This is a genomic window from Corynebacterium segmentosum, from assembly GCF_900637825.1.
In the GTDB taxonomy this organism is placed as follows: Bacteria; Actinomycetota; Actinomycetes; order Mycobacteriales; family Mycobacteriaceae; genus Corynebacterium; species Corynebacterium accolens.
In genome coordinates this window covers 1,151,761-1,267,103 of the sequence record NZ_LR134408.1, presented here as the reverse complement: position 1 = coordinate 1,267,103, position 115,343 = coordinate 1,151,761, and the positions used below count along the sequence as shown (strand labels likewise).

At 58.1% G+C, this 115,343-nt stretch carries 104 protein-coding genes, 2 tRNA genes, 3 rRNA genes, 1 pseudogene and 2 riboswitches (1 of these 112 running past the window's edge); of the genes and pseudogenes, 59 read left to right on the top strand and 51 right to left on the bottom strand.

Going from position 1 to position 115,343, the window contains the following annotated elements; genetic code table 11:
• Window positions 1-1,552: 1,552 nt before the first annotated feature.
• Complete coding sequence (locus EL217_RS06095; RefSeq protein WP_232018211.1) at window positions 1,553-2,908, top strand: NlpC/P60 family protein; 1,356 nt, start codon at window positions 1,553-1,555, stop codon at window positions 2,906-2,908.
• A 32-nt stretch (window positions 2,909-2,940) separates the two neighbouring features.
• Entirely contained in the window at window positions 2,941-4,014 is a 1,074-nt protein-coding gene (locus EL217_RS06090) for a ferrochelatase (protein ID WP_126319059.1), read from the top strand.
• 19 nt (window positions 4,015-4,033) lie between these two features.
• On the opposite strand, the gene EL217_RS06085 is transcribed toward EL217_RS06090, so the two are convergent.
• Window positions 4,034-4,807: a hypothetical protein gene (locus tag EL217_RS06085; RefSeq protein ID WP_126319057.1), complete on the bottom strand. Its 774-nt coding sequence runs from the start codon at window positions 4,805-4,807 to the stop codon at window positions 4,034-4,036.
• 33 nt (window positions 4,808-4,840) lie between these two features.
• Here EL217_RS06085 and EL217_RS06080 point away from each other — a divergent pair, with 33 nt between their 5' ends.
• On the top strand, window positions 4,841-5,680 hold the full coding sequence (locus EL217_RS06080) for a DUF3097 domain-containing protein (RefSeq protein ID WP_126319055.1): 840 nt from the start codon (window positions 4,841-4,843) through the stop codon (window positions 5,678-5,680).
• Between the two features lie 26 nt (window positions 5,681-5,706).
• Here the strand turns inward: EL217_RS06080 and EL217_RS06075 are convergent, their stop codons facing one another.
• The 3 genes from EL217_RS06075 to EL217_RS06065 all read right to left on the bottom strand — a co-directional run bounded on the left by EL217_RS06075 (window position 5,707) and on the right by EL217_RS06065 (window position 7,237).
• A complete protein-coding gene (locus EL217_RS06075; protein ID WP_126319053.1) occupies window positions 5,707-6,279 on the bottom strand; it encodes a MarR family transcriptional regulator in 573 nt (190 codons plus the stop codon).
• 29 nt (window positions 6,280-6,308) lie between these two features.
• A complete protein-coding gene (locus EL217_RS06070) occupies window positions 6,309-7,049 on the bottom strand; it encodes a TVP38/TMEM64 family protein (RefSeq protein ID WP_023028825.1) in 741 nt (246 codons plus the stop codon).
• Between the two features lie 102 nt (window positions 7,050-7,151).
• A tRNA-Leu gene (locus EL217_RS06065) sits at window positions 7,152-7,237 on the bottom strand.
• 238 nt (window positions 7,238-7,475) lie between these two features.
• On the opposite strand from EL217_RS06065, the gene EL217_RS06060 reads away from it, so the two are divergent.
• Both EL217_RS06060 and EL217_RS06055 read left to right on the top strand, forming a co-directional pair.
• The gene (locus tag EL217_RS06060; RefSeq protein WP_005279176.1) at window positions 7,476-8,015 is read left to right on the top strand and encodes a YbhB/YbcL family Raf kinase inhibitor-like protein; all 540 of its coding nucleotides are present in this window, start codon (window positions 7,476-7,478) and stop codon (window positions 8,013-8,015) included.
• Window positions 8,015-8,407 carry a hypothetical protein gene (locus tag EL217_RS06055; protein WP_005279178.1) on the top strand — a complete coding sequence of 131 codons (393 nt, stop codon included), beginning with the start codon at window positions 8,015-8,017 and terminating at the stop codon, window positions 8,405-8,407. Before EL217_RS06060 ends, EL217_RS06055 begins: the two co-directional genes overlap by 1 nt.
• Before the next feature lie 66 nt (window positions 8,408-8,473).
• Here the strand turns inward: EL217_RS06055 and EL217_RS06050 are convergent, their stop codons facing one another.
• Entirely contained in the window at window positions 8,474-9,589 is a 1,116-nt protein-coding gene (locus tag EL217_RS06050; protein WP_126319051.1) for a quinone-dependent dihydroorotate dehydrogenase, read from the bottom strand.
• Between the two features lie 3 nt (window positions 9,590-9,592).
• Window positions 9,593-10,645, bottom strand: a complete 1,053-nt coding sequence (locus EL217_RS06045; protein ID WP_126319049.1) for a hypothetical protein — start codon at window positions 10,643-10,645, stop codon at window positions 9,593-9,595.
• A 66-nt stretch (window positions 10,646-10,711) separates the two neighbouring features.
• Between EL217_RS06045 and EL217_RS06040 the strand changes: the two genes are divergently transcribed.
• From EL217_RS06040 to EL217_RS06000, 9 genes are all read left to right on the top strand, one after another.
• On the top strand, window positions 10,712-11,566 hold the full coding sequence (locus tag EL217_RS06040; protein WP_126319047.1) for an undecaprenyl-diphosphate phosphatase: 855 nt from the start codon (window positions 10,712-10,714) through the stop codon (window positions 11,564-11,566).
• 33 nt (window positions 11,567-11,599) lie between these two features.
• Window positions 11,600-12,838 (top strand): cysteine--1-D-myo-inosityl 2-amino-2-deoxy-alpha-D-glucopyranoside ligase, encoded by a 1,239-nt coding sequence (gene mshC, locus EL217_RS06035; protein WP_023017488.1) that lies wholly within the window; start codon window positions 11,600-11,602, stop codon window positions 12,836-12,838.
• A gap of 24 nt (window positions 12,839-12,862) precedes the next feature.
• Window positions 12,863-13,246 carry a hypothetical protein gene (locus EL217_RS06030; protein WP_005279186.1) on the top strand — a complete coding sequence of 128 codons (384 nt, stop codon included), beginning with the start codon at window positions 12,863-12,865 and terminating at the stop codon, window positions 13,244-13,246.
• A gap of 121 nt (window positions 13,247-13,367) precedes the next feature.
• Entirely contained in the window at window positions 13,368-14,090 is a 723-nt protein-coding gene (locus EL217_RS06025) for an HAD family hydrolase (RefSeq protein WP_023017489.1), read from the top strand.
• 43 nt (window positions 14,091-14,133) lie between these two features.
• Window positions 14,134-14,397, top strand: a complete 264-nt coding sequence (locus tag EL217_RS06020; protein WP_023017490.1) for a phosphoribosyl-ATP diphosphatase — start codon at window positions 14,134-14,136, stop codon at window positions 14,395-14,397.
• Window positions 14,398-14,439: 42 nt separating this feature from the next.
• A complete protein-coding gene (gene hisG / locus EL217_RS06015) occupies window positions 14,440-15,285 on the top strand; it encodes an ATP phosphoribosyltransferase (RefSeq protein ID WP_126319045.1) in 846 nt (281 codons plus the stop codon).
• Window positions 15,286-15,396: 111 nt separating this feature from the next.
• The gene (aspA, locus tag EL217_RS06010; RefSeq protein ID WP_023017492.1) at window positions 15,397-16,956 is read left to right on the top strand and encodes an aspartate ammonia-lyase; all 1,560 of its coding nucleotides are present in this window, start codon (window positions 15,397-15,399) and stop codon (window positions 16,954-16,956) included.
• A 325-nt stretch (window positions 16,957-17,281) separates the two neighbouring features.
• Window positions 17,282-18,589 (top strand): anaerobic C4-dicarboxylate transporter, encoded by a 1,308-nt coding sequence (locus EL217_RS06005; protein ID WP_005279191.1) that lies wholly within the window; start codon window positions 17,282-17,284, stop codon window positions 18,587-18,589.
• A 147-nt stretch (window positions 18,590-18,736) separates the two neighbouring features.
• The gene (locus tag EL217_RS06000) at window positions 18,737-20,404 is read left to right on the top strand and encodes a formate--tetrahydrofolate ligase (protein WP_023028816.1); all 1,668 of its coding nucleotides are present in this window, start codon (window positions 18,737-18,739) and stop codon (window positions 20,402-20,404) included.
• Between the two features lie 6 nt (window positions 20,405-20,410).
• Here the strand turns inward: EL217_RS06000 and EL217_RS05995 are convergent, their stop codons facing one another.
• Complete coding sequence (locus EL217_RS05995; RefSeq protein WP_023017494.1) at window positions 20,411-21,232, bottom strand: RecB family exonuclease; 822 nt, start codon at window positions 21,230-21,232, stop codon at window positions 20,411-20,413.
• Window positions 21,233-21,278: 46 nt separating this feature from the next.
• Here EL217_RS05995 and EL217_RS05990 point away from each other — a divergent pair, with 46 nt between their 5' ends.
• From EL217_RS05990 to EL217_RS05930, 13 genes are all read left to right on the top strand, one after another.
• Window positions 21,279-22,532, top strand: a complete 1,254-nt coding sequence (locus tag EL217_RS05990; RefSeq protein WP_023017495.1) for a M18 family aminopeptidase — start codon at window positions 21,279-21,281, stop codon at window positions 22,530-22,532.
• A 28-nt stretch (window positions 22,533-22,560) separates the two neighbouring features.
• On the top strand, window positions 22,561-23,397 hold the full coding sequence (locus EL217_RS05985) for a tRNA (adenine-N1)-methyltransferase (RefSeq protein ID WP_005279195.1): 837 nt from the start codon (window positions 22,561-22,563) through the stop codon (window positions 23,395-23,397).
• A gap of 82 nt (window positions 23,398-23,479) precedes the next feature.
• Entirely contained in the window at window positions 23,480-25,060 is a 1,581-nt protein-coding gene (arc, locus tag EL217_RS05980) for a proteasome ATPase (protein WP_023017496.1), read from the top strand.
• Window positions 25,045-26,589, top strand: coding sequence for a depupylase/deamidase Dop (dop, locus tag EL217_RS05975; RefSeq protein WP_126319043.1), 1,545 nt, complete (start codon window positions 25,045-25,047; stop codon window positions 26,587-26,589). The genes arc and dop overlap by 16 nt, the downstream gene beginning before the upstream one ends.
• Before the next feature lie 31 nt (window positions 26,590-26,620).
• Window positions 26,621-26,812 (top strand): ubiquitin-like protein Pup, encoded by a 192-nt coding sequence (locus EL217_RS05970; protein ID WP_005279201.1) that lies wholly within the window; start codon window positions 26,621-26,623, stop codon window positions 26,810-26,812.
• A gap of 38 nt (window positions 26,813-26,850) precedes the next feature.
• The gene (gene pafA / locus EL217_RS05965) at window positions 26,851-28,230 is read left to right on the top strand and encodes a Pup--protein ligase (protein WP_126320040.1); all 1,380 of its coding nucleotides are present in this window, start codon (window positions 26,851-26,853) and stop codon (window positions 28,228-28,230) included.
• A 35-nt stretch (window positions 28,231-28,265) separates the two neighbouring features.
• The gene (locus EL217_RS05960) at window positions 28,266-29,252 is read left to right on the top strand and encodes a helix-turn-helix transcriptional regulator (protein ID WP_126319041.1); all 987 of its coding nucleotides are present in this window, start codon (window positions 28,266-28,268) and stop codon (window positions 29,250-29,252) included.
• Between the two features lie 4 nt (window positions 29,253-29,256).
• Window positions 29,257-30,210, top strand: a complete 954-nt coding sequence (locus EL217_RS05955) for a helix-turn-helix transcriptional regulator (protein ID WP_005279208.1) — start codon at window positions 29,257-29,259, stop codon at window positions 30,208-30,210.
• A 114-nt stretch (window positions 30,211-30,324) separates the two neighbouring features.
• Entirely contained in the window at window positions 30,325-30,594 is a 270-nt protein-coding gene (tatA, locus tag EL217_RS05950) for a Sec-independent protein translocase subunit TatA (RefSeq protein ID WP_005279210.1), read from the top strand.
• A gap of 124 nt (window positions 30,595-30,718) precedes the next feature.
• Window positions 30,719-31,828 (top strand): twin-arginine translocase subunit TatC, encoded by a 1,110-nt coding sequence (gene tatC / locus EL217_RS05945; RefSeq protein ID WP_232018209.1) that lies wholly within the window; start codon window positions 30,719-30,721, stop codon window positions 31,826-31,828.
• A gap of 21 nt (window positions 31,829-31,849) precedes the next feature.
• The gene (locus EL217_RS05940) at window positions 31,850-34,666 is read left to right on the top strand and encodes a DEAD/DEAH box helicase (RefSeq protein WP_126319039.1); all 2,817 of its coding nucleotides are present in this window, start codon (window positions 31,850-31,852) and stop codon (window positions 34,664-34,666) included.
• A gap of 35 nt (window positions 34,667-34,701) precedes the next feature.
• A complete protein-coding gene (locus EL217_RS05935; RefSeq protein ID WP_126319037.1) occupies window positions 34,702-35,823 on the top strand; it encodes a M24 family metallopeptidase in 1,122 nt (373 codons plus the stop codon).
• Entirely contained in the window at window positions 35,824-36,570 is a 747-nt protein-coding gene (locus tag EL217_RS05930) for an SDR family oxidoreductase (RefSeq protein ID WP_126319035.1), read from the top strand. It abuts the gene before it with no gap.
• On the opposite strand, the gene EL217_RS05925 is transcribed toward EL217_RS05930, so the two are convergent.
• Window positions 36,567-37,379 carry a precorrin-3B synthase gene (locus EL217_RS05925; RefSeq protein WP_232018201.1) on the bottom strand — a complete coding sequence of 271 codons (813 nt, stop codon included), beginning with the start codon at window positions 37,377-37,379 and terminating at the stop codon, window positions 36,567-36,569. The genes EL217_RS05930 and EL217_RS05925 overlap by 4 nt on opposite strands.
• A gap of 64 nt (window positions 37,380-37,443) precedes the next feature.
• Here EL217_RS05925 and EL217_RS05920 point away from each other — a divergent pair, with 64 nt between their 5' ends.
• Genes EL217_RS05920 through EL217_RS05910 form a run of 3 tightly spaced genes read left to right on the top strand, consistent with a single transcriptional unit; the run spans window position 37,444 to window position 40,478 of the window.
• Window positions 37,444-38,046, top strand: coding sequence for an FxsA family protein (locus EL217_RS05920; protein ID WP_023028810.1), 603 nt, complete (start codon window positions 37,444-37,446; stop codon window positions 38,044-38,046).
• A gap of 36 nt (window positions 38,047-38,082) precedes the next feature.
• Complete coding sequence (gene lnt, locus EL217_RS05915) at window positions 38,083-39,564, top strand: apolipoprotein N-acyltransferase (protein ID WP_302521098.1); 1,482 nt, start codon at window positions 38,083-38,085, stop codon at window positions 39,562-39,564.
• A gap of 14 nt (window positions 39,565-39,578) precedes the next feature.
• Window positions 39,579-40,478 (top strand): polyprenol monophosphomannose synthase, encoded by a 900-nt coding sequence (locus tag EL217_RS05910; protein WP_023017507.1) that lies wholly within the window; start codon window positions 39,579-39,581, stop codon window positions 40,476-40,478.
• Window positions 40,479-40,556: 78 nt separating this feature from the next.
• On the opposite strand, the gene EL217_RS05905 is transcribed toward EL217_RS05910, so the two are convergent.
• On the bottom strand, window positions 40,557-40,934 hold the full coding sequence (locus tag EL217_RS05905) for an RNA polymerase-binding protein RbpA (RefSeq protein WP_005279221.1): 378 nt from the start codon (window positions 40,932-40,934) through the stop codon (window positions 40,557-40,559).
• A 127-nt stretch (window positions 40,935-41,061) separates the two neighbouring features.
• On the opposite strand from EL217_RS05905, the gene EL217_RS05900 reads away from it, so the two are divergent.
• From EL217_RS05900 to EL217_RS05890, 3 genes are all read left to right on the top strand, one after another.
• Window positions 41,062-41,403, top strand: coding sequence for a hypothetical protein (locus EL217_RS05900; protein WP_081443662.1), 342 nt, complete (start codon window positions 41,062-41,064; stop codon window positions 41,401-41,403).
• 3 nt (window positions 41,404-41,406) lie between these two features.
• Window positions 41,407-42,108 (top strand): YceI family protein, encoded by a 702-nt coding sequence (locus EL217_RS05895; RefSeq protein WP_023028807.1) that lies wholly within the window; start codon window positions 41,407-41,409, stop codon window positions 42,106-42,108.
• An 813-nt stretch (window positions 42,109-42,921) separates the two neighbouring features.
• Complete coding sequence (locus tag EL217_RS05890; protein ID WP_126319029.1) at window positions 42,922-43,827, top strand: Dyp-type peroxidase; 906 nt, start codon at window positions 42,922-42,924, stop codon at window positions 43,825-43,827.
• 15 nt (window positions 43,828-43,842) lie between these two features.
• On the opposite strand, the gene EL217_RS05885 is transcribed toward EL217_RS05890, so the two are convergent.
• Complete coding sequence (locus EL217_RS05885) at window positions 43,843-45,156, bottom strand: class I SAM-dependent methyltransferase (protein ID WP_126319027.1); 1,314 nt, start codon at window positions 45,154-45,156, stop codon at window positions 43,843-43,845.
• 204 nt (window positions 45,157-45,360) lie between these two features.
• Between EL217_RS05885 and EL217_RS05880 the strand changes: the two genes are divergently transcribed.
• The 4 genes from EL217_RS05880 to EL217_RS05865 all read left to right on the top strand — a co-directional run bounded on the left by EL217_RS05880 (window position 45,361) and on the right by EL217_RS05865 (window position 49,877).
• Window positions 45,361-46,713 carry an NAD(P)/FAD-dependent oxidoreductase gene (locus EL217_RS05880; RefSeq protein ID WP_023030756.1) on the top strand — a complete coding sequence of 451 codons (1,353 nt, stop codon included), beginning with the start codon at window positions 45,361-45,363 and terminating at the stop codon, window positions 46,711-46,713.
• Window positions 46,714-46,815: 102 nt separating this feature from the next.
• Window positions 46,816-46,911, top strand: a riboswitch (TPP riboswitch).
• Complete coding sequence (gene thiM, locus EL217_RS05875; RefSeq protein ID WP_126319025.1) at window positions 46,899-47,723, top strand: hydroxyethylthiazole kinase; 825 nt, start codon at window positions 46,899-46,901, stop codon at window positions 47,721-47,723. Its footprint overlaps the riboswitch before it by 13 nt.
• Window positions 47,720-48,349: a thiamine phosphate synthase gene (gene thiE / locus EL217_RS05870; RefSeq protein ID WP_126319023.1), complete on the top strand. Its 630-nt coding sequence runs from the start codon at window positions 47,720-47,722 to the stop codon at window positions 48,347-48,349. Before thiM ends, thiE begins: the two co-directional genes overlap by 4 nt.
• A complete protein-coding gene (locus tag EL217_RS05865; RefSeq protein ID WP_126319022.1) occupies window positions 48,342-49,877 on the top strand; it encodes a bifunctional hydroxymethylpyrimidine kinase/phosphomethylpyrimidine kinase in 1,536 nt (511 codons plus the stop codon). Before thiE ends, EL217_RS05865 begins: the two co-directional genes overlap by 8 nt.
• A gap of 4 nt (window positions 49,878-49,881) precedes the next feature.
• Here EL217_RS05865 and EL217_RS05860 read toward each other — a convergent pair whose 3' ends face one another.
• Window positions 49,882-50,484 carry a class I SAM-dependent methyltransferase gene (locus EL217_RS05860; protein WP_126319020.1) on the bottom strand — a complete coding sequence of 201 codons (603 nt, stop codon included), beginning with the start codon at window positions 50,482-50,484 and terminating at the stop codon, window positions 49,882-49,884.
• 116 nt (window positions 50,485-50,600) lie between these two features.
• Between EL217_RS05860 and corA the strand changes: the two genes are divergently transcribed.
• Complete coding sequence (gene corA / locus EL217_RS05855) at window positions 50,601-51,674, top strand: magnesium/cobalt transporter CorA (RefSeq protein WP_005279244.1); 1,074 nt, start codon at window positions 50,601-50,603, stop codon at window positions 51,672-51,674.
• Here the strand turns inward: corA and EL217_RS05850 are convergent.
• Window positions 51,671-52,126 (bottom strand): PaaI family thioesterase, encoded by a 456-nt coding sequence (locus EL217_RS05850; RefSeq protein WP_023017518.1) that lies wholly within the window; start codon window positions 52,124-52,126, stop codon window positions 51,671-51,673. The two genes, corA and EL217_RS05850, sit on opposite strands and share 4 nt — an antisense overlap.
• Window positions 52,127-52,185: 59 nt before the next feature.
• Here EL217_RS05850 and gndA point away from each other — a divergent pair, with 59 nt between their 5' ends.
• Window positions 52,186-53,637, top strand: coding sequence for an NADP-dependent phosphogluconate dehydrogenase (gene gndA / locus EL217_RS05845; protein ID WP_126319018.1), 1,452 nt, complete (start codon window positions 52,186-52,188; stop codon window positions 53,635-53,637).
• Between the two features lie 63 nt (window positions 53,638-53,700).
• Here the strand turns inward: gndA and EL217_RS05840 are convergent, their stop codons facing one another.
• On the bottom strand, window positions 53,701-55,230 hold the full coding sequence (locus tag EL217_RS05840) for an SLC13 family permease (RefSeq protein WP_023017520.1): 1,530 nt from the start codon (window positions 55,228-55,230) through the stop codon (window positions 53,701-53,703).
• A gap of 227 nt (window positions 55,231-55,457) precedes the next feature.
• Here EL217_RS05840 and EL217_RS05835 point away from each other — a divergent pair, with 227 nt between their 5' ends.
• From EL217_RS05835 to EL217_RS05810, 5 genes are all read left to right on the top strand, one after another.
• Window positions 55,458-56,765 carry a DEAD/DEAH box helicase gene (locus tag EL217_RS05835; protein ID WP_126319015.1) on the top strand — a complete coding sequence of 436 codons (1,308 nt, stop codon included), beginning with the start codon at window positions 55,458-55,460 and terminating at the stop codon, window positions 56,763-56,765.
• 67 nt (window positions 56,766-56,832) lie between these two features.
• On the top strand, window positions 56,833-57,645 hold the full coding sequence (locus EL217_RS05830; RefSeq protein WP_420026260.1) for a 3-methyladenine DNA glycosylase: 813 nt from the start codon (window positions 56,833-56,835) through the stop codon (window positions 57,643-57,645).
• Window positions 57,646-57,694: 49 nt separating this feature from the next.
• On the top strand, window positions 57,695-58,534 hold the full coding sequence (locus EL217_RS05825) for a vWA domain-containing protein (RefSeq protein ID WP_126319011.1): 840 nt from the start codon (window positions 57,695-57,697) through the stop codon (window positions 58,532-58,534).
• Window positions 58,535-59,138: 604 nt separating this feature from the next.
• Complete coding sequence (locus EL217_RS05815) at window positions 59,139-59,816, top strand: ABC transporter ATP-binding protein (protein ID WP_084519553.1); 678 nt, start codon at window positions 59,139-59,141, stop codon at window positions 59,814-59,816.
• Window positions 59,809-61,131: a hypothetical protein gene (locus EL217_RS05810; protein ID WP_126319009.1), complete on the top strand. Its 1,323-nt coding sequence runs from the start codon at window positions 59,809-59,811 to the stop codon at window positions 61,129-61,131. The genes EL217_RS05815 and EL217_RS05810 overlap by 8 nt, the downstream gene beginning before the upstream one ends.
• Window positions 61,132-61,697: 566 nt before the next feature.
• Here the strand turns inward: EL217_RS05810 and EL217_RS11340 are convergent.
• The 6 genes from EL217_RS11340 to secA2 all read right to left on the bottom strand — a co-directional run bounded on the left by EL217_RS11340 (window position 61,698) and on the right by secA2 (window position 67,458).
• Window positions 61,698-62,261: a DUF2283 domain-containing protein gene (locus tag EL217_RS11340; RefSeq protein ID WP_023017528.1), complete on the bottom strand. Its 564-nt coding sequence runs from the start codon at window positions 62,259-62,261 to the stop codon at window positions 61,698-61,700.
• Between the two features lie 196 nt (window positions 62,262-62,457).
• Window positions 62,458-63,021, bottom strand: a complete 564-nt coding sequence (locus EL217_RS05795; RefSeq protein WP_005282882.1) for a MerR family transcriptional regulator — start codon at window positions 63,019-63,021, stop codon at window positions 62,458-62,460.
• Window positions 63,022-63,167: 146 nt separating this feature from the next.
• A complete protein-coding gene (locus tag EL217_RS05790) occupies window positions 63,168-63,761 on the bottom strand; it encodes a bifunctional nuclease family protein (RefSeq protein ID WP_126319007.1) in 594 nt (197 codons plus the stop codon).
• 38 nt (window positions 63,762-63,799) lie between these two features.
• Window positions 63,800-64,546: a MerR family transcriptional regulator gene (locus EL217_RS05785; RefSeq protein WP_126319004.1), complete on the bottom strand. Its 747-nt coding sequence runs from the start codon at window positions 64,544-64,546 to the stop codon at window positions 63,800-63,802.
• Between the two features lie 100 nt (window positions 64,547-64,646).
• Window positions 64,647-65,081 carry an oxoglutarate dehydrogenase inhibitor Odhl gene (gene odhI, locus EL217_RS05780; protein WP_023017531.1) on the bottom strand — a complete coding sequence of 145 codons (435 nt, stop codon included), beginning with the start codon at window positions 65,079-65,081 and terminating at the stop codon, window positions 64,647-64,649.
• Between the two features lie 85 nt (window positions 65,082-65,166).
• A complete protein-coding gene (secA2, locus tag EL217_RS05775; protein WP_126319002.1) occupies window positions 65,167-67,458 on the bottom strand; it encodes an accessory Sec system translocase SecA2 in 2,292 nt (763 codons plus the stop codon).
• A gap of 87 nt (window positions 67,459-67,545) precedes the next feature.
• Between secA2 and EL217_RS05770 the strand changes: the two genes are divergently transcribed.
• The 3 genes from EL217_RS05770 to EL217_RS05760 all read left to right on the top strand — a co-directional run bounded on the left by EL217_RS05770 (window position 67,546) and on the right by EL217_RS05760 (window position 69,254).
• Window positions 67,546-68,706: an alpha/beta fold hydrolase gene (locus tag EL217_RS05770; RefSeq protein WP_126319000.1), complete on the top strand. Its 1,161-nt coding sequence runs from the start codon at window positions 67,546-67,548 to the stop codon at window positions 68,704-68,706.
• Window positions 68,706-69,104: a YchJ family protein gene (locus EL217_RS05765; protein ID WP_023017534.1), complete on the top strand. Its 399-nt coding sequence runs from the start codon at window positions 68,706-68,708 to the stop codon at window positions 69,102-69,104. The genes EL217_RS05770 and EL217_RS05765 overlap by 1 nt, the downstream gene beginning before the upstream one ends.
• Before the next feature lie 76 nt (window positions 69,105-69,180).
• Window positions 69,181-69,254, top strand: a tRNA-Pro gene (locus tag EL217_RS05760).
• Between the two features lie 53 nt (window positions 69,255-69,307).
• On the opposite strand, the gene EL217_RS05755 is transcribed toward EL217_RS05760, so the two are convergent.
• Window positions 69,308-69,877 carry a cadmium resistance transporter gene (locus EL217_RS05755; protein ID WP_126318999.1) on the bottom strand — a complete coding sequence of 190 codons (570 nt, stop codon included), beginning with the start codon at window positions 69,875-69,877 and terminating at the stop codon, window positions 69,308-69,310.
• A 96-nt stretch (window positions 69,878-69,973) separates the two neighbouring features.
• Here EL217_RS05755 and EL217_RS05750 point away from each other — a divergent pair, with 96 nt between their 5' ends.
• From EL217_RS05750 to EL217_RS05735, 4 genes are all read left to right on the top strand, one after another.
• Window positions 69,974-70,900: an ABC transporter ATP-binding protein gene (locus EL217_RS05750; RefSeq protein ID WP_023017536.1), complete on the top strand. Its 927-nt coding sequence runs from the start codon at window positions 69,974-69,976 to the stop codon at window positions 70,898-70,900.
• A gap of 82 nt (window positions 70,901-70,982) precedes the next feature.
• Window positions 70,983-71,738 (top strand): ABC transporter permease, encoded by a 756-nt coding sequence (locus EL217_RS05745; RefSeq protein ID WP_084539259.1) that lies wholly within the window; start codon window positions 70,983-70,985, stop codon window positions 71,736-71,738.
• Entirely contained in the window at window positions 71,738-72,874 is a 1,137-nt protein-coding gene (locus EL217_RS05740) for a sensor histidine kinase (protein ID WP_023028788.1), read from the top strand. Before EL217_RS05745 ends, EL217_RS05740 begins: the two co-directional genes overlap by 1 nt.
• Complete coding sequence (locus EL217_RS05735) at window positions 72,867-73,484, top strand: response regulator transcription factor (protein ID WP_005282866.1); 618 nt, start codon at window positions 72,867-72,869, stop codon at window positions 73,482-73,484. The genes EL217_RS05740 and EL217_RS05735 overlap by 8 nt, the downstream gene beginning before the upstream one ends.
• A 128-nt stretch (window positions 73,485-73,612) precedes the next feature.
• Here the strand turns inward: EL217_RS05735 and EL217_RS05730 are convergent, their stop codons facing one another.
• Window positions 73,613-73,810, bottom strand: coding sequence for an antitoxin (locus EL217_RS05730; protein WP_005279274.1), 198 nt, complete (start codon window positions 73,808-73,810; stop codon window positions 73,613-73,615).
• Window positions 73,811-73,971: 161 nt separating this feature from the next.
• Between EL217_RS05730 and EL217_RS05725 the strand changes: the two genes are divergently transcribed.
• Window positions 73,972-75,222 carry a site-specific DNA-methyltransferase gene (locus EL217_RS05725; RefSeq protein WP_126318997.1) on the top strand — a complete coding sequence of 417 codons (1,251 nt, stop codon included), beginning with the start codon at window positions 73,972-73,974 and terminating at the stop codon, window positions 75,220-75,222.
• Here the strand turns inward: EL217_RS05725 and EL217_RS05720 are convergent.
• Genes EL217_RS05720 through EL217_RS05710 form a run of 3 tightly spaced genes read right to left on the bottom strand, consistent with a single transcriptional unit; the run spans window position 75,219 to window position 79,371 of the window.
• The gene (locus EL217_RS05720; RefSeq protein ID WP_232018199.1) at window positions 75,219-76,199 is read right to left on the bottom strand and encodes an alpha/beta hydrolase family esterase; all 981 of its coding nucleotides are present in this window, start codon (window positions 76,197-76,199) and stop codon (window positions 75,219-75,221) included. The two genes, EL217_RS05725 and EL217_RS05720, sit on opposite strands and share 4 nt — an antisense overlap.
• Window positions 76,196-77,938, bottom strand: a complete 1,743-nt coding sequence (locus tag EL217_RS05715; protein WP_126318995.1) for an ABC transporter ATP-binding protein — start codon at window positions 77,936-77,938, stop codon at window positions 76,196-76,198. The genes EL217_RS05720 and EL217_RS05715 overlap by 4 nt, the downstream gene beginning before the upstream one ends.
• A complete protein-coding gene (locus tag EL217_RS05710; protein WP_126318994.1) occupies window positions 77,938-79,371 on the bottom strand; it encodes an ABC transporter transmembrane domain-containing protein in 1,434 nt (477 codons plus the stop codon). Before EL217_RS05710 ends, EL217_RS05715 begins: the two co-directional genes overlap by 1 nt.
• 37 nt (window positions 79,372-79,408) lie before the next feature.
• On the opposite strand from EL217_RS05710, the gene EL217_RS05705 reads away from it, so the two are divergent.
• Entirely contained in the window at window positions 79,409-80,224 is an 816-nt protein-coding gene (locus tag EL217_RS05705) for a class I SAM-dependent methyltransferase (protein WP_126318992.1), read from the top strand.
• On the opposite strand, the gene EL217_RS05700 is transcribed toward EL217_RS05705, so the two are convergent.
• The 25 genes and pseudogenes from EL217_RS05700 to EL217_RS05585 all read right to left on the bottom strand — a co-directional run bounded on the left by EL217_RS05700 (window position 80,225) and on the right by EL217_RS05585 (window position 107,271).
• Entirely contained in the window at window positions 80,225-81,610 is a 1,386-nt protein-coding gene (locus EL217_RS05700) for an anaerobic C4-dicarboxylate transporter (protein WP_005279282.1), read from the bottom strand.
• A 285-nt stretch (window positions 81,611-81,895) separates the two neighbouring features.
• Window positions 81,896-82,564 (bottom strand): GNAT family N-acetyltransferase, encoded by a 669-nt coding sequence (locus EL217_RS05695; RefSeq protein ID WP_232018400.1) that lies wholly within the window; start codon window positions 82,562-82,564, stop codon window positions 81,896-81,898.
• Window positions 82,565-82,638: 74 nt separating this feature from the next.
• On the bottom strand, window positions 82,639-84,222 hold the full coding sequence (der, locus tag EL217_RS05690) for a ribosome biogenesis GTPase Der (protein ID WP_126318988.1): 1,584 nt from the start codon (window positions 84,220-84,222) through the stop codon (window positions 82,639-82,641).
• Entirely contained in the window at window positions 84,219-84,911 is a 693-nt protein-coding gene (gene cmk, locus EL217_RS05685) for a (d)CMP kinase (RefSeq protein WP_023030785.1), read from the bottom strand. The genes der and cmk overlap by 4 nt, the downstream gene beginning before the upstream one ends.
• Window positions 84,911-85,822 (bottom strand): pseudouridine synthase, encoded by a 912-nt coding sequence (locus EL217_RS05680; RefSeq protein WP_126318986.1) that lies wholly within the window; start codon window positions 85,820-85,822, stop codon window positions 84,911-84,913. Before EL217_RS05680 ends, cmk begins: the two co-directional genes overlap by 1 nt.
• A gap of 55 nt (window positions 85,823-85,877) precedes the next feature.
• Window positions 85,878-86,432, bottom strand: coding sequence for an SMC-Scp complex subunit ScpB (scpB, locus tag EL217_RS05675; RefSeq protein WP_005279288.1), 555 nt, complete (start codon window positions 86,430-86,432; stop codon window positions 85,878-85,880).
• 37 nt (window positions 86,433-86,469) lie between these two features.
• Complete coding sequence (locus EL217_RS05670; protein WP_005279289.1) at window positions 86,470-87,267, bottom strand: segregation and condensation protein A; 798 nt, start codon at window positions 87,265-87,267, stop codon at window positions 86,470-86,472.
• A 6-nt stretch (window positions 87,268-87,273) separates the two neighbouring features.
• A complete protein-coding gene (locus EL217_RS05665) occupies window positions 87,274-88,146 on the bottom strand; it encodes a ParA family protein (RefSeq protein WP_126320036.1) in 873 nt (290 codons plus the stop codon).
• A gap of 152 nt (window positions 88,147-88,298) precedes the next feature.
• A complete protein-coding gene (gene xerD, locus EL217_RS05660) occupies window positions 88,299-89,189 on the bottom strand; it encodes a site-specific tyrosine recombinase XerD (protein ID WP_126318984.1) in 891 nt (296 codons plus the stop codon).
• Window positions 89,186-89,824 (bottom strand): NUDIX domain-containing protein, encoded by a 639-nt coding sequence (locus EL217_RS05655; RefSeq protein WP_126318982.1) that lies wholly within the window; start codon window positions 89,822-89,824, stop codon window positions 89,186-89,188. The genes xerD and EL217_RS05655 overlap by 4 nt, the downstream gene beginning before the upstream one ends.
• Window positions 89,824-90,735, bottom strand: coding sequence for a copper transporter (locus tag EL217_RS05650; protein ID WP_126318981.1), 912 nt, complete (start codon window positions 90,733-90,735; stop codon window positions 89,824-89,826). Before EL217_RS05650 ends, EL217_RS05655 begins: the two co-directional genes overlap by 1 nt.
• A gap of 14 nt (window positions 90,736-90,749) precedes the next feature.
• Window positions 90,750-91,910, bottom strand: coding sequence for a putative cytokinetic ring protein SteA (gene steA / locus EL217_RS05645; RefSeq protein WP_172596717.1), 1,161 nt, complete (start codon window positions 91,908-91,910; stop codon window positions 90,750-90,752).
• 10 nt (window positions 91,911-91,920) lie between these two features.
• The gene (recN, locus tag EL217_RS05640) at window positions 91,921-93,591 is read right to left on the bottom strand and encodes a DNA repair protein RecN (RefSeq protein ID WP_126318977.1); all 1,671 of its coding nucleotides are present in this window, start codon (window positions 93,589-93,591) and stop codon (window positions 91,921-91,923) included.
• Window positions 93,591-94,472 carry an NAD kinase gene (locus tag EL217_RS05635; RefSeq protein ID WP_005279304.1) on the bottom strand — a complete coding sequence of 294 codons (882 nt, stop codon included), beginning with the start codon at window positions 94,470-94,472 and terminating at the stop codon, window positions 93,591-93,593. Before EL217_RS05635 ends, recN begins: the two co-directional genes overlap by 1 nt.
• Window positions 94,472-95,278, bottom strand: coding sequence for a TlyA family RNA methyltransferase (locus EL217_RS05630; RefSeq protein ID WP_023017556.1), 807 nt, complete (start codon window positions 95,276-95,278; stop codon window positions 94,472-94,474). Before EL217_RS05630 ends, EL217_RS05635 begins: the two co-directional genes overlap by 1 nt.
• Window positions 95,278-95,439 (bottom strand): hypothetical protein, encoded by a 162-nt coding sequence (locus EL217_RS11230; RefSeq protein ID WP_005282788.1) that lies wholly within the window; start codon window positions 95,437-95,439, stop codon window positions 95,278-95,280. Before EL217_RS11230 ends, EL217_RS05630 begins: the two co-directional genes overlap by 1 nt.
• Complete coding sequence (locus EL217_RS05625) at window positions 95,430-96,413, bottom strand: HAD-IIA family hydrolase (RefSeq protein ID WP_126318975.1); 984 nt, start codon at window positions 96,411-96,413, stop codon at window positions 95,430-95,432. The genes EL217_RS11230 and EL217_RS05625 overlap by 10 nt, the downstream gene beginning before the upstream one ends.
• Window positions 96,413-97,075, bottom strand: a complete 663-nt coding sequence (locus tag EL217_RS05620) for a hypothetical protein (RefSeq protein WP_005279311.1) — start codon at window positions 97,073-97,075, stop codon at window positions 96,413-96,415. The genes EL217_RS05625 and EL217_RS05620 overlap by 1 nt, the downstream gene beginning before the upstream one ends.
• Before the next feature lie 328 nt (window positions 97,076-97,403).
• On the bottom strand, window positions 97,404-98,207 hold the full coding sequence (locus EL217_RS05615) for an HNH endonuclease signature motif containing protein (protein ID WP_232018399.1): 804 nt from the start codon (window positions 98,205-98,207) through the stop codon (window positions 97,404-97,406).
• 53 nt (window positions 98,208-98,260) lie between these two features.
• Window positions 98,261-99,487: pseudogene (locus tag EL217_RS05610) on the bottom strand (IS3 family transposase).
• A 210-nt stretch (window positions 99,488-99,697) separates the two neighbouring features.
• Window positions 99,698-99,815, bottom strand: a 5S ribosomal RNA gene (rrf, locus tag EL217_RS05605).
• A 162-nt stretch (window positions 99,816-99,977) separates the two neighbouring features.
• Window positions 99,978-103,059, bottom strand: a 23S ribosomal RNA gene (locus tag EL217_RS05600).
• Between the two features lie 517 nt (window positions 103,060-103,576).
• Window positions 103,577-105,095, bottom strand: a 16S ribosomal RNA gene (locus EL217_RS05595).
• The 16S, 23S and 5S rRNA genes sit together here, the layout of an rRNA operon.
• Window positions 105,096-105,730: 635 nt before the next feature.
• On the bottom strand, window positions 105,731-107,017 hold the full coding sequence (gene tyrS / locus EL217_RS05590) for a tyrosine--tRNA ligase (protein ID WP_126318973.1): 1,287 nt from the start codon (window positions 107,015-107,017) through the stop codon (window positions 105,731-105,733).
• A gap of 62 nt (window positions 107,018-107,079) precedes the next feature.
• The gene (locus EL217_RS05585; protein ID WP_023031153.1) at window positions 107,080-107,271 is read right to left on the bottom strand and encodes a Trm112 family protein; all 192 of its coding nucleotides are present in this window, start codon (window positions 107,269-107,271) and stop codon (window positions 107,080-107,082) included.
• A gap of 129 nt (window positions 107,272-107,400) precedes the next feature.
• A riboswitch (TPP riboswitch) is annotated at window positions 107,401-107,514 on the top strand.
• A 1-nt stretch (window position 107,515) separates the two neighbouring features.
• Between EL217_RS05585 and thiC the strand changes: the two genes are divergently transcribed.
• Genes thiC through EL217_RS05555 form a run of 6 tightly spaced genes read left to right on the top strand, consistent with a single transcriptional unit; the run spans window position 107,516 to window position 113,402 of the window.
• The gene (gene thiC, locus EL217_RS05580; RefSeq protein WP_126318971.1) at window positions 107,516-109,447 is read left to right on the top strand and encodes a phosphomethylpyrimidine synthase ThiC; all 1,932 of its coding nucleotides are present in this window, start codon (window positions 107,516-107,518) and stop codon (window positions 109,445-109,447) included.
• Entirely contained in the window at window positions 109,437-110,111 is a 675-nt protein-coding gene (locus EL217_RS05575; protein WP_126318969.1) for a thiamine phosphate synthase, read from the top strand. The genes thiC and EL217_RS05575 overlap by 11 nt, the downstream gene beginning before the upstream one ends.
• Window positions 110,104-111,225, top strand: coding sequence for a glycine oxidase ThiO (gene thiO / locus EL217_RS05570; protein ID WP_126318967.1), 1,122 nt, complete (start codon window positions 110,104-110,106; stop codon window positions 111,223-111,225). Before EL217_RS05575 ends, thiO begins: the two co-directional genes overlap by 8 nt.
• Before the next feature lie 24 nt (window positions 111,226-111,249).
• Window positions 111,250-111,453, top strand: coding sequence for a sulfur carrier protein ThiS (gene thiS, locus EL217_RS05565; RefSeq protein WP_126318965.1), 204 nt, complete (start codon window positions 111,250-111,252; stop codon window positions 111,451-111,453).
• A gap of 9 nt (window positions 111,454-111,462) precedes the next feature.
• The gene (locus EL217_RS05560; RefSeq protein WP_126318963.1) at window positions 111,463-112,245 is read left to right on the top strand and encodes a thiazole synthase; all 783 of its coding nucleotides are present in this window, start codon (window positions 111,463-111,465) and stop codon (window positions 112,243-112,245) included.
• Entirely contained in the window at window positions 112,245-113,402 is a 1,158-nt protein-coding gene (locus EL217_RS05555; RefSeq protein WP_126318961.1) for a ThiF family adenylyltransferase, read from the top strand. The genes EL217_RS05560 and EL217_RS05555 overlap by 1 nt, the downstream gene beginning before the upstream one ends.
• A 137-nt stretch (window positions 113,403-113,539) precedes the next feature.
• Here the strand turns inward: EL217_RS05555 and EL217_RS05550 are convergent, their stop codons facing one another.
• On the bottom strand, window positions 113,540-114,577 hold the full coding sequence (locus tag EL217_RS05550) for an ornithine cyclodeaminase (RefSeq protein WP_126318959.1): 1,038 nt from the start codon (window positions 114,575-114,577) through the stop codon (window positions 113,540-113,542).
• Between the two features lie 13 nt (window positions 114,578-114,590).
• Window positions 114,591-115,343: the 3' portion of an amino acid permease gene (locus tag EL217_RS05545; RefSeq protein WP_023017897.1), read on the bottom strand. Its footprint extends 765 nt past the window's final position; the window shows 753 of its 1,518 coding nt (coding positions 766-1,518); its start codon lies off the right edge, out of view — the gene reads right to left on this strand; its stop codon occupies window positions 114,591-114,593.

Here is a 115,343-nt window from a genome sequence, read left to right as displayed (position 1 = left end):
CTTCCGCCGATGCGGGCCCGAAGCTTCAAGGGTGAGTGAGTTCCCGTGGCCCGTCGCACCGAAAGGCGTGGAGAAGCCGCACCGAGATTTATGGAAAATGATCGTCAAGCGGCGGCGTCGTAGTTGGGGCATCTATAGGCCTCCGCCGGGTGGCACCGGGCGCCCGCGAATGAAGAAAACTCCACACGCCTAAAGGGGGCCAGGGGAGCGGGGGAGGGGTCGAAGTAAAGGCTTAGTGGTTGACTTTGGCCGGGGGAGTGGTTCTCGAGCGGTGAATCGGCCCTGATTTTGGCCACACCTATGGCTGGAGGGTCGTGAAATCTAGAACTTGAAGTGATGAACATCACAATAACGGGATGGTAACAAAATCATTGCAGGTTAGGTACGCCTGTTGTGTCATGTGGTTTAACTTGACTCCACGTAATTAAGTGGAATGTGTGCGAAAAGGGCGTGTCGTGACGTATGGTTCGAGTGTCGACTCAAGGGACATGAATATCTTCTTGAGTTCATGGGCTTAGCCTTGACGGTCAATTGAAGATTCACACGGGTATGTGGGGAAGCACGCCTCGCGGGAATCGAGGAATTGGCGGTACTTGGAAGTCAATGAACCACGAGGGACCTCTCGAACGGGAGGGCAGAAAAACTTTTCACTTGAGCGATGACAATGTTCGAAAAAATAAACATCAACCCACCTTCCTTAAAAGTGGTGAGACGAGTTCGCTAGAGCTCCATCGTGTGGGTATGCGGATGTGGTTCTCCCTGAACCCTTCAACGTTGGATTCCCGGAGAAGCGGGACCCAGTCGCAAGGTTCGCGGAGGAGCGCAGTCGGGTACGCGCAGAATGAGAGAAAGAGGGAACCGAAATCACACTAGGGCCAGCATCGTGTGGCCTGTTCATGGTTTGTGGCCGCTTGCCCTCGCAGGGATGAGCTCAGATTTGGAGCTGTACTTTCACTGCGCCGCGGCGAGTTGAGCCAAGGATCATAGGGCAGTTCTCACTATGCCAAGCGCAGCGTGCGAGGGGGCCTGGACTCTGTCAGCTACCCAAACTCACCGCACGCCATAAGCGAAGCTCGATGAAGATGCGCCAATCCCGGATCTCCCGGATTGGCACTGCGATGGGAGCATAGATGCTTCCCGCAAGGCTAGGGCGCTCACGCTCACAATAAACCGCGTAGGAAACGTAGGAGAAGTGCACCATATACATCGCTGGTATGGGGAAATAGTAGCGAGTGATGGGCATTGAGCCGTGAGGCAGCACAGTTAAGCATCAGTGCATCGGGCTTTAGACATGCGCACTCCCTAAGTGAAGTCTCTAGATTTTCGGGCACATGTTCCGTTTACCTCCTGGAGCCGAGTGCTGCCAGGGCGATGACGCCTACCCATAATCCTCCGGGTAGGTAGCAATCGGATGTGGAATATTCCACTAAAGACTCTGGGCTTGCTGCTGTGCGAAATGCGCAAGCTAAGGGTCTCGGGCATTCCTATGTCCATTTACGGCTCATTGTGTCCCAATCTTAAAAAGGAAGGTGGTCCAACAAGGAGAATTCCAGTGGCCACCATTCGTTTACCGCGCATTCGACACGTTCGCGCAATCATTGCTGCAGTCGCAGGTACCGCAGCGCTAGCACCCCTGACCGCCGTCGCTCCCGCGGGAGCAGAAGAATACCCCGATCCCGCCCAGGCCGATGCCGATGCCTCCATCGCCCGCGCTGTATCCAATGTTGATGCTCAGCAGCGGGAAGTAGATCAGCTACGGCAGCTGCTCGACCAGGCAGAGGAACAAGCAGCGGCCGCGACGGATCGCATCGCCGAGCTTTCGGCCGATCCTGAGGTTGCAGACGATGCGACAGAGCTTGACCAGGCGTATGCCGAGAAGCGCGCAGCTGAGTCGGCATTGGTCGAGCACCGCCGCAACTTGGCCCAGCGGGAAGCGCAAATGAATGCCACGCGCAACTTCGCCGAGGCCTCCTTTGCTCACCAGCAGCAGTCACGGGAAGTGACCCACCAGGGCGACCTTCCAAGTGCGCAAAATCAAGATAATAACCTTGATTTTAAGGTAGATGCGGATGCGCTTGCCGATGATCCCGTCAAGACCCAAGACTTGAATAGCGACAAGGGTGAAGGCTTTACCGACGAAATCGTTCCGGATGAATCTCCACTACCTGAGGCGGCCAACGATGGCGCCGCTGTAGAGGGGCAGGCTCACTTGACTACCCCGAAGGCAGAGTTCGGCACCGCGCTTAACCAGGGGGCAACCCCGTCTTATAATACGGTGGACTACGGCACCGGATCCTCGGCATCGGACGTTATGGATATTGCCGGCGAGCTCGCCGCAGCCGTCGATCAGGACGATGTGCGGGCGCTGATGGCGGGTTCTGCGGACCTGTTGGGGATTGGCAGCCCGGATACGGCGCCATCGGCAAGCACTGATCCTTCCGCCTTCGGTCAGGGATCGGGAACCCCATCCAGCGCTGCCCCGGGCAACAGCAGCCAGATTGAGGCGGTCATCGCTCGCGCAGAATCTGTGATCGGAACCCCATACGTGTGGGGCGGTGGCGACAATAATGGCCCCACCGGTGGCCTCCGGGACGGCGGCATTGCCGATAGCTTTGGCGACTACGCCCGAACCGGCTTTGATTGCTCTGGATTGACTAAGTACGCGTTCGCCGCGGCCGGCCTAGACCTTCCACACTATTCTGGTGCGCAGTACCAAATGGGCAATAAGGTCTCCCGCGATAACATGCAACGCGGTGACCTCATCTTCTACGGTGCCGGCGGCAGCCAGCACGTGGCAATCTACTTGGGCAATGACCAAATGATTGAAGCCCCGCAGTCTGGGCAGAACGTACAGGTCTCCCCTGTGCGCTGGGCTGGTGCGACCCCGGATGTCGTGCGCCTTCTCTAATTCTTAGCCTTGTGGTTGCTACTATTTAGGGCATGACTGACGCACAGCATCCTGCCCAAAAATTCGACGCCCTCCTCGTTCTTTCTTTCGGTGGCCCGGAAGGAAACGAGGAGGTCGTTCCGTTTTTAGAGAACGTTACGCGGGGGAGAGGCATTCCGCGCGAGCGCTTAGAAGTAGTGGGCAAGCACTATTACCACTTTGATGGGGTAAGCCCGATCAACGGGTTGAATCGGGAAATTATTCATAACGTCGAAGGCGAGCTGAAAAAACGCGGACATAATCTACCGGTTTATTTCGGCAACCGAAACTGGCACCCCTTTGGTACGGCTACCGCAGAGAAAATGGCGGAAGAGGGGATCCGCAACGTGGCCGTCTTTGCCACCTCGGCTTGGGGCGGTTACTCCGCGTGCCGGCAATACGATGAGGACATTGCGGCGATGCGCCAGCACCTTGCAGATAAGGGGCTGCCAGAAATCGAATTCACCAAGATTCGGCAATTTTATGATCACCCCAAGTTCATCGCGGAGATGGTCGATGCCGTCGCCGAGGCCTGGCAGCGTATCCCCGCCGAGAAGATGGACAGCGCGCGCATGCTGTTTACGGCGCACTCCGTGCCGAATGCACACGATAATGTCGGTGGCGCCGATGGAGACAAGAACCTCTACTCCCGGCAAGTAGCCGAAGCCTCCCGCTTGGTGGCTGAGCGCGCCGGAATCTCGGATTACGATTTGGTCTGGCAATCGCGCTCCGGCAATCCAAAGACGCCGTGGCTAGAACCTGACATCGTTGACCACACCACCGCAATCCATGACCGCGACGGGGTAGACGCCGTCGTGGTGTGCCCCATCGGTTTTATCTCCGATCACATGGAGGTCATCTGGGACTTGGATTCGGAGCTGCAAGCCGCCGCCGATGAAATGGGCGTACAGGTAGAGCGCGCGCGTACCGCTGGCCCGTCCCAGCGGTTTGCGGCCATGATCGTGGATCTGGTGGAAGAACTCGAGCAGAGGCAACCGTGGGAGACCAGCGGGAATGTCACCGTCCAGGGGTGCACCACCAACGGCGCGCCCTGCGCTGCAGGCTGCTGCGATATCCGCGCTCACTAAGGGGCCGGCGAGCCCCGCTCTAGCGGGCGAATTCCGCTGCTGAATAAGCCACTCCCGTCATCCGCGCCTGCCGGATATGGCGCCACAGGCGGAGAAGCTCCGGATCGAGGCTGTGATCGTTGATCCTATCCGTAACGGTTTCGATGATCGCGGCAACGTGATCCGCGCGCGCAAAGAGCTTCGCGGCCCGGGGCGGGGTGGCCGGTGGCAGGCCGGGCGTGTCATAAAAATCGCTCAGGGTCCCCACCGTGAGCCGGGGATTATTAAGAGCGGTGGACTGGTAGCCGCTGGCCGTAATGAGATCGGCGGATTCATCCGTTGCCTTAGTCAACAATGCGTCCGCCTCGCCGGGGCTTAGCCAGGCCGGCGAGGGCAGCGGCTGATCCTCGCGGATCACCTGCCATGCCGTGTGGGCTCGACGGGGATGGGGGATGAGAACGAGCGAGACTTCCGGATCATTGGTGCGCACCACAATGGCGCCTGCTGAACTTTGCGTGGCTGCACGGGCAGACTCTGAGCCCGCGGGAAGCGCCGGCGCTTCACCCGGCCCGGATAAAATGAGCCGGAGGAGGGGCTCCCCGCCCGCGCCTGGCTGAGAGGTGAGCTTTTGTGTTTCGGCGCGCAGCAGGGCGAGCAAGTCGATGAAGGGGGATTCATCGAGGCATTCGGGGCGCCCGCCCAGTTCCGTCAGGGCATCGAGCAGCTCATCTGTTGTCTCATGTCCCCACAACCACGCAGCGAGCCAGATGGCGGAGTTTTGGAGAGGGGACCACACTTCGGCGCGCATATCCATGGCGAGCAAGTGTAGTAGATAGACTATCGGGCCATGAGTTTAGATCCTTATGGCGGAGATATTTTTGCTGGGCACCGGCGCAGCAAGCCCACCCAGTATCCAGAAGTGCCGGCAGAGCCGGGCATGGTGGTAGAAGTGCGCGGTGATGATTTCGTGGGCGCCGTTTTAGGCGTAGATAAGACCGTCTTTGGTGAGGTCGTGCGGCTAGAGGACCGCCACGGTGTCGAGCGAGTATTTAACCTCATTAAAGGCGGATTCTTAGTAGAAGGTCAGCCGGTGACGCTGACGAGGTACGTGCCCAAGCAAGCACCCCGCAAATCAAACTCGGGCTCTAGGCGTGTAGAAAACGTAGAGGCCAAGGTGGCAGCGCCATCGCGCATTTGGGTCGAAGGCGTCCACGATGCCGCCATCGTGGAAAAGGTGTGGGGGCACGATCTGCGCGTCGAAGGCGTGGTCGTGGAATACCTAGAAGGCTTGGACAACCTCGAAGAAAGGCTGGCCGAGTTTCAGCCTCGCCCTGGCCGCCGGGTCGGCGTGCTCGCGGACCACCTGGTCAAGGGGTCGAAAGAAACGCGAATGACCGAGTCTGTGGGGGAGCACGTTCTAGTCACCGGCCATCCCTTTGTCGATATTTGGGCGGCAGTAAAACCGCAACGGATAGGCCTGCAAGCATGGCCGGAGGTACCGCGCGGTGAAGATTGGAAGACCGGAATCTGCCGCCGCGTGGGATGGTCTGATCCCTCCGATGGGTGGCGCCACGTTTATAACGCGGTGCATTCGTTCCGGGATTTGGACTCGAGCCTTATCGGGGCGGTCGAGCGGCTGGTGGATTTTGTGACCACGCCGGAGCTGCACAAATCAGACCTTGTCTAAGCCGCCGCGGGCCGATCTTTCTGGGCCTAGGCTAGATTGGCCCGTTCAATGAGGTTGACCGCCAATTGCCACCCGGCCATCTCGGCGCTCCAGCCCGCAGCCTGCAGCCTTTGGGACATCGCCTGTTTGGAAATGCCCAATTCTTCCGCGGCCTCATTTTGATTGAGCCCCGCCCTTACGAGCGAGGTCGCCTCGCGGCCCTCGATGGTGCGCTTATTCAAAACGTATCCAATGAGCGCGAAGGCGGCGGCGATATCGCTTGCCTCCGCGGAACGGCCGCGCTTATTGAGCTTGGTGTAGACCTGTCCCATGCGGGCGGAATTTTTCAGCGCCGCGGTGGCCACGTGGCGTGCGCTGTACTCGTCTGCCTGGTTGCCGGGGCTGATGCCGATGCCGATGGCCCAGTCGCCATCGGCAAGCAAAGCCATGACGACCTCACACACCGCGGTGGCGGAATCGACAACGGCGCAAATATCCTCCACGCCAAGGACGTGAAACTCGCTGACGCCCTCGAGGGTGGATAGCGCGGCGGCCGAGCGCTGCACGAGCTCAGCGCGGCGCACGGAACGCCCACGGTAGCGGGCATGGACAGCGAGCACGAGGATCCTCCTTTATTGCGAGCAGTTCGTTACAGTCTACCGCTTAACCTTGACTGGACGGGAGTCGGCAGGCGCGAATCGAGTACAAGCCCGCCGATGCCGGCGAGGGCAAAGACGATAAAGGCAGCGATGATCCCAGGGCTGGCCGTACCGGTAAGCGCATCGCCGAAAAAGACGCCGATGACCGTAGTGGGAATCGAGCCCACAAACGTAGCCACCGTAAAGTGCGAAACGCTGATGGGGGTAAGCGCAGCGACGTAGTTGAGGAGGCTAAAGGGCACCCCCGCGACCATGCGCAGGGAAGCGATGGCCAGCCAACCGCGCCGCTCCAAGTGGGTATTGATGGTATAAACCGCGGGGTGGGCAAGGTGCGGCCTGATCCATTCTCCGAGCAGGCTGCGCACAATCAGCAGCGATAATACGGCCGAGATGGTGAGCGCGAATAGCGAAATGGCAAGACCCTGCCAGGGGCCGAAAAGGATGCCTGCTGCAACCGTCCAGATGGTCCGAGGCAGGGGAAATTGCGTAAATATGACATAACCTAGCGTGAAGGTAACCGGAAACCACGCACCCAGGTGGGCAGCGGCCGTCCGCATCTGGGAGAGATCGGGAATGTCGAGCCAGACAAAAAGCGCAACTCCAGCAAGCGCGAGCGCGATGATAAGCGCCCAGCGTCGCGGTGACCACGCGCGGACTGAGCCCCACGCAGAGTGGGCGAGTTGAACGCAGAAGCTACCAAAGCTGCGTATCCAATCCCGGAAAGTGGTCATGCGTTCGTATCGTAGTCGGCGCGGCCGTGCTTTTAGAAAAGAGCAGTACTTATAGAAAAATCTCGAGGCACCGTAGGAACGATGTCTCGAGACTTCACAGTGTGCCCGGAGGGGGACTTGAACCCCCACGTCCGTTAATAGGACACTAGCACCTCAAGCTAGCGCGTCTGCCATTCCGCCACCCGGGCAGGGTGTTTGCAACCTCTCGGTTGGGCACCTCGAAACTCTATCGTGTTCCGTCATCGGAATACAAATCGCCAGGTAAAGGTTAATAAAGCGGGTGATCTTAAGGTAGGGAAAAACACCTTTGTAACTCAAAAGGTTGCAGCCTCTAAGTAAGCGTGCAGGGCGAAAGCGGAGGCACGGTGGTGGGGTGAGCGCGAGAGGCATCGACAAGCGCGTGTGATCTGCGGTACAAATGGGTACATGACTTCTTATGCAGATGACACTCGATTCCCCGGACCTGATCCGTACGCCCCGCTGCGCGATCTCCCCAGCTTTGGGTTGTCTTCTACCGATTTGGTAGAAGGCGATGAGATCCCAGAAAAGCACCGCGCGCCGGAAAGCGTCTCCCCACAGCTGGCATGGTCTGGGCTGCCAGAGGGAACCAAGTCCTTGGCGGTAACCTGCTTTGACCCGGACGCACCGACTGCCTCCGGTTTCTGGCACTGGGCCGCTTTTAATATCCCGACCGATGTCTCGGAGCTGCCCACCAATGCCGGTGCGGCAGAGGACCTTGGCATCGACGGTGTTATTAGCCTGCGCAATGATTCCGGCAACCGCACCCACTTCGGTGCCAACCCGCCGGCCGGCCACGCTCCGCACCGCTACCTCTACGCAGTCCACGCCGTAGACGTCGAAAAACTTGATATCGATCCAGATTCTTCCCCCACCGTCCTCGGCTTCAACTTGCACTTCCATGCACTGGGCCGGGCAATCCTCTGGGGTTGGTACGAGGCCAAATAATGGCGAGTTCCGCTTCTAAAGATCCCGTGACCCCACCCGCAGCGCTGCGGGTGGGCGGCGCTTTTTTGGTCGTCGCTTTTGTGTTGGTCCTGTTCGCCCTCATTTCCGTTTTTAGTGATGGGTGGGGCGCACCCTTTGTCTGGACCTACAGCAACCTCGCGATCATTATTGCAGCGGTGATGGTGGGTGCCTTCAGCACGATGAGCAAGGAGCATGCCGGTAGCCGCGCACAGATCATCGCCTTGGCGGTGGCGGTGCTCTTGATTATTGCTAGTCGCTTTCTTCCGCAACACGATTTGCTGATTCAGCAGCAGTATTGGCTGCTGTTTTATGCCGGTATGTCCGCCATTTGTGCCTTGATCTTGCGGCGCAGCGTAATGGCGACCTCTTAACCGCCCCCGCCAACAAACAATGCCACGTGTAGGACCACGTGGCATTTTTGCTTTTCTACCGAGCTACTACTTTGTTGCCTTCCACGGCAGGTTGGAGCCTACGGCCTCAGAAATATTGCTCAGTCCATGGGCGCGAATTTGCTGGGCGATGCCCCGGTGAATATCCCGAATCCAATCCGGCCCACCGTAGATGAGCCCGGTATAACCTTGGAGGAGACAAGCACCGGCGGAAATCCGCTCCCACGCCTGTTCCGGGGTGGAAATTCCACCAACGGAAATAAGGACAAGCTGCGAGCCAACGCGCGCGTGCAGGCGGCGGAGGACCTCTAAAGAGCGCGCGGCCACGGGCGGGCCGGAAATACCACCGGCGCCAAGGGACTCTACGTCCGCGCGGGGAGTATTAAGGCCCTCACGAGAGATGGTGGTATTGGTAGCAACGATGCCGGCAAGCCCCAATTCCACGGCGAGATCGGCGACGGCATCGACATCGGCGTCTGAAAGATCCGGCGCGATTTTGACCATGACGGGGACATCGGTGGATTCTTGCACGGCGCGCAGGATGGGGCGCAGCGATTCGACCGCCTGCAGGTCCCGCAACCCAGGGGTATTGGGGGAAGAGACATTGACCACCAGGTAGTCAGCCAGCCCGCCTAACACGGAAGCGGAGCGGCGGTAATCATCCACGGCGCGTTCGGCTGGGGTGACCTTGGTTTTGCCGATATTAATCCCGATGACGTCGTTGTACCGGCGCTTGCGCAGATTCTCTGCCACGGCCGCCGCACCCTCATTATTAAAACCCATCCGGTTTAAGATGGCGGCATCTTCTTTGAGGCGGAAGAGGCGGGGAGTCGGGTTGCCCGGCTGCGCCTGCGCCGTGACGGTGCCCAGCTCGGCATAGCCGAAACCAAGCGGCGACCAGGCATCGGCGGCAGCGGCGTTTTTATCAAACCCAGCCGCCAGGCCAAGCGGGCGCGGGAAGGTGATCCCGCATACTTCCTGTGTCAAGACCGGATCGTTGACCGGCAGGATGCGGCCAAGCGCGCGATTGGCAGGCCCTGCCGCGTGCAGACCGTGGAGGCCAGAGTTGATAATGCCGTGGATGCGCTCGGGGCTTAAGCGAAACATCCCGCGCAGCGCCAGCTGATAGGCGCCTTTGCGCAGCGAATCGAAGGTCGAAACCATGGATTAAGACTCCTTTGCCTTTGTCAGGTGTGGATCCGCCACGAACTGCAGCCCCTGGCCGGATGCGGAGGCAACCACGATGGTGCCATTGGAAAGAGCGGAAATATTTTGCGCATCGGCAAGCGTGGCAATCTCGCCGCGGGATTCGGGAACGCCCTTGTCAATGGAATAGGCGTGTGCGATGTTGTTATCGGTGGTGGTAACCCACGCGAGCTCGCGCGAGTCATCCCAGGCCACCGCCCACGGGGTACCGTCGACCATGCCGTATTGGTGCAGGCGGACGACGTCATCGGAGGTATAGACCGCGATCCGGCCGCCCTCGGTATCGGAGGCGAGCACGACGCCGTTATTACCCACCGCGATTTGGCCGACACCCTGGCCAGCGCGCAACCGGCCGCCGGCGCGGTCATTGGGCCAATCGATATTCTGGATGGTGGAATCCGAACGCTGAATGCGCACAATCCCGTCATCGCCGTCCGCATTGGGAACGGCGAGCATCTGGTCCGAGCCGGCCTCGACGGAGATTTCGCCGTCCCGCGTGCCATCCTTGTACCGGCCCACCACAGCGGAGTCGCCGGCGGTGACAAAGACCTCGCCGGTGGAAAGTTGGGTCGCAGCGGTGACCTGGAAGTCTTCCTCCATCTTGATTTCTTCCGGTGACTCCGGCGCAGAAGGATCAATGAGTAGGACCTTATCCGGGCAAGCCAAGACGAATCCAGATTCGGAGGAGCTCAAATCGCCGCAGGTGGAATCGACATCGATGCTCTTGGCCTTCTTGGCGGCAAAGTCATCCTGGCTGCCAATGCGCACCTGGTCCGCGGTGCGAACGGCAATCGTATCTTTGACCGCGGCCAGATCCGTGATGTCTTCATCGAAGTCGATGACCGTACCGGCAGGATCGGTGTCGCTCGGAGAAGCGGCCGGGGTGGCGTTGCCCTTCACTGCGGTTTCGGGATCACCGCCTACGCCCACGGTGGAATCGCAGGCGGCCAGCGCAGCAGTGGAGAGTGCTAGCAAGCTGGATAGTACGAGTGTGGAGCGGGATCGTGATTTCACGGATACTTATCCTAACAGCGCGCGTTGCGATTTCCCGAAGCCGTGCGCGGCGGTAGTGTATGGCGGGTGATTTCTGATACCGCGACCGAAGCAGTTTCTTGGGCACAAGTTATCGTTTTATCCATTGTGCAGGGGCTTACGGAGTTTCTCCCGGTAAGCTCCTCGGGGCACCTGCGCATTGTTTCCGAGCTCTTTTGGGGCAACGATGCCGGTGCTTCCTTTACAGCCGTCATCCAGCTCGGCACCGAGCTTGCCGTGCTGGTCTATTTCGCCCCAATGATTTGGCAAATTCTCTCCGGATGGCTCCGCGGGTGGACCAACCCCGCTTCGCGCGGGCAGGACTGGCGCATGGGCTGGATGGTCATCGCCGGATCCATTCCCATCGGCGTTATCGGGTTGGTTTTTGAAGATGCCATCCGCGGGGCGCTGCGCAACCTGTGGATAACCGCTGCGATGCTAATCCTTTTCTCCTTCGTCTTCATCGCCGCCGAGCGCGTGGGCTCCAAAAAGCGCGGTTTTGACGAGCTCACGATGAAGGATGCCATCATCATGGGCCTGTGCCAGTGCTTGGCGCTGATCCCTGGCGTTTCGCGTTCGGGCGGTACCATTTCCGGTGGTCTTTTCTTGGGCCTCGACCGCGAGGTGGCCACGCGCTTTAGCTTCCTCTTGGCCATTCCGGCGGTGCTGGCGTCCGGGCTTTTTTCGCTTCCCGATGCCTTCGCGCCCGAGGCTGGCCAAGCCGCGTCCGGCATGCAGCTGCTCGTCGGCACCGGAATTGCCTTCGCCTTGGGCTACGCCTCGATTGCGTGGTTGCTGAACTTCGTGGGCAACCACTCCTTTGCCTGGTTTGCGGCCTACCGCATCCCAGTAGGCATCCTCGTGATGATTCTGCTGGCCTTGGGAGTCCTACAGCCCATTTAAAGCACCCCATAAGTTCGCGTTAGGATAGGTGCCATGCATTCTTGGCCAACACCTTCTTATAGTCGCGTCCCAGGCGATGCGGCGCAGCTCTATCTCTACGATTCCGCGAATCAAACCAAGGACCCCGTGCAGGTAAAGGGGGATACCGCCACCATGTACGTGTGCGGCATTACCCCGTATGATTCGACCCACTTGGGCCACGCAGCCACCTATCTCACCTTCGATCTGATTTACCGGCAGTTCCTGGACGCTGGCAAGAAGGTCAATTACGCGCAAAACATCACCGACGTCGATGACCCACTCTTTGAGCGCGCGGAGCGCGACGGCGTTGATTGGCGCGAACTCGGCACCTCCCAGATCGACCTTTTCCGCTCCGATATGGAGCTTTTATCGGTCATCCCGCCACAGCACTTTATCGGCGCCATGGAAGCGGTCGATGAGATCGTGGACATGGTGCAAAAGCTGCTGGATAACGGCGCCGCTTACGTGGTCGATGATCCGGAGTACCCGGATGTATATGCCTCCATCGATGCCACCGAGGAATTTGGCTACGAATCCAATTACTCGATGGAACAGATGCAGGAATTTTTTGCCGAGCGCGGCGGCGACCCCGACCGCCCAGGCAAGAAGCACCCCATGGACGCCCTGATTTGGCGCGCCCACCGCGAAGGCGAACCGGCGTGGGAGTCTCCCTTCGGCCCCGGCCGCCCCGGTTGGCACATCGAGTGCTCTGCCATCGCCACCAACTACTTGGGTAGCACTTTTGATATCCAAGGCGGCGGCAGCGATCTGAAGTTCCCGCACCACGAATTTTCCGCCGCGCATGCAGAGGCCGCATTGGGCGTAGACCGCATGGCGCAGTTCTATGTCCACACGGGAATGATCGGCCTCGATGGCGTGAAAATGTCCAAGTCCCTGGGCAACCTGGTCTTCGTCCACAAGCTCGTGGAGCAGGGCGAGGATCCCTCCGCCATTCGCCTTGGCGTATTCTCCGGCCATTACCGCGCCGAGCGGGACTGGTCCGATGAGGCGCTCGACCAGGCCAAGGCCCGCCTGGCCACCTGGCGGACCGCCCTGGAGGCCCCTGGGGCCCTGTCGGCTGCGGAGGATGCGGTAGCGGGGCTTCGCCAAGCGCTTGCCGATGACCTCGATACCCCCGCCGCGCTGCGCGCCATCGACAATTGGGCAGGCAGTGACCGTGGCGAGGACGAGGAAGGGGCTGCGCAGTTGGTGCGTACCGCACTTGATTCGCTGCTCGGCGTGCGGGCCTAGCCAACTTAGGGCAATATCGACAGCATGAGCATTCGCGCAGATTTCCAACCCACCGTTGATGAGTTCATTGCTGATCTGAAGTCTTTTGCCACCGGTGATTACCTCAAGGATGAGGAAAAAGAGTTCTGGGAGGCGCCGTTTAACGCGGCGGTGCTACCAGAACTTAAAGGCCACCTCGAGCAGATGCTGGACGGGCTAGACGGGCTGCCGGATGATCCTGATGGCGGCCAGCTCGCCGCGGTGCTGAATAAGACCGTTAAAAAACTCGCCACCTTTAATCGCAAGCAACACGATGCCGTGGTGGAGCCGGAGGAAAAGGAAGAAATCGCCGAGCTTATGTACAACGCCTCCGCGGCAACCGGTGCCGATGATGAGGCGCTATCACAGATTCCCGAGTTGGACTTCTAAGCCTCTTTACGGCGCCAGCCCGCTGTGGGTAGATTCCTAAGGTGAAGTTGATCGATCACCGCGCAGCGCGAATATCCTCGCTGAGCCTTAATTCTATGCCGGAAAAGCCGGTGGAGTGTGTATGACCACAGTGAGTAATTCCCAGCTTTTGTCCCGTCCAGCGGCGATTTTCTGGGACATGGACGGCACCTTAACGAACTCGGAGCCCCTGTGGGGCGAGGCGACCTACTACCTTTCAGAAGTGCTGGGAAAACGCCTTACCTCAAGCCAACGGATGGATACGGTGGGGGCTACTTTTACGACGACGCTGCGCATTTGCGCCGACAACGCTGGGGTTGTCTTGGGTGAAGGCGATGTCGAGGCCTACCGGCACAAGATGTTTGAGTATATGAAGACTCTTTTTGCTGGCCGCCTCGAAATCTTCCCCGGCATCCCTGAGCTTTTAACTTCGCTGCACCACGACGGCATGCCGATGATGGTTACGACGAATACGGACCGCGACGTTGCAGACGCCGCCATTGCTGTCATCGGCAGCGAGTATTTCGTAGACACTATTTGCGGCGATGAAGTTCCCACCGGCAAGCCTGCCCCAGACATGTACTTGGAAGCGGCCCGGCGCCTGCAGCTTAATCCAGCTCAGTGCCTCGTATTTGAGGATTCCCCGGCAGGTATGCGCGCTGCCGTGGCCGCGGGATGCACCGTTATCGGTTTGCCAGAGGATGAAGGAGTGGAAGTACCGGACGGGGTAGTGGAGATCTCCCGGCTGCGCGATTCTCGCCACCTCGCCGGCGCGCTCCACACGGATGTCTACGAGTGGTTCCGGGCTATCCAGGAAATGAACTAAAACCCTTCGCATTGTCTGCTTACCTGTGGAACAATAGTTAGCCGTGAAGGATTTTGAGACACTTTTTGCTGAGCTACTAAACAAAGTAGACCAGAAGCCTGAGGGCTCTGGGACCGTTCAGGCGCTGGAAGAAGGCGCCCATCATATTGGTAAAAAGATCATCGAAGAGGCAGGCGAGGTATGGATCGCCGCCGAATACCAGTCCGATGAGGAACTGGCGGAAGAAATGTCGCAGCTTATCTATTGGACGCAGGTCATGATGATCAGGCGCGGCCTGCGCCCTGAAGATATTTATAAATACCTATAACTTGTTGCCACCTGCGGTGGAGCAAAATTCCTGGAGAAAAGCATGATCAAAATTGCAGTACCAAATAAAGGGTCCTTATCGGAGGCGGCTTTAGAAATCCTTGGTGAGGCCGGATACAAGGGGCGCGGCCACTCCAAAACCCTGAACGTGGTGGATCTGGATAACGGGGTGGAGTTCTTCTTCCTCCGCCCGAAGGACATCGCGATCTATGTTGCCCGCGGCGTGCTCGATCTAGGGATTACGGGGCGCGATTTGGCGCTCGATTCCAATGCCCAATTTAAAGAAGTCCTCTCGCTCGGCTTCGGCGACTCGACATTCCGCTACGCCGCACCCCAAGGAGAGGGGTGGGATATCTCTCACCTAGAGGGCAAGCGTGTGGCGACGTCGTACCCGAATTTGGTCCGCCAGGACCTGGCGGAGAAGGGAATTTCCGCCGATGTGATCCGCCTAGACGGGGCGGTGGAAATCTCCATCCACTTGGGCGTGGCCGATGTGATTGCTGATGTCGTGTCAACTGGTACTACGCTGCGGCAGCAGGGTTTGGCGCCCTTTGGCGAGCCCATCGTGACCTCAGAAGCCGTGGTTATTAAGCGCCACGATGCAGAGGTGATGCCGGAAGAGCAGGTGGTCTTAGGCCGCATCCAAGGAATTTTGCACGCCCGCACCTACCTCATGATCGACTACAACATCGCGGAAGAAAACCTGGACAAAGCAGCTGGTGTTACTCCGGGTCTGACTGGACCCACGGTCTCACCGTTGGCGCGGCAAGACTGGGTGGCGGTGCGTGCGATGGTTCCGCAGAAGGAAGCCAACCAGATTATGGATCGACTTTCCCAACTCGGTGCGGAGGCAATTTTGGCTTCCGATCTCCGCATTGCCCGCTTTTAGGGGGAGTATTAAATTCTTGGTCGTCCCAACTGGGGCGAAACGTGGCTACCATTGGCGCTTGAGAACATTTACTCGGACATCATTCTCGACAGGCAAAGGAGCCGCGCCATCATGGCAAAGTCGTCTAAGAAAGAAGAAAAAGACACTAAGTCTGCCGCAAAGGAAGGGCAGGAAAAGCAGGAGGATAAGACCACTCATTCTGCACAGAAAAAGGTAGCTGAGCAGAAGCAGCCAAAGACGTCGAGCAAAAACACTCGTACGGAGACCGACCTGATCGGTGACTTGGAAATTCCTGCTGATGCCTACTTTGGTGTCCACACCGTCCGCGCGATGGATAACTTCCAGATTTCCTACGTGACCATTAACACCATTCCGCACTTCATCCGCGGCATGGTGCAGGTCAAGAAGGCTGCCGCGATGGCCAACCGTCGCCTGCACGTGCTTCCAAAGAAGAAGGCAGAGGCCATTATCTGGGCTTGTGACCAGATCTTGGACGAAGGCCGCTGCATGGACCAGTTCCCGCTCGATGTATTCCAGGGCGGCGCCGGCACCTCGTTGAACATGAACACCAATGAGGTCGTTGCCAACCTGGCCCTTGAGCACTTGGGGGAGGAGAAGGGCTCCTACGACATCATCAACCCCAACGATGATGTCAATATGTCCCAGTCCACCAACGATGCTTACCCAACTGGCTTCCGTCTGGGCCTGTACGCTGCCATCGATGACCTCGTCGTGCGCATCGACAGCCTGCGTTCCGCATTCCAGGACAAGGGCAATGAGTTCCAAGACATCCTGAAGATGGGCCGCACCCAGCTACAGGATGCCGTCCCCATGACCTTGGGCGATGAATTCAAGGGCTTTGCCAATAACCTGAACGAGGAGCAGGCCGTTCTGCGCGACGCACAGAGCCGCTTGCTGCAGATCAACCTCGGCGCCACCGCCATCGGCACCGGCGTTAACACCCCAGCCGGCTACCGCCACCAGGTAACCGCCGCTCTGTCTGAAGTCACCGGCCTGGAGATGAAGACTGCAAGCGACCTGATCGAGGCCACCTCTGACTGCGGTGCCTACGTATTCTTGCACTCCGCCATCAAGCGCGCTGCCATGAAGCTGTCCAAGATCTGTAACGACCTGCGCCTGCTGTCCTCCGGTCCACGCGCTGGCCTTGGTGAAATCAATCTGCCGGCCCGCCAGGCAGGTTCCTCCATCATGCCGGGTAAGGTCAACCCAGTTATCCCAGAGGTGGTCAACCAGACCTGCTTCAAGGTCTTCGGCAACGACCACGTCGTGACCATGGCCGCAGAGGCAGGTCAGCTGCAGCTCAACGTGATGGAGCCGGTCATCGGTGAGGCGCTGTTCCAGTCCATCCGCATCATGGGCAACGCGGTTGATGCGCTGCGCGAAAAGTGCGTCACCGGTATTACCGCTAACGCCGATGTGTGCCGCCAGTACGTGGAGAACTCCATCGGTATCGTCACCTACCTGAACCCATTCATTGGCCACCACAACGGTGACGAGATTGCCAAGGAATCCCTCAAGACCGGCAAGGGCGTCAAGGAACTCGTCCTGGAAAAGGGCCTTCTGGATGAGGCAACGCTGAACAAGGTGCTGTCGGTAGAAAACCTCATGCACCCAGAATTCCGCGGCCAGCTTTTCTTGGACGAAAACTAAGTAAAGCCCGCGAGCCATAGCGCAACATTCCGCACACACCGTGCTCACTCTTCCCGTGGAAAACGGGAGGGGAGTACTCCACGGTGTGTGCGGCCTCTTTCGTCTATGCCCGAATTGGTGTCTCCCATTTCCATAGCGCAGTGGCATGGAAATATACCGAACGGTTTATAACGCGAGGTAGAACACATGTGGGAACCGACACAAACGGGCATATTGTGTCAATAAAACAACACATTCAGGGCAAAATAGAAGTGTAAGGGTGGTCCACGACCGGCAGGTCAAGGCGGGTCCACTACGTGTAGTTGAGAACGTGTGGAGTGTATCCATGGTTATTGTTCATATTGTCATCGTTCTCGCGGCCATTATCTTGGGTGCGAGAATTGGGTCCATAGGTATCGGCATGGCCGGTGGCCTGGGCGTTCTCCTTTTGGGTGTTGCGGGAGTTCCCGTAACTAGGGAAGACATTCCGTTCGATGTCATCGCCATCATCATGACGGTGATTGCGGCCATCGCCGCCATGCAAAAAGCCGGCGGCATGGACTATTTGGTTCACGTGGCCGAGAAGTTCCTGCGCAAAAACCCTAAGAAAATTACGTACTACGCACCCATTGTGACGTGGCTGATGACGGTCCTTGCCGGTACCGGCCACACCTCCTTTTCTACGCTGCCGGTGATCGTCGAGGTGGCCAAGGAGGGCAAGGTCCGCCCGTCGCGCCCGCTGTCTATCGCGGTCGTCGCCGCGCAGATGGGTATCTGTGCCTCACCGATTTCGGCCGCGGTGGTCATCCTGGCTGGCCTGCTTGAGCCCATGGGCGTGGGGTACCTCCAGGTTCTCGGCGTGCTGATTCCAGCTACCTTCCTGTCCATCTTCCCGGCAGCGTGGCTGGCCAATAGGTTTGGCAAGGAACTGGAAGATGACCCCGTCTACCAAGAGCGCAAGGCGCAGGGCCTAGTCAAAGAGCCGATTGGTGCTAGCAAATATGAGCCAAAGGAAGGCGCTAAGTCTTCCGTCGTTATCTTCCTTATCGCCATCGTTATCGTCATGGCATGGGCTACCATTTCTTCCGAGCAGGTTGGTCTCATTACGGATCCCACGTTGCCGCGCAATGAGGCGATTATGACGGTCATGCTTTCGGCCGCAACGATCATCGTGCTCAAGACCAAGATTCCGGCAGCTGACGTCCTCAACACCCCGGTATTTAAATCGGGCATGTCTGCCTGCATCTGTGTGCTGGGTGTCGCGTGGTTGGGAACCACCCTCATCAACCACTACTTGGACGATATTCAGGCCTTGGCTGGCGACGTCATCGAAGCTTCGCCATGGTTGCTGGCAGTAGTGCTCTTCTTCGCCGCAGCCCTGCTGTACTCGCAGGCCGCCACCACCAAGGCACTCATGCCCGCCGCCTTGGCGCTGGGAGTAAGCCCGGTTACCGCCGTGGCCGCATTCCCGGCAGTATCTGCCCTGTTCATCCTGCCTACCTACCCAACGTTGCTGGCAGCAGTCGAAATGGATGATACGGGCACGACCAAGATCGGCAAGGCCGTCTTTAACCACCCATTCCTCATCCCCGGCGTGGTCAGCATTGTCGGTTCCGTGCTCTTGGGCTACGCACTCGGCGCGGTAATCATCTAGCGAGTCCTTCAATTCGCATTCCCAGTGGCGTCTTCTCCGCAGAGAGGGCGCCACTTTTATGTGGCAACCCCACCCGAAGAATGTTGTGTCTCACACTTCTTACCCCATGCGACTTGGCTTATGTCAGAAATCGGTAGGGTAGGTGCTATGACTACGCAGCCATCCGATGTTGAAATCGCACAAGCCCATAACCTGCAGCCGATTGCGGAGATCGCAGCCAAAGCAGGTATCCCTGAAGATGCAGTAATTCCCTTTGGTTCCACGAAGGCCAAGGTGGATATCACCAAGGTGGACTACGCCAAAGACAAGCGCGGCAAGCTCGTGCTGGTGACAGGAGTCTCCCCAACACCTGCCGGCGAGGGAAAATCCACGGTGCTTATCGGCTTGACCGATGCCTTGGACCAGATTGGGAAGAAGGCCATCGTGGCCCTCCGCGAGCCATCCCAGGGCCCGGTCATGGGCATCAAGGGCGGTGCCGCGGGCGGCGGCTACGCCCAGATTGTGCCGATGGAGGATATCAACCTGCACTTCACCGGTGACTTCCACGCCATTGCCGCGGCAACGAATACGCTGGCGGCCATCATCGACAATCACATTCACCAGGGCAACCAGCTGGGCATCGACCCGCGCCGCGTGACGTGGCAGCGCTGCGTCGACGTGAACGACCGCGCACTGCGCAACGTGGTGACCGGCCTTGGTGGATCGGCACACGGCGTGCCGGCAGAAACTGGCTTTACCATTACGGCGGCCTCCGAGATCATGGCCATTTTGTGCTTGGCGACGAGCCTCGATGACCTCAAGCAGCGCCTAGGCGATATTACCGTCGGCTTTACCTATGACCAGCGCCCAGTAACCGCGCGCGAGCTCGATGCGGAAGGTGCGCTGACCGCATTGATGCGCGATGCCTTGAACCCGAACCTCGTGCAAACCCTCGGCGGGGTTCCCGCACTCGTGCACGGTGGTCCCTTCGCCAATATCGCGCACGGCTGCAACTCCTTGCTGGCGACGCAGACCGCCCTGCAGTTCGGAGATATCGTGCTGTCTGAAGCCGGCTTCGGCGCGGATCTTGGCGGCGAGAAGTTTATGGATATCAAGTCCCGGTTTGGTGACCTGGACGTGGCCGGCGCGGTGGTTGTGGCGACGATCCGCTCGCAGAAGTACAACGGAGGCGTTGCCAAGGACAAGCTCACCGAGGAAAACCTTGAGGCGCTGCAGAAGGGTATCGTCAACCTTGAGCGCCACGTAGAAAACCTGCGCAAGTTTGGGATCAAGCCTGTCGTCGCGCTGAACCTCTTTTGGTCCGATACCGAGGCGGAGCGCCAGTTTATGCGCGATTGGGCCAAGGACTTCGGCGTGGCCTTGGAAGAGGCCAACGTCTGGGCCGAAGGCGGCGCGGGAGCGACGAAGCTGGCCGAGACCTTGCTGGAGAACCTCGAGGGCGGCGCGCAGCAGCTCTACGATCCGGAAGAAGGCATCGAGGCCTCCATCGAGACCATCGCCCGCGAGATCTACCGCGCGGACCGCGTGGAATACGGCTCAAAGGCTGTGAAGGACTTGCAATACATCAAGGACAATGGCTGGGATAAATTACCCGTGGTCATTTCCAAGACGCAGTATTCCTTCTCGGATGAAGCAACCGCATTGGGCGCTCCGGAAGGCCACACGCTGCACGTGCGTGAGCTACTGCCGCGCACCGGTTCGGGGTTTATCGTGGTGCTTACCGGCAACGTGATGACCATGCCGGGCCTGCCCAAGAAGCCGGCGGCCAATAATATCGACGTCGCCGCCGATGGCACGGTATCCGGACTGTTCTAAAAGGAGTTAATCCGCCGCGGAGCCCGGCCACCCCGGGTACTCCGGTGGCGTGCCGCCAAATTCAGGGCAGATCGCCTGATGCGCGCACCAATCACAGAGCTTGGAGCGCTTCGGGCGAAAATCCCCGGCGCGCCCATCGGCTTCAATCTTGGCCCACAGTTGGCCTAGATCGCGCTCGAAGTATTCGAGTTCCTCCTGGGTAGGAGCTAAAAACATCGAATCCAGCACCTTGAGATACATCAGCCGCAGCTGGTGGGGGATGGTGCCCAGCAGGCGCCAGTACACCAGGGCATAAAACCGCATCTGGAATTGGGCGCTGTGGGAAAAGCGCGGTGCCGGTTTCTTTCCCGTCTTATAATCCACGACGCGCACCTCGCCGGTGGGCGCGCGGTCCACGCGGTCAATAAACCCGCGCACGGGTACGCCATTGGGCAGGACCGTATTGACATACATCTCGGTTTCTTGGCAGTCGAAGCCCTGCGGGTTTTCCATCTGGAAATAGCCCTTGAGCAGCTCGCGGGCCGCGACGAAGAAGTCATACGTTTCTTCTTCGGGCACGAGCTCGAGCAGTTCAGCGTCCCTTTCTGTCATCGCGGCCCAGCTTGGTTTAATCATCTTTACCGCTGCCGGGTAGGTGCGCTCTTCACGCGGGAGTTTATGCGTTTCTTCTAGGACCGCGTGGACCAGGGTTCCCTTAACTTGGGCGATGGTCTTGGGCTCGGGAATCTTGTCGATGGCCCGGAATCGATAGAGCAGCGGGCACTGCTGGTAGTCGGAGGCGCGCGAGGGCGACAGGGCAAGAGGGCGGGGAGTAGATGAAGTAGCCATGGTGTATCTAGCCTATCGCCGATAGTTTCGTGGCAAGCTAGAAGGTATGAGTTATACCGATAAGTTCCTTGATTTTCTGGCGGCCTCGCCGTCGTCGTACCACGCCGCGCATGAGGTAGCGCGCCAGCTGCAAGAATCTGGCTTCCAGATTCAGGATGAGCGCGAGGATTGGTCGGCCGCACCTGGCGGGCACGTCATGGTCCGCGGCGGCGCGGTTACCGCGTGGTACGTGCCGGAAGGCGCCGATAAGAACTCCGGTTTCCGCATCGTTGGCTCGCATACTGATTCGCCGGGCCTGGCGCTTAAGCCCACGCCCGATTTTTCTGCTGCGGGCTGGCAGCAGGTCGCGGTAGAAATCTACGGCGGCGCCTTGCTGCACACGTGGTTTGACCGCGAACTTACCGTCGCCGGCCAGGTTGTGACCACGGATGGGCGCCAGCACCTGGTGAATACGGGGCCAGTCCTGCGGCTTCCTTCGCTGGCTATCCACTTGTACCGCAAGGATGAGTTCAAGCCGGACCGCCAAAAGCACATGCAGCCGGTGCTGACGGTGGGCGATGAAGAGGCGTCGATCCTGCAGGTGGTGGGGGAGCAGGCGGGCATCGCTGAGCAGGATATTGCTTCCTTCAACCTGATTACGGCCGATGCCGCCCGGGGTGCCGTCTTTGGCGCGGGCGAAAAGTTCATCGCGGCTGGCCGCATGGATAACCTGTCCTCGGTGCACGCCTCGCTGGAGGCTATGCAACGTGCTGCGCAGGACTATGACGGCTCCGATATTTTGGTCATGATGGCCTTTGACCACGAGGAAGTGGGCTCGAGCTCCCGCTATGGTGCCGCCGGGCCGATCCTGCAGGATGTGCTGACTCGCACCGCCCGCGCGCTGGGGGCCAATGAAGAGGAGCGCTTCCAGATGTTCGCGCGTTCTAGCTGCGTGTCTGCCGATGCCGCGCATTCGGTGCACCCCAATTACGCGGATAAGCACGACCCCACCCACCAGCCGATCATTGGGCAGGGCCCAGTGACCAAGATCAACGGCAACCAGCGCTACGCCTCCGATGCCCAGACGATTGCGCTGTGGGAGACCGCGTGTGCCAAGGCTGGGGTTCCGGTGCAGCGTTTCGTGGGCAATAACGATGTGCCGTGTGGCTCGACCATCGGGCCTATTACCGCAACGCGGCTGGGTATCGACACCGTCGACGTGGGCGTTCCGATGCTTTCGATGCACTCCGCGCGCGAGATGGTGGGCGAGCAGGACCAAATATGGCTCTCGCGGGCTCTTGAGGCATACTTGAAGGGTTAGTACCCACAACCTCGAGGAGTTTTGCGGCATGGCTTATTCTGGCCCCTTTTCCTATGGCGACCGCGTGCAGCTGACGGACGCCAAGCGGCGCCACTACACGGTCATTTTGAAAGAAGGAGGCCAGTTCCATTCCCATAAAGGCATAATCAACCACGATGACATCGTGGGGATGGATGAAGGTTCCGTCATCGAGTCCACCTTGGGCTCGTCCTTCCTGCTCTTCCGCCACCTCATGGTGGATCACGTCCTCTCGATGCCGCGGGGCGCCGCCGTTATTTATCCCAAGGACGCCGCGCAAATCTTGGTCGAGGGCGATATTTTCATGGGCGCCCGCGTGCTGGAGGCTGGTGCGGGCTCCGGCGCCTTGTCGATGTCCCTCCTGCGCGCCGTGGGCCCCGAAGGCCACGTCTATTCCTACGAGATCCGCGACGATCACTTGGAGTACGCGGTCGATAACGTCGAGGAATACTTTGGCGCCCGCCCCGAGTGGTGGTCGCCGCGCCTAGGCGATCTAGGCGATGTTACCGCTGAGGACCTCGGCGGCCCGGTCGACCGCATCATCTTGGACATGCTTGAGCCCTGGGAGAACCTGGAGACCGTGCGCGATCTGCTGATCCCCGGCGGCGTATTCATGACCTATGTGGCAACGGTCCCGCAGCTGATGAAGGTCATGGAGGGCATCCGCGAGCTGCAATGCTTTACCGAGCCGAAGGCGTGGGAATCCCTCGTGCGCGAATGGAAGGTAGAAGGCCTAGCCACCCGCCCGGAGCACCGCATGAACGCGCATACCGCATTCCTTATTTGGACCAGGCGGCTTGCCGATGGCGTCACCCCGCCGCGCCCCCAGCGCCGCGCCCGCAAATAAGGTGCACAGTTTTAAGTACACGGGTGTAATTAATTACTAAAGTGGCCTCGCTCATAGCTGCTCGCACGTTAAAGTGGTGTGCATGGATGAAGCCACGGATAATAAGCGGCAACTCAGCCAGCTTGCTGCGCGCAACCAAAAGCTGGTGGAGCTATTACAGAAATCGCGCGCCGAGCTCGAGCAGTTATTTGCTGAGGTCAATGCGCTTGCAGAGCCCGCCTCTACATATGGGGTCTTTTTGGCCTACTCGCCGCACCAAAGCGAGGTAGGCACCACCGCGGAGGTCTATACCAACGGCCGCGTCATGCAGCTCAAGGTCTCTCCCAACGTGGAGCCGGGCAGCCTGCAGGTGGGCCAACAGGTCCGGCTGGGCGATGGCTTCGTGGTCGTCGAAGGCTGCGCTCCTACGAGGACTGGCGAGCTTGCCACCGTGGTCGAGCGCTTGGACCAGCGCCGCGCCGTCGTGGCTAATTCTGCGGGGGATAACCGCGTTGTTCTGCTCGCACAGGCGCTGCAAGAAAGCGTGCGCGCGGGCGAGGTAGTACTGCTGGATACAAAGGCTTCCGTGGCCGTGGAAAAGGTCGATCAAGCAGAGGTTTCCCAGCTTTCGCTGGAAGAGGTACCCGATGTGCGCTACGAGGACATCGGCGGTCTGGATGAGCAAATTTCGCAGATCCGCGATTCCGTCGAGCTACCCTTTGTCCACCCCGAGCTCTACCGCCAATATGGCCTGCAACCGCCCAAGGGCGTGTTGCTTTATGGCCCGCCCGGCTGCGGAAAGACGCTCATTGCCAAGGCGGTGGCAAACTCCTTGTCTACCCAGATGGGCGGAGACGGCTCCAGCTACTTCCTTAACGTCAAGGGCCCAGAGCTGCTGAATAAGTACGTCGGTGAGACCGAACGCCGCATTCGGTTGATTTTTGAGCGCGCACGCGAGCTCGCACAAGCCAGCGCGGATCGCCCCGTGGTCATCTTCTTTGATGAGATGGAATCTATCTTCCGCACCCGCGGATCAGGGGTCTCATCCGATATGGAAACCACCGTCGTGCCGCAGTTGCTCACGGAACTCGATGGAGTGGAGGGCCTGAGCAATGTGGTCATCATCGGCGCCACCAACCGGGAAGAGCTCATTGACCCCGCGATCATGCGCCCGGGCCGGCTGGATATGAAGGTGCGCATCAATCGCCCCACCAAGCGCGGCGCGCGCGAGATCTTCGCCCGCCACTTCGATCCGTCCATTCCGCATGTGGGTGATATTGACGAGCTCATTGGCGATGCCGTGGATGAGCTGTATAGCGATAGGCCGTTTGCACAGCTGCACTTTAGCAATGGGCAGCGCCAGGTCCTGCACTACCGGGATTTCGTCTCTGGCGCGATGATCGCCAATATCCTGGCCCGGGCAAAGAAGCTGGCCATCAAGGAGGCGTTATCGCACCACGGTGCGCAGCGCGCCGCGGAGGAAGGCGATGGGGGCGTTAAAGGGGGCATCGGCAAGCAGCACCTGCGCACCGCCATCGCCGCTGAGCAGGAAGAATCGGAATACATGCCAACCTCGACCAACCCCGAGGAATGGAGCAAGATCGTTTCCGCGGATCACGGCGGATCGCGTGTGACCAGTGTGGAACTTTTGAGTGGAAGGAGCTGTACGTGGCCCGTGTGCTAGGAACGGAAACGGAATACGGTATTTCTACTCCGGATTCGCCGGAGCATTCCCCAATCATTACCTCGACCCATGCGGTGGTGGCCTATGCTGCGCTGTATACGGGCGCGCGTTCGCGCTGGGATTTTGCGGAAGAGCACCCCTTGCGGGACTCGCGCGGTTTTGATCTCAAGCGCTACGATACGGTGCCCGTGGTAGACCCCAATGCGGTTGGTGTGGCCAATGTTGTCACCCCGAGCGGGGCGCGGTTCTATGTGGACCATGCCCACCCCGAGTATTCCGCTCCGGAGTGCACGAATGCGTGGGACGCGACGCTCTATGACGCCGCCGGCGATTTCACACTGCTGCAGGCCCGGGATGCCGTCGCGGAGCTAGCAGCACAGGGAAAGTCCGTCTTGGCGGACCGGCAGCCGTGCCCGCCGCTGCGGTTGTACAAGAATAACGTCGATGGCAAGGGCGCCAGCTACGGTTCGCATGAGAACTATCAGTATGCTCGCAGCACCGATTTTTCGGTCATGGCCCAGGCGCTGATTCCCTTCTTCGTGGCCCGGCAGGTCGTCATTGGTGCTGGGCGCATGGGGCGCGGGGAGTTTGGCGAGGAACCGGGGTTCCAGATTTCCCAGCGCGCGGATTATATTGAGCAGGAAATCTCCCTGGAAACCACCCTCAACCGCGGCATTATCAATACCCGCGACGAGCCCCATGCCATCCACGATGACTTCGGCCGCCTGCACGTCATCATCGGCGATGCGAATATGTCGCAGACCTCGACGCTGCTGAAATTGGGCATGACCTCGCTGGTGCTCGATGCCATTGAGGCCGGCACGGACTTTAGCGATCTGCGCCTTGCCGATGCCGTCGCGGAGGTCCCCCTGGTAAGCCGCGACCTCGAATTGCGCCACCGGCTCACGCTTGCCGATGGCCGCACGCTCACCGCCCTCGAGCTGCTCGCCGAATACCGTCGCCGCCTGCAGCCGGAGACTTCCGCCGACCACAAGGTGCTGGCGGCCTGGGACGAGGCAGTAGAGCTGCTTGCCGATGACCCCCTCAAGGCCGCCCACCTCCTAGATTGGGTGGCCAAGTACCGGTTGATCAAGAGCTACCTCGACCGCGGCATCGCCCCAGATGACCCCAAGCTGCGCCTCATCGACTTGCAATACGCGGAAATCGATCCCGAGAAATCGCTCCACCATGCGCTGGTGCGCAAGGGGCAGATGCGCCAGCTCTTTACCGCTGAAGACCTACACCACGCTGCGGCCGAGCCGCCCGCCGACACCCGAGCATATTTCCGCGGGCGCATAACGCAGAAATTCGGCGAAGACATCATCGCCGCCAGTTGGCAAAGCCTCACCCTGCGCCGTGGTGCTACGGACGGGCGCTCCCGCAATGGCGTCTGGGCCACCGTGGCCATGGATGATACCCGCGGCCTTACCCGCGCGGACTGCGAAGGCATTATCGAGGGCGCCAGCAGCGTAGAGGAGTTACTTGAAGGGCTTGCTGCCATCGGCATCCAGCCCGAGTATCGTAAGTAATGATCACCTAATATGACGAAAGGATGACACCGTGTCCACTTCGAATCGCCAGGTTTCTAGCAATAATGGGGGAAATGGCCCCGAGTCAGAGGAAGAATTTACCGCTACCCAGCTCAATATCAACACCTCCGGCACCGATGATCTCTTGGATGAGATCGATGGCCTGCTAGAAAATAACGCGGAAGAATTCGTCCGCTCGTACGTCCAAAAGGGCGGACAGTAGGCGTGGAATCCACCCGTCCCGTTTTTGCCCGGCGGATTATGGGCATCGAAACCGAGTATGGCTTGTCCACGGCAACACCCAAGGACCAGCGGGCATTAAGCCCGGATGAGGTTGCGCGCGTGCTCTTCCGGCCGATAGTGGAAAAGTACGCCTCGTCTAATATCTTTGCCACCAATGCCAGCCGCCTGTACCTCGACGTCGGCTCGCACCCTGAGGTAGCCACCGCCGAATGCGATAGCCTCAGCCAGCTCATCGCCCATGAATGCGCCGGTGACCGCGTGATGAACCGGCTGGCCCTGCAGGCAGAAGACGCTTTGGCCGAAGAAGGAAACGAGCGCGCGGTCTACCTTTTTAAGAACAACGTCGATTCCGCCGGGCACTCCTTTGGCTGCCACGAGAATTACCTCATTAGCCGGCACATGGTGCTCAAAGACCTGGGCGTGGCGCTCTTGCCGTTCTTGATTACCCGCCAACTTATCTGCGGGGCGGGAATGGTACAGCCTGCCAAGGGCGATCACCCCGCGCAATTCCTCTTATCCCAGCGCGCCGATCAGGTATGGGAGGGCGTATCGTCCGCGACCACCCGCTCCAGACCCATCATCAATACCCGCGATGAGCCGCATGGGGATTCAAAGCGCTTCCGCCGCATGCACATCATCGTGGGCGATTCCAATATGGCAGAGCCCACCATCGCACTAAAGGTCGGCTCCACCCTGCTCATGCTGGAGATGCTGGAGGCAGGCTTCGAGCTACCCGAGCTCGAGATCGCAGATCCAATCCACCACATTCGCTCCATTGCGCGCGATGTGACCGGCTCAACGCCGTTGCCGCTTGTTAGCGGGGGAACCATTACAGCCTTGGAGGTCCAGCAGCAGCTTTGCGCGCAGGCCCGCGATTGGCTTGCTCACCGCGAAGACGCCGGCACGCCCACGGCGGAATTGGAGCGCGTCGTTGACCTGTGGGAGCGCATCCTGCGCGCCATCGAGACCGGAGATTTTTCTGGCGTAAACCGCGAGATTGATTGGGTGATCAAGCTCGAGCTGCTCGAGCGCTACCGCTCCCGTTTGGGCGGTGACTGGGCGCATCCGAAGCTGACGCAGGTTGATATGACCTATCACGATATCCGGCCCGGGCGAGGCTTATACGATGTCCTGCTGCGCCGCGGGATGGTCGAGCGCTGGATCGATGATGAGTCCATCGAGCGTGCGGTATCTGCTGCGCCGCCGACCACGCGCGCGGCGCTGCGCGGAAAGTTCCTTGCTGCGGCCGAAGAATGCGGCGCGCACGTGACCGTGGATTGGACGCGGCTGAAGGTCAACCGCCCAGAACCGCGCACCGAGGAACTGCTCGATCCCTTCACGTCCACCGATCCGCGCGTTGAGGCATTGCTAGACTATATGCACGATAATCACGCCTAGGGCGTGCACATTGAGCACTGGGGAGAGTAGACAACGTGGTGGCATCACGATCCACGCCGAGCCGGCAGGATGCGGCGGTAGAAAGGCTCACCAACCTATCCTTTGCGCTGCAAGGAGTGGCGAATTCGGGTGGTTCACCGGACCGCTCTGCAGCCTGGATCCGCAGCCACGTCGCAGGCTATAGCGATAAATCCGACGAGGCTTTTACCAAGGCGCTGGCACGCGATATCGCCACCTTGCAACGCGCCGGAGTCCCCATCGTGCACACCGGTGGGGAAGACGGGGCCTCATACCGCCTCGACCAAAGCAATTATCAGCTCCCGCCGGTGGAATTTTCACCGGAAGAAGCGATGGTGCTTGGCATCGCAGGGGGAGTGGGAACCCCTGGTGGATTGAGCGATTTCTCCCTGTCCGGGTGGACCAAGATCGCCGCCTCGGGCGCTTCTCGCAACCTGGAGGGCGCGCCCGTCTATACCGCGGTCAATGACATCACCCGCCTTGCCCCCGAGGTCATCACCTTCGTCCTCGCCGCCGTGCGAAATAAAGTCCGCATTACCTTTGCCTACCGCCCCCACCCGGCAGCAGAGACAGTGCGCCGCACCATGGATCCCTGGGGAGTGGTCAACCACCAAAGCCGCATCTATATCGTTGGCTTCGATGTTGACCGCGCAGCCCCGCGCGTCTTCCGCGCCTTAAGGCTTTCCGATATCAAAAGGTCCCACCAGCCGGCTGAGCATATCGAGCCGACGGTGGACATCGACAAGCTCGTCAAAGAGGCGCTACAGCGTGGCGAAAAGGTGGACGCGACCCTGCATATCCCTAAAGGTCAAGCCCAAGAGCTAGAAAGCGCGGGGGAGCGCACCGCCGAAGGCACCGTAGTGCTGACCGGGGTCCAAAAAGATTGGTTGGTGCGCACCGCAGCGGGCTATGCCCCAGAAGTAAAAGTGCTCGATCCCCCTGAGGTGCGCACTGACATCATTAACCTTTTGCGCACAGCCGCCAACCACAACGGAGCTGAGTAAACCAATGGCCGATGGATCTCATAAACTGCAAGCGCTCGTCCGGTCGCTCAACCTCATCCCGTATTTTCAAAACCATCCGGATAAAACCCCGATGGAGGCGGCCGCGGATTTGGGGATGGACCCAGGAGAGCTCAAAGATGCCGTGGACCGGCTATTTTGCTCTGGGACCGGGCGCAATACCGAAGAGCTCATCGATCTCTCTTTCAGCTACCGCGATGGGGTCACCATCTACAACGACCAAGGGCTGGGACAAGCATTGCGGCTTACCCCAACCGAGGCCGGCGCACTCCTGCTTACCCTAGAATCCCTCGAGGCTATGCCCGGGCTGCTGGATGCCAGAGCGATTAAGTCGGCCGCGGAAAAATTGCGCTCCATTATGGATGAGCGCACGCTGAGCATTTATGACACATTATCGACGGTGGACCCGCAAGAATCCGATATCCAGGCAACCTTAAACCGCGGGCTCAATGAAAAACGGCGCATCCGGATGCGCTATTGGAGTGCTTCATCTAATAAGGAAACCGAGCGCCTAGTTGATCCGGCCCGGATCTTCATCGTGGATGCGGAGCCTTATCTCGCGGCGTGGGAGGAAGAAAAGCAGGGGCACAGGACCTTCCGCATCGACCGCATCAAGCATGCCGAATTGACCGAGGAAACCGCTCATCCGCGTCTCAAGGAGTTGGATTTCGACGCTGCGGCACCCTTTAATTTAGGTACGGCGGATTCCGTGGAATTAGCCATCCGCGAAGAATTCACCTGGTTGGCAGAATACTACGACATGCAACTAGGAAAACGCCTAGAAAACGGCACCATAGCTGCGACAATGCAGGTGGGATCGGTAGATTGGGTGGTTCGTTTCGCCCTCGGTCAGGCAGATAGGTTACGCGTTATAGCCCCGCAATCTATCGTGAATCTCATTGCGGAACGCGGGAATGCCGCGTTGAAGGGCTATACTTAATTTTCAGTTACTGCACGCACATGCGTCTTACACGTGCCCCGCGACTATTCCCCGCGAAGGGAGCGCCCGCGGCGGCTACCCGGCGCAGGCAAAGAAGAACCGAAAGAGGATCTTATGACCTTAGGACCATTGGAAATCGGCCTGATTGTTCTTGTCATCATCTTGCTATTTGGCGCGAAGAAATTGCCCGATCTTGCTCGTTCCATGGGCCGTTCGATGCGCATTTTCAAATCCGAGGTCAATGAAATGCAATCGGAGGACTCCAAGCGCTCTGAGGCGCAAGCTCAATTGAGCCAGAAGCGCCAGCAGTCCGATGAGGAGTTCTGGAACCGCCCGGATATGCAACCTGGCCACCAGCAGGGAAACTCTTCCTCTCAGAATTAACGCCTGCCAGCTAAAAAGGCGAACACGCTCTGCCTATGCACTCGTCGGCCGTGTCGGAGACCGGCCCTCAGAAATCGAGTGGGCAGGGTAGTGTTCGCTCTTGTGCGTTGAAAGAGCCAAATTGATGTCCTCACAGTCCCACCCTGCCGGCGAACCAGGAACCCGCGTGCGCCGCAAGCGGCGAGGTTTTTCACGCAAGCCCAAGAACCCTACGGGCGAGATGACCTTGGTGCAGCACCTGCAAGAGCTGCGGCGAAGGATCATCATCTCCTTGCTGGCCTTGGTCATCGGCGCGATCATCGGTTTCATTTGGTACCAGCAGGCGCCCTTCCGGATTCCGCCGCTGGGAGAAATCCTGCGCGAACCGTATTGCTCTTTGCCGGAAGATAAGCGGGCCAATTTCAATAACGACGGCGAGTGTCGGTTGCTTGCCACCAGCCCCTTCGAGATGCTGATTTTGCGCCTGAAGGTCGGCACCTTGGCAGGCACGGTGCTTTCATCCCCGGTCTGGCTCTACCAGGTGTGGGCATTCATCGTTCCTGGGCTGCATAAGAATGAGCGCCGCTATACCTTAAGCTTCGTCGCTGTGGCCGTCTTCCTGTTCTTGGTGGGCGCTATCTTGGCCTACTTCATCTTGTCCGTGGGCCTAGAATTCCTTATCGGCATCGGCTCCGAGTACCAAACTGCAGCTTTAACTGGTGAGCGATACTTCTATTACATATTGGCGCTTTTGCTCATCTTCGGCATCAGCTTCGAGATTCCGCTGTTGGTCGTCTCGCTCAACCTCATTGGCGTCTTGGAATATAACCATGTCAAGGGCAAGCGCCGCATCATCATCGTCGCCGTGATGATCTTTGCGGCCTTTGTAACTCCCGGGCAAGAACCCTTCTCGATGGTGGTCTTGTCCGCCTGCCTCTTATTGCTCATTGAGATTGCATTCCAGTTCTGCCGCGTTCACGATAAACGCCAGAACCGGCAGCGCCCTGCATGGATGGATCTCGATGATGAATCCGCGTCCGCGCTTGATGAGGGCCCCACGGGCGTAGGCGGGCCCGCGCCTGTCGATGCCCCCTCGGGAGTGTATGCCTCGCCAAAGCCCGCGGCACCCAGCGCGTCAGCGCAGACTGTCCGCGCGGATAAGCGGGCATCGGATAGCACTTCGCAGCAGGCTGGGGATCGCAAGGGGCCGCAACGGCCTACCGATGAAGGCGGCTTTTTCGACGATGTGCTTTAAGCACGGGTAGCCTTGTGAAATATGACTGAAACTCACCTGGATACCTTTGCCGCCGGCCTCCCATACCCCTTGGATGAGTTCCAGGTGCAGGGGTGTGAGGCGGTAGAAAATGGCCAAGGGGTGCTCGTTTGCGCCCCAACTGGTGCAGGTAAAACCGTCGTTGGCGAGTTCGCCGTTTCTTTGGCACTAAGCCGCGGCACGAAGTGCTTTTATACCACCCCGATTAAGGCGCTGAGCAACCAGAAATACCACGACCTCGTCGCTGAGCACGGTGAGGATGCCGTCGGCCTGCTTACTGGCGATGTCTCCATTAACGCCGATGCCGAAATCGTGGTGATGACCACCGAGGTGCTGCGCAATATGATCTACGCGGATTCTCCCGCGCTGGATAGGCTTACTCACGTGGTCATGGATGAAATCCACTTCCTTGCGGATGCCTCCCGCGGCGCGGTCTGGGAAGAAGTCATCTTGAACTTGGCGGACCACGTATCCATCATTGGGCTGTCTGCCACCGTGTCCAATTCCGAGGAATTCGGTGAATGGCTCGCCACGGTCCGTGGCGATACCTCTGTCATTGTGACCGAACACCGTCCAGTCCCGCTCGATCAATGGATGATGTTGGGCCGCAAGATTTATCCGCTCTTTGAGCCGGAATCCGGCGGCCAGGTCAATTCTGAGTTAGAGCGCCGCATTCAGCGCTTGGAGGCAGGCGATAGCGATGATGGGCGCGCGGACTATAAATCTGGCAAGGGTTTTCGCGCGAGGGCGCGCTACAAAGGCGGCGGGCGCAGCGAATTCCACGGGAAGGCAGGCGGGCGTTCCGGTTCTTCCCGCCCGCAAGATCGCTACCGCCCCTTAGGGTGCCCGGAGGTGCTCAAGGTGCTGCAATCGCAAGATATGCTGCCCGCGATTACCTTTATTTTTTCCCGCGCCGGTTGCGATGGCGCCCTCTATCAGTGCCTGCGCAGCAGGATGGTGTTGACGACGCAAGAGGAAGCAGAAGAGATCAAGGCCATCGTCGATGCCGGCGTCGAAGGCATCCCAGAGGAGGACTTGCAGGTCTTGGATTTCCGTCGGTGGCGCGAGGCGCTTTCGCGCGGTTTTGCCGCCCACCACGCAGGGATGCTCCCGGCGTTTCGCCACATCGTAGAAGATCTCTTCGTCCGCGGTTTGGTGCGCGCCGTATTCGCTACCGAAACCCTTGCCCTGGGCATTAATATGCCCGCCCGCACGGTGGTGCTTGAGAAGTTGATTAAGTTCAATGGCGAAGCACACGTGGATCTCACGCCGGGCCAATACACGCAGCTAACCGGGCGTGCCGGCCGGCGCGGAATCGATACCCTGGGAAACGCGGTCGTGCAGTGGGCTCCTGCTATGGATCCGCGTTTTGTCGCCGGTTTGGCATCGACGCGCACGTATCCGCTCATTTCCACGTTTGCGCCGGGCTATAACATGGCCATTAACCTGCTGGGCATGCTCGGTTTTGAAGACTCGCTGCGGCTGCTAGAAAAGTCTTTTGCACAGTTCCAAGCCGATGGCTCCGTGGTGGAAGAAACTCGTGAACTTGAACGGGCGGAGCATCGCGTGCGCGAGTTGCGGGAGCAGCTTGACGATGCCGTCGCTGCCCTCGCACCACCAGCCAAGGACGGCGAGGATCCCGCCGAGGTGCTCATGGATTATATCCGGCTGCGCCGCGAGCTGACGGCGGAAGAAAAACAATCCAAGGTTGATAAGGAACACCAACGCACCCAGGAAGTGGTCGCGGTGCTTGCCCGCCTGCAATTAGGTGATGTCATCGCGATTGCCGGAAAGAAGCGGCCCACCCTTGCCGCGGTGGTCACCCCGGCTAATCAGACTGAGGATCCACGCCCGTGGGTGACCACGGAATCTGGGTGGTCTGGGCGCATCGATGCCACCGGGATTAGCAATCCACCGATTCAGCTGGGCCGTATAAAGATCCCGAAGCCGGTGCGGAAGAATCCGCGGCGCAATACCAAGTACATCCAGGATATCTTCTACCGCGAAAAGTTTGACCGCCCGAAGCGGATGAAGTCGAAGCCACGTTTGCGACCAAATAAGCGGGTAGGTGAGTTGCGCGATGCCATTCGCGAGCACCCTGCGCACGAGTGGCCCGCCACCGATAGGGAGCAACTGGCTGGCGTGGCGCAGAAGTTGGCACGGCGCGAGCGCGACCTCGAAAAGCTGCAGGCCAAGGTGAATAAGGCGACCGATACGCTGGGCCGCACCTTTGAACGCATCGTGGATCTGCTCGCGGAGATGGACTATGTCGAGTTCTCTGGTGCGGGCAGCGATCGCACGCCGGTCATCACTGAGGAAGGTGAGCGCCTAGCCAAGATTCATAGCGAATCCGATCTGCTTGTTGCCCAATGCCTGAAGCGCGGCATTTGGGATGAGCTGGATCCAGCGGAATTGGCCGGCGTTGCTTCCCTGTGCTGCTTTGAAAACAGGAAGGCCACTGGGGGCCAGCCGGAGGCGGCAACGGACCGCATGGCCGATGCCATGAATGCGACCTGGCGTATCTATACCGAGCTCAGCGCAGATGAACGCCGCCACCGGCTGCCGCCAACGCGCGAACCCGAAGCCGGCTTTGCACTAGCCATTCACCAGTGGGCGGCGGGTGCGCCCTTGGGCTATTGCATGGCGGCGGCCAATGAGGCGGGCGCGGAGCTTACCCCCGGTGATTTCGTGCGGTGGTGCCGCCAAGTTGTGGACCTTCTGCAGCAAATCGCCAAGACTGGCTACGATGGCCAGATTCAGCGCAACGCGCGCCGCGCAATCGACGCTATTCAGCGCGGGGTCGTCGCGATCGGGGCCTAAGCTAGCGCGTCCTACTGGCTAGTAGACTGTGGGGCATGACTACTCAGGCTTTTTCTCCCGAAGTGTATTCGCGCCGGCTCGCGGCCGCGCAAGAAGCGGCCGCCCAGCAGGGCATTGACCTTTTGCTGATTGGCACCGGCCCCGATTTCGCCTACCTGACGGGTTCGTGGGTATCGTCCCATGAGCGCCTGACGGTGCTGGCCGTTCCCCAAAGCGGCACGCCGTGGATCGTCTCGCCGAATACGGATATCACGGATATTAAATCGGCGCCCGTCGGCAAGCTCGACGTTGAGCTGCGCGGGTGGAATGACGGCGATAATCCCTACGAGCTCGCTCTCAAGGGCGCTGCGTCGATCACGAAGGTCGCGCTGGGCCAATCCCTAACGGCGGATCATATCCTGCAGTTCCAGGGGCTCGTATCTGATGCGGACTACGTCCTTGCCACCTACGCGCTCGCGGAGCTGTTTACCCGCAAGGATGAGGCGGAAATCGCGGAGCTGCGCAAGGCCGGCCAGGCCATCGACGCCGTGCATGCGCAGGTTCCCGAGCTCCTGCAGCCCGGCCGCACCGAGGCCGAGGTGGCCCATGAACTGGAAAAGCTCATCCTCCAAGAGCATTCCATCATTGACTTCGTCATCGTGGGTTCCGGCCCGAATGGCGCCAATCCGCACCACAGCTTCTCCGACCGGAAGCTGGCGGCGGGCGAGCCCGTTGTCGTGGATCTCGGCGGCACCTTGCCCTCCGGCTACCACTCCGATTGCACCCGCACCTACGTCGTAGGCGGCGATCTCAGCCAGGCGCCGCAGGACTTCCAGGACGCCTATGCCGTGCTTTACGATGCCCAGGCAGCCGCCCGCGCCGCCGCCAAGCCCGGCAGCACGGCCGAAGAAATCGACGGTGTTGCGAGGAAGGCTATTGCCGATGCCGGCTGGGGCGATAAATTCGTCCACCGCACCGGCCACGGTATTGGTCTCTCGACCCACGAGGAGCCCTTCATCATGGAGGGCAATGACCTGACGCTGGAAGAGGGCATGGCCTTTTCCATCGAGCCGGGCATATACCTGGAGGGCCAGTGGGGCATGCGCCTCGAGGACATCGTGGTGCTGACCAAGGATGGCTACGAGTCCCTCAACGTCGTTGAACGCGAAGTGCGCTAAGTGGCTGGCGTACTGATCTTGGGCGGGCGCAGCGATATCGGCGGCGAAATCGCCCAGCGCGTGGCCCGTGGCAACTACATCGTCCTCGCCGCGCGCGGGACGCATGGGCTTGAGGAGATTACCTCCCAGCTAAAGGCCGCTGGTGCGCGCAGCGTCCACCAGCTGTCCTTTGACGCGGAGGACTTTTCCCAGCACCGCCAAATCTTTGCCGAGGCCAAGGAACGCGTCGGCGCCATTGAACTTACCGTGGTCGCCTTTGGCATCCTGGGGGATCAAGATAGGGCGGACACCGATCCTGCCCACGCGGCACAGATCGCCACCATTGACTACACCGCCCAGGTCTCCGTGCTCACGGTGGCGGCGCAATCGATGCCGCGCGGCCATATCGTGGCCTTTTCCTCCATCGCTGGGTGGCGGGCCCGCCGCGCCAATTATGTCTACGGTTCCACCAAGGCTGGCCTGGATGCTTTTTGCCAGGGCCTCGCGGACAGGTTGCACGGCAGCGGGCTCGGGCTGATTACCGCGCGGCCCGGGTTCGTCATTGGATCCATGACCCAAGGAATGAAACCGGCCCCACTATCGGTGCGGCCAGGCGATGTCGCCGATGCCGTCGTCGCCTGCATAGATACCGATGACCGCCGCGGTCAGGCGCGCAGCCACACCCTGTGGATCCCAAAGGCGCTGCAAGCATTGGCATGGGTTATGCGGTTGGTGCCCCGACCCGTGTGGCGGCACATGCCGCGTTAGTCGGCCTCGCCGTCCCGCAACAGGGGCGAGTTGATGTCGAAGATGAAACCGCGCGGGGCGAGCACGCGGAGGACGACCTCGGCATCGCCCTCCGCGATGTCGTGAAAGACTAAGCCACCCCACGGGGTGACGGTGATGGCCACCTCGAGCTGGCCGATAAGCTGCGCGAACTGTGCCGGGATGGCGCCTTGGTGGACGCCCGCGCCAAGGTCGACCACGCCATCTGCCTGGTGCTCGTCCAGCCAGCCAATCGGCCCTGGTTCCGCGTTAAGCTCCGAGCCACTTGCCCCAGTGCCCTTCGTCTCGGTGCTTTGCGCACCGAGGCGTTGGAGGTGGGCTGCGGCATCGGCAAGCGAGAGGCCTGCGGTAGGGCTGTTGGTGGCGGGGGACTGGATGATATCCAAGGTGGCATCGTCAAGCAGCCGCATGCTGACCTGCGTGGCAGAAGCCGGGAGATCGTCGTCGGTAGTGGTAATCGCGAGCGACTCCAAGCCGGGCTGTTCGGTATACAGGTGCGTGGCCAGCTCGCGCGCGGCCTGCTTCGCCGCGGCAGAAAGGGGAGAGGCCAGCACGGGAATGTGGAAGCTCTGCAACTCTAATTTATCCAGCTCCGCCGCAAGCTGGGCCTTGTCTGTAACTCCCCGCAACTCGATGGCGGAATTGGGGCGAATGTAGACGCTGCCATCGGCCCAGTGCGCCGCGCAATAACCCAAATGGATCCAATCATTGGGGCTGGTAAATCCGCCCACAACGTGCAGGCGCAGGCAAGTGCCGGACTCGGGGTGCTGGAAAAATTCGGGGTAATGCATAGCTTGCCAGTGTAGCCTGAGTGTTGCCAGCATATCGTCAGCAATGCTCGTTAAACTGGAAGCTATGCCGATTTTATATCTCGTCCTCTATATGCTGGCGGAAACCTTAGCGTTCTGGGCCGTCGCCGAGTGGATTGGCGTCTTTTGGGCGCTCATTGCCCTGTTCATCACGATGTTCTTTGGCATGTCCATCGCCGGCATTGAGGTGCGCCGGCTGATGGGTAAACAGGTAGAGCAGGCCGGTGACGGGACCTACTACGTGCGCGATGACAACGTAGGAAAAACCGCCGGCAACGTGGGCTTGACCTTGGCCGGTGGCATGTTGCTGTCCCTGCCTGGGTTCTTGACCAGTTTTCTGGGGATTCTGCTCATCTTCGCCCCAACGCGGTCGCTGTTTCGAAAGTTTATGGCCGTATCCATCTACCGCAAGGTGGAGAGGATGGGTGTGCGCATTTACGAGGCATCGCCCATGGCGCAACAGCACGATAGCTATGGCAACTTTGGTTCCTTTGGGCAAGCAGCGGGGCAATCCTTTGGTCAGTCCTCTGGTCAGAGCGACTCCCACGAGGTAATCGATGAGGAAGAGCTGCGCAACTGGTCCGAGAACCTGGATCCTGATGACTTCGGTCCCCGCGGAGGCGACGATAACTCACAGGGTGGAAAATAAGTGGCGGTATTTTTCGCCCGCCTCGTCATAGCGGGCATGTCTGGTGCGCTGACCTTTACCGCCGTTGAGCCGCGCGGCTGGTGGTGGGGCGCGATTATTGGCATCGCCCTGTTATATGTGTGCCTGATGCCGTGGCGTGGGCGACAGGTGCGCGGATCCGTAGGCGCGCTTTTGGCGGTGACGCACGGGTTGGTCTTGTACCTGCTGAGCCTGCCCTGGATTGGCGAGTTGGTAGGGACCGTGCCCTATGCAGCACTTTCTATCTGGCTTTCGGTCTATGCCATCTTTTTAGGCATCTTCGGGGCCGCTGTGGCTCGGTGGCGATACGGATTTTTGGTCTTTCCCTTCGTATACCTCGCCGTTGAGGTCCTGCGTTCCTCGGTTCCCTTTGGCGGTTTTCCTTGGGTCAAGCTGGCGTGGGGGCAAATTGAAGGCCCCCTAGCCAACCTCGCCCCGTGGGGTGGGACCTCGCTGATCACGGCGGCAACGGCATTGTGCGCCTGCGGCCTGGCCGGCTTGTTGCTGCGCGGCGGGCGGGTGAAAGTGGCCGCTGGCGCCGCGCTCATCCTCCCGCTCATTGCGGGACTCGCGGCTGGGCGCGGCATCGATCCCGCAGATACCAAGGTTGGCGAGACCAAGGTGGCCGCCATTCAAGGCAACGTGCCGCGCAGCGGTTTAGATTTCGCCGGGCAACGGCGGGCGGTGCTGAATAACCACGTCCAGGAAACGGAGAAGCTAGCCCGCCGCGAAGACGATATAGATCTGGTGATCTGGCCGGAAAATTCTTCCGATATCGATCCTTTCCGCGACGGCGAGGCGGCCCAAGCCATTAGCGGGGCCGTCGATGCCATTGACGCTCCAGTGCTAGTCGGTACCGCCACCCGCGATGAGGTGGGCGCGCGCAATACCATGCAAGTCTTTACCCCTGGCCATGGTGTGGGCGATCACCACCATAAGAAGTATCTGCAGCCGTTTGGTGAGACAATGCCCATGCGGGATTTCTTTGCGCATTTCTCGGACTACGTCGACCTCGCCGGGGATTTCAAGGCAGGGGACGGGCCCGGTGTGGTCTCCATGAATTCCGTCGCGGTAGGTGTGGCGACCTGCTACGAGGTCTCCTTCGATAACGCCTTCCACGAGTCAGTCAAAAACGGTGCGAAGATTCTGACGACGCCAACCAATAACGCAACGTTCGGCTTTTCCGATATGACGTACCAGCAGCTGGCCATGAGCAGGCTGCGCGCTCTTGAAACCGACCGCGCCGTCGTGGTTGCAGCCACCTCCGGGGTCTCCGCACTCGTGCACCCAGACGGCAGCGTAAGCCAATCCACGGAGCTCTTTGAGCCCGCGGCACTGGTAGAAAGCCTGCCGCTGAAATCCGGTGAAACGTTTTCGGTGCGCTACGGTTCGCTCATGCAGTGGCTGATGGTTATTATTGGTACCGTCTGCGCACTCATTGCCGTGCGTACCAACCGATTGGGTCGTACACCTCGCGGTGTCGGCGCTAAAGAAAAGTAGGAGCATTAATTACTGTGAGCACTCTTGATTCTGCGACGCTGGTTATCATCCCAACGTATAACGAGATTGAAAACCTTCCCTTGATTACCGGCCGCGTCCGCGAGGCGCTGCCAGAGGTTCACATCCTCGTTGTGGATGATAATTCCCCCGACGGCACCGGCGAGAAGGCCGACGCTTTCGCAGCAGAAGATGACCACATTCACGTGCTGCACCGCGAGGGCAAGGGCGGCCTTTTGGGCGCTTATATCGCTGGCTTTGAATGGGGTCTGGAGCGCGACTACCAGGTCCTTTGTGAAATGGATGCTGATGGCTCACACGCCCCAGAACAGCTGCACTTGCTGCTGGAGGAGATTGACAAGGGCGCGGACCTCGTCATCGGCTCCCGCTACGTGCCAGGCGGCGAGACCGTCAACTGGCCGGCATCCCGCGAGTACCTGTCCCGCTTGGGCAACCTCTACATCTCTTTCGCGCTCGGCACCGACCTGTCCGATATGACCGCAGGCTACCGCGCCTTCCGCCGCGAGCTCTTGGAAGACATCGACTTTGATGAGCTGTCCAAGGCCGGCTACATCTTCCAGGTGGACTTGGCCTTCCGCGCGGTCAAGGCTGGATACGATATCCGCGAGGTGCCCATCACCTTCACCGAGCGCGAGTACGGCGAATCCAAGCTGGATGGCTCCTTTGTCAAGGACTCCCTCTTCGAGGTAACCAAGTGGGGAGTGGCCCACCGTGCGGAGCAGGTGAAGGATTTCGCCGGCGAGGTGTCCAAGCTGGCGGACCACGAGGTCAAATACGGCTCCGTTCACAATGCCGGCCAGAAGGCCCGCAACGGTGTAGGTTGGGCCACCAATTTTGCCAATGAGCTGGGCTACTTGGTCAAGCACCAGGTGGGCCAGCTGACCAAGAAGAAATAATCTAGGCAGCATTTAAGCCCGTACCCCGTGCCAAAATGGCAGTCAGGGTACGGGCTTAAATTAATTCCGCTTGAGCCTTTAAGACTTCTTCTGCTGTTCCTGCTCCTTGAGGAGGCGAGCAGCGGTCCGACGGCGGGAGCGCAGGTGGTTAATGCGCTCTTCCAAAAGCTCATCGAGCTCCTCGATGGAGCGACGCTCCCGCAGCATATCCCAGTGGGTACGCGGTGGCTTGATGGGCTTAGCTTCCACGCCTTCACCCTCTACGAGGTGGCCCAGTTTGCCATTCTTGCACATCCATTCTTCAGGGATTTCTGCCTCATGTGCAAAGGGCACCTCATAAATCTCACCATCGTCCGTGCGGTATTTCACCATCTGGCGCGGTGCGAGGTCGTGGTCGCGGTCAGTTTCGTAGCTGACTGCACCCATACGGCTGCCACGGAGTACGCGATCTGCCATGCAACATCATCCTTTTCAAAGAGATCCCTGATTGACGGCGATAGTTTCGCCTAAGAGCTATTTATTATAACGAACACCCACGCAGTATTGTTCCCAGCCCGCCGTTTAATGGACTAAAGTGTATCGAGTGATCCGTACAGCTAGTCGTGAAAGCAATGTCGGTTCCTGCCAATGGTGTGGAAAGGATATTGACCAAGGCGGTAGGGGACGACCACGTAAGTTTTGCAGCGCCTCGTGCAAACAGCGTGCTTATGAACAAAGAAACAATGTCAGTGGCACGGATATTCCTGCCGATGCAGTAATCTTAAGCCCAGATAAAGTGCAAGGTTTGCGCGACGGCCTTTTTGAATTGCGGTGTTCCGCAGAAGACATTCATACCGCCGCAGAAGAAGGCGCGAGCGCGGAAGAGCTTTCCAGTCTGTGTGAGGAGCTTATTTCGCTGGCTCGGCGTTTAGAAGGACTTCGATAGTAGATGAAAAATCTTTTTTATAACCGGAAACTCGTCGTTTCCATCTTCGTGGTTTTAATCCTCGTGCTTACCGCCGTAGCGATCGGCCCGATTGTGTACTCGCTTTTCAAAAGCGGCGGCGTCAAGACGGAGCCCGTGACTGCCGATGGCGCCAAGGCAGCCTCAACGCCGCTCGACGGTTCCTGGTCCGTGGCCAAGGGGCGCGCCGATAACCACACCTCGGTGGGCTTTACCTTCGACGAGGTTCTACCGGCGGAAAGGACGTCCACCTCCGGATCGACCACGGAGGTCACCGGCCAGGCGGAGATTTCCGATTCCACGCTGGAATCCGCCACCATCACGGTGAATATGGATGCGCTGACCACGGACAAGAAGGTCCGCGACCAAAACATGAAGTCCAAGCTCTTTAAGACCTCAGACTTCCCAGAGTCTTCTTTCACACTTACCAAGCCCGCCTCGCTTGCCGATGTCCCCGAAGACGGCACCATCGGCTCCGTTAAGCTCACCGGTGACCTCACGATCAAGGACAAGACGCAGGAAATCACCCATGAGTTCGATGTCCTGCGCGACGGCGACGATATAGTCATTGGCGGCGATGTGCCGATCAACCGCCTGGACTACAACGTGGAGACGCCAGACATGCTGGCAGCCAAGGTCGCCGAGGACGGCGAGATCAACCTGCGCATCTCCTTGAATAAGGACTAAGAATTAGGACTACATCGTGAATTCTCGACGCTTAATTTCCGTACTGTGGTTCCGCCTCGTAGTCGTCATAGCTTTCTCGGTTTTCGTCGCGGTCCAACAGATGTGGATTGTCACTGCGGTTGCAGCATTGCTGGCGGTATTAACCATCTGGCAGCTATGGAGTGCCTATAAAAACCAATAGAGGACCAAGGCTTCACCCCTTTGATTAACGTCACTGTGACTAAATGTCAGGGTATAAGTGCCTTAACGCAGCGGCAGGAAAGTCCCGCGATCGGCGCCCGTACACACAATCGGGCGGTTGGACCGTCGGGAGGTTCGCCGGACACCCTAGGCAAGCCCAAGCGGATTCGAAAGGCCGGCTCGCCTCAGGCGCTCAAAGGCGACTCGGCCAAGTCTGGGCCAGCTTAATCACGGAACCTGCAAGCCTTAGCACACCGCATCCAAAACAAAGAGGGTGGTCAAAGCTCCGGACCGAACCGCGAACACGGCAGTCAGGATCGCGCACAATCCAAACACGCTCAGGCCGCCCGCTGCTTAACCTGCAGATCTCCACAATTGTCCGATAATGTACATTATGTCATTTTAGATCCGTGAAAGTCCCTCCCATCGTGCCGAGGCCTGTCAGTCAAGAATGTTCAAGCCACTCACAGCGCAGTATGTTCCAAATTGACAAATAGTGCCCTCCAAAAGCCCTAAACTGGCCCTCTATTTGTCAAAACGCATCAAAGCATCCACATCCCGCATCAAATCCCACCCACAGCACCACATACACCAAACGTGCACCGCCGAAAGCCAACACATATGCTGGAGCTCATGACTATTCAACGCGTTGTTAAAAAGCCTTCCCGCGCCGCCCTGTTCCTGGTCTTGGACATTGCGGAAGGCGGCGAGCAAGCCACTCGGGACATGCTCTCCGCATTTGGCGATACCTTCAAGTCCGTCAATTTCCGCCACAATGAGGGCGAGCTTTATACGGTCGTCGGCATCGGCGCGTCTATGTGGCCGCGCCTTACCAGCGCTCCCCGCCCGGACAAGCTCAAGGAGTTCGAGCCGCTGGAGGGTACGTACAAGGCTCCCTCTACGCCCGGCGATATCCTGCTGCATTTCCGCGCGAATACGTATGACCTTTGCCACGAGATGGCGCGCCAGGTCCTGCGCCAGCTGGGCGATGCCGCCACCGTGGTCGATGAGACCCAAGGCTTCAAGTACCTGGACCAGCGCGATCTCCTGGGCTTTGTGGATGGCACCGCCAATCCCCTCCCCGAGGAAGCTTTAGAGACGGTGCTGCTTGCCGATGACGCCGATTATCCCCGCGGCTCCTACGTCACCGTGCAAAAGTACACCCATGACCTAGATAAGTGGAGCGGCATCAGCACCGAAGAGCAAGAACGCGTTATCGGGCGCACCAAGGCCGATGACGTGGAGCTCGATGAGGATGCGCAGCCCTCCAATTCCCACGTGGCCCTCAATGACCTTGAGGAGGATATCTACCGCGAGAACATGGTCTTCGGTTCCTTTGCCGCAGGTGAGATGGGCACGTACTTCATCGGATATGCGAAGGACCCAGAAGATATCAACGAACGTTTGCACAATATGTTTATCGGCGATCCTGAGGGAAATTACGACCGGATCCTGGACTTCTCCACGGCCCTGACCGGTACGAACTTTTTCGTCCCGAGCGTTGACCTGCTAGACGAATTCGACGAGCTTCCGCACTAAAAAGCAATAAAAATCCTAACGGCGCCCGCCGCGATTGCGGTGGGTTAGGCCAAATTGGACGGAATCGATCATCCCGAGCGTCATGAGCGCCTCGCGAAGTGCGAATTGGAAGGTCCATAACCTGCGGAAAACCGGATCAAAGCCGGCAGCGGCGGCCTCGCGAAGGTGCCCATCAAAAAAGGATCGCTGCTGGCGCAGGGACTCAATATAGTGGCTGCCCACGTGCGTCTCGGACACGATGCGCAGGTGAGAGTTCTTATCCACGAGCCGGTGCACATCCATAGTCAGCGGGTAGTCGAGGCCTGGCCAAATATAGGCCCGCATGGCCTGCAACGATGCTCGGGCAGCATCCGACATGGATTCGGTGGCCACGATGGTTTGAAAAGCCGCCCGCCCGTTTGCGGTAAGGAAGCGATCGAGGACTCGGATATAGGCCTTGCGCTCGCGCGGGCTCAATTGCTCGAATTTTTCCACGCTGATAATCGCGTCGTAGTGCCCGCGCCACTGCTTGGGGCTCGGAACGGAATCCGGAATCCGCTCTACGTGGATAGAATCTTCCGTTCCGGCAAAGACAAGCGCCTCGCGCATCTGGGTGATTTGTTCGACATCGCTGGTCAGGACGTCGACTGTGGCGCGGCGTTTGGTAGCGCGTATCGCGGCCTGCATCCCGGCAGCGGGATAGACCAGAAGGTGGGTACCGGCGCCGGTGCGGGTGGCATCGAGGAGCCAATCTGTCGCCCTGCGCTGCGCCTCACCCAAGTCATCCCGGTCCACGTTGGTGGGCTCGCTGACCGTGGTGACATCGACAAAGTGGCTCTTCGGCTCCCTGCCGCCGGCCTTTGGGCTAAAGCTTTCGACCGTTTCCCGGATCGTCGTCGGCACGCCGCTGGAGAAAATCCCGCCGACGTGGCTGAGGCCATCGCCGGCATAGAGGCGCACCAGATCGAGCGGCAGCTCCCCTGGCTCGGAATCGCGGACGCTTACTCCCTGCGGCTTGGGGAGGTATCCCACCTGCAGGAGCTTGCCCAAAACCTTTACCAATTGGGCGGAGGATTCGACGGTCCACTCGCCTGCCATGTAGCTTTCGGCAAAGCCCAACCATCCGGTAGCGGCGATCCGCTCGAAGAGCGCATCGTGGCCCACCTTTAAATCGGGGCCGCCCGCTGCATCGAGTTCCAGTTCCAAGCCGGCATTATCGCAGGCCTTGGCAAATTCCGCCTCGGCCCGGCGGGATTTTAGCGTCGCCCAGCGCTGCGATGGCACGGTCGCGATATTGGGCCATGCCTCCGCGTCGATGGAGCGTAAATGCTCGGGGGTGGAAAAACTCATGGTTTGGGGAGCGCTCCTGGGTGCAAGGGGTCACGGTGTGGGCTTATTTTAGCCAGTTTCTGAGCGGTTTCGGTCAAGACGCTCCGCAGGAAAGTAAACCCGAAACGCATGTAAATGGGTATCAAGTATGCACGTTATATGACGAGCGTTTACACTATACGGGTACTTAAATTAAGCTTTCTCGTGGAAGGTCGCATTAATTCCATGACTGATACCCCTTATCGTCCAAACGGAAGCCGTCACCACGTTGTCGTGGTTGGCGGTGGATTCGGCGGTCTTAACACTGTGAAGAAGTTGAAGAACGCCGATGTTGAGATCACCCTCATCGATAAGAAAAACCACCACCTGTTCCAGCCGATGCTCTACCAGGTGGCAACCGGCATGATTTCCGCAGGTGAGGTTGCTCCCTCGACCCGACAGCTGCTGCGCAACCAGGATAATGTGGACTTTGTCAACGGCAACGTGACCGACATTAACCTGGAGGACCAGACGGTTACGGCCGAGCTCGATGACTTTTCGCGCACCTACTCCTATGACTCCCTCGTCGTCGCCGCTGGTTCCAGCCAGTCGTACTTTGGCAATGACCACTTTGCGGAGTTTGCCCCAGGCATGAAGACCCTGGATGATGCCTTGGAGCTGCGTTCCCGCATCATTTCGGCCTTCGAAAAGGCTGAGCTTACCGATGACCCCGCAGAGCGCGAGCGCCTCCTCACCTTCATCATCGTTGGCGCCGGCCCGACCGGTGTGGAGCTCACCGGCCAGATCGCGGAGTTGGCTAACCGCACGCTAAGCGATGTCTATTCCACCTACGGCACCTCCGCCGCCAAGATTTACCTGCTTGACGGCGCGCCACAGGTACTCCCGCCGTTTGGCAAGCGCCTCGGACGCCGTGCCCAGCGCACCCTGGAGAAGGAAGGCGTCAACGTTCGCCTGAACGCCATGGTCACCGATGTCAACGAAGACTCCGTGACCTACAAGAACATGAAGACCGATGAAGAGGTCACCCTCGAGGGCGCGACCAAGATCTGGTCCGCCGGTGTTGCCGCTTCCCCGCTGGGCAAGATGGTCGCTGACCAGGCCGGCGTCGAGGCTGACCGCGCCGGCCGCGTCTCCGTCAACGATGACATGACGGTTGGTGACTTCAACAACGTCTACATCATCGGTGACATGATGTCTCTGAACCGCCTGCCGGGCTTGGCGCAGGTGGCCATCCAGGGCGGCGAGCACGTCGCCAAGCTCATCGAGACCAAGGTGGACGAGGAATCCACCGCCGATGAAAAGGAACCTTTCGAGTACTTCGACAAGGGCTCCATGGCCATCGTGACCCGCTTCAATGCCGTCGTGAAGCTGGGCAAGACCGAGTTCTCCGGCTTCCCAGGCTGGTTGGCTTGGTTGGCCCTGCACCTGACCTACGTCATTGGCCTGCGCAGCCGCTTGGCCGTATTGGTCAACTGGGCAGCTAATATCCTCTCCCGCAACCGCGGCAACCTGGAGATTACTACCCAGCAGCGCATCGCCCGCAACCTCATCGACGAGGCAGAAGAAGAAAAGAACTAAGTTCTCCTTGGCACGAGCCGCCGTCCTACTCCCGACCTAGGGGCTGTGGGCGGCGGCTTTTGTGGTTTTCGTTCCTATTTTCCCATTTTTGTTAGGCTTGGGCATTACAACATGGGGTGCCACGCACCGTGGCTGAGAAAAACCCATCGAACCTGCACTTAGTTAGAACTAGCGAAGGGATTGTTGTGGACTTATCATTTCTGCGTGCCCACGATGCGGTGCGCGAAACCGCTCCACTTATTCAGTGCTTGACCAATAAGGTCGTCAGCAATATTTCTGCCAATGCGCTTTTGGCCATCGGCGCCAGCCCAGCAATGGTAGATACTCCAGATGAGTCGCAAGATTTTGCGAAGATCGCCAGCGGCGTGCTCATCAATTGCGGAACCCCGAATTCCGAGCAATACGCCGGCATGCGCGAGGCCATCGCCGGTGCGACCGCGGCCGGAAACCCGTGGGTCCTTGACCCCGTCGGTGCGGGTGGGCTGGAAAAGCGCACCGAATTTATGCATGAAGTCTTGCCGCAGCGCCCGACGGCGATTCGCGGCAACGCCTCCGAGATCATCGCCTTGGCAGGAACCGGAGCCGGCGGGCGCGGCGTGGAGTCCACCGATGGCGTGGAGGCGGCGCTGGAACCAGCGCTCAAACTTTCCCGCGAAACCGGGGCCGTTATTGGCTTATCTGGCCCCACGGATCTCATCGTTCAGGCAGGCGAAAGGCCGCGTGCGGTAAGCCTCGAGTCTGGGCACCCGATGCTGCAAAACGTCATCGGCACTGGGTGTTCGCTTGGCGCTATCTGCGCGGCTTACCTAGCAGCGTGGGAGGATCCATTCGCGGCTATCGTCGCCGCGCATGCGCATGTAGGGGCCGCGGGCAGCGTTGCCGCTGAGACATCCACGGCACCTGGCTCCTTTGCGGTTGCCTGGCTCGATGCGCTGCATGAGCTCACCACTGACGCCATCGAAGAGCGCATCTCTGCCTCCGAGGTCGCGGACGTTGCGGGGCTAGCATGAGCATCGATTGGACGCTGTATCTCATCACCGATCCTAAGCTCGCCGGCGGGCGGGACAAGGTCATACCCATCGTGCAAGAGGCGGTGCGTGGTGGGGCTACCGTCGTGCAATTGCGCGATAAGGAGGCCAGTGACGAGGAAGTCGAGGCTACCGCCCGCGAGCTCATGAAGGTCTTGGGCGACGTACCGCTCTTTATCAATGACCGCGTCGAGGTAGCGGCCAAGGTGGGCTGCCACCTGCACATTGGCCAAGACGATATGGACTTTTCCCAGGCCCGCGCGCTGCTCGGCCCTGATAAGTTCATCGGGCTTTCGGTGGGCACGCGGGAAGAGCTGGACGCCATTGCCCCGCAGGAGGCCCCCGATGTCATTGGCATCGGCCCAGTTCACTCGACGGCGACCAAGAAGAATGCACCCGCGGGAATCGGCGCCGAGGCCGCTAGGCACCTTGCCACCGCGGCGCGCGAACGCGGCATCGAGTCCGTTGCCATCGGTGGCATCAAAGCACACAATGCCCACGAACTATCAGGAAGCGATTTCGCAGGGATCTGCGTGGTCAGCGACATCATGGCTGCCGATGACCCGGCAGCTGCCGCACACAATCTAAAGGAGGCCTACCGTGGCTAAAGGAACCTATCCCCGAATTCTCTCGATTGCTGGAACCGACCCTACGGGCGGAGCCGGCATCCAGGCTGATTTGAAGTCCATCGCCGCCGCGGGCGGATATGGAATGAACGTGGTCACCGCGCTGGTGGCCCAAAACACCCAGGGTGTGCGCAGCGTCCACGTCCCGCCGCTGGACTTCCTCCAGGAGCAGCTGGACTCCGTCCGCGAGGACGTAGACATCGACGCCATCAAAATCGGCATGCTTGCCGATGCCCCCATCACCGACCTCGTATCCACCTTCCTCGACCAGATCGACCCGTCCGTCCCCGTGGTCTTGGACCCGGTCATGGTGGCCACCAGTGGCGACCGCCTCTTGGAGCCTGAGGCGGAAAAGGCGGTGCGCGAGCTGTGTTCCCGCGCTGATGTCATCACACCCAACCTCAAGGAGCTGGCTGTACTCACGCAGACGGAGGAAGCCACGGACCTGGACCGTGCCATCGAGGTGGCTAAGGCATGGGCCGCGGAGGCGGATACGGCGGTCATCGTCAAGGGTGGGCACCTTGATTCGGCGATTGCCGATAACGCCGTGGTCACCCCCGATGGCAAGGTGCACCGCGTGGAATCGGCCCGAGTGCAGACCAAGAATACCCACGGCACTGGCTGCTCCCTCTCCTCTGCCCTCGCAACGCGGCTCGGTGCCGGCGATGATGCCGCAACCGCCCTCGAATGGTCCACGGACTGGCTGCACGAGGCGATTGCCAATGCGGATGCGCTGGCCGTCGGCAAGGGCAGCGGCCCGGTGGACCACCTGCACCGCTCGCAGCGCTTGATGCGGGCTGCATCCTCGGTACCGCTTCCTCACCTGGCTGGGCCTTTGGACGAGGTAGAAAATCCAGACCAGCCGCGCGTCGCGCCCGCAGGCCCGTACACGCAGCGCCTGTGGAATATCGCGGCAGAGCACTGGGAGCAGGTAAAGGCACTCCCCTTTATTCAGAAGCTGGGTTCCGGTGCACTTGCCAACGATGCTTTCAGCTTCTACCTCGATCAGGATTCGCAATACTTGGCGTCCTACTCGAAGGCCCTGGCCCGCCTGGCCAGCCAAGCGCCAGATACCGCACAGCAATTGCACTGGGCGCAAGGCGCCTATGAATGCCTCGCGGAAGAGGCTGAACTGCACCGCGGGTGGTTGAAGGATTCGGCCACCACGGCCCCATCGCGGGTGACCAGCGCCTACACGGATTTCCTCATCCGCAGCACGCACACGGATGATTATGCCGTCGGCATCGCGGCCGTACTTCCCTGCTACTGGCTGTATGCAGAGGTGGGCTTGCACCTGGCGGAATTCGATTCGCCCGATCACCCCTACCATGCCTGGTTGGAGGTCTACGGCGGCGAAGATTTCCTCGCCGGGGTACGCGAGAGCATCAAGATTGTGGAGGAAACCTTGGAGAAGGCGGATGAGGCCACTCGGACCCGCGCCGAGCGCGCCTTTATCAGCGCCAGCATCCACGAGGTCGATTTCTTCGACCAAGCGGATCGGCGCTTTTAAGGCCTTAGGCCAAGAGGTCCGCGCCAGGCCTAGATAGCACGGCGACCAAGAAAGTGGAATGCTCCGAAAATAGCTTCATGTCCCAAGAAGAGAACGTGAAGTCAACGCGGTAGCCCACCTTCTGCGCCATATCGAGGAAGTCCTGGAATTCCCATCCGCGGCCTTCCCCGAAGCCGGTGACGAAGCGCCCGCCGGGGGTCAGCGAGTTAAAAATATTTCGCAGGGCTTCCTCGCGGCCGTCCACGGCCAAAAAGCCCATGACGTTTCCCGCAGAAACGGCGAGGTCAAAGGGGCCTTCAGGAACCTCTTCCGTGCACAGGTCCCCAACGAACCACTCGCCGTCCGGGAAGTCATGTTCGGCGTGCTCGATCAAAATGGGGTCCACGTCGATGCCCACCACGCTGTGACCGCGGCGCAGCAATTCCCCGCCGACGCGGCCGGTTCCGCAGCCGGCGTCGAGGATGGTGGAATTGCGCTCCACCATGGCATCGACAAGCCGGGCCTCCCCATGAATGTCTTTGCCCTGCGCCTCAAGCATCTTCCATTTGCGGGCGAAATTATGGGAGTGGGCGGGATTGGCTTCGGTAACTTCTTTCCACGTTGGCATAGATTCGATTATATTACCCACCGTCGGTGTAAGCTTTACCCGCTGCGTAAAACGTGGCCCGTTTTACTACTTGATTGCGTTACTATCCGCACTACCGTGCAAAGGAGGCTGAAACGATGCCGTCCGTACCCACGCCCTTTAGGGGCCGAAAGAAATCCACGCCTCCTAGTCAGCCCTCCTTCCCGCCGGTTCCCGCGGAGCGCGCCATTGAGCACTGCCGCGTCTTCGTCGATGGTGAGGCCCTGCCCGGCGAGTATTCCGCGCATTCCGCTCTGGAAACCGTGGCGGAATATGGCCGCGGGTTTGTCTGGGTGGGTTTGCATGAGCCATATGAATCTCAGATGACGAAGATCGCTTCGCAATTTGGCATCCACGAGCTCATCGTGGAAGACGCCGTCATGGCCCACCAGCGCCCAAAGCTGGAGCGCTACGATGACCAGCTCTTTGTGGTGGCGCGCTCAGTGAATTACCGCGACCACGATGAGGTGAAAGATAAGCGCCAGATTATTTCCACGGGCGAAATCCAGATGATTATGGGCTCTAACTTCATCATCACCGTTCGCCACGGTGCGAAGCTGCCTAACTTGGCGTACACGGTCGAAGACGAGCAGGACCTGGTGGAGCTCGGCCCCGTCGCCATGGCCTGGAAGATCCTGGACATGATGGTGGACCGCTACTCCGAGGTCGCCCGCCTGATTAGCGATGAAGTCGATGAACTCGAAGAGGAAATCTTTACCCCGAACCTGAAATTCGATGTTGACCGCATTTATATGTTCAAGCGCGAAGTCTTGGAGATGAAGCACGCCATTTATCCGCTTTCTGCGGCGCTAAAGGCAATGGTCTCGGATCACAAGGATCTCATCTCTAAGCAGATCCGGTCCTACCTGCGCGATGTCTATGACCACGAGCTCGTGGTCAATGATTTGGTCGCCAGCTTCGATGAACGCCTGACCTCGCTTATCGATGCCTCGGTGGCCAAGGTCACCATGCAGCAAAACTCGGATATGCGCACGATCTCCGCGGTCGTCGGAATGTGGGCCGCGCCGACCCTCGTCGCCGGTATTTACGGCATGAACTTCGATATCATGCCGGAGCTTCACTGGGCCTTTGGCTATCCCATGGCAATCATCATCATGGTCGCTGTCGTTGGCGGCCTGTGGGCGTGGTTCCGGAAGAACCACTGGCTCTAGCTGCGCTTATCCATAATCATGGTGCGCAGCGTGGTGCGTGCAACTAGGGTGTCTCCTTGGCGCATTTCTACGCTCCATACGTGGGTCCGCGTGCCCAATTGAATGGGGGTGGCCACCGCTTCTAGCTCGCCCTCGCCTGTCGCCTTGATGAAGTCCGTGGAGTTATTGACGCCCATCGCCGGGGCATCGGCAGCCGCGACGCTGGCGATAGACGCCACCGATTCCGCGATGGTGCAATAAAGACCGCCATTGGCCACGCCCCACGGCTGGTGATGCTGAGGAGTCACGGTAAGGCGCGCGCGGGCCTCGGTTGGGCCAACGCGGTCGAAGGTAAGGCCGATGAACTCGGCAAGCCCGCCGTTGACCGAATTTAGTTTCTCCAGTTCCTCCTCGTTGAGCAGGCGCGTGTGCGCGGTATGAAGCAAGTCATTGAGTATCTGGGTATCTGACATAGTCTTCAAGCTTAACCGCCAGCGCGGCGAAAGCGCGGCGGTGACGTAGGATAGGCACCATGACTGAAAAGAACGAACTTGCGCACATTGGTGTTGTCGGCTTGGCGGTAATGGGCTCCAACCTCGCCCGCAACTTTGCCCGCAATGGCAATACCGTCGCCGTCTATAATCGCAGCCCGGAAAAGACCCGCGCCCTCATTGAGGCCCACGGTAACGAAGGAAACTTTATTCCTTCCGAGTCCATCGCGGATTTCGTCGCTTCCCTGGAGCGCCCCCGCAAGGCCATCATCATGGTGCAGGCAGGCAAGGCCACCGATGCGGTCATCGATCAGCTTGCCGATGCCATGGATGACGGCGACATCATCATCGATGGCGGCAATGCGCTGTTTACGGATACCATTCGCCGCGAAAAGGAAGTGGCCGAGCGCGGCAAGCACTTCGTCGGCGCTGGCATTTCCGGCGGCGAGGAAGGCGCCCTGAATGGCCCATCCATCATGCCCGGTGGGCCTGCTGAGTCCTGGGAGACCTTGGGCCCCATCCTAGAGTCCATCGCCGCCGAGGTGGACGGTACCCCGTGCGTGACCCACATCGGCCCAGATGGCGCCGGCCACTTCGTCAAAATGGTCCACAACGGCATCGAGTACGCCGATATGCAGGTCATCGGTGAGGCCTACCAGTTGCTGCGCTACGGCGCGGGCATGGAGCCGGGCGAGATCGCGGAGATTTTCAAGGAATGGAACTCCGGCGACTTGGACTCTTACCTCATTGAGATCACCGCTGAGGTTCTCGCACAAAAGGACCCGGATACGGGCGCCCCGCTTGTCGATGTCATCTTGGACGCCGCCGGCCAGAAAGGCACCGGCCGCTGGACCGCCATCAACGGCCTCGAATTGGGCGTGCCGATTACCGGCATTGTCGAGTCCGTCTTTGCCCGCGCACTGTCTTCTTCGAGCCAGCAGCGCGCCGCCGCGCAGGAGGGCCAGCTTCCGGCAGGCACGGACACGGACTTCGACATCGATAAGGATGCCTTCATCGAAGACGTTCGCCGGGCCCTTTACGCAGCCAAGCTCATCGCCTACTCCCAGGGCTTCGATGAGATCAAGGCCGGTTCCGCCGAATTCGGTTGGGATGTCGATCCGCGTGACCTAGCCACCATCTGGCGCGGCGGCTGCATCATCCGCGCTAAGTTCTTGGACCGCATCCGCGAGGCATTTGATAACAACCCAGAGCTGCCCGCCCTGATCCTTGATCCCTACTTCAAGGGCGAGCTGGAAGACCTCATCGAACCGTGGCGCCGCGTCGTCGTCGCGGCAACCCAGATGGGCCTGCCCGCCCCGGTCTTTGCCTCTTCGCTGTCCTACTACGACAGCCTGCGCGCCACGCGCCTGCCCGCCGCCCTGATCCAGGGCCAGCGCGACTTCTTTGGGGCGCACACCTTTAAGCGCACCGATAAGCCGGGCACCTTCCACGTCGAGTGGTCCGGCGACCGCAGCCTGACGCAGACGGACTAAGTACTGCAAATAAAAAGGGGAGGACCTGCACGGTGCAGGCCCTCCCCTTTTTCGTCTCTGGATTTAGACCAAGCCCAGCCACGACCAGTAGGTGGCAGACAGTAGCAGGATGAGCAGGTACCCGACAATGGTCAGCGGGATACCGGAGCGCAGGAATTGCTTGGTGCTAAAGGCACCGGTGCCATAGGCCAGCATGTTCTGCGGCGCCGAGACAGGCAGCAAGAATCCGAAGCAGATGACGAACTGTTGGATGACCACGAAGCCGATGCCGCCGTTGGGCACATCCAGCGTGGAGGCCAAGGCAATAAAGACCGGGATGAGTGCGGAGGCCAGCGACGTCGCTGAGGCAAAGCCCAAGTGGATGAGGATATTAAATAGCGATACCAGCGCAATCGTTGCCAGAATCGGCAGCGAATCCAGCCCCATCAATCCGAAGGTCTTTTCTGATAGCCACGTGGCAGCGCCAGTATCCAGCAGGAAGGAGCCGAGGGAAATACCAATGGCAAAGACGATGAGGGTTCCCCAGCTCACGGACTTCTGCGCCTCTGGCCAGGTAAATACGCCGATCTTGGGCAGCAGCATCAAGGCGACGGCCACCGCGGTAATGACGGCCGAGCTAATCGGGTGCAGCAGTCCCTCCGTGGCCCAGAAAAAGAGCAGGAGGAGGGAAAAACCAATAAGCCTTTTCTCTTCCGGTGAGGTGGGCCCAAGGTCCTCTAGCTGCTTGGCGATGAGCTCCTTTCCTCCCTCAATGCGCTCCGTTTCCGGTTTGATGACGGCGCGCATGATGAAGTACAACGCAACGGACATCAGGATGGACCAGGGCGCGGCCCAAATAAACCACTGCCCCCAGGAGACCGACTGCCCCATTTGATCCTCAATAAATCCCACCGCCACGAGGTTTTGGGCGGCGGCGGTTTTAATGCCCACGTTCCAGATCGATACGGCCTGCGCTGCGGTAATGACGAGTAGGGCGCCCAGCTTCGACTCATAGGACAAGCCGAAGGCGGCTACCATACCGAGCAAGATAGGCACCACGGCGCCCGCACGCGCGGTGGCAGAGGGAACGAAGAAGGCCAAGATGATGGCGATCGCGATGGCGCCGATAACGATGTGGGAGGTCTTCTCCCCCGCGATCTTCAGCACGTACAGCGCAATCCGCTTGTGCAGGCCCGTAGCCTGCATCGCTCCGGCCAAGATCAGCGCCGCGGCCACGAGCGCTACCGCAGACGAGGAAAATCCTGCCATCGCGACCTTGAGGGCATTAGAGGTGCCATAGATACCATCGGATTCTGGATCCGGCCCGAGCCCCAAAAGTAGGGAGATAAGGCCGACGATCAACAGTGCGCTCACCGGATAGCTCACGGCCTCGGTCACCCACATGATTACCGCGAAGGCCAGCATGCCTAGGGCCACTTTAGCGGGCCAGTCGAGTCCCGGGATCGGGATAAGTAAGACGGCCGCTAGGGCCAGGAAGGCCAGCGCGAACCACACGGCATCAAGGTGAAATTTCTCCTTTTTCGTGGGTTCTGTAGATTCCTGCGGCGAGGAGTGGGAAGAAGAACTGGCTGTGGATGCTTGTGCTTGAGCCATGGAGACGACTCCTTAACAGTTCGTTGTGGCCCTGGGATGGGCCGGTGAGTGGAGGAATAAATCGTGTGTGCTTCCCAGCACCACCTTCCACGTTAGGTAATAACCAGTGAAATACCTAAAGTAGAGCCCTATTTTTGCTATGGCATTTCTCACTCATAAAGACGGTGCCCAATCGTGCGCTGGCCGATGCGGAATTTTGCGCACCCACCAGTTAGAATTGCCCAACGATGACTACTTTTGCCGAACTCGGCTTACCTCAGCGCGTGGTTCACGTTTTGAACGACCAAGGAATCACGGAAGCATTTCCCATCCAAGCCGCAGCCATCCCGGATGTACTTGCGGGCAAGGACGTACTCGGCCGCGGGCCTACCGGATCCGGAAAGACCTTTACCTTCGGGCTTCCCACGCTAGCCCGGCTGGCTGGCTCGGGTGTCTCGACCCCGGGCCACCCCCGCGCGGTTGTCCTAGCCCCCACCCGCGAGTTGGCGACGCAGATCCAACAACGCCTCGATGAGCCCGCCGCCGCATTAGGGCTGCGCGTCCTCGCGGTGGTTGGCGGCGTCAATATCAACCACCACATCCGGTCTTTGGCGCGCCCAGTGGATCTCTTGGTCGCTACACCTGGTCGCGCCCAGGATCTCATCGCCCAAGGCAAGTTGTCCTTTGACAAGGTGCAGATCACCACTTTGGACGAGGCGGACCAGATGGCCGATATGGGGTTTCTTCCCCAAGTGCGCAAGCTCTTAAACTACACCCCGCCCACCGGTCAGCGGTTGCTGTTTTCGGCGACCCTCGACGGGGACGTCAATAAGCTGGTCGAGCAATTCCTGCACGATCCCGTAGTCCATTCCACCGCACCGGTGACCGCGGCGGTGGAATCGATGTCGCACCACCTGTTTTTCGTCGGCGATCGCCCCGCCCGCAACGAGGTGGTTATGCGCATCGCCGCACGCGCGGGCAAGACCATTATGTTCATGCGAACCAAGCACGGCGTGGATAGGCAGGTGAAAAAGCTAAGGCGCGTCGGCATCAACGCCTATCCACTCCACGGGGATAAGGGCCAAGGCGCGCGCACCCGCGCCATTTCCGGCTTTGCCGATGGCTCCATTCCCGTCCTCGTTGCCACCGATATCGCAGCACGCGGCATCGATATCGCAGACGTCTCCCTCGTCGTCCACGTGGATCCACCGGCAGAACACAAGGCCTACCTGCACCGCGCCGGACGAACGGCGCGCGGCGGCGCAACAGGCACGGTGGTTACCCTGGTCACCGATGAACAGCGCTCAGAAGTAGCTGCGCTCATCAAAAAGGCCGGTGTGGACGCAACCGAACACGATATTTCCCACCGCGATAACCCGGCCGGCGCTCCCGAGCTGCGCACGGTCACCGGTGCCCGCAAACCGCACGGACCGGCCCTTCCACCGCCGGGCCAAGACGGTTCGCACGGCTCGGGCCAGCAACAAAAGAAACAACCCCCACGCCAGCAGAAGAAACCGGTTGGTGGTGCCAGGAGGGGTAAGGGGCGGCGTCGTTAAGCGCTGGCGCAATAGAAAGGAGGATAGGCCCGTGCAGGTTTTATCTACCGCTGACTGGACCGCCCGCATGGATGAGCACGAGCGGCGGGCAACGGACCGCCTGGAGCGGTTTCGCCATCCGGGCAGCTATCACCCGGTGTTTGATTTCCTCTTTGAGTATTACCCGGTGCGCCCATCGCATCTGAAGCGTTGGCACCCAGGCATCGGCACGGCGCTCGAGGGCGACGCGCCCCAGGCTAGCTGGCGCGATTACCGCGAGACTGCGGACGGCGTCACCGTGGACGTGGAATCCTACATGCAACGCCGCGGCAGCTCCGTTGACTATATTCTGGATCTGCTGCGGCGCTCTGCCACCAACCCGGTGCACTTTGATTGCTTTGGCCTGCATGAATGGGCGATGGTCTACCACACCGATTCCCCGCGCCACGATCTCCCGCTGCGCTTAGGCGCCGAAGGGACCAACCGCGTCGTGGATACTCACTCCCTCAAGTGCTCGCATTATGATGCCTTCCGTTTCTTTACTCCGCCGGCGCGCCCGCTCAATCTGACGGTGCTCCACCGCGAGGATCAACCAGCCAACGACCAGGCAGGCTGCGTGCACGTGAGCATGGATCTTTATAAATGGGCATGGAAGCTGGGGCCCTTGGTCCCAGGTGATCTCTTCCTCGATTGCCTGGATCTGGCTATCGATGCCCGCATCCTTGATATGGAAGCTTCCCCGTACGACTGCCGCGACTGGGGCCTTGGGGTGGTGCCGATTGAAACACCAGAGGGAAAGGCGGCATACGTCAACCGCCAGCGGGGCCTTGCGGAGCGAGCCCAACCGCTGCGCGAGCGGCTTGTCGCAGTAATGGAAACGGCTTACTCCCAGTTACACTAGATTAAACGCATCATGCGCTGGCTCGGGAGACTTCGGAGAAAGGCACTACATGGCACGGCACTCAAACGGGGAAAATAAATTCACACTAGCCGGCTGGGTTGTCGCGGTCGCCATCATCGCGATCCTTGCTGTCATTGCACTAGTGATTTTTCTGTTGCGCGGCGGGGATGACTCGAGCGAGACTACTGCCGCCGAGACCGCATCCGAATCTGCTGTGGAAAGCAGTACCGCAGTCTCCTCTTCCACTCCTGCCACGACGGACGCAGATGCATCGAAGCCTTCCACGGCGGACGGCGCCCAAGAAGGCAAAGATTCTTCTTCCCCAGCTTCCTCCTCCACCGTGGAAATGGCGCCCAATACGCTCCTGCTCGTTGATACTTCCGCGAATATGACGGCAATGTTTGATGCAACGCAACAAGCGCTATCTGGCACCGCGGGAAAGCTGAGCCACAACAATAGCCAGGTTGCCTTGTGGAACTATTCGTCGTCCATTTCGGAAGCCGCCACGGTGGGTTACCGGGATAATCTTGGATTCGGCAACGGCGCTGCGGTGCCGGAGACGCTCGCAGCATTTGGCACCGGTGGCGTGCCGCAATCGCGCAGCGCCACAATAGCCGCACTGAATACCGCAGCGGATCAAGCCGCGGGCACCAACCAGAAGGCGCGCGTCGTCCTCGTTACTACCGGCACCGAGCTCGACATGGACGAAGCCCAATTTGCCGCCGCCCTTGACGGCGCGAAGTCAGACAACGTAGAGCTATCCGTTGTTCACGTCGGCCCAGGGGCAGTCGATGAACAGCTAAAACACGGAGCAGACAACTTCACCAGCGTCGATGCGGGCACGCAGGAGGATCTTAATGCGGCAATGGATAAAGCCGCTGGGGTTTAACGGGGACTCTGGTAAACAAACCCCACTCCAGCAGCCGCCCGGATTGAACTACCAGCCCGAACCAACGCCGCAAACCGCGCCACTACCCCAGAACTCGGATCCCATTTCGACTCCACACAATCACCCAACCCATGTCAGGTGTTTCCACGACCACTAGAAACCAAGGACCCGCCGTGTTCCATGAAACCCCCAGCTTTGGGGCTATTGCCTGGCACGCGGGGCGCATCGACATATTTTCCGCCAAGATGCAATCTTCCACGAGACGGACCGCACGGTTCTTGGCATCCTAGTCAAATCTTCTTGGCATATTCCAGGTTTTCCCATCTACTCAAACGGAACAAAACCTGGGACCTTTCAGTCTGCCGTTGGTGCATGCGCTACAACAAGCGCAGACGACACTCCTAGTGCAATCTTGTGGCTCCTGATGTTTTTGCCGAGATTTCAGCTACACTGGCTAAAATTGCATAATTAACCACCTACGTGTCCACTTTCCGGGGATCAGGACCCATGTATCTTGTCCACCCCTCATTTCGGAGGCTATCAGACAATTTCAGCTACAACCCCCTGATTATTTCCTTCCTTGCTCTATTAGAAAGACACTTCCATGAGAACCGTTAGCCCCGTACTCGAAGTTCAAGCAGTTACTGTTAAGGCGACCCCAAGGCATAGCTCCCCTCTAGCGTTGCCACTAGATTTTGAGCTTACTCGCGGGCAAAAGGCATTATTGTCAGGTCCTTCTGGATGCGGCAAGACCACATTTCTGAACGCAATCGTAGGCTTGCACCCCCTCCATGAAGGAAACGTAGTGCTACTTAACGAGTTCAACATATCTAAGACCTCAGTATCGACCCGCCAGAAATTACTCCGAAGCGATATTTCCTACGTTGGCCAAGAATTAGTAGCTTTCCCAGGCCTTACGGTAAAAGAATATTTAGAATTCAATCTACAAATTTGTAAGAAAGAAGTGAATTCAGCATTCTATGTCGGAATTCTTGAATCGTTAGGTGTAGAACACACTGTAAACCAGATGCTGAATGAACTTTCAAAGGGTCAATTACAGAGAGTCATGATCACTGGTGGACTCATACGACAACCTAAATTACTTCTACTTGACGAGCCGAGCAGTGCGTTAGATAGCGACTCGAGGGACAGCTTATTCCGTGTCATTGACGATGCGGTGCACGAGGGAACGGGTGTTCTCATGGTGTCACACGATCCAGTCGTCGAAAGCTTCGTTGATTCTGTAATCACTATGGAAAAGGACGATGCAAACCATGAATAAGAATTTGCAAAAAATTGGGACGTCGATCGTCGGCGAGGCCAAAATATATTTCTTTGTCCTTGCACTAGCCCTCGGAATAACCACCAGCTTTGTTCTTGTTCTAGGGTCAGTTTGGTCGCGATTGATTGATGAGTTTCCGGATGACCAATTCAAGTTTATTGGTGGCAATATGCTCTTTTGGGCAACATTTGTCGCCATCGCCATGAACATTCCGCTTGCAGTTCTCGGGTCTTTACTCCTTCGCGAGCAATCCATAACGCTTATACGCTTTGGACTAGGTCGGCGTCACTTTATCCGCATAATGCTTGGGCAAATGTGGAAGCCGATCGTCGGCGCCTTACTCCTCACAGTCGTGCTTTATTTACCATTTTCTGCACTGTTAGAATGGCTTCCTGATGATAACGGAGCTCCATTAATCAGTGTCAGTGCATTTGGCGTTCCTACTTTTTTCGGCATTGTTCTCGCAATAATCAGCCTCTTCATTCCACTAACTATCTCGGTATTGTTTCTGAGTACGAATTTAGTGACGAGGGTGAACAATAGCTTCAGAACTTTACGATCCATCAAACGCTGGCTCTTGCCGGGGATTTTCGCTTTAGGCGGGACCGCATTAATTATATTCGGAATAGTCTATGAAAACGGACAACAAGGTGGAATTCTTTTCACGGTAGGGATACTGCTTGTTGGTTCTACTCTTGTTCCCCAGGCAGCTCCGCGTATTGCACTCAACCTTACGACACTCGTTTCAAGGTTATCCTCGTACCGTCCCAGCCCCATTTTGAGTAAATCTGTGACTTCTGAATACCGGTCACGTTTTTCAGGTATCTCGTTATTCCTGTTCCTCATTGCAAGCATCCCTGCATTACTTTTCAGCGCATCTGGTATGCAAGCCCGCGCCATGGGAGAAGGCGGCATTGCGCAGTGGGACTTCTGGGTGCTCATGGCCGTGCCTCTAGCCTTTACGCTACTAGCGATTATCTCCGCAAGTCTCATACTTAGCCAATTGCTCAACCGTAGCCTCCATAAATTCCTCAAGCTAGGGATTATGAGTCGTGAATACCATTTCGCATTACTTCTCACACTTGCTTCAATAGTTTTTTCTTCGCAGGTATTAGTGCTTGTTGGCGTGTTTTTTCTAGGACTACTCATGATGTTCGTCTGGAATATCAGTTTGATTGAGATGTTGAGTGAGTTATATTGGCAACCACTAATATCTGTGTATATTCTCGTTATGATTTTTGTGCCACTTTTGTATCTGGGATTCTCTGGTGTAAAGGGCAAAGAGACTCAAACCACTTTGGCATCGAGGAAATAGCTTAAAAGGAATCTCTCGCTTAAGTGAAGTCCCAGGTTTTGTTCCGTTTGAGTAGATGGGAAAATCTGGGACACTTCAGCTATCAACAAGGCTACCTAACTGACTGTCAGGGTAGACACGAACGGCCACAAGCCGTGTGCTTGGCATATGAATCCAAATCAATGAAGGGGCATCGTTTTGGCTCATGCCTGTGCTGAGCTGGCGAACCAGGATGGGTTCCATGTGGATCACAAGGACGCGTGTCAAGCGTTGAAGGAGATATACGCGGCTCAAAACAAATCGCAAGCCCTGCAGGCCTGGAGGAGTTTGCGTTTGCGGAGGAGCTACAGCCAAGGACGTTTAGTGTGAATACATCATTACGTTGCAAGTCATCGAGTGCTCATCTGAGTACGGATCAGCAATTCGGATAAATCAAAGCCGTGGACATGATCACGAGGTGATCCTGTGAACTGGGCTAGCCTGTTATGGACGTCTTTTACACGTGATGATGGGGTCTGGGACCTATTTTTGCAGAAACCTGCGCAGGAGAAGATATTCTATCTCGGCGGCGCCCCTTTAGATGATGCCTATGATATCCGGTTTGCTTTATTTAGGAAGGCTGACGGAAGAATCAAGGAGGCATTCACGAACTCGATACCAATAACTTTTCCATTTTCGTCGATATCTATCTCTATTTCTCCTTCCATTTCTTCTATAGTTATTGCTGATATCTGCCGTTCAGAGAGGGTGCCTGGCTGCGCTATAGCTAGATAGGCTGCATCAGCTTCTGGGTCATAATCAAAATTCATAATTACCCTTGCTTGTTCTGCCTGTTTTATAACGTGCTCAACTAGCTCTTTATTGATCTTCCGCCTAGCCATCTGGGTCAACGCATGACGCGGGAGATTTCCACCAATGATTCCCAAGAATGGGATCCAAAAAGGATCTACTACTACGGGAAATTGCGTTGAAGAATTTGGTGAAATATGTTGAACTATCGTGCTTTGACGAATTTCATACCATGTATGAACTGAGGCCCCTGTCGTATCTATAGCCCAAGGCGCATCAAGAGTACCTAAGAGATCGGAAAGCTCCCCCGCCTTCATTAGTGACTGCACTAGAAGCACCGCTGGGCGAGGTCGAGTATTCATCTAAACCTAATGATTCAAGTTCCTTATTAGGTAGGGAGGACTTTCCCTTTATCGTCCACAGCGTGATTACGTAGCAACAAACCAAAGTAACCATCATCGTTGCAGCGACCCCTAGAATCTAGGAGCCAAGCCTTGGTATAAAAACTCCCTCCACCCCCGTGAGCTGGGGTCTGGAGGGAGAACCTATTAAGAGGACTTAGGAGCTCTTGCGATTGCGGCGAGCGGCGAGCTCATCCAAGCCAACCACGTTGTCATCGGGCAATTCCTCGATGCGCTCTGCGGGGAAGGACGTAATCGTGCCGGACAGTTCCTTCAAGATTCCCGGCACTGCGATGCCAAAGACGCCCTGGCCGCCGGCGAGAAGGTCAATGACCTCATCATTGGAGCGGCACTCGTACACGGTGGTGCCATCAGAGACGAGGGTGAGTTCCGCCAAGTCATTGACACCGCGGTCGTGCAGCGATTCCACGGCCAAGCGGATGTTCTGCAGGGAGATTCCGGTATCGAGCAAGCGCTTGACAATCTTGAGGACCAAGACGTCCTTAAAAGAATATAGGCGCTGCGAGCCCGAGCCGCGGGCGGTGCGAATGGAGGGGTTGACCAGGTTGGTGCGTGCCCAGTAGTCCAACTGGCGGTAGGTGATGCCAGCAACCTGGCAAGCGATGGGCACGCGGTACCCCACTTCTTCGTCCGGTCCCACATCAAAGAGGGATTCTTGGACGTACTGGGACTCGGACTGGGTGTCCTCGGTGATGCTCACGTAATTACTCCAATGGGGTTTGTTGGAAGCTCTAAAGATCAATTAAATGCCAAGCGCACACCCTCGTCAAGCGGTGCTTGCTTAACCTTCGAGTACAACTTTAGACTTTAAAAACCACATTGTCACCATTAGTCACACGCGTGTCATTAATTTTTTTCGTCTTCTTCCCCCGTGTGGAAATCGGATTCATCCATGCCAAGGCTGCGCATCATCTCTTCGAAATCGGCATCGGCCTGCGCGTTTCCAGATGCAGAAGTACTTTCCTCGGCAGAGGAGGCATCGCTATCTTCCCAGTCCTGCGTGGGGGTAGGAAGCTCGAGGTCGAAGTATTCCTTGATGTCGTCCTCGCTGGCGAAGACGGATACCTGCGCCAAGAGCGCAGATTCGGCAACGATGGGCACCTTAAAGTACTCGGCTACCGCCAAGGCATCGCTTACACGCGCATCAAAAACTTCACCTTGCGCGGTCTGAATATCCACCATGAAGGTGCCTTGATGGTGGTTGACAATCTCGATGGCCTCGACGCCACCTGCAGCCTCCAAGACCTCGCACAGAAGATCGTGGGTCGTGGGGCGGTTCGGGCGCTGGTCAGCAAAAACGGCGGCCAAGTGGATTCCGTCTACGGCTGAGAGCCAGACGGGAATGAGGCGATCTTCTTCGGGCCACCGCAGCAGTGCGCAGACATCGTCTTCTGGCCCAAGCTGGTGAATGCCGTGAAATTCAAGGGTTACATCACTCATAGCTACCACTCTCCCACACGGGAGGCAGCCATGGTGAGTTAGGCGTTAAATTCGTGGCGCAAATCCGTCTTTACCAAGGTGGCATGCAAGGAAACCACTAGCGCCGTCATCTGCTGGGATAGTTCTTCTGCCTGCTGGTGTGCGGTATCGGAATTCGAGTGCGCTACGGGGGCTGCGACTTGGGAGATTAAATCCGCCTGGCGGCGGGCGCTATTGCGCAGGGACTTCAGCTGGCTAGAGCTAAAGCCAAAAGCCTGCAGTGCAACTGTGGCAGAGGCAATGGCCACGTCATCGGTATTGAAAAATCCTGCGGCATCCGGCTTAATCAGCTTGTCCTTGATAAAAGAGGCAATATCCGCCTCCGATGCCCCCGCCTGCTCTGCTACCTCGGCATCGGTCAGGCGCGTTACCGCGGGTGCTTTGAACTGCTGCGGGGACAGCAAGGTCTCCGCATTGCCAGCAGAAACAATGGCGGTGACCTGGCCGGAATCCATTGCTTCCAGCTGCTCGCGAATGACCTTGAGCGGGGTGTAGTTATCCCGCTGTGTGGTCAAGATATAGCGCAGCCTATCCACGTCTTCCTGCGTGAACCGGCGGTAGCCGGAGGCAGTGCGCTGGGGAGAAATCAGCCCCTCTGATTCGAGGAAGCGGATTTTAGACACAGTGACATCAGGGAATTGCTGATTCAGCGTTTCTAAGACCACGCCAATGGACATGGTCTTAGCCTTCTTCGTGTTCGGGCTCTTGCGGCGAGCTGATGCCGCCGCGGATTCTGCTGCGCTCACTGTGTCTATCTCTTTAAAAGTGTCTCAGTAGTCGTTGGATATAAAAAGGAGACTAAACCGCTTTAACCAAGGACGGCAAAACGGTTTGTCTGCTGCAGTTTTAGTCCTGCTTGGTGATGAATACGAGGCGGAATTTACCGATTTGAATCTCATCTCCAACCTCGAGCGCCTGCGAATTGCGCGGCTCGCGGTTGACGTAGGTGCCGTTCAAGGATCCCACGTCTACAACCTCGAATTGGCCTTCATCATTCTTGCGGAATTCAGCGTGGCGGCGGGAAACGGTGACATCATCCAGGAAGATATCTGCCTCCGGGTGGCGCCCCGCCGTGGTGGTGTCCTGGTCAAGCAAGAAGCGGGCACCGGCGTTGGAGCCGCGCTTGACGACGAGCAACGCCTGGCCATCTTCCAAGTTTTCCGTACCTACCGCAGAGGTATCGGTTCCCTTGGTGCCATTTTCCATTTCCTTGAGCAGGTCAGCGCGGAATACAGAGGTGGTCTCCACCTGTGGTTCCGGGGTTCCGGTGTTCTCGCTCATTGTTACCTCCGGGGATTAGTTTTGAGTTACTTATACCAATAATAGCGACTCTTCCGAGTCTGTGATCTCTCAGTGGGCAATTATTTCACCGGAAAATGTTTCCGATGCCGCTCAACACGGAATTTCCCTGCCCCGCAAGGGGGTTATCAGAGACCATATAGGTCCACGTTGCGCTTGGACGGTTCAATCCTGAGTCTGCAAGGTGTGCCCCCTCAGAGTCAATAGGCACCTGTCTGAAGGTCTCTACTGACTGATCCACCGCCCGCTGCGCCAAGTCCTTAAACTCGCGCACCGCAATGCGGTGATATTCATCGATCGGGGTCTCGCGCGCGATGGCGCGCAGGTGAATGGATTCTCGCACATCATCCAGCAGCTCAAGGTGGTCGGCCCAGCCCATGTCCAAGTGATACAGCATGATCTCCCGCGCCGCCTGAACTCGCACTGCCTCCGGGAGATCCGCAAGCTCGCTCGCCCGCTCTGGGGCGCGCTCGGCTAGTTCCTGCCACGCCTGGTCTGTGTCCAATAGCGCTGCACGGCGCTTATCGATGATGATGCGCTGATCCGCCAAGAGCTGGTTATACTTCCAGGTCTGGGCGTGAATCTCTAGCAATTGGCCCTCTGTTACCCGCTGGCAATGGGCCACAAAGTCCTGCACCCGCTTGGATTCGATGAGCCCGCCAGGGCCAGGTTGCGCGCTGACCTTTTCCCCAGCTCCGCCTTGTTGCACCACGTCGTCTTCCAGCGAGACGAAAAATAGCGCCAAGCCTGGGTCTCCTTGGCGCCCTGCACGCCCGCGCAGCTGGTTATCAAGCCGCGCGGTGCGGTGCCGAGAGGTTCCGATCACAGCAAGGCCGCCGCGCTCGGCCACCTCATCGTGGTCCGTTTCATCTGCGCCACCGAGCTTGATGTCGGTGCCGCGGCCGGCCATTTGTGTGGAGACGGTTACCCGCCCCACATCGCCGGCTTCAGCAACAATCTGTGCTTCTTCGCGGTCATTTTTGGCGTTGAGCACATTGACTTCGATATCTCTATCGCGCAAGGCCTCAGCCAAATTTTCTGATTCCGCCACGTCTTGGGTTCCCACAAGCACTGGTTGACCAGCATCGTGCAGGCGGGCAATTTCTTCGACGATGGCCGCCGACTTCTCCCCTATGGTGGCAAAAATACGGTCCTGCTCATCGAAGCGCCGCAAGGGCTTGTTCCGATCGATGACGGAGACGTGCAGGTCATAAAACTGCCGCAGCTGGTCGGTGGCTTCTACCGCAGTGCCTGTCATTCCGCAGACCAGCGGGTACCGGCGCATGAGTTCTTGCAGGGTAATCGTATCGAGGATGCGACCGCCCTCTGAGACTTCCAGGCCCTCTTTGGCCTCTACCGCCGCCTGCAGCCCGTCGGGCCAGCGTTGTAGATCGGCGACGCGGCCACGGGAGGCATCGATTAGCTGCAGCTTGCCATCCACCACGATGTAATGAATATCGCGAATCAACAGCGCCTTTGCGTGCAGCGCCAAGTTGACCTTCACGAGGACGGTGCCGATATTGTCCTCGGAATAAAGAGAATCGATGCCGAGCTCGCGCTCCACGCGTGCGGAACCGACATCGGTAAGCTGCACCGTGCGCCCATCATCCGAGATAACGTACTCGTGGTTCTCCCGCAGTCGGGAGACCACATTGGTAATTTGCCCCGTGGGCGCCTCACCTGGGCGATTTCCGGCGAGCACCAGCGGCACGAGGGCCTCGTCCACCAAGACAGAATCGGCCTCGTCTACCAAGGCGACATCGCCAGGAGCTTGCACTGTCTGTGCGCGTTCGGTGATCTGATTATCGCGCAACAGGTCAAACCCCAGTTCATTTACGGGGGCGTAAATAATATTTCGCGCATAGGCAACGCGGCGCTCATCCGCGCTCATGCCTTCCGTCACGGAAGCTACCTGCAGGCCAAAAAATTCCACGACAGGTCGCATCCACTCGGCATCGCGGCTGGCTAGATAGTCATTGACCGTCACGACGTGGACCCGCTTTCCGGTCAGCGCGAAACCCGTTGCTGCCATCGCGCCAACGAGCGTTTTGCCCTCACCGGTAGCCATTTGAATGACATCACCGGTAAGCAGGCGCAATACAGCCTGCGATTGCACGGTAAACGGGTGTAAGCCCAGCGTGCGTTCGCATGCTACGGCTAATGCGCCGAGGAATTGCGCCTTGTCTGCGACCTCGCCGCCGCGCACCGCATCGCGGGCGGCTTGAGCCACGGCAGCATCGTCGCTCTGTGCGAGTTTCTCCGCGGCGGAGCGAGCTTCATCCACGATGGCCTTGGATTTCTTATCGTTTCGCTCGCTTTGCGAGCCCATCGCTTTCCAGAACCAATCGAATGCTCCCACGACAATTCCTCCTTTAGGGGCTGGCTGCCTACGACTCTAGTCAACCTCATCTGGCTTGGAACTTATGGGGCCGTTATTGTAGGTGCCATGCAATCCGTCAATGTTAAGCTGCCGTCCAGCCGAGGAACCGAGATGGCAGGAACCATCGACTTTCCTGATGCTCCCCCTCTCGCCTTCGCCGTCTTCGCGCATTGCTTTGCCGGCTCGCGCCATACCCCTGGCGCGGCCCGCACCTCGAAGCAATTAACGGAATTCGGTATCGCAACCTTGCGCTTTGATTTTCCCGGTTTGGGGCAATCAGAAGGCGAGTTCGCGGACACCACGTTTAACCAGAATGTCGACGATATCCGCGCCGCCGCGGACTGGCTAGAAGAACACTATTCCGCACCACAGATGCTCATTGGTCACTCCTTGGGCGGCGCAGCGGTGCTCAAGGCCGCCACGGCAATGAAAAAGATTCGCGCCGTGGCCACCATCGGCGCCCCCTTCGATCCCGCGCACTCCGTGCTGCACTACGCGGATAAGATCGGCGAGGTAGACGCTAATGGTGAGGTCGAGGTCGTCTTGGGCGGCAGGGCCCTGACCATTTCGCGCAAATTCCTGGAGGATTTGGCAGAAACCAATCCGGAAGAATATCTACCGCGGTTGCGCAAGCCCCTCTTGTCCCTGCATTCCCCCATCGACCAAACGGTGGGCATCGACAATGCGCAAAATATCTTCCGCATGACCCGCTACCCCAAGTCCCTCGTCTCGTTGGATAAGGCCGATCACCTGCTCACGAAACAGGGTACGGCGGCCCGCGCCGCTGATCTGATCGGTGCTTGGTCGCGGCAGTTTATCGTTCCCGACTATGACCCTGAGGAAGTGGGCACGGATGCCGCCGTTGCCCGTCCCGCTACCGGCACCAAATTCGGCGTTGTGGTCCGCCACAATGATCACTCCGTGACCGCGGATCGCACCAAAAAGGAAGGCGGCAAGGGCAAGGGCTTTACCGCAACCGGACTGCTCATGTCTGCCCTTGCATCTGCTTCCACCCAGGCCATCAAGGAGGCCGGCAAGAAGCTTGCGCTTGACGATGTCCACGTGACCATCACCCAGACCGGTACCACCTCCTTCGAGCGCCGCATCGAACTAAAAGGCTCCTTGAGCGATTCCGATATCGATGCATTGCGTGCGGCCGCACGCGATACCGACGTCGAGCGCATGGCCGCCGGCGCCACCATCACCGATGTCGTGGACGCCAACTAATGGTGGCCCTCAACCCCATCGCCGGTTCCCGCCGCTGCCCCTGCACGAGCGGGCTGAGCTTTGGCGAATGCTGCGGTAAGTACCATGCCGGTGCCAAAGCTCCCACCGCCGAGGCCTTGATGCGTTCGCGGTTTAGCGCCTTCGTCAGCGGCGATGAGGACTACCTCCTGCGCACCTGGGATCCGGTGACTCGGCCGGGCTCATTGGACTTGGCTGACTCCCCCATCAGGTTCTACCGCCTCGATATCCTCGATACCGAGCGAGGTGGTCTTGTAGACGATGAAGGCATCGTGGAATTTGAGGCCTTCTACAAGGGCGAGGCAGTGGGCTCCCAGCGGGAGCGATCATCTTTCCGGCGCCTCAATGGCGCTTGGGTCTATTCCACCGGCGAGCTTTAATGCAGGTCACGGCCTAGATTTCACTGTGGAATTATCCTGATGTAATCTAGGGCAGTCGCAACAAATAATGCGACGCCGGGCTATGGCGCAGTTTGGTAGCGCACTACACTGGGGGTGTAGGGGTCGCAGGTTCAAATCCTGTTAGCCCGACAAATTGTCCCACGGCTATGGAATCACCTCCACGGCCGTGGGATTTTCTGTATCTACACCGCAAATAGGATGGCGAGACCAAGCAGGATAAGCACCGTGGGGAATAAAACGCTCTCCCACTTCTCTAGTGCTTCTGCTACGGCTGGCCGGGTGGCCACGAACTTCGCGGCCGCTACAAGGCCGGCGACCAAAACGAGGAATACGATGCAGTACACCGCGATGTCTGCCGGCGCAGACGTGGTAAATACCGGCAGGTACACACCGATATTATCGCCGCCGTTGGCAAACGTGACCCCGGCTACCGCAGCGACACTGAGCTTCTTTCCAGAAACGTCATCGTCGTCTTCCCCGCGAAAAGCCTCCCAGGCTGCCCAGAGGCCAATGGCCAGGGGAATAAGCCCGAAAAAGCGAATCCAGTTTTCCGGAAGGATGGCGCTAAGTCCCAGACCAAGTGCCACGGAGACCGCGAGGATCCCCAAAAATCCCAGGTACTGGCCCAAAAGGATGGTTTTAGTCGTGCCCTTCCTGCCCGCGCCACGGGCAAAGAATAGCGAGAGAACAACGATATCGTCGATATTGGTGACGATGAATAAGACGATTGCGGATGCGAGAGTAGTAAGCACCCAGCTAGCTTAACGCATCCACCGATGACAATTGTCATGGAAACCTAGTGACACAGTTCCTGCTATTACGAACACAAGCCTGGTTAAGTGCAAAACATGAAAACGACACGCACCCCAAGCTCAATTTCCTCACCAGCGATTAAAGTACGCGACGTAGAAAAAGTCTTCGCAGCAAATTCCTCGCATTCAGTGCGAGCACTTAATGACGTATCAGTCTCCATCGCCCCCGGGGAAATCGTAGCGTTGCTAGGTACCAACGGCGCTGGAAAGTCCACACTCATTGACCTCATCTTGGGGCTTACCGAACCATCTTCCGGCACTGTCACAGTCCTAGGCAAAAGCCCCCAGGAAGCGATCAACAACGCACAGCTAGCAGCGGTGCTCCAATCCGGAGGTCTTCTCCCCGAGCTCACCGTAAGCGATACCTTAAAGATGATTTCCGCTACCTTTGCCCAGCCCCTAGACATTGGCGAGGTCGCACATCACACCAACTTAGAACCGATATTGTCTCGACGAGTGGGCAAGTGCTCCGGCGGCGAGCAACAACGTCTTCGTTTCGCGCTTGCGCTCCTCGGTGACCCGCAGATCCTCATCCTTGACGAGCCGACTGCCGGTATGGATCCAGGCGCTCGCCGGGATTTTTGGGCGTCCATGCAGCACCAGGCTGAACTCGGTCGCACCATCTTCTTCGCGACACACTATCTCGAAGAAGCGGACAATTTTGCTGAAAGGATAGTGCTTTTGCACAAAGGGGAAGTTGTGGCCGATGACAAGGTAATTGATATACGTAGCCGCGGCGAGGTCCGAAGAATTACGGCCCAATTTGACGGCAGTATCCCTCCAATGAGTGCGCTACCAGGCGTTACCGAAGTCACCCGCACTGGAGATCACATTCAAATGACTACCTCAGATTCAGATTCACTGGCCCGCCATCTTCTTAACCACACAGGCGCCTATGACCTCACCATTAGAGCTCATAGTCTGGAAAATACTTTCCTCGCGCTCACCGATGAGCACAGCTAACCCAATTCTCCTCCCGCCAGCCCCCAAACGAAAGATTCCAACCATGTCTAATAGTTCCACCGCGCCTGGGTTTAGTAACACAATGCGTTTTGCTGGGTACAATTTCCTCCGGCTACGCCGCAACCTCGCCCCGCTATTTTTCACCACCATTTTGCCGGTATTTTTCTATTTACTTTTCGGCACACTAATGGACTTTGGCAACCTTCCCATTCACAACGGTAACTTTGCAGCTCTCCAAATGATCAGCATGGCCCTGTACGGCGGCGTCGCCGGTGCGGTGGGAGCCGCTGCTGCTTCAGTCACTGATGCTCGATCCGGTTGGAGACGCCAACTAGCGCTTACTCCGCTGCGCCCTCACCAGATCTTCTGGGCGAATATCACCTCCATAGCATTGCAAGCTCTGCTCCCCATTGCAGCAGTGTTTCTCACTGGTGCATTAACTAAAGCTGACATGGAGCCCCACCAATGGGTTCTGTCCTTTCTTGCGTGCGTTGTTGTCTCTATTCCCTTTGGCTTATATGGGATGATATGGGCACTTGCTTTACCGACGGATAACTCCGTGGCCATTGCTTCTTCCTCTATTGTCCTCCTGCTGTTCGCCGCCAATGTCTTTATCCCCCTATCTTCCTCACTTATGGCGTTTGCCCGCTTTACACCCCTTTTTGGCCCAGTAGTGCTGGCTCAATGGCCGTTGGCAGAAGGGATGCAACTGCTCAATGATGCCGATGGCACGGTTAACCATTCCTTGTGGAGCGCGGGACTAAACTTCGCCGTATGGACCGCAATTTTCGTCGGAGCCTGCGCAATGCTGCTCCACCGCGACAAATCACGAATGTAATGGATTCATTCCATTCGCCCTTCAAGGGATTCGCTACAAATAATGCGGTGTTTGCTAGCGTTTGGCTTATATTTCTGCTCTTCGGCTTAATTCTCAGTTTCGCTCAGCCTGGTGTGGACGCTACGCAGCGCCTAGGTTCCACTGCCTGTGTTATCGCTTTCAGCGCCCTATATTTCTTCAGCTTTGGTTCAGTGACTTACTACCCGCGGGGCTGGAACTTACGTTATCGCTTGGCCGCTCGGTGGTCTGCCTTAGCGCTCATAGCACTTATCTCCATACCCTTCTTCGGAGTTTATGCTACGACGTTTGTGCCCTATCTAGCTGCTTTCCTCGGGTTTCAATTACCGTTGCGTCGGGCATTATTATGGGTACTTCTTACCGGACTCGTAGTCACAGGTGCCTTATGGAGCGTCGATTCGCAGGACCTCTTAGGGACATTCATTGTGATATTCGGCTGGCCAATTTTGCTGGTGTTGCTAGGCACAATGTCTCAAAGAGAAGACTCGCGCACGGATTTAGAGCATCAACTCGATCTCGCTCGCCAACGTGAAGACATTGCCACAGACGTCCATGATTTGCTCGGTCACTCGCTTACCGTCATCAATTTAAAATCTGAGTTGGCACAGCGGCTAGTAGACGTAGATCCAACTCGAGCTCGAAACGAGCTTCAAGAAATAAGTGACCTTTCCCGTAAGAGTTTGGCAGAAGTCCGCTCCACAGTTACCCGGATGCGTATGCCGACCTTCGAAGGAGAAGTTCAGGCAGCACGACGAGCATTCGATACTACAGGGATTCAAGCGCATCTTCCTGCCAACGTCCAAGCCGTAGGACTTTATGACGCCGCCTTTTCCTGGGCATTACGTGAGCTCACCACTAACGTTATTCGCCACTCAGGAGCACAGAACTGCTGGGTTAGCATAACCCAAAATAAGCTCCAAGTCGTAGACGACGGTTGCGGCTTCGATCCGAAAAAGCAGTACCAAAGTGGCGGGCTACACGGGCTGCACAAGCGAATGAAGGACAGCGGCGGAAAGTTGATTATTATGAGGAAGGACGACCGCACCGTAGCGCTGATTACTATGAATGGTGATACTGAGTTACTACCCTTAGACAGTGAAGTGGAGTCCGATGGCTGATACATCTCCACCCATCCGCATCCTCATCGCGGAGGATCAATCATTGGTTCGCGGTGCCCTTGTCGCTCTCCTAGCTACCGAACCAGATATCGAGGTAGTTGCTCAATGCGCAACGGGCAACGAGGTTGCAGGGCTCGTTGCCAAGCACAATGTGGAGGTAGCTCTACTCGATATTGAGATGCCTGGAAAGAGCGGTCTAGACGTAGCTGAAGAGCTCTCCGGCGGTCCATGCAAATGCCTCATCGTTACTACTTTTGGCCGTGGCGGCTATGTAAAACGTGCTATTGATGCTGACATCGCTGGATTCATAGTCAAAGACACTCCCCCAGAACAACTCGCGGAGGCAATTCGCCGAGTAAAGGCTGGGCTGCGGGTGATCGATCCTGCCTTAGCACGAGAAAGTCTTTTTACCCCGGACAACCCGCTCACACCCCGGGAACGAGAAATCGCGCGGCTTTTATTATCTGGGGTGACTTCCTCAGAACTGGCGCGCAAAGTGCATCTTAGTCCAGGCAGTGTACGCAATGTCGTGTCCAGTATCATGACAAAAACCGATGCAAATAATCGCTATGAGGCTGCGACGAAAGCCCAAACTCAGGGTTGGATTTAAAAAGCGCATTTTTCACCAGTCCAATCGGACCGCGTATTCCAGAAAAATCGGCCATAGACATAGGCTTAAGCCCCGCTCCTGTCTGGAACGGGGCTTAAGCGATATTTAATTAGAAACTAGGGCGAGAACTACTTGTTCTCGTCGTCGCCGTCATTATTGGTGCCGAGCTTGTCATCAATGGCATCGCGGGCCTTATCTACCTGGTCTGCCTTGTCCTCGCCCAGCTTGTCCTTGGCAAAGTCCTCGGCCTTGTCTAGGCCTTCCTTGGTAACTTCCTCGCCCTTTTCGGAGTTCAGTGCTTCCTTTGCCTTGTCAAAGATACCCATTGCTAATCCTTTCGTTGTTTACTTCATCTAACCATTGCCGCATCCGGCAACACTGCCCACGATAACGACGCTGTCGAGACTTCGCCACCAAAGGTTGTCAGAAGTTCTAAAGTGATAGCGTTAATGAGATCAATGACCAGCTCGCACGGAAAAGGCAGAAAATGACGCACACTAGCCCTAGTGCAGATGGCAACGCCGCGGAATTCTTTGGGTTGGTGTGGCCTGGCAAGCAGGCCGCGCGCGCGGCAGCAGAGGCTCCCCTAACCGCCGAGTTCGAGATCGATGCTGCGTTAAGCAGCGTAACCGACTCCCCCAATAGCATCTATTTGGCCGATAACCTGGCGGTTCTACAGCACTGGGCTTCCACGGGCGAGACCTTCGATGTCATCTACATCGACCCGCCGTATAACACCGGCCGGGACTTTGTCTACCGCGATAATTACCGCGCGCGACGCGAGGTGAATTCAGGTAGCTATGCCCAGTGGCACGCCGAGTGGCTGTCCATGATGTTGCCGCGGCTCATCCTGGCGCGGCGGGTGCTGGCAGAAAACGGCTTTATATTCGTCTCCATCGGAGAGGACGAGGCTGCTAATACCCGCAAGGTCTTGGACGAGGTCTTTGGTGAGGGCTGCTATGCCGGGCAATTCATTTGGAAAAAGGCCGGCACTGGGAAAAACGATTCCAAGTATGCGGTGGTAGAACACGAATACATCCTCTGCTATGCCAAGAACCCGGATAACCCTGGATTTAACCTGGATGCAGAGGGCTACACCAGCACCAAATATAACCACGAGGATGAACGCGGCAAATACTCCTTGGTGCGCCTTGATTCTAAGACCCTGGGGTACCTGCCATCGCTGGATTTTCCCATTGCCTCACCCGATGGCACGCAACACTGGCCGGACCAACCGGCTGGACACAGCCAGGTAGCGCGCTGGCGATGGGGCAAGGACATGGTGGAAAAACGCTACGATGAGTTGGTCTTTCGGCGCGGATTCGTCTACACCAAGAACTATCAAAAGGCAGGGGCGCGGCCGCGATCCATCCTCGATGGACAGAGGTTTGGCGTAACGCGCACCGGACGCCGCGACGCAGAAGAGGTCATGGGCGTGGAGGGAATCTTTGATTTCCCCAAGCCGGTGCGCCTTATCAAGCATCTCATCGCCATTGGCGGCGGGCCCGATGCCCGTGTGCTCGACTTTTTCGCAGGCTCAGGCACCACGGCGCAGGCGGTCATCGAACTCAACCGAGAAGATAAGGGCGGGCGCAGTTTTCATTTGGTGCAAATTCCAGAGCCCACTGCCCCGAACAGTGCGGCGCACCGGGCAGGTTTTCTCAGCGTGGCGGATATTTGCGTAGAGCGCGTGCGATCCGTGCTTGGGTCCTCTTTTCGGACCTACCGCGCGACTTAAGTTTCGCGGGTGCCGTCGGGCCTGCCGGGAATGCCGAAGAAGTCCAAGACTCGGTCAGTGGCGAAGAACTTTCCTACTTCATTATTTTTGTCTCCAAGACCACCCGGCCACACGTGGGATCCGCCACCGATGCGGATATGCTCCAGCGGTGCGGAACAACCCCGCCAATGCAAATCGAGGGCATTATTGACCAAGCGGTTGGTGTCTACCTTCTCCGAGCATTTATTGCGCTTGCGGTCTTGCTCCAGGACGGATTCGACCGAGAAGTACTTGGTCTTGTGCCGGGTTCCGCCGTAATAACCCACGACGGGGTCATCGGTGCCGTGCATATCGAGGCGCCCTACCGGTTCATGGGCGCAGTCTTTCAGGATGTCTTCATAATACGCAGCGGAAATGGTGGCGACCGAGTGGAAGATGCCGGGCATCTGGCAGGCCAGGTAGGCAGCAAAACCGCCGCCGTTGGACATGCCGGTGGCATAAAGCCGGGAATCATCGACGTTGTAGGTCGCGCGGAGGGAATCGAGGATATCGAGCACGAATTTCTTGTCCTCGCTCCCGCTGGTTTCCGCGTACGGGGCGGGGCTCCATGCCTTTTTCTTGCCCGTGGGAAATACGGTGATGGCTTGCGCCGCATCGAGGCGGGAATAGCCGCGCAGGTTTTCCGCTGACTGCCCCCACCCGTGAAATGCCATGACCACTGGCCACTGTTTTTGGGACGTGTACTTTTCTGGCACGCTGAGGATGAAGGAGCGCCCGGACGGAAGGTTAATCGTCGTATACGATCCTGGTTCCGGGCCACTGAGCGGCGCGGAGGTAGGAATCCCGAGCTGCGAGGCAGCCGAACCGTGCGATTGCGTGCTTTCGCTGCGTGCCGCCGAGCCTGATTCTTCCTCGTTATTTGCGCATGACACGCCCAGCGCCGCCACGCAGCACAAGACTGCGGTGCTCAACGCAGCGCGCACCGGCCTCCGTCTCATGATGTTCGTCCCTTCTGCCAAGCGGCCCATAATTGTTTATAACGGCCCCCATAATTTAGCAGTTCTAAATGGCCACCCTGTTCTACCACCCGGCCATTGTCCATGACCACGATGGCATCGGCGCGCGAGGCCTGATCCAGGCGGTGCGCAACCACCAAGGCGGTCCGCCCCTCCATCACAGATTCTGCGGCATCCTCTAAGGATTCAGCGCCCACCGAGCCTGCTTCCGCCGTGGCTTCGTCCAAGATAATAATGCGGGGATCCAGCAGCACGATTCGGGCAAGAGCCAATTGCTGCGCAGCCACCGGGTCCAACGGCATGCCTTGCGCGCCCACGATGGTATCGAGGCCCGCTTCCAGATCGAAAAACCAGTCAGCCTGCACTTGGCGTAGGGCCTGAACCATTTCCGCATCGGTGGCCTGTGGCGCTGCGAGTGCAAGATCCTCGCGCAAACTCCCAGAAAAGACGTGCACCTCCTGGGAGACGAGGGCGAGGCGCTGGATACGCTCGGCATCGGAAAGCAGGGCAACCTCGACGCCATCGACAAGCACGGTGCCCTGATCTGGGACGCGCAAGCCCGCGAGCAACGCAGCCACGGTGGATTTCCCGGCGCCAGACGCCCCGACGAGGGCAACCGTTTCACCCGGCTTAATCGTAAGGTTGAGTCCCTCGACGGCCCAAGAGTTATCGCTATAGCGGAAGGAAATATCCCGCATATCAACGCTGCCATCGCCCCTCGGTGCACCGCTATCCGGCACAGGTCGGGGCGGATTGATGACCACGCCCACAATGCGCGCCAATGACGCATACCCAGATTGCACCGTATCTAGCACGCGCATTAGCCCCATCAGCGGCCCGCGCAGGCGAATGAGCAATAACATCGCCGCGGTGACCGCACCAACGGTAAGCGCATTGGCCTGCACCACCCAAAAGCTTACCGCCAAACCGCTGCCCAATAAGACCAATTCAATGCCGGTGAGGTGAGCCTGGAGTACCATCATTGTCCGGCGCGCGTTATATCCCTCTTCCACCACACGCGTTGAAGCCGCGCCGATTCGATCGTGCATCGCATTTTCCATGCGAAATGCGCGCACCGTCTCCCTGCCGTGGATTGCCTCCAAAAGGCGGCGGGCGCGGTCCGCCATGGCGGCGCGTTCTGCGGCATACCTGTCAGGGGCACGCCGCAAGTAATACCGGCCAGCCAAGAAATACAGAGGGGTCACGGCAAGGATAACCACGAGGTATTGCCAATCCACTGTAAGCAGCGCCACCCCCGTTGAGGCAATGGCAAAAATGGACTTCGCCAGCACGGGGACCGTCTCTGTGACCGCGGCGGATAGCTCTGCCACGTCATCAGTAGAACGCGATACCAAGTCCCCGGTTCCGGCGTCCTCGACGCGGTGCGTGGGAAGGCCGAGCGCCGTAGAGACCATATCCTCGCGCAGAGAAGCGATGACTCGCTCGGTGAGCTGGGATAGGACGTAGAACCCCGCCGCTGATAATGCGGCAGACGCGGCGGCAACCCCGATAAGCACGACGCCAAGGAGGGCGATGCTGGCGCCCGTCGTAACGGCATCAACAATTTTGCCAAGCAGGATCGGGATGGTGACATTGGCCGCTGCTCCGGCGATCAAAAACACCACGGCGATAAGGGCGCGGCGACGCGCGTTCGGGATAACTGCTAGTTGCTGCGCCACAACCTCTCGCACCTGTGACCACGTAGCGGTGGGAAAACGCATTAGGACTCCACCCCCACGGCATGCCAAGCAGGCGCCGACGTATAGACGATGGTGGGTTTGTCCTTCCGGTAGCCCGCAACGCGATGAGCTACGTCTTGCTCGGTAACTGAATCGACCGCTGTGGTGGGATCAGAAAGGATCAGCACCTCTGGATCCGCGGCTATAGCACGCGCAAGCGCGACTCGTTGCTGCTGGCCGCCGGACAAATTGTTTCCGCGCTCACCCACCGCGCGGTCCAGCCCACCGGGAATATCCTCGCCCGCGGCCACCTCTAAAGCCCGTGCGGCCGTATCCGCATCCGGATGAATATTGTCTTGTACGGTCCCGTCAAACAGCATGACCTCATGTGGCACGACGATGAATTTTTCCCGGGGTAGGTCTCGCAGTTCTTCCGGAGCATGTCCATCGATGGCGGTCACCCCTGGCCGCAGCGCAGGAACCTGTGGTGCGGCGTCCTCGGGAAGTCCAGGAGCGCCCAGCAGGCCCACGATTCGCTGCGCACTCGCCTGCGCCGCGGCCCACCGGGAGGCAATATTCCTTCCCAGCATGGTCATCGGGGTAATGATGAATTGGGTAAGGCCAATTACCATAATGAGCTCACCAATGCTCATCTGCCCATCCAGCGCCAGGTAGCCGGCGGCAACGGCGACGGCGATGACATAAATCGAGCCCAGCGCCTCCGTAGAAGCATTCAATCCTGCCTGCGCCGCATTGGCTTCAACGGTTCGCTCGTAGGCGGCATCGGAATCACCCGCATAACGCTTACGCACGGTACCTATCGCACCGATCCCTTTAATAATGCGCAGGCCATGGACAATATCCGTCGCCGTCGCGCTCGCCCGGCCCAATGCTTCTTGCCGGATACCAGAGCGCTTGCGCAAGGGACCAGCCGAGCGCAGCGATCCCCACACCACGATGGGGCCGCCGCATAAAATGGCCACGCCTAGCGGCACATTCACCCGGCTGGTCATCACCGCGACATAAATGATCGACGTAATCTCCGCCACCGGGAACACCGTCATCATCACCGCGTTCTGCACACGGGTCGCATCGGTCGAGGCAATGGCCAATAACTCCCCTGGCGTGCGTTTCGGCCCGCCCATCCCTTTGGGATCCATAATCCGATCCGTGATGGCCATGCGCACGTCGTGGCCGATAACCAGCATGCTGCGCGCGTTGAGCCCGCGGCCACACCACCCGGTAATAGCATTAACCGCGAAGGCCAGGACCAGAAGTGCAAGCCACCACCACAGTCGCCCTATCGATCCTTCCACCACCGCTTCATCGATGGCATAGCCCACGATGACCGGCGTTGTGCCGTTGAGTACGAAGGAGATAGCCATGCACACGGCCGCTGGGATGGTCATCCCAGGCCGGGAGAAGACAGTCTTCAGCAACCACCGCCGATCTGATGGTTCTGGAAGTGTTGCCATAACAAGCCATTCTAATTCCCGGTAGGTTAGATAGCCTATGTCGACTCGCCACCCCAACCCCCAGCACTTCCCCAGCTACCGCAATCCCTCTGCAAAGCAGAAGCCTACCTTTGGCACCGATCCCCAGCGCACCCAGGCAGCGCGCGCCTTCCACCGCGGCGCCCACACCTATCAGGATGTCCGCCCCCATTACCCGCCCGAGGTTGCTGAGCTCATCGCCGGAGCCCACCGCGTTGCCGATATCGGCGCCGGCACCGGCAAACTTACCGAGTCCCTCACCAATCCCTGCGTGCTCGCGGTTGAGCCATCTCCAGATATGGCCCGCGTGCTCCACCGCCGCCTAGACGTTCCCATCATCCGCGCCACGGCCGAGCACACCGCGCTTGCCGATGCCTCCCTCAACGCCGCCTGCCTCGCCCAAACCTGGCACTGGGTCGACGTTGCCGCCGCTTCCGCCGAGCTGGACCGCATCCTCGCGCCGGGCGGGCGCGTCCTTTTAGTGTGGAATACCCTCGACGTACACGCGGATCCCTGGATCCTTCGGTTAAGCCGCATCATGCACTCCGGCGACGTGCATAAGCCAGGCTTCTATCCCGAATACAAAGCACCCTGGACCTTAGACCGCGAGGTCCGTCTAAGCTGGACCCACGAACTCACCCCAGAACAGCTCCACCAACTCATGCACACCCGCTCGTACTGGCTCAGAAATAACGAGGCCATCCACGAGCGCATGACCCACAACCTGAACTGGTACCTCTACGAACACATGGGCTTTTCCGCCGGCCAAAAACTGCACATCCCGTACCGCACGGATGCTTTCGTGCTGGTACGGGAGTCGAAGTCTCGCGACTGATTACAGGAGAACCTGGGCCAAGAGGGAGCCGACCACACAGGAGGTAAATACGGAGATCGCTCCGGGGATAAGGAACGAGTGGTTGATGACGTATTTGCCAATTCGCGTCGTACCCGTGCGATCGAAGCCGATGCAGGCCAAGTCGGAAGGATACGTGGGCAAGATGAAGTAACCATAAGCCGCACCGTAGAAACCAACGATGACAGCCGGGTCAATGCCCAATTGCAAGCCAATGGGAGCAATTGCTACCAGTGCAGCAGCCTGCGAATTTACCAATTTGGATACAATTACCAACACGACGGCGTAGGTCCAAGGGGCCGCCTCAACGACAGAGCCCAAGTTCGTCTCCAGTGCATCGATGTGGGATTGGAAGAACGTATCTGCCATCCACGCAACACCAAAGACGGAAAATACAGCTGTCATGCCGGCCTTGAATACTGGCGTAGATGCAATCTTTTTAGTATCTACCTTGCAGCTAAGAAGGATGATGGCACCGGCGACGAGCATGACCATCTGGATGACTAGGTTCATGGATACAGGGCTCAGCTCGCCGTCATCACCAGGAACCAGTGGGCGCAGGAACTCGAAGGCGCCGAGGAGGACCACGCAGGCAATAGCGACAAGGAAAACGACTACTGAACGCTTAGCCTCGCGGGAAAATTCCTTACCGATGAGCGAATCGGCGCTCTCATTGATGCTGGCGGCAAACTCTGGGTCTTTCATCCGTTCTTGGAAAGCCGGATCCTTGTCCAGGTCCTTGCCGCGACGCAGCGACCATAACGCGGCGAGAAGAACACCGCACAAGGACGCGGGTAGCGCCACCGTAAGAATCTGCGGAATCGAATAAGCCTTGTCGATAGCTCCAGCATTTTCCGCAAGGATCGACGCAAGAGAAACGGTAGCCACAGACACCGGTGAAGCGGTAATACCCATCTGCGCCGAGGTCGAGGCCACTGCCATAGGACGCTCAGGACGGATTCCCTTTTTGAGCGCGATGTCTTCAATGATCGGAAACATGGTGTAGACCACGTGGCCAGTGCCGCACAGTACGGTAAGGAACCAAGTAGTCAGTGGTGCCAAAATGGTGATGCGCTCTGGATGAGCACGCAAGAACTTCTCCGCATGCTGCATCATCACTTCCAAACCTTGTGCTTGTTGCAGTGTGGCTGCACAGCCGATAACGGCAATGATCGTAAGCATGACCGACACGGGGGGCTCGCCCGGTGCCAAGCCAAATACGAAGACCATCAGCATCAAGCCGATGCCAGAAATTAATCCTAGGCCGATCCCGCCATAGCGGGTGCCCAAAAGCAAAGCACTTAAAATGATTATGACTTGAAGCACGATAGCCAGGACTGAATCCGGGGCAATCACATTCGCTAACATGTCATGCCTTTCAAACAGAAAGTAAATGGTTGACAAGTTTTATCCTATCGGCGCCATAATGCTTTCACCGAAGCGAAAAGGAGAGCGAAGTGTCACACCATTGTTGGTGACACTTTTGCTCTCCTAAGTGGTAAAATACCGGGTTAACCGGCAAAATTATGTAGTTTTGAGGCCCCCTGATGCCTCTACAGTAAGCTCCGGCTTTGCTGGCGAGACAAGCTCAACTACACCTCACGTGCCAACCCCGAAAGATGTTGTGCACTATTAGTTGTCGATTCCTCAGGCCTAGTCCTTCCCGGACTTTAATTCGACCTTGTACTGTAAGTGATTTTTCACTGCGGGCCACTCATGCCGCAGCACGCTATACACGCAGGTATCTCTGACTAACCCGTTATCGAGTATCTGGTGGCCACGAAGGATTCCATCAAGATGTGCCCCTAGGGATTCCAACGCGCGGCGGCTTTCGCGGTTAAAGGAGTTGGTGGTGAAGAACACGGATAAGCAATCAAGCTGCTCAAATGCATGGCCCATGAGGGCCAGTTTGCAGTCTGCATTAACCGCAGTATTCTGCGCTGATTGCCTGTACCAGGTGTATCCGATTTGTGAGCGCCTATTACCCAGATCAAAGGCCTGATACCCAGTCATTCCCACTGTAGTGCCGGCTGAATCAAAGACCGTAAAAAGCTGCGCCCCGTGGGAGTCATACCAAGAAATGCGCTCTTCCACGGCTTTTTCCATCTCGCTCGGTGATGGAACCTTGGTGTACCACCGCTTCCATAACTCCCCGTCCTGTACCGCCTCAGCTAGTCCAGGAGTATGGTCCACGCTCAACGCCTTGAGAGTGACATGTTGCCCGCGCAAGATCTCGATTTTCTGTGACACCGTATTTACCTTCTTGCTTTCTGGGCCTAAGCCAATGATCTGATGTCTTTCAAGCTTAGCTGCCAATGACACCGAGCGTAATGAGATAGATAAAAACAGCGAAGCCCCACGGTTGTGAAGGCTTCGCTCGTTTTCGCAGTGAACTCTTATTTCCGCTTTTTACCTCGGCGTTCGCGCACGCGCACGGCAATGCGGATTGGAGTGCCGTGGAAACCAAAGCGCTCGCGGAACTTGCGCTCAAGGTAGCGCCGGTAGGATGCGTCGAGGAATCCAGTGGTAAAGAGAACAATCGTCGGCGGCTGGGTCGATGCTTGCGTAGCAAAGAGCACGCGCGGCAAACGATTATTCTTCATCGGCGGCGGGTTGGCAGCAATCGCCTCACGCATCCAGTTATTGAGCTGGCCGGTGGACACGCGCTGATCCCAGCTTTCTAGGGCCTCAATCATGGCAGGCTCCAGCTTTTGCAAGGCGCGGCCGGTCTCAGCCGAAATATTAACGCGGGTTACCCACGGCAAGTGCCGCAGCTGCTCGTCAATCTCGCGGTCGAGGTAATAGCGGCGGTCCTCGTCCATAAGGTCCCACTTATTGAACGCGATGACCAGCGCTTTGCCGGATTCCAGCACCATATTGAGCACGCGCTGGTCCTGCTCGGAGATCTCCTCGGAGGCATCGATAAGCATGATGCATACCTCGGCCGCATCGATCACGCCACGGGTGCGCAAGGACGCATAATACTCGTGGCCCTGCGCGTTCTTGACCTTCTTGCGCAGGCCCGCGGTATCAATAAACTTCCACAACTGCTCATCTAACTGCACCAGCGAGTCCACGGGATCCACCGTGGTGCCGGCGACATTATCTACCACCGAGCGCTCCTCGCTGGTGAGCTTATTGAGCAACGAGGACTTGCCCACATTAGGCCTGCCGACGAGCGCGACGCGGCGAGGGCCCGATGTAATCGAAGTCTCGCGCGGTTCTTCGGGGAAGCTGCGCAGGATCTCATCCAGCACGTCCGCGCCACCGCGCCCGTGCTGTGCAGACACCGGCCACGGGTCCCCGAGGCCCAAGGCGTAAAACTGCGCCATATCCGCATACTGGTTATCGGAATCAAACTTATTCGATACCACGATCACCGGAACCGGGGACTTTTGCAGGCGGCGCGCCATAACCTCATCGGTTTCGGTAATGCCCACTTTGGTGTCTACCACCATCACGATGACATCGGCGGTATCCATCGCCAGTTCTGCCTGGCGGGCGATATCGGCGTGCATGCCTTTGACGTTGGGATCCCAACCGCCGGTATCCTGCACGATAAAGCGCTGCCCATTCCAGTCCGCCACATAGGAGACGCGGTCACGGGTAACGCCAGGGTGGTCTTCTACGACGGCCTCGCGGCGGCCGAGGAAGCGATTAACCAGCGAAGACTTGCCCACGTTCGGCCTGCCCACAATAGCGACGGTGCACAGGGCTTCTTCGGTGGCATCGGCGAAGCCCAGCGATTGCGAGAGCTGCTCCCACTCGTCCTCACTGAGAGGCTGCTCTAGGTCTTCGTCATCCCCGTAATCGGCCTCGCCGAATTCTGACTCATCAAAGTCGTAGTCGAATTCTTCGGCATCAAAATCGTCCGTAGCCCACCCCGGCGAGGTCTCTACCGTTTCCTCGTCGAACTTACCCGCAGGGTAATGGAACTGCGTGACTTCTTCCTCTGGGGACTCAAAATCTTTATTGCTCATGAGCGGGACTCCTTAACCACGTTGATAAGAGCCTGCACGACATCCTCCGGGCTCATGTCAGAGGTATCGACGATAGTGGCGTCGTCGGCTGGGCGAAGCGGCGAGGTGGCGCGGGAAGAATCCGCGGCGTCGCGGCGCTGCACATCTGCCAGTACCGATTCAAAATCGGAGGCGATGCCGGCCTTTTCGTTTTGATCGTGCCGGCGCTGCGCGCGAACTTCCGCGGAAGCCGTCATAAAGGCCTTCGCCGGGGCATCGGCTAGCACGACGGTGCCGATATCGCGGCCCTCTACAATGGCGCGGTGGGCGCGTTGCGCCAGCGTGCGCTGCAATGCCACCAAGTTCTCCCGCACCTCCGGGATGGCAGATACCGCGGAGACATTCTGGGTGACCTCGTCTTCCCTAATGATGCGGGAGACATCGGCGCCATCGAAAAGCACCTGCGTGGAATCCGGATCATCGGAAACCTCCAAGGGCAGGTTCGCCGTCGCGGAAATCACCGCTTCCTTGTCCGCGGGATCCACGCCGTGGCGCATTACCGCAAGGGTTGCCACCCGGTACATGGCGCCGGTATCGATGTATTTTGCGTCCAACTGCTTGGCCAAGGCCCGGCAGGTCGTGGACTTTCCCGTTCCGGAGGGGCCATCGACCGCGAGAATCAGGCCTTCATCAGGCATATTCGAAATCATTACATCCCCACCGCCTTGTACAAGCTCGTCAACTCGTTGGAATTCAGCGCGCGCAACCCGCCGGGCTTCATATCGCCCAATTGGACCGTGTGCAGCTTGGTGCGCACCAGGCGCTGCACGGGATAGCCAGCTTCCTTCAGCAGGCGGCGCACGATGTGCTTGCGCCCTTCGTGCAGCTCGACTCGGACCAAAGAGAATCCCTGGTTCTTGTCCACTACCTGCACGAAATCGGCCTTGGCTAGGCCATCTTCTAGCTCGATGCCCTCTTTAAGCTGGCGCACCAACTTATTATCGGCCTCGCCCAATACCGTGGCCAGGTAGGTTTTCTTCACCTCATATTTGGGGTGCATCAGGCGGTTGGCCAATTCCCCATCGTTGGTGAGGATGAGCAGGCCTTCCGTATCCGCATCCAAGCGGCCTACGTGGAATAGGCGCTGGCCCGAGGCAACCTTTTCAGAAACCACGTCACCCACGCAGGGACGGCCGAGATCATCTGACATCGTCGACTGCATTCCGCGGGGTTTATTGAGGATGAAATATTCTTGGTCCTCGTTGACGTTGACGCGAACGCCATCAACGCGGATGACGTCCACGGCGGGATTGACCTTAACGCCCTGCTTGAGGATGACATTGCCGTTTACTTCAACGCGTCCGGCATCAATGAGGATTTCCGCGTGGCGGCGCGATGCTACACCCGCCTTAGCCAAGACCTTTTGCAGGCGCTCGCCCTTGGGCTTTTCATCATCGACCAGCCAGTCAGCGCCCAAATCGCGCGCCACCGATTCTGCAGTGGCCTTCTGCTTTTTCTTGGAAACGTGTTGATTACGAGCCGGCTTGGCATTGGAGACAACGATATCGCTGTCTCGCTGCTTCTTATCCGGTGTGCCGTCACGGCGAGCGGGAGGAGTCACTTAAGTGTCCTTTTCTCTCGAAGATATGAAATTACCTGCGTGAGTCTACCCCACCTCAGTACTCTTCGTCGATTGCATCGACGTCTGGAAGCAGCGGCGCCAGATCCGGAAGGCGTTCCAGCGAGTCTATACCTAGCAGTTCGAGGAAAAGCTCGGTGGTTTCATATCGGTGCGACGCCCCCTCGAACTCGTCCTGCGGGAGCTCACGGATGAGCCCGCGCAGGTTAAGGGTGCGCATCACGCCGTCCACGTTGACCCCGCGGACCGCAGAGACCTGCTGGCGCGTGACCGGTTGGCGATAGGCCACGACGGCGAGGGTTTCCAAGGCCGCGCGCGAGAGCTTCGTTTGCGCCCCATCCAATAAAAACTCCTCCACCGCGCTGGCGTTTTCCTGGCGGGTATAAAACCGCCAACCTTCTGGCGTTTCGCGCAGCTCAATTCCAGAGCCGCGGCTGTCGAATTCGCGTTGGATGGCCCGCAAGCAGTCACTAATGACCGCAGGTTCTACGCTAAGCGCCCGCGCCAAGGACTCTACGGATGCCGGCGAATCGAGCACCAGCAAGATCGATTCAAGCCGGGATCGCAATTGCGAAATGAACGGAAGATCCATGCCCCTTAGAGTACAACCACGGACGGCGGTGCTAGCACTAATCCCAATTTGCTGCAGCAACGACCGCAGGATCTACGTCCAAGCCGGTCCAGGAAAGGTCTAGTTGGCCCAATGCCTCCTCCTGCTGGGCATCAACCGCCTTGGCCTTAAACAGCTCCAAGAGCGCCAAGAACCTGCCGACGATATGCATGGTTGTGGTGCAATCCCGGGTAAGCGAGGAAAAACTTGTCCACTGCCCAGCGCCCATGAGTTTGAGCGTTTCGAGTATTTTTCCTGCCTGTTCGGGCACGGAGACGGCGACGCCATGAATATGGCCCGTTGCCACTTCTTCCGGCGGCCTGGGGCGAAAGACGCCCGCCGCCATTTCCGCAAAGCTCGCTGGAGTATGCCCCAACGTTACGGGAGGTAGAAGCTCCGCAAATTGCTCCTCGATGCTCACGGCGCGCGGGTAACTGCGCTGTGCCTCCCGTTGCCAACGGGCAAATTGATCCGCCGCCTGTTTATAGGCCTTGTACTGCAAAAGGCGGGCGAAGAGCAGATCACGGGATTCCAGCAGTTCCAGGTCCTCTAGATCATCGACCTCGCCCCGCGGCAATAGCCGTGCGGCCTTTAAGTCCAATAGCGTCGCCGCCACGACCAAGAAATCCGTCGTCTCATCCAGATCCGCGTTCTCGCCCAATTGGCGGGTGTAGCCAACGAATTCATCGGTCACCTCAGACAAGGCTACATCCGTGATATCCATCTTTTTGGCCTGGATGAGCTGCAAAAGCAGATCAAATGGCCCCTCGAAATTCCGCAGGGCAATGCGGAAGCCCGTAATCTCTGGCTGCGTCACGGTAGCTTAAACGGCCGAGCGTTCGATGACTTCCTTCGCCAGATCGCGGTATTGCTGCGCGGCCTGCGAATTGGGCGCCCACGAGGTGATGGGCTCGCCGGCCACGGAGGTTTCTGGGAAGCGCACGGTACGGGTAATGACGGTATCGAATACTTGATCCCCAAAGTATTCCACCACGCGGGACATCACCTCACGGGCATGCTTGGTGCGCCGATCAAACATGGTGACCAGAATGCCCATTACTTCCAGATCGAAGTTGATGCGGTCAGAGACCTTTTCCACCGTGTCCGTGAGCAAGGCAAGCCCGCGCAGCGAGAAGAACTCGCATTCCATCGGGATGATGACGCCCTGGGAACAAGCTAGGGCGTTGACCGTAAGCAGACCCAAAGAAGGCTGGCAATCAATGATGATGAAGTCATAGTCGCGGCGCACCGGGCGCAGGGCTCGCGCCAAGGTGTGCTCGCGGCCTACTTCATTGACCATCTGGATCTCTGCTGCGGAAAGGTCAATATTGGCCGGAACGAGGTCCATGCCGGACACGCTGGTGTGATGAATGGCGGAGTGGATAGAGGTATGACTATCCAGCATCACGTCATAAATCGAGTCCTCGATGTCGTCATGGTTTAATCCCAGCCCGGCAGAAAGAGCACCCTGCGGGTCCAAGTCAACTAAGAGGACCTTGCGCCCATACTCTGCGAGGCAAGCGCCCATATTGATGGTGGACGTGGTCTTGCCCACGCCGCCCTTTTGGTTACACATCGAGATGATGGTCGCGGGCCCATGTTTTTCCAAGGGGGCGGGTTCCGGCAGCTCGCGGACAGGGCGGCCAGTTAGCCCCGTCTCTACATCAGAGGCTGAAAAGAGACCCTCTTCGCTCACAGTCAAACCTTCTTCCTTGACGCCAAGTCATGGACCATGACATTTGGCATAGGGTTGCTTACAACGTTGTAACTATAGCGTACCCGCTCCCCTTTATGACTACCGAGACTTTGCAAATATCAAGTCTCTAACTTTGACTTGAGCAGTGGAAGCTACGCCCGCGGATGCGCTGTCCGCCACACCTCCCGCAAGGAATCAGCGGTAACGTGGGTATAGATCTGCGTGGTAGTCACTGAAGAATGCCCTAAAAGCTCCTGCACGGTGCGCACATCGGCACCGCCTTCGAGAAGGTGCGTGGCAAAGGAATGGCGCAGCGTGTGCGGGGAAATAGATTTATCCAACTGGCTGCGCTGCGCCGCGGTTTTAATAACGGACCACGCGCTTTGCCGCGATAACGCACCGCCGCGCGTATTCAAAAACAGCGCAGCGGTTTTGCCCTTTCCCAGCACGGGCCGAGCGCGCACCAAGTAGGCATCGATGGCCTGGCGAGCATGCGAGCCGAGGGGTACAAGCCGCTCCTTATCGCCCTTGCCATGCAGCACTAAGACGTCATCGGCAGTAGCTACGTCATCGACATTCAGCGAAATTACCTCAGAAATGCGCGCCCCAGTGCCATAAAGCACTTCTAGTAGCGCCCTATCGCGAAGGTCAACCGGCGTTTCCGTCGGCGTCGATTCGATGAGGCGTGACACCTCGTCCACGCTCAAGGTCTCCGGCAGGTGTTGCCCCGTGGAAGGCGGGCTCACCTCGGCGGCAACATCGCTATCGACTTCGCCCTCCGCAACGGCGAATTTGTGCAACCCGCGCGCCACGATGAGGGCACGGTTGGCAGAAGATACCGCCATCTTTTCGCGCAGGTCCTTCAAATAGGCCTCCACCATCGGCCGGGTTACCTGCCGTAGGTCCTGGACCCCATTGTCCGCCAGCCAATCTACGTACCGGCGAATATCCCGCCGGTAGTTGCTCAGGGTATTAGCTGACACCCCGCGTTCGACGGCGAGGTGATTCAACCAAGTCTGAGCGATGTCCTCTGCAGCAGTCACTGCTTTTTCAGGTCCGGTCCACTGCGGCGGGCCGCCATATGGGTCGGGCGCAAATCGAACGGCGCATCCACCGAACGAGTCGGCTTCCCACCAATCACCGTGGCATATGCGGATAAGATACCCGCGCATGCAACGGAATTAACGATCTCACCGCTCAGCACCCTGTCAACCGCCTGGTCTAGATCCACCCAGGCAAAATCCATATCGGCTTCTTCATCGCCGGTATCGTGCAGCGCTGGGACCTCACTAAGGTCGCGGGCAAGGAAAATCCGCACGGCTTCCTCACAAAACCCCGGCGAGGTCACCATATCCGTAAGAACTTCCCAGTCCTTGGCTGCCAGGCCGGCTTCCTCCTGCAACTCGCGCTGCGCGCCGGACAGCTCATCCTCGCCCTTCACATCGAGCAATCCTGCCGGCAGTTCCCACAGCCGCTTGCCGACGCTATGCCTGTACTGATGCACCATCGCGATGCGCCGATCCTCATCTAGGGCCACCACCGCGACGGCACCCAGGTGCTCAATGATCTCCCTATCCGCGGTATTGCCTCCCGGCATGGACAACGTATCGCGGCGTACGGCGACGATCGGGGCATCAAAAATTAACTCTGAATCCAAGACTTGAAAATCGTGGGCCACTATTCTTTCTCCTCTTCAGGTAGGGCGGAATCCGCGCTTTCTGCAGAACCGTAGTCTCCCCTGCCCCCATTGAGCTGTTCCTCGGCGGCGGAAATGACGGCGATGCGCTCTACCGCACGTTCAATGCCATCTACGGTAGAAAGATCCAGGTCTTTGGTGCGCAGCTGCTCTATTGTCTTTTCATCTTGGGTCTGTTTGGCCCGCGCACTCAGTACCACGCTGCCATTGACCTCGTCCAAGGCGGTGGCGAACTCTGCCAAGGTATCCGAATAATATCCGCGCACCCCGCTGCCGGAGACGATGATGATGGACTGGGCCGGAAGGATGGTCCCGTCCTCATAATCAATAAATTCCTTTTCACGCAAAGCACGCAGCAGCTCGGATCGCTCCTTTACGCTTGCGAGTGGCTCCGTGCTTTCTGGGTCCATGGATAAGGCCGCGCCCAAAGCCTCGCCGCCATAGCTTCCCACGGTTTTATCGAGTCCCTTAAGATCTGCCTTTTTCGGGGCCTTATCTTTAAGGATCGATACGATATCGTCTTTGCTTTCCCCGCGCAGGAAGTCTTTGCTCAGCTTGATTTCTCCTGCCTTGGTGGCCCCAGAGGCTTCTAAGAGCTTCGTGATATCAGACAGGTCCCTGCTATTTGCATCATCGGTGGAAATGACCAGCACTGGCCGCTGCGATAACGTCCCAGACACCAAGTCTGGTGCCACGTTCTTGACTATGTCATCGCTCGCCTCATTTTGGTTCTGCAAGATCCTATTTTCTTGCACCACCTTGCGGTGTTCCGCACGGATCGGGTCATCATCGGCCACGCTGGTGGTCAGGTTGGGCGCGATCACTAAGGCTCCGAGGGCTACACCGACCGCTGCGCCGAGTCCAAGGCCCGTAATTAGTTGCGTTTTCGCCATACTGCTACCCCCGCTCAGAATAGGCTCGACCACGTTTGGCTCAAATTACTCAAGAAATCCTGGCTCCCGCCAAAGCCCACGATCAAGATGATCGCTGCAATCGCGACCAAGATGCTGAGGAGGGCCCATAGCCAGCCAAGGTGTGAAGATGGAACAGAATACAGGTTGATCACAGCCTCAGCATCGACCACCTTGGTTCCGGCCTTCAGCCGAGACAAGACGGCAGACGGTGCTACCCGGTTGGCAAAAACATCATCGAGGTCAAAGCCGCCGCCTGCCTGCACGATGAGGCCCGCACCGTGGTAATCCGCAAAGAGCAGCGCTAAATCCGTGGCCGATTCCGATGCCGCCGGGAACGTCATGGCCCCAATACCCAGCTCTTGGATGCGGTCAAGGCCTTCCACGCTGCCTTCTGGATCCGCGGGTACGACGATGCGCGCGCCGCAGCGCAGCGCCTCATCGCTTACCTTGGCTGGATCCCCAATAACGAAGTCAGGCTTATATCCCTGCTCCAGCAAGGAATCCGCGGCTTCCTCAACCGCAACGAGCAGCGGCTCATATTCCCGGATGAAATTCCGCAAGTCTTTCAGCAGGGCTCGGTGGTCTTCGGTGGGAGATAAAACGATGACCTTCCTGCCAGCTATCTCGGCACCGGATGCGGGGACACCGAGGCCATCGATAAGCAGCGGGCCTTCAGAGTTAATGAAGTCAATGGAGCTTGCGAAATAGGACTCCATGTGGTCAATGAGTGTGCTTTGTGCCGCCTTGAAATTCTTGTCTGCGCGCTCCCGGGAAACCTTCTGCCCCGTCCCGATTACTTTATCGCCAACGTAGACCTTTCCATCCTCGCCGATACGCGCCTTTTTGCCGTCTTTAAACTCCGAGATAAAACCCTCGCCGAGGCCCTCGAGAAGGTCAATATCGGCATCGAGAAGCATGTGCGGACCGCAATTAGGAATGGAACCGGTAGAAAACCTGGCGACGTTGACCACCGCAGAGGGCTGTAAGTCCACCAGGGTTTGTGCCTCGGGCCGAGAAATATTCGCCGCATCAATAACGGCGATATCACCTGCAGAAAACTTCTTAAGACCTTTCGCACCCGGCGTGCAATCGCGCAATGCGGCATGCTCACCGGGCTGCTCAGGGGTACGGGAAAACAGAGCCATGGGCTCCATTGTTCCTTGCTTAGTCCGCCAGCTGGGTAAGGCGCGCGGAAGCTTCCTTCTGTGCGCGATCAAAAAGCTCTTGGGCGTGCGCACGCCCGGTCTCCGTGTCATCCAAACCAGCCAGCATGCGGGCCAATTCCTCCACGCGCTCCTGCTCCGTTAACTCGGCTACCCCAGAGGTAAATTTATCCTTCGAGACATGCAAATGCGCATCCGCATACGCGGCTACCTGCGGCAGGTGGGTGACGACGATAACCTGGTTATGCGCAGCGAGCCGCGCTAGACGACGCCCAATTTCCACCGCCGCACGCCCGCCCACGCCGGCATCGACCTCATCGAAAACCAAGGTCGCACCGTCTTCGCTGGCGAGCACGACCTCAAGGGCGAGCATGACGCGAGACAGCTCACCACCGGAGGCCGCGGTGGCCAACGGCTTCCCATTGAGCTGCAACTCCGCGGCATCGGCACCCGTCTTGGAATACTTGGCTGTGGAAAGCTCCACCGACAACGTGGAATTGGGCATAGCCAATCCATGCAACTCCTCAGTCACCAGCTTGCCCAGCGCTTCCGCGGCTTTCTGCCGACCCTTCGTAAGCTCCGCAGCCTTTTGCTTCATCTCCTGCTCGGCCTCTTTGACCTGCGCCTTAAGCTCCTCGAGGACCTCCGTCGAGGTATCCATCGACTGCAGTTTGGCCTCCGCTTCATCGCGCCACGCCAAAACGCCATCGATATCGCTAGCGTATTTCCGGGTCAATGCTCGAAGATCCTGCTGGCGCTGCAGCGATTTTTCCAACAGATTCGGATCCGCCGGTAGCCCCGCGAGGTATCCACCGAGCTCGGCCGAGATATCGCCTAGCTGCGAGGTGAGCTCAGAGATGCGCTCGCCCAAATCCGCCAACTGTTTATCCGAGGATCCCACCAGCGCCGAGCCCGCGCGCCCGAGCAGCGAAGAAGCAGCCTCATCAAGCTCTTCCGTTCCATCTATCGCTGCCAAGGCAGTGTGCGCGGATTCGCGCAGGCCGTCGACGTCTTGCAGGCGCTGCACCAACTGCACCAGCTCCGCGTCTTCGCCTGGCTCGGGTGCCACACCGTTGATTTCCTCTAAGGCATATTGCAGGCGGTCCGCTTCCTGGGCAAGCTCCCTACGGGACTCGGTGCGCCGGCGATAGTCCTTGGCCAAGCTGCGCCACTTTTTGAAGGCCTCCGCATAGTCTTCCCGGATGCCAGCCAGTTGCGGATCCGCACGGTCTACCGCCGCGAGCTGCTCTTCTGGAGCCAAGAGGCGCAATTGATCGTTCTGTCCATGCACGGTAATTATCTCCCGCGCGAAATCTCCCAACGTGGCGGCCGGTACGGCGCGGCCGCCCAAATAGGCCCGCGATCGCCCCGCTGCTGAAACGGTCCGCGAGACAATAAATTCACCATTTTCATCTGGCTCGCCGCCCACCGAGTCCACCAGCTGGCTAATGCTCTCTTTCGCGGAACTAAAGTGGCCTTCCACGGCCGCTTTTTTGGCGCCATCGCGCACCCGAGAGGCATCGGCACGCCCGCCTGCCAACAGTCGAAGCCCCGTGACCACCATGGTTTTGCCCGCACCGGTTTCACCGGTCAATACGGTCAAGCCCTCCGACAATTCCGCAGAGCTATGGCGAATGACTCCTAAATCATTAATAGAAATATCGACAAGCACTATTTCTCCTTCGGTCCGCGCCAGCCTTCCACGGGCAACCGCAGCTTAGAGACCAATCGATCCGTAAAGGGCTGATCATCTAACCGCACCCAGCGTACGGGGCGCTTACCGCGCACCACCTCGACGCGGGCACCCGGCGGCATAATAAGTTCCCTGCACCCATCCAAGATAACCACGGCCGGTGTGGTTTGCATGGTTGATTCCACTGCCACCAGTGAATTCGGGGAAACCACTAATGGTTTGGTAAAGAGCGCATGGGCATTATTCGGCACGACCAAGATTGCATCCAGGGATGGCCACAGCACTGGGCCTCCAGCTGAAAACGCATACGCCGTAGAACCCGTTGGGGTAGAAATCAGTACGCCATCACAACCGAACGACGAAACGGGGCGCCGGTCGATCTCCAAAATCGCATCCAGCACGCCCGACCTGTTCTGGTTTTCAACCGAGGCCTCATTCAAAGCCCAACTGCTAGCCAGTTGGTGACCGTTGGCATCCGAAATAGAGACATCCACCGTCAACCTGTCCTCTACCCGGTAGCTTTTCTCAATCACGCGAGCGACGGCACGGTCTAATGACTCCACTTCCCATTCCGCGAGGAAGCCTACGTGGCCCAGATTCACTCCGAGGACCGGGATATCTACCGCCCGCGCCATATCGGCGGCGCGCAGGAAGGTGCCATCACCGCCTAAAACAAGGACCAGTTCGCATCCCGCCGCAGCAGCATCAGAATGCGACACATGTTGGAGTCCCGGCAAGACGGTTTCGTCCGCGCACACGCGCACCGTTATCCCCGCTTCCTGCAATAATTCGGCTGCACGGGAGGTAGCCTGCAGGTTCTCTGCACGATTGGCATGCGGAACCAACAATATCTCTCGCATTATTGCGGACCTTCTTCAACGGCAGTATCAATCATCTGTTTCATTGTAGCTGCGTCCGTTGACATACCGTCCTTTTTCAGCCAAAGGAAATATTCCACGTTTCCACTCGGGCCAGGCAATGGTGAAGCCACAACACCGTGCAGGCTAAGGCCTAAAGACACGGCAAACTCGGCGACATCCTGTGTAACCTCTTTCCGCATCTCGGGAGAGCGGACCACCCCGCCGCTGCCAATGCGATCCTTGCCCACCTCAAACTGCGGCTTAACCATCGGCAGCAGCCACGCTCCGTCCTTCATACACTCCACAATTGCTGGCAGTACCAGCTTTAAGGAAATGAAGGATAAATCCCCGACCATGCCATCACACAGGCCATTGGTCATTTCTGGATTAATAGTGCGGATATTGGTCCTATCCAAGACGGTTACGCGGTCGTCATTTTGCAGCCGCCACAGTAATTGCCCATACCCAACGTCAACAGAAAGCACTTCCCTCGCACCAGAGGCCAGGCACACATCCGTAAAACCTCCCGTCGATGCCCCTGCATCTAAGATGCGACCGTCCATGTCGACGTCGAATGCGGCAAGCGCGCCCAAGAGCTTATGTGCGCCGCGGGACGCCCACTTGTCTTCCTCGGACTCCTCGACCTTGATGGAGACTTCAGGATCCACAACTGTTGCAGGCTTTTCTGCTTTAAACCCGCCGACCGTCACACGGCCAGACTTGATCATCTCGCGGGCTTGCTCACGAGATCGCGCAATCTTTCGGCGCACGAGTTCTGCATCCAGCCTACGGCGTTGTGGTGGCATTAGTTCTCCTGCAAAGCATTTCGCAATACGGAATGCGCCCTGTCCAGTTGATCGACCTCTTCTGCAAGTGTTGGCGCGTCTTCACCGAGAATCGTCGAAATCTCCGAATCTACTTCTTCTGGCTCTTTCACAGCCCGAAAATCGTGCGGTTTTACCGCCATTTCGACACAACCTTCTCCGCAAATTCACTGCGAGGCTGAATATACCGAGGTGGCACCGGCATCGACCACGCCACTTCCAATACGGTCCGCAGTGCTTGCACCGAGGTAGAGGACTCATTTCCGCCCTGCAAAAGAACGTCATACCCATCGCACCGCGCGGTAAAGTCTCCTTGCGGTCCCGGTCGCACCTGCGAAATAGGCAATGAAAGCTCGTGCATGCCTGCACCAATAAAGTTGGGCCGTGCCTCCACGGGGGCCTCGATAAGCTCCAGCTCCCCCGATACTCCGGTCAATACATGGAAAGTATTCATCGCAGCGGCATTACCCCCAACGATATCGGTATCTATCCTGTCGCCCACCGCCAATGGCTTTTTCGACCCGACCTTTTTGGCTGCGAGGAAGAACATCGCTGGTTCAGGTTTGCCGGCAGAAACGGGCTCTACTCCCGTCGCCTTCTGGACAGCAGCAACGAGGGAACCATTGCCAACGCCTAGTCCTCGCTCGATTGGAAGGGACGTATCCAAGTTCGACGCAAAATATTTCGCGCCTGCCCGGATAGCCAGAGCCCCCTCCGTTAACTGTTCCCAGCCAACAGATTTATCAAAACCTTGCAGGACGGCGGCAGGTTTATCATCGGCGCTCGAGACCACGGAAAAACCCATGTCTTTAGCCAAATCACGGAAAGAATCCGCGCCAATAATTAGTACCTTCGCACCCGACGGGATTTCCTCTGCAGCCAATTGCAATACCGCTTGGGCGGACGTGACGATGTCACCTGAATCAGCCGTCAAGCCAATATCCGTTAGCATCGTCGCAACGGCTTCAGGGCTGCGCGACGCATTATTTGTTACATATACTGCGGGAACACCGCACGTATTAATAACGTCTACGACGTTGCTGAGCGGACGGCCGCCTTCCCAGACGGTTCCATCCAAGTCCAACAATAAGGCGTCATGTTTGCTTAAAACACTCATTATTTACATTCCGCCAATCTGTCAGCGGCATCGGTCCAATCACCCTCATCAATGGCGATGGTGTGCTCGAACCACTCTCGGGCTTCGTCCTTGCGCCCTGCGGCAAGCAGAGCATTTGCATAGGCATACGACAACCTACAAGCACTTACTCCACGATCGCTGCGGTCAGGTTGTGCCCGCTGAATTGTAACCACCGCTGATTCAGGTTGATCGAGGTCAAGGCGAGCACCCGCCAACACGATCGCTAATTCAATGGCGGATTCTTTGTCTAGTTCCTTCGCCTCTTCGCTGCGCCCCAGCTCTAATGCCTTTTCCGGCCGACCCAACCCACGTTCACAATCGGCCATAACCGCGAGCATTCCAGGACCGCCAGAAATACGACGGGCAGCACGCAGCTCAGCCAGTGCCTCTTTCCACTCGCCGGCGCGGTATGCAGCGATACCGTTAACTTCCCGAGCGATAGCCACACGTCCTGCACGATCCTTAGCCGCACGCGCATGCCGCAGCGCCAGTTTAGGATCATCGTCCATCCAGGTTGCTGCCATGATCATGTGCTTAGCGACGGCCTCCGAGTTCTCTTTAGAGAGAGACTTCAGGTCTTGGAGCACCAATGGGTCCAAATCATTGATATCAACCTCTTCAGGGATGTCCGGATCGGTCATACGACGGTTGATTCGCTCTTCCCGATACCCAGAGCGCTGTGGAGAGAAAGACTTCTTCTTTCCCCCGCCGCGAGAATCGCGGTCCCCCGAGTTGCGTGGATTTCGACCCCGACGGTCTTGTCCGCGGCCATTACGGCCGTGCTGGTTGCGCTCCGACATTCAGTCCTACCCTTTCTTGGTTGGAACTCGCACAGAAATACCGCACCCATTCTACAGTGCTAAGCGACATTCAAAGAATCTAGAGTATCCTCGTCCATTGCCCGTAGTTTGATGAACCCGGCCACTGCTTTTGGGCGCACTGGTGTGGTGGTGTTGGGTTGGTGGGCTTTTATTTTTGTTTGTTGTGTTTGTTTCTTTTGTGTGTGAGGAATTGTGTCCAGGTGTAGTGCCAGTGTGTGTTTGTGGTGGCTAGTGGCCCGGTGGGGTGGTCTATGTGGTAGGTGCCGTCTTGGTGTAGCCAGGCGATGGTGCCAGTGACCGGGTCCATGATGTAGTGGACGCGTTTGTCGGTTTTGATGTTGTGGTGGTGTTGGCACAGGGTGACGAGGTTGTCGGGGCTGGTGGACCCGCCATCGTGGTATTCGATGCGGTGGTCGAGTTGGCATTTGTGTGCTGGCATGGTGCATCCGGGCCAGCGGCATGTGAGGTCTCTTCCTTGTGTGTAGGCGCGGATGTGGCTGGTGGGCTGGTAGCTTTCGGTTTCTTTTGGCTTTAAGTGTCGGGTGAAGGTGTCAATGTTTTCTAGGTTTTTAATGTGGGACCAGCCGTAGCCTGGGAAGTAGACCTTTGTATCTGCAGTCCCGGCGGCACCAGTTCCGGAACCGTCATTGTGGTCGGGGTTAGTGGCGGCTGCGGTGGTGAAGGTATTGATCGCCACTTTGGTATTGGTGTTATCCAGGATGAGTTGGATAAGCGCCTCACCGGCACCGCACTGATTATTGTCTGCTTGGGAATCGATGTGGCGGGCGATAATAGCGGCCGTAGCTTTATCACACGTTAGGCTCATGGTGGCGCGGTTGTTATGCACTGACACATTCAGGGTGGGTTCGACCTCGTCTGTCTCGTCGTCTGCCAGATTGTGGGTGTCGATGAAGTCGCGGATAAACCGGCGGATATCCGCCACCGTGGGCACATGCTGGCACGGTGCTGTCGGGGTGAAGCGTCCTGGGTTTAGTTCCGCTTCTTTTACGGCCCTGTGTTGATGGGCTGGGTGAGATAGTACTCGGTTTCTACTTCCTGTGGGGTGGCGTAGTCCAAAGCTTCATGAAGCCGCTTGGTGTTCCACCAATGCACCCACCGCAAGGTGGCCAGTTCGACTTCTCCGACCGACGTCCACGGGCCTTGGGCATGAATCAGTTCAGCCTTGTAGAGACCGTTGACTGTTTCGGCTAGCGCATTGTCGTAAGAATCGCCGACTGTTCCCACACTCGGGCGGATTCCTGACTCAGCTAGCGCAGTGGAATACTTCAGTGACACATACTGGCTGCCCCGATCGCTATGGTGAATTAACTGGTTTCCATGAATTCGCCCTGCAGTCGTTAACGCATGCTCCAAAGCCTCCATCGGCAGCGCGTCGGTGCGCATTGTCGATCGTGTAGCGACACCAACAATTTTTCGGCTGAATACATCCACGACAAATGCGGTGTAGGCGAATCCTGACAGGGTGCGAACGTAGGTAATGTCGGCAACCCACAACCTGCCTGGCGCCTGCGCACGGAAGTCTCGCTGTACAAGGTCTGGGCGATGATCCGGTGCCTTCGGGCTAATCGTTGTCACAGGGGTTCGTCCACGTCGGCGGCCGGAAACACCTGCGAGTTTCATCAGACGTGCGGTCTTGTCGCGGCCGATATGAAAGCCTTCACGGTTCATGGCGTGCCACATTTTGCGGATGCCGTAGACCGAGAAGTTTTCCGCATGCACACGCTGTATCTCTGGGATGAGCAGGCTATCGCTTAAGGCTCTTGCGCTGGGAACACGTGTGGTGGCTTTGCGGTAGCCGCGTGAGGTGATGAATCCACGATCTGCTTGTTTAAGGACTCTGCAGATGGACCCGGGCCCCAAACTGATCTTTATACGCGTCGATGTAAGAGATCATTTGGTCGTGGGTCGGTCGAGTTCCGCTGCGAAAAAAGCCGAAGCAGTCTTAAGAATCCCGTTTGCTCGTTTCAGTTCGCGGTTTTCTCGGCGCAGACGCTTGAGCTCTTCTTCCATTGTTTCGCCGCCTGAAGCGTCAGAGTCATCACGTACTGAAGCGCTGTCACGGTACCAAGCCCGCAACGTGTGGTGAGATACTCCAAGCAGCTCACCGACCTCCGTGTAGGCGCGTTGCAGTGAGCAAGACTCCAGGCGGACCATTTCGATGATCTGATGGACCGCCTTCTCCTTGAACTCGACGGAATACTTTCTAGGCATAGTTCAATCCTTCCTTAGCTGAGGTAGGAACTAAACCCAGGACTCTTCAACACCTACCACACATTCCCCCAGCTCGACGGAGTACACGTCGCAAAAATCAACGGGGGTAAAACACCAAGTAGTCCCCGAAACACCAACCACCCACAATTATTTGGGGTGGTGGTCTTTCGGGGACTACCAAAATCACTATTTTGTTGTTTTGTTGTTTGGTGTCGGCGGTGACTTACTCTCCCACAACCTCCCGGTTGCAGTACCATCAGCGCGTACAGGCTTAGCTTCCGGGTTCGGAATGGGACCGGGCGTTTCCCTGTAGCTATGAACCACCGACAAACCTATCAGAACACTACCCACCACATGTGCGTGTGGTGTTGTGTCAGATACTGCATAGTGGACGCGACACACACGATAATGTGCATTTTTGTTTGTTTACTCGCTAAACAAGAACACTCTTCAACTTCCCTTAAACCACATGGTGTTTGGGGTTGTTGTGGTGTGTTTGTTTTGGTCAATTAGTACCAGTAGCCTTCACACCTTACAGTGCTTCCAAGTCTGGCCTATCTACCCCATAGTCTTTAGGGGACCTCAAATGAAACCTCATCTTAAAACAGGCTTCCCGCTTAGATGCTTTCAGCGGTTATCCCTTCCGTACGTAGCCAACCAGCGATACCCCTGGCGGGATAACTGGCACACTAGAGGTACGTCCGTCCCGGTCCTCTCGTACTAGGGACAGCCTTCTTCAAGTTTCAACGCGCGCGGCGGATAGAGACCGAACTGTCTCACGACGTTCTGAACCCAGCTCGCGTGCCGCTTTAATGGGCGAACAGCCCAACCCTTGGGACCTACTCCAGCCCCAGGATGCGACGAGCCGACATCGAGGTGCCAAACCATCCCGTCGATATGGACTCTTGGGGAAGATCAGCCTGTTATCCCCGGGGTACCTTTTATCCGTTGAGCGACACCACATCCACAAGTAGGTGCCGGATCACTAGTCCCGACTTTCGTCCCTGCTCGACATGTCTGTCTCACAGTCAAGCTCCCTTGTGCACTTACACTCACCACCTGATTGCCAACCAGGCTGAGGGAACCTTTGGGCGCCTCCGTTACATTTTGGGAGGCAACCGCCCCAGTTAAACTACCCACCAGGCACTGTCCCCAACCCAGATCATGGGCCAAGGTTAGATGCTCAATCCGATCAGAGTGGTATTTCAACAACGACTCCACCACCACTAGCGTGATAGCCTCAACGTCTCCCACCTATCCTACACAAACCGAACCAAACACCAATACCAAGCTATAGTGAAGGTCCCGGGGTCTTTTCGTCCTGCCGCGCGTAACGAGCATCTTTACTCGTAATGCAATTTCACCGGGCCTGTGGTCGAGACAGCAGAGAAGTCGTTACGCCATTCGTGCAGGTCGGAACTTACCCGACAAGGAATTTCGCTACCTTAGGATGGTTATAGTTACCACCGCCGTTTACTGGGGCTTAAATTCTCAGCTTCGCTAACAAACGTTAACTAACCGGTCCTCTTAACCTTCCAGCACCGGGCAGGCGTCAGTCCATATACATCAACTTAACGTCTTCGCATGGACCTGTGTTTTTGATAAACAGTCGCTTCCCTCTATTCTCTGCGACCCCACAACACTCCAACCGCACAGGGTCTTCACGTCACAGGGCCCCCCTTCTCCCGAAGTTACGGGGGCATTTTGCCGAATTCCTTAACCACAGTTCACCCGAACGCCTTAGTATCTTCAACCTGACCACCTGTGTCGGTTTAGGGTACGGGCCATACACACACTCGCTAGAGGCTTTTCTCGACAGTACAGGATCACCACCATCAACCCTTTTAGGGTCTACGCATCACGCCTCAACCTCTATGTGTGGCGGATTTACCTACCACACGGCCTACACGCTTACACCACCAATCCACTAAGTGGCGCGGCTACCTCACTGCGTCACCCCATCACTTGAACCACACATCAGGCCCCACGACATCAACACCACCAACACTCAAAAAAGTGAAAAGGTAGCGTATCCGCAGTGGTTAGTATCCGTGCTTTATCATGGGCGCACATGTACGGGTACCAGAATATCAACTGGTTATCCATCGACTACGCCTGTCGGCCTCGCCTTAGGTCCCGACTCACCCTGGGAAGACGAACTTGACCCAGGAACCCTTAGTCATCCGGCGGTAAGGATTCTCACCTTACAATTCGTTACTCATGCCTGCATTCTCACTCGCACACAGTCCACGCCTCCTCACGGTAACGCTTCCACCCATGCACGACGCTCCCCTACCCAAACAACAAAAAATGTTGCTTGCCGCGGCTTCGGCGGTGTACTTGAGCCCCACTACATTGTCGGCGCAGAACCACTCGACCAGTGAGCTATTACGCACTCTTTCAAGGATGGCTGCTTCTAAGCCAACCTCCTGGCTGTCTTCGCGATCCCACATCCTTTTCCACTTAGTACACCCTTAGGGGCCTTAACCGGCGATCTGGGCTGTTTCCCTCTCGACTATGAAGCTTATCCCCCACAGTCTCACTGCCGCACAACACAATTGATGGCATTCGGAGTTTGGCTGACATTGCTAAGATTGTAGTCCCGCTCAACCAACCAGTCGCTCTACCTCCACCAAGCTAAATGCGACGCTGCACCTAAATGCATTTCGGGGAGAACCAGCTATCACGGAGTTTGATTGGCCTTTCACCCCTACCCACAGCTCATCCCCGCAGTTTTCAACCTACGTGGGTTCGCGCCTCCACAACCTCTTACAGCTGCTTCACACTGGCCATGGGTAGATCACCCCGCTTCGGGTCCAGGACATGCCACTTATCACCCCATTAGGATTCGGTTTCCCTACGGCTACCCCACACGGGTTAACCTCGCGACATGCCGCTGACTCGCAGGCTCATTCTTCAAAAGGCACGCCATCACACAATAAAAAGTGCTCTGACGGATTGTAAGCACATGGTTTCAGGAACTATTTCACTCCCCTCCCGGGGTACTTTTCACCATTCCCTCACGGTACTATCCACTATCGGTCACACTGAGTATTTAGGCTTACCGGGTGGTCCCGGCAGATTCACAACAGATTCCACGAGCCCGTTGCTACTCGGGAACCCAACAACCCCCACATCATCATCTTCAGCTACAGGACTCTCACCTACTCCGGTAGATCATTCCAAACCACTTCACCTAACAACAATGCAAAAAAGGGCGTGCCACTGGTAGATGACACAAAATCAGGCCCCACAACACCGCACACACAACCCCTACCAGGTATCACATGCACACGGTTTAGCCTCATCCACGTTCGTTCGCCACTACTAGCAGAATCATTATTATTTTCTCCTCCTACGGGTACTGAGATGTTTCACTTCCCCGCGTAACCCCCACAACAGCTATGAATTCACTGAAGGGTAACCCCACATAACCAGGGCCAGGTTTCCCCATTCGGACATCCTCGGATCAACGCTTTATTGACAACTCCCCGAGGCTTAACGCAGCCTTACACGTCCTTCATCGGCTCAGCATGCCAAGGCATCCACCATGCGCCCTAAATAACGAACACACCAACCACCACACACAAACCACACAACCAACAAAAGGCCATACAGTCATGCGCAGTGGCAACAAGTGAACTTGACAAAATAAACAAAAAGAAAAATCACATCACACACATGAAACACCACCAACACAACGCGCCGGTGGCATCATGCAGATGCTCGCGTCCACTATACAGTTCTCACACAACACCCCGAACCAGCAACAAACACCACCAACAACGATGGCATCCATCAACCAGTCAGGCACACAAAAAAGGGGATAATGCCCCAGACACCCAACAATGCACCAACGTACAATCAACACTCATTTTTGTATGCATGGACACTTTTACGCATGTCACAAAGCACTGTCTCAACACTTGAACCTGCTGATTAAGGTGTATGTCCTACCCGGAATTTCCAAACATCGGTGGCAGCAGAACACTCGCCTACTCAACCACCAACCCACCATCAAACAACAGTGGACAACCCACAACTGTGGGTCATGGCTGCAACTGCAGCCCAATAATAAAAGCTCCTTAGAAAGGAGGTGATCCACCCGCACCTTCCGGTACGGGTACCTTGTTACGACTTCGTCCCAATCGCCGATCCCACCTTCGACGGCTCCCTAACACGTTTAGGCCACCGGCTTCGGGTGTTACCAACTTTCATGACGTGACGGGCGGTGTGTACAAGGCCCGGGAACGTATTCACCGCAGCATTGCTGATCTGCGATTACTAGCGACTCCGACTTCATGGGGTCGAGTTGCAGACCCCAATCCGAACTAAGGCCGGCTTTCAGCGATTCGCTCCACCTCACAGTGTCGCAGCGCGTTGTACCGACCATTGTAGCATGTGTGAAGCCCTGGACATAAGGGGCATGATGATTTGACGTCATCCCCACCTTCCTCCGAGTTAACCCCGGCAGTCTCTCATGAGTCCCCAACCAAATGCTGGCAACATAAGACAAGGGTTGCGCTCGTTGCGGGACTTAACCCAACATCTCACGACACGAGCTGACGACAACCATGCACCACCTGTACACCAACCACAAAGGGACGAACTATCTCTAGCCCAATCTGGTGTATGTCAAGCCCAGGTAAGGTTCTTCGCGTTGCATCGAATTAATCCACATGCTCCGCCGCTTGTGCGGGCCCCCGTCAATTCCTTTGAGTTTTAGCCTTGCGGCCGTACTCCCCAGGCGGGGCGCTTAATGCGTTAGCTACGGCACGAAAGTCGTAGAAAGACCCTCACACCTAGCGCCCACCGTTTACGGCATGGACTACCAGGGTATCTAATCCTGTTCGCTACCCATGCTTTCGCTCCTCAGCGTCAGTAACTGCCCAGTAACCTGCCTTCGCCATCGGTGTTCCTCCTGATATCTGCGCATTTCACCGCTACACCAGGAATTCCAGTTACCCCTACAGCACTCAAGTTATGCCCGTATCGCCTGCACGCCCGGAGTTAAGCCCCAGAATTTCACAGACGACGCGACAAACCACCTACGAGCCCTTTACGCCCAGTAATTCCGGACAACGCTCGCACCCTACGTATTACCGCGGCTGCTGGCACGTAGTTAGCCGGTGCTTCTTATCTAGGTACCGTCACAACAAAGCTTCGTCCCTAGCGAAAGGAGTTTACAACCCGAAGGCCTTCATCCCCCACGCGGCGTCGCTGCATCAGGCTTGCGCCCATTGTGCAATATTCCCCACTGCTGCCTCCCGTAGGAGTCTGGGCCGTATCTCAGTCCCAATGTGGCCGTACACCCTCTCAGGCCGGCTACCCGTCGCCGCCTTGGTAGGCCATTACCCCACCAACAAGCTGATAGGCCGCGAGCTCATCCTACACCGAAAAAACTTTCCAACCACCACACTAAAGATGGTTCCTATCCGGTATTAGACCCAGTTTCCCAAGCTTATCCCGAAGTGCAGGGCAGATCACCCACGTGTTACTCACCCGTTCGCCACTCGAGTACCCTGCAAGCAGGGCCTTTCCGTTCGACTTGCATGTGTTAAGCACGCCGCCAGCGTTCGTCCTGAGCCAGGATCAAACTCTCCACAAAAAGAAAAATTTCAGAACAACATTCCAAAATTAAGGCCGTGAAAAGCCCAAACCTAACCAAAAGAACAAACCACCACAAACCCACAAAAGCAGGCCCATGCTGGCGTCCAAAAATTACTACAAAGAAAAAATCATTGCCTCCCCAACCCGACGGGGCACAAAAAAGGGAGACAAAAAAGTTGAACACAATCACATGCCAACCAATCCATCAATGCAGCCGAAACACTAAACAGTATTCAAAAAGATGCGTATTCCAACACCTTACCGGCACACACCAACCAACAAACCACCATTAGGTTCGCCGGCCAACAGACCAATCAACACACAACCATGCACACAAAAATAAAAAATAAGTACATTGGCACACTATTGAGTTCTCAAACAACATCCACACACCACAAGAAAATTAACCAAACGTTAACCTCTCAGCGGCGGCTCGTACCAACTTACCCAACAACCTAAACCAAGTCAAATCCTCGAGCCAAGTCAGTACAAAAAGTCACTCAAAAGTAACCAACCGGCTACCTCTCGGCGACTTCGATAAAGTTACACCCAACCCCGAAAAACACACAAATCCCCAGGTAAAAGCACAAAACGCGATTACCAAGGGATCAGTTAACAGCTAAGCTGACGCTCCTAGGAAGGATTCACAACCCGTGCTCCGGCGAAACGCTTCTTGCCTTTACGCAACACGAGCCACGAACCATGCAGCAGATCGTTGGAATTCGGCGACCACTCGATGTCCTCGATGCGCTGGTTATTCACGTAAGCGCCGCCCTCGCCCACGGTGCGGCGCGCAGCACCCTTTGATTTTTCCAGTCCCGCCTCAACCAGCAGATCCAGAATCGTTGCCTCTGGGCCAACCTCGGCAATCTCGGTTTCCTGCAATGCGGAAGACAACGTGGCCTCGTCCAAATCCTGCAGCTCTGCCTTACCAAACAACGCCTGGGAAGCCAGCTCCACTGCTTCGGTGGCCTGCTCGCCGTGCACCAGGGTGGTCATCTCCCGTGCCAATACGCGTTGCGCCTCACGCTTGTGGGGTTCCTCCTCTACCTTGCGTGCCAGCTCTGCGATCTCCTCCTGAGTGAGGAAGGTAAACCAACGCAGGTAGTCGATAACCACCGCGTCGCCAGCATTAATGAAGTACTGGTACCAGGAGTACGGGCTGGTCAGCTGTGGATCCAGCCACAGTTTGCCGCCGCCGGTGGACTTGCCAAACTTATTGCCCTCGGCATCTGTCACCAACGGCACCGTCAGGCCGTGGACCTTCGCACCATTCACGCGACGATTCAGATCGACGCCGGAAACGATGTTTCCCCACTGGTCGCCACCGCCAATTTGCAGCACACAGTCGTACTCTTTGTGCAGGTGCACAAAGTCGTTTGCCTGCAGCAGCATGTAGGAAAACTCGGTGTAGGAAATACCGTCGGATTCCAGGCGGCGCTTGACCGTATCGCGGTCCAGCATGGTATTCAGCGAAAAGTTCTTACCGATATCGCGTAGGTACTCGATGACGTTGATCTGGCTAGTCCAGTCCGCGTTGTTCACCATAACCGCCGGGATTGCGGACTCGCCCGCCTCAGTGAAGTCCACGAAGGCCTCAAGTTGGTCCTTGATTGCCTGCATATTCTCTGCGATCTGCTCTTCTGAGAGCATGGAGCGCTCTCCGACATCCCGCGGGTCACCGATCATTCCCGTCGCGCCACCGGCCAGCGCGATGGGACGGTGGCCGAAGCGTTGGAAGCGCTTCAGCATAATCAGCGGCACGAGGTGGCCAGCGTGCAGCGAGCTTCCCGTCGGGTCAAAACCGCAGTACAAGCTGATCGGGCTCTCTGCGGCTTCCTTCAATGCCTCCAGGTCTGTGGACTGGTTGATCAGCCCGCGCCATTGCAGTTCGTCGATGATGTTCGTGTTGTTGCTCATACGAAGGTGTTCCCTTTTATTTGTTCTCTGTGGGGTTGTTTTTCTTTGCAGTGCGCGGGGCTCTACTCGTTCGGAGCTAGTGGGCAGTACTCGCCGGGCCAGTCCACGGCTTCGTCGACCAGCATGACCGGAATACCATCCTGTACCGGATAGGCCTTGTTCAGCCTTGGGTTCACCAAATAGTCGCCGTGATCCTCCAGCGGCTGCTTGTCGATGGGGCACACGAGGATCTCTAGGAGCTTCTGATCGATCATGCTGCTTAGTCTAACCCGTACCCCAGACAAGCTATTTAGTGGCTCCCTGATGTTGCTTGCCGATGTCCCCTCGGTCAATCGCCTAACCCATAACTTCACCCTCGCGTGGTGTGCGTTACAGTGGAAGGCGCAACCGAACACGGGCGCTCGAGGTATCGAGCTGAGATCGCGCTGTATGCCCGCGCGAGTACCGCTAGAACCTGCCTGGTTAGAACCAGCGAAGGAAGAATGAGGAGAGTCAACTATGACGGATACGTCTACCCAACACACCCGTACCACCATTCCGAACGACGAGTACGGTGCGGAAATCCACCCGAAGCACAGCTTCGCCCCCATCGAAAAGCAGGTGGAATCCTTCGGCAAGACCTTCACCCTACAGGTGCCGGAGACCGAGGTGCAGCTGGACGATTCCCCTACCGGCCCGAACGCGCCGCAGAAGCTCTACCGCACACGTGGCCCGTGGGCCGAGCCGACAGAGGGGCTAGAGGCTCTGCGCAGCGAGTGGATCGAAGCTCGCGGCGATGTGGAGGCCTACGAGGGCCGGCGCCGCAACCTGTTGGACGACGGTAACCGCGCCCTCAAGCGTGGCGAGGCCGGCGACGAGTGGAAGGGTATAAGCCGCGAGACACTGCGGGCCAAAGACGGCAAGCGCGTAACCCAGATGCACTACGCCCGCCAGGGTATTATCACCCCGGAGATGGAATACGTCGCACTGCGCGAGCACTGCGACGTAGAAAAGGTGCGCGAGCAGGTTGCCTCCGGTAAGGCAATCATCCCGAACAACATCAACCACCCGGAGTCAGAGCCGATGATCATCGGCAATGCCTTCAACACGAAGATCAACGCCAATATCGGCAACTCCGCAGTGACCTCCTCCATCCGCGAAGAGGTGGACAAGCTGCGCTGGGCTACCCGCTGGGGCGCAGATACCGTGATGGATCTATCCACGGGCAACGACATTCACACCACCCGCGAGTGGATCATGCGCAACTCTCCGGTGCCGATCGGTACCGTGCCGATCTACCAGGCCCTTGAGAAGGTCGACGGCGTGGCCGAGGACCTGACCTGGGAAATCTTCCGCGATACCGTAATCGAGCAATGCGAGCAGGGCGTGGACTACATGACGATCCACGCCGGCGTGCGCCTGCCCTTCGTGCCGCTGACCACCAAGCGCGTGACCGGCATCGTTTCGCGCGGCGGTTCCATCATGGCCGGCTGGTGCCTAGCCCACCACAAGGAATCCTTCCTGTACGAGAACTTCGACGAGCTGTGCGAGATCTTCGCCAAGTACGACGTCGCGTTCTCGCTTGGCGATGGCCTGCGCCCCGGCTCCATCGCCGATGCCAACGACGCAGCCCAGTTCGCCGAGCTAAAGACCATCGGTGAGCTGACTCACCGCGCGTGGGAATACGACGTGCAGGTGATGGTCGAAGGCCCGGGCCATGTGCCGCTCAACATGGTGCAGGTCAACAACGAAAAGGAGCAGGAATGGTGCGGCGGCGCTCCGTTCTACACCCTGGGACCGCTGGTTACCGACATTGCTCCTGGCTACGATCACATCACCTCCGCCATCGGTGCGGCCAATATCGCGATGGGTGGTACGGCAATGCTGTGCTACGTCACCCCGAAGGAGCACCTCGGCTTGCCGAATAAGGACGACGTGAAGACCGGCGTGATCACCTACAAGGTCTCCGCCCACGCGGCGGACGTCGCAAAGGGCCACCCTGGTGCCCACGAGTGGGACGATGCAATGAGCAAGGCGCGCTTCGAATTCCGTTGGCACGACCAGTTCGCCCTGTCCCTGGACCCGGATACCGCCCAGTCCTACCACGACGAAACCCTGCCCGCGGAGCCGGCGAAGACCGCCCACTTCTGCTCGATGTGTGGCCCCAAGTTCTGTTCCATGCGCATTAGCCAGGACATCCGCGATGCATTTGGGGAGAAGATCGATGAGGCTCTGGCCACCGACCAGGAGCAGTCGCTAGTCAAGGACCTCGGCTTGCCTGGCTTCGGCCGCCAGAGCGTGGACGAAGAGGGCGTCACTAACGCCGAAGGCGAAGAAGAAATGGCCGAGGAGTTCCGTCGTGCGGGCTCCAAGCTCTACCTAAACCGGGACGAGGCCAAGGAAGTTTCCGAGGATCTGCAAAAGGAAGCAGCGGCGTACAGTGAGCGCTAACCAGCTGGACCTGCGGTGCTACCACGTGACGGGCGCACCGCGGGAGAAGGTCGTACAGGTTGCCGCGGCGGCAGCAGCCGGTGGCGCGGGCGTGATTCAAGTTCGCAGCAAGCCCATTAGCGTGCGCGATCTGACCGAGCTTGCTATCGACGTGGCGGCGGCGGTCGAGGAAGCCAATCCGGCAACGCGAGTGCTTATCGATGACCGCGTCGACGTAGCCGCCGCGCTCATGGGCGAACACCACATCCACGGCGTGCACATTGGCCAGGACGACCTAGATCCGCGCCTGGCACGGCAGGTTCTTGGCGAGGATGCGATCATCGGGTTGACCACCGGCACCCTCGAGCTTGTGCAGGGTGCTAACGAGTACGCCGAGGTGATCGACTACATCGGTGCTGGGCCGTTCCGCCCCACGCCCACGAAAACCTCTGCTCGAGCCCCGCTGGGGTTGGAAGGCTATCCCCCGCTCGTGGCAGCTTCGGCCGTTCCGGTGGTGGCGATTGGAGACGTCCAGGCTGCCGACGCCGAAGCGCTGGCCGAAACCGGTGTGGCTGGTGTCGCGATTGTGCGCGCGTTTATGGACTCCCACGATCCGTCTGCGCTGGCGACCACGGTTGTCCGAGCTTTCGACCGCGCGAATGCAGCCACAGGTTCACATGCATAATGCCGAGCACGCCATCATTGGCGCGGGAATCATCGGGCTTACCACCGCATTCGAGCTGGTGGATGCGGGTGTCGACCCACAGGAAATCGTGGTGATCGATCCCCACCCCATTAGCGGTGCCACTTTCGTGGCCGGCGGCATGCTGGCTCCGGTGGCGGAGGTGCAATACCGGCAAGAGCCGTTGTACCCGCTGATGGTTGCTTCGGGCGAGATGTTCCCTGATCTTCTGGCCAGGTTGAGTGCGAAAACCACCGCACCGACCGGGCATCGCCGGGAATCCACCCTGGTGGTGGGCGCCGACCGCGCCGATGGCGAGCACATCCGCGAGCTGCTGGCGCTACAGCAGAAACACGGCATGGATGCCCACGCGCTGCCACTTCGGCAAGCACGAAAGCTAGAGCCTGGGCTCAGCCCCCAGCTGGCCGCCGCAGTGGAAATCCCGGGCGATCATCAGATCAACCCGCGCATGTTCAGCGCGTGCCTGCTGGAATACCTGCAGCACGCCGGGGTTCGCTTTCTGTCCACGGCAGCAACGCGCATCGACGGCCAAAATGTGCAGCTTGCCGATGCCCAGGTTCTCACCGCAGACATGATCTACCTCTGCAACGGGCTGGGCGCCAAGAACGTGGATGGCTGGTTCGAGGGTGCCAATCCCCTAGCGCTACGGCCGGTGTTGGGTGACATGCTGCGGCTGCGGGTACCAGAAGAGCTAGCGCCAATCACCCGGGTGGTGCGCGCATTCGTGGAGGATCGGCCGGTGTATGTTATCCCCCGCACCGACGGCACCATCGCTATCGGTGCCACCAGCCGCGAGGACAACCGCAAGGGCCCGTCTGTGGACGGTGTGCACACGCTCCTTCGCGATGCCATCCGCGTGGTTCCGGGACTGGAGGATTGCGAGTTCATCGAAGCGATCGTTGGAGCCCGGCCTGGCACCCCCGATGATTTACCCTACCTGGGCAAAGTACGCGACGGGCTAGTGGTTTCCACCGGCTACTTCCGCCACGGAATCCTCCTGTCCGCCCTGGGAGCTAAGGTTGGTGCCCAGTTGGGAATGGGCACGTCCCCGAGGATGGATATCTCGGCCTGCGATCCGCTACGCCACGCCCGATAGCCAGACAAGAAAGGAATAAACACCATGGACTACACACTTAATGGCGAGCCCCGCCACAGCGATGGGCCGATCACCGTGGGCGCCATTGTAGAAGCAGAGACTGGCGAGGCCTCGCCAAAGGGCGCGGCCGTAGCCATCAATGGCGACGTAATCCCCGCCAGCAACTGGTCTCATGAGGTTACCGATGGCGACCAATTGGATATCCTCATCGCCGTACAGGGCGGTTAGGAATCTCCGATGCTTACTATTGCAAATAAACAATTCGATTCGCATCTAGTAATGGGAACCGGCGGGGCCAGCAGCCAGGACATGCTGGAGCAATCCCTGGTTGCCAGCGGTACGCAGCTCACCACCGTCGCCATGCGTCGGCACAGCGCTAAGAGTCCCAGTGGCGAGTCCATCTTCGAGCTCTTACAGCGGTTAAGCATTGACGTGCTGCCCAATACTGCGGGATGCCGCACCGCCCGCGATGCCGTGACCACCGCCAAGCTAGCCCGCGAGGCGCTGGGCACCAATTGGGTGAAGGTAGAGGTGATCGCGGATGATCGCACGCTTCTACCAGACGTGGTGGAGCTCGTGGATGCTTGCGAGATGCTGGTTGCTGAAGGATTCGTGGTGCTGGCATACACGAGTGACGATCCGGTCATCGCCAAGCGGCTAGAAGACGTGGGCGTGGATGCGGTGATGCCTTTGGGCTCGCCGATTGGTACGGGTCTGGGCATCCTGAACCCGCACAATATCGAGCTGATTTGTTCGCGCGCCCAGGTTCCCGTGCTGCTGGATGCCGGTGTGGGCACGGCCTCCGATGCGGCGCTGGCCATGGAGCTGGGCTGCGATGGCGTGCTTTTAGCCAGTGCCATCAACCGCTGCCAGGATCCCCTGGCGATGGCCTCTGCAATGAAATACGCCGTGGAAGGCGGCCGGTTGGCCCGCCAAGCGGGGCGCATTCCGAAAAGGCAGCACGCCGTGGCGTCATCATCGTTTGAAGGATTGGCGAGCTGGGAAGACAAGGTCCTGTAATGAGCCAACTGCCCCGCGAAGAGCTGCACAGAGTGGCCCGCCAGACTCTGTTGCCCGGTTTTGACATCGCCCAGCAGGAAGCGCTGCACGGCACCCATGTATTCGTCATCGGCGCTGGCGGATTGGGATGCCCCCTGATGCAGCAACTGGCTGCCGCCGGTGTGGGCGAGATTTCTGTGATCGACGACGACACGGTGGATCTCACCAATATCCACCGCCAGATCTTGTTCGGCGCCCAGGATGTGGGTAGATCCAAGGTGGACGTCGCCGCCGAAAAGCTCGAACAGCTGCAGCCCGGCATCGTGGTGCATGCGATTCGCGACCGCATTACCGCTGACAACGCCGTGGATTATCTCCGCGGAGTGGACATCCTGGTGGATGGTTCCGATACGTTTGCCACCAAGTTCTTGGCCGCCGATGCTGCGGAGATCACGGGTACCCCGCTGGTATGGGGCTCGGTGCTGCGATTTCGCGGCGACTGCGCAGTGTGGTGGTCTGGACCCGGTGCCGAATCGGGCGTGGGCATGCGGGACCTCTATCCCCTGCAACCCGATCCCGATTCCGTGCCGGATTGCGCCACCGCCGGCGTGCTGGGCGTGACCACCAGCGTGGTCGCGGGCCTGATGTCCACCGAGCTGATCCAGTTCGCCACCGGCATGAACCGCGAACGGGTTGGTCTGTTGAGCATCTACGATGCCCTAACTTCCTCCATCACTCACTTCCGCGTGCCCCACGACCCGGCACGTGAGCTAACCACACAGCTGCAGGACAACTACGGTGGCGCTGCCTGTGCCGTGCCGGGGGCCGAAGATGCCGCGGCGATGTTCGACGACCTGCGCGCCGGCGCCGTGGCCATCGATGTGCGCGAAGCCGGGGAGGCCGCCATTGATGATTTCTTTTTTGACGCCACCGCGAAGCATTACCACTTGCCGACCACCGTGTGGCAGGAAGATCCAGAGGCTGCGCGCTCCCTGCTCGATTCCCTGCAGGGCGCGGGGCTTAGCGACGCCTGGGTGTACTGCGCCTCCGGCAAGCGTTCGGCCAGCTTCATCTCGGCCTTCGCTGAGGAAGCCGAACAGCGTAACATTACGTTGCACAACGTTGCAGGTGGCATAAAGAGCCAGCCCGCCACATTCCACGGGATGCCGGAGCACTAGCTAGCGCAAAACATCCGAATATGACAAAGGGTCCTTGTCTTGCAGGAAGACAAGGACCTCTTGCAACTTCTAGGGATAGTGCTTCTCACCTTAGCGAGGCAGAGGGAGAAGTTGAGCCCCTCTGCCCCACCCGTGCCTTAAAGCAGGGATGGGACGTTAGCAACCAAGGAGAACAGATCCTTGGGATCGTCCGGGTTGGCAATGATGTCGATCTCGGACTCCAAGTCGGTGCCCTTGACGGAATCGCGCAGGTAACGCAGGGCGGAGAAGTCGTTGATGGCGAATCCGACGTCATCGAAAAGCGTGATCTGCTCATCGTCGTCGCGGCCGGTGGCTTGACTGGTGAGTACCTGGTAGAACTCCACAACCGGGAAGTCTTCCGGCTTCTGCTGGATTTCGCCCTCGATGCGGGTCTGCTCCGGGAATTCCACGAAGACCTTGGACTTGTCCAAAATGGAGCTCTCTAGCTCGGTCTTGCCTGGGCAGTCACCGCCGACTGCGTTGAGGTGTACGCCTGGGGCAACGTGGCGATCAGCAAGAATCTGGTTCTGAGCCTTGTCGGCGGTGCAGGTGGTAATGATATCTGCGCCCAGTACTGCCTCGTCGACGCTAGAGCAGGCGGTGATATTAAAGCCAAGTGGCTCCAAGTTACGCTTGAACTTTTCCACTGCCTCAGGGTCGATATCGTAAATGGTGATGTCCTCGATGCCCATGACGCCGCGGAAGCCCAGTGCCTGGAACTCGGACTGGGAGCCAGCACCAATCATCGCCATGCGCTTGGAGTCCTTGCGCGCAAGGTGCTTGCCCACCATGGCGGAGGTGGCGGCGGTGCGCAGCGCGGTAAGGAGGGTCATCTCTGCCTCGAAGGTGGGGTAACCATTGTCGACGTCAGCGATAACACCAAATGCGGTAACGGTCTGGTAACCGCGAGCAGGGTTGGACGGGTGGCCGTTGACGTACTTGAAGGAGTACTCCTTACCGTTAGAGGTAGGCATCAGCTCGATAACGCCAAACGGGGTGTGGGAGGCAACGCGCGGAATCTTGTCAAAGCGCTCCCATTCGCGGTAGTCAGCCTCGAGGTAATCCACCATTCCGGTAATGATGTTCTCTACGCCTTCGCGCTGAATCCAGCGCGCCATATTTTCGACGTCTACAAACTTAACAGCGTGGTTCATAAGAATTCCTTTCTTAGTTCTTGGAGTGAAGGTCTGTTTGTGGTGCGGCTGGGAAGCTGGAGGTTGGCAGGTGCTTTGCCTTCCTCTCCTCCGCAATAGTGCGGATCCGCTCGCGCCATGCAAACCACATTGCCACAAAGACCGGAATGAGCAGCACGGTCGATGCAAGCGCATAGGTTCCGATCGGATAATCAAAGGCCATCAGGATAATTACCAAGCCAATGAAGATCAGTACCGCCCAGTCTCCGCCTTGACCAAATGGTGAGCGGTACCCAGGACGAGTATAACGCCCACTCTTGGATAGTTGGATAAACCTCAGGTGAGATAGAGCAACCGCAGCCCACGAGGCTAGAGTGCCCAACGCAGCCAGGTTGAGGACGATTTCGAATGCCATCTCAGGCACGACATAGTTGAGGAAGACACCTGCCAAGCCCACCAGGGCTGCCATCACGATGCCGCCATAGGGCACGCCCGACTTGGACATACGGGCACCGAACTTCGGGCCCGAGCCAGAGGTAGACATGTTGTACATAATGCGGCCGGTGGAATACAGGCCAGCATTAAGCGAGGAAATAGCGGCTGTAATAACCACCAGCTGGAAGATTGGAGCGGCCACGCCAACGCCAAGGGACTCGAAGAAGGTCACAAAGGGCGACACTTCTGCCACGTAGTTGGTGTACGGCAGCACTAGGGTCAACAGCAGAACAGAGCCGAAGTAGAAGACCAAAATACGCAGGAGCACGTTGTTCACCGCGCGCGGGATGTG

Coding starts and splice junctions, on each gene's coding strand:
- EL217_RS06090 (WP_126319059.1), top strand. CDS start 2,941: ATGACTGACGCACAGCATCCTGCCCAAAAATTCGACGCCCTCCTCGTT.
- EL217_RS06085 (WP_126319057.1), bottom strand. CDS start 4,807: ATGGATATGCGCGCCGAAGTGTGGTCCCCTCTCCAAAACTCCGCCATC.
- EL217_RS06080 (WP_126319055.1), top strand. CDS start 4,841: ATGAGTTTAGATCCTTATGGCGGAGATATTTTTGCTGGGCACCGGCGC.
- EL217_RS06070 (WP_023028825.1), bottom strand. CDS start 7,049: ATGACCACTTTCCGGGATTGGATACGCAGCTTTGGTAGCTTCTGCGTT.
- EL217_RS06060 (WP_005279176.1), top strand. CDS start 7,476: ATGACTTCTTATGCAGATGACACTCGATTCCCCGGACCTGATCCGTAC.
- EL217_RS06055 (WP_005279178.1), top strand. CDS start 8,015: ATGGCGAGTTCCGCTTCTAAAGATCCCGTGACCCCACCCGCAGCGCTG.
- EL217_RS06050 (WP_126319051.1), bottom strand. CDS start 9,589: ATGGTTTCGACCTTCGATTCGCTGCGCAAAGGCGCCTATCAGCTGGCG.
- mshC (WP_023017488.1), top strand. CDS start 11,600: ATGCATTCTTGGCCAACACCTTCTTATAGTCGCGTCCCAGGCGATGCG.
- EL217_RS06030 (WP_005279186.1), top strand. CDS start 12,863: ATGAGCATTCGCGCAGATTTCCAACCCACCGTTGATGAGTTCATTGCT.
- EL217_RS06025 (WP_023017489.1), top strand. CDS start 13,368: ATGACCACAGTGAGTAATTCCCAGCTTTTGTCCCGTCCAGCGGCGATT.
- hisG (WP_126319045.1), top strand. CDS start 14,440: ATGATCAAAATTGCAGTACCAAATAAAGGGTCCTTATCGGAGGCGGCT.
- aspA (WP_023017492.1), top strand. CDS start 15,397: ATGGCAAAGTCGTCTAAGAAAGAAGAAAAAGACACTAAGTCTGCCGCA.
- EL217_RS06005 (WP_005279191.1), top strand. CDS start 17,282: ATGGTTATTGTTCATATTGTCATCGTTCTCGCGGCCATTATCTTGGGT.
- EL217_RS06000 (WP_023028816.1), top strand. CDS start 18,737: ATGACTACGCAGCCATCCGATGTTGAAATCGCACAAGCCCATAACCTG.
- EL217_RS05995 (WP_023017494.1), bottom strand. CDS start 21,232: ATGGCTACTTCATCTACTCCCCGCCCTCTTGCCCTGTCGCCCTCGCGC.
- EL217_RS05990 (WP_023017495.1), top strand. CDS start 21,279: ATGAGTTATACCGATAAGTTCCTTGATTTTCTGGCGGCCTCGCCGTCG.
- EL217_RS05985 (WP_005279195.1), top strand. CDS start 22,561: ATGGCTTATTCTGGCCCCTTTTCCTATGGCGACCGCGTGCAGCTGACG.
- arc (WP_023017496.1), top strand. CDS start 23,480: ATGGATGAAGCCACGGATAATAAGCGGCAACTCAGCCAGCTTGCTGCG.
- pafA (WP_126320040.1), top strand. CDS start 26,851: ATGGGCATCGAAACCGAGTATGGCTTGTCCACGGCAACACCCAAGGAC.
- EL217_RS05955 (WP_005279208.1), top strand. CDS start 29,257: ATGGCCGATGGATCTCATAAACTGCAAGCGCTCGTCCGGTCGCTCAAC.
- tatA (WP_005279210.1), top strand. CDS start 30,325: ATGACCTTAGGACCATTGGAAATCGGCCTGATTGTTCTTGTCATCATC.
- tatC (WP_232018209.1), top strand. CDS start 30,719: ATGTCCTCACAGTCCCACCCTGCCGGCGAACCAGGAACCCGCGTGCGC.
- EL217_RS05940 (WP_126319039.1), top strand. CDS start 31,850: ATGACTGAAACTCACCTGGATACCTTTGCCGCCGGCCTCCCATACCCC.
- EL217_RS05935 (WP_126319037.1), top strand. CDS start 34,702: ATGACTACTCAGGCTTTTTCTCCCGAAGTGTATTCGCGCCGGCTCGCG.
- EL217_RS05925 (WP_232018201.1), bottom strand. CDS start 37,379: ATGCATTACCCCGAATTTTTCCAGCACCCCGAGTCCGGCACTTGCCTG.
- EL217_RS05920 (WP_023028810.1), top strand. CDS start 37,444: ATGCCGATTTTATATCTCGTCCTCTATATGCTGGCGGAAACCTTAGCG.
- lnt (WP_302521098.1), top strand. CDS start 38,083: ATGTCTGGTGCGCTGACCTTTACCGCCGTTGAGCCGCGCGGCTGGTGG.
- EL217_RS05905 (WP_005279221.1), bottom strand. CDS start 40,934: ATGGCAGATCGCGTACTCCGTGGCAGCCGTATGGGTGCAGTCAGCTAC.
- EL217_RS05895 (WP_023028807.1), top strand. CDS start 41,407: ATGAAAAATCTTTTTTATAACCGGAAACTCGTCGTTTCCATCTTCGTG.
- EL217_RS05890 (WP_126319029.1), top strand. CDS start 42,922: ATGACTATTCAACGCGTTGTTAAAAAGCCTTCCCGCGCCGCCCTGTTC.
- EL217_RS05885 (WP_126319027.1), bottom strand. CDS start 45,156: ATGAGTTTTTCCACCCCCGAGCATTTACGCTCCATCGACGCGGAGGCA.
- EL217_RS05880 (WP_023030756.1), top strand. CDS start 45,361: ATGACTGATACCCCTTATCGTCCAAACGGAAGCCGTCACCACGTTGTC.
- thiE (WP_126319023.1), top strand. CDS start 47,720: ATGAGCATCGATTGGACGCTGTATCTCATCACCGATCCTAAGCTCGCC.
- EL217_RS05860 (WP_126319020.1), bottom strand. CDS start 50,484: ATGCCAACGTGGAAAGAAGTTACCGAAGCCAATCCCGCCCACTCCCAT.
- corA (WP_005279244.1), top strand. CDS start 50,601: ATGCCGTCCGTACCCACGCCCTTTAGGGGCCGAAAGAAATCCACGCCT.
- EL217_RS05850 (WP_023017518.1), bottom strand. CDS start 52,126: ATGTCAGATACCCAGATACTCAATGACTTGCTTCATACCGCGCACACG.
- gndA (WP_126319018.1), top strand. CDS start 52,186: ATGACTGAAAAGAACGAACTTGCGCACATTGGTGTTGTCGGCTTGGCG.
- EL217_RS05840 (WP_023017520.1), bottom strand. CDS start 55,230: ATGGCTCAAGCACAAGCATCCACAGCCAGTTCTTCTTCCCACTCCTCG.
- EL217_RS05835 (WP_126319015.1), top strand. CDS start 55,458: ATGACTACTTTTGCCGAACTCGGCTTACCTCAGCGCGTGGTTCACGTT.
- EL217_RS05830 (WP_420026260.1), top strand. CDS start 56,833: ATGGATGAGCACGAGCGGCGGGCAACGGACCGCCTGGAGCGGTTTCGC.
- EL217_RS05825 (WP_126319011.1), top strand. CDS start 57,695: ATGGCACGGCACTCAAACGGGGAAAATAAATTCACACTAGCCGGCTGG.
- EL217_RS05815 (WP_084519553.1), top strand. CDS start 59,139: ATGAGAACCGTTAGCCCCGTACTCGAAGTTCAAGCAGTTACTGTTAAG.
- EL217_RS05810 (WP_126319009.1), top strand. CDS start 59,809: ATGAATAAGAATTTGCAAAAAATTGGGACGTCGATCGTCGGCGAGGCC.
- EL217_RS11340 (WP_023017528.1), bottom strand. CDS start 62,261: ATGAATACTCGACCTCGCCCAGCGGTGCTTCTAGTGCAGTCACTAATG.
- EL217_RS05790 (WP_126319007.1), bottom strand. CDS start 63,761: ATGAGTGATGTAACCCTTGAATTTCACGGCATTCACCAGCTTGGGCCA.
- odhI (WP_023017531.1), bottom strand. CDS start 65,081: ATGAGCGAGAACACCGGAACCCCGGAACCACAGGTGGAGACCACCTCT.
- EL217_RS05770 (WP_126319000.1), top strand. CDS start 67,546: ATGCAATCCGTCAATGTTAAGCTGCCGTCCAGCCGAGGAACCGAGATG.
- EL217_RS05765 (WP_023017534.1), top strand. CDS start 68,706: ATGGTGGCCCTCAACCCCATCGCCGGTTCCCGCCGCTGCCCCTGCACG.
- EL217_RS05750 (WP_023017536.1), top strand. CDS start 69,974: ATGAAAACGACACGCACCCCAAGCTCAATTTCCTCACCAGCGATTAAA.
- EL217_RS05745 (WP_084539259.1), top strand. CDS start 70,983: ATGCGTTTTGCTGGGTACAATTTCCTCCGGCTACGCCGCAACCTCGCC.
- EL217_RS05740 (WP_023028788.1), top strand. CDS start 71,738: ATGGATTCATTCCATTCGCCCTTCAAGGGATTCGCTACAAATAATGCG.
- EL217_RS05735 (WP_005282866.1), top strand. CDS start 72,867: ATGGCTGATACATCTCCACCCATCCGCATCCTCATCGCGGAGGATCAA.
- EL217_RS05730 (WP_005279274.1), bottom strand. CDS start 73,810: ATGGGTATCTTTGACAAGGCAAAGGAAGCACTGAACTCCGAAAAGGGC.
- EL217_RS05725 (WP_126318997.1), top strand. CDS start 73,972: ATGACGCACACTAGCCCTAGTGCAGATGGCAACGCCGCGGAATTCTTT.
- EL217_RS05720 (WP_232018199.1), bottom strand. CDS start 76,199: ATGAGACGGAGGCCGGTGCGCGCTGCGTTGAGCACCGCAGTCTTGTGC.
- EL217_RS05715 (WP_126318995.1), bottom strand. CDS start 77,938: ATGCGTTTTCCCACCGCTACGTGGTCACAGGTGCGAGAGGTTGTGGCG.
- EL217_RS05710 (WP_126318994.1), bottom strand. CDS start 79,371: ATGGCAACACTTCCAGAACCATCAGATCGGCGGTGGTTGCTGAAGACT.
- EL217_RS05705 (WP_126318992.1), top strand. CDS start 79,409: ATGTCGACTCGCCACCCCAACCCCCAGCACTTCCCCAGCTACCGCAAT.
- EL217_RS05700 (WP_005279282.1), bottom strand. CDS start 81,610: ATGTTAGCGAATGTGATTGCCCCGGATTCAGTCCTGGCTATCGTGCTT.
- der (WP_126318988.1), bottom strand. CDS start 84,222: ATGAGCAATAAAGATTTTGAGTCCCCAGAGGAAGAAGTCACGCAGTTC.
- cmk (WP_023030785.1), bottom strand. CDS start 84,911: ATGATTTCGAATATGCCTGATGAAGGCCTGATTCTCGCGGTCGATGGC.
- scpB (WP_005279288.1), bottom strand. CDS start 86,432: ATGGATCTTCCGTTCATTTCGCAATTGCGATCCCGGCTTGAATCGATC.
- EL217_RS05650 (WP_126318981.1), bottom strand. CDS start 90,735: ATGGCGAAAACGCAACTAATTACGGGCCTTGGACTCGGCGCAGCGGTC.
- steA (WP_172596717.1), bottom strand. CDS start 91,910: ATGGAGCCCATGGCTCTGTTTTCCCGTACCCCTGAGCAGCCCGGTGAG.
- EL217_RS05635 (WP_005279304.1), bottom strand. CDS start 94,472: ATGCGAGAGATATTGTTGGTTCCGCATGCCAATCGTGCAGAGAACCTG.
- EL217_RS05630 (WP_023017556.1), bottom strand. CDS start 95,278: ATGCCACCACAACGCCGTAGGCTGGATGCAGAACTCGTGCGCCGAAAG.
- EL217_RS11230 (WP_005282788.1), bottom strand. CDS start 95,439: ATGGCGGTAAAACCGCACGATTTTCGGGCTGTGAAAGAGCCAGAAGAA.
- EL217_RS05625 (WP_126318975.1), bottom strand. CDS start 96,413: ATGAGTGTTTTAAGCAAACATGACGCCTTATTGTTGGACTTGGATGGA.
- EL217_RS05620 (WP_005279311.1), bottom strand. CDS start 97,075: ATGACCGATCCGGACATCCCTGAAGAGGTTGATATCAATGATTTGGAC.
- tyrS (WP_126318973.1), bottom strand. CDS start 107,017: ATGAGCAACAACACGAACATCATCGACGAACTGCAATGGCGCGGGCTG.
- EL217_RS05585 (WP_023031153.1), bottom strand. CDS start 107,271: ATGATCGATCAGAAGCTCCTAGAGATCCTCGTGTGCCCCATCGACAAG.
- thiC (WP_126318971.1), top strand. CDS start 107,516: ATGACGGATACGTCTACCCAACACACCCGTACCACCATTCCGAACGAC.
- thiO (WP_126318967.1), top strand. CDS start 110,104: ATGCATAATGCCGAGCACGCCATCATTGGCGCGGGAATCATCGGGCTT.
- thiS (WP_126318965.1), top strand. CDS start 111,250: ATGGACTACACACTTAATGGCGAGCCCCGCCACAGCGATGGGCCGATC.
- EL217_RS05560 (WP_126318963.1), top strand. CDS start 111,463: ATGCTTACTATTGCAAATAAACAATTCGATTCGCATCTAGTAATGGGA.
- EL217_RS05555 (WP_126318961.1), top strand. CDS start 112,245: ATGAGCCAACTGCCCCGCGAAGAGCTGCACAGAGTGGCCCGCCAGACT.
- EL217_RS05550 (WP_126318959.1), bottom strand. CDS start 114,577: ATGAACCACGCTGTTAAGTTTGTAGACGTCGAAAATATGGCGCGCTGG.